85 protein-coding genes and 1 pseudogene (2 of these 86 only partly in view) are annotated in these 115,343 nt (G+C 67.8%); 42 read left to right on the top strand and 44 right to left on the bottom strand.

All coding sequences use genetic code 11. The features are described from left to right. The 3 genes from LQF09_RS18585 to adeC all read left to right on the top strand — a co-directional run. Positions 1 to 602: the 3' portion of an efflux RND transporter periplasmic adaptor subunit gene (locus tag LQF09_RS18585; protein WP_270068670.1), read on the top strand. It extends 586 nt beyond the left edge of the window; the window shows 602 of its 1,188 coding nt (coding positions 587–1,188); the start codon falls outside the window, past its left edge; it ends in the stop codon at positions 600 to 602. A gap of 10 nt (positions 603 to 612) precedes the next feature. Beyond that, entirely contained in the window at positions 613 to 3,771 is a 3,159-nt protein-coding gene (locus tag LQF09_RS18580) for an efflux RND transporter permease subunit (protein WP_002930645.1), read from the top strand. Between the two features lie 91 nt (positions 3,772 to 3,862). Continuing rightward, on the top strand, positions 3,863 to 5,248 hold the full coding sequence (gene adeC, locus LQF09_RS18575; protein ID WP_270069900.1) for an AdeC/AdeK/OprM family multidrug efflux complex outer membrane factor: 1,386 nt from the start codon (positions 3,863 to 3,865) through the stop codon (positions 5,246 to 5,248). 40 nt (positions 5,249 to 5,288) lie between these two features. On the opposite strand, the gene LQF09_RS18570 is transcribed toward adeC, so the two are convergent. Together LQF09_RS18570 and LQF09_RS18565 are read right to left on the bottom strand one after the other, a co-directional pair. Further along, positions 5,289 to 5,774 (bottom strand): hypothetical protein, encoded by a 486-nt coding sequence (locus LQF09_RS18570; RefSeq protein ID WP_002930634.1) that lies wholly within the window; start codon positions 5,772 to 5,774, stop codon positions 5,289 to 5,291. Between the two features lie 56 nt (positions 5,775 to 5,830). Further along, positions 5,831 to 6,307, bottom strand: a complete 477-nt coding sequence (locus LQF09_RS18565; RefSeq protein ID WP_002930632.1) for a bacteriohemerythrin — start codon at positions 6,305 to 6,307, stop codon at positions 5,831 to 5,833. Positions 6,308 to 6,467: 160 nt separating this feature from the next. On the opposite strand from LQF09_RS18565, the gene LQF09_RS18560 reads away from it, so the two are divergent. Continuing rightward, on the top strand, positions 6,468 to 7,898 hold the full coding sequence (locus tag LQF09_RS18560) for a DUF2868 domain-containing protein (RefSeq protein ID WP_270068669.1): 1,431 nt from the start codon (positions 6,468 to 6,470) through the stop codon (positions 7,896 to 7,898). A gap of 4 nt (positions 7,899 to 7,902) precedes the next feature. Beyond that, entirely contained in the window at positions 7,903 to 9,321 is a 1,419-nt protein-coding gene (locus LQF09_RS18555; RefSeq protein WP_270068668.1) for a DUF3482 domain-containing protein, read from the top strand. 11 nt (positions 9,322 to 9,332) lie between these two features. On the opposite strand, the gene LQF09_RS18550 is transcribed toward LQF09_RS18555, so the two are convergent. Next, positions 9,333 to 10,358 carry a dihydroorotate dehydrogenase-like protein gene (locus LQF09_RS18550; protein ID WP_270068667.1) on the bottom strand — a complete coding sequence of 342 codons (1,026 nt, stop codon included), beginning with the start codon at positions 10,356 to 10,358 and terminating at the stop codon, positions 9,333 to 9,335. Further along, positions 10,351 to 13,986: a pyruvate:ferredoxin (flavodoxin) oxidoreductase gene (nifJ, locus tag LQF09_RS18545; protein ID WP_270068666.1), complete on the bottom strand. Its 3,636-nt coding sequence runs from the start codon at positions 13,984 to 13,986 to the stop codon at positions 10,351 to 10,353. The genes LQF09_RS18550 and nifJ overlap by 8 nt, the downstream gene beginning before the upstream one ends. Before the next feature lie 229 nt (positions 13,987 to 14,215). Here nifJ and LQF09_RS18540 point away from each other — a divergent pair, with 229 nt between their 5' ends. Together LQF09_RS18540 and LQF09_RS18535 are read left to right on the top strand one after the other, a co-directional pair. After that, positions 14,216 to 15,259, top strand: a complete 1,044-nt coding sequence (locus tag LQF09_RS18540; protein WP_270068665.1) for a hypothetical protein — start codon at positions 14,216 to 14,218, stop codon at positions 15,257 to 15,259. A 454-nt stretch (positions 15,260 to 15,713) separates the two neighbouring features. Beyond that, on the top strand, positions 15,714 to 16,322 hold the full coding sequence (locus LQF09_RS18535) for a hypothetical protein (protein ID WP_270068664.1): 609 nt from the start codon (positions 15,714 to 15,716) through the stop codon (positions 16,320 to 16,322). Between the two features lie 54 nt (positions 16,323 to 16,376). Here LQF09_RS18535 and LQF09_RS18530 read toward each other — a convergent pair whose 3' ends face one another. The 9 genes from LQF09_RS18530 to LQF09_RS18490 form a co-directional block, all read right to left on the bottom strand. Then, a complete protein-coding gene (locus LQF09_RS18530) occupies positions 16,377 to 18,305 on the bottom strand; it encodes a sigma-54-dependent Fis family transcriptional regulator (RefSeq protein ID WP_002930617.1) in 1,929 nt (642 codons plus the stop codon). Between the two features lie 229 nt (positions 18,306 to 18,534). Beyond that, positions 18,535 to 19,149 (bottom strand): VOC family protein, encoded by a 615-nt coding sequence (locus LQF09_RS18525; protein WP_002930615.1) that lies wholly within the window; start codon positions 19,147 to 19,149, stop codon positions 18,535 to 18,537. Positions 19,150 to 19,216: 67 nt separating this feature from the next. Further along, positions 19,217 to 20,791: a GMC family oxidoreductase gene (locus LQF09_RS18520; RefSeq protein WP_270068663.1), complete on the bottom strand. Its 1,575-nt coding sequence runs from the start codon at positions 20,789 to 20,791 to the stop codon at positions 19,217 to 19,219. 41 nt (positions 20,792 to 20,832) lie between these two features. Next, positions 20,833 to 21,414: a twin-arginine translocation signal domain-containing protein gene (locus tag LQF09_RS18515; protein WP_270068662.1), complete on the bottom strand. Its 582-nt coding sequence runs from the start codon at positions 21,412 to 21,414 to the stop codon at positions 20,833 to 20,835. 67 nt (positions 21,415 to 21,481) lie between these two features. Further along, the gene (locus LQF09_RS18510) at positions 21,482 to 22,252 is read right to left on the bottom strand and encodes a lipoate--protein ligase family protein (protein WP_002930609.1); all 771 of its coding nucleotides are present in this window, start codon (positions 22,250 to 22,252) and stop codon (positions 21,482 to 21,484) included. Beyond that, positions 22,252 to 22,968 carry a dihydrolipoamide acetyltransferase family protein gene (locus LQF09_RS18505; RefSeq protein ID WP_002930607.1) on the bottom strand — a complete coding sequence of 239 codons (717 nt, stop codon included), beginning with the start codon at positions 22,966 to 22,968 and terminating at the stop codon, positions 22,252 to 22,254. The genes LQF09_RS18510 and LQF09_RS18505 overlap by 1 nt, the downstream gene beginning before the upstream one ends. A 3-nt stretch (positions 22,969 to 22,971) precedes the next feature. Beyond that, positions 22,972 to 23,217, bottom strand: coding sequence for a lipoyl domain-containing protein (locus tag LQF09_RS18500; RefSeq protein WP_002930606.1), 246 nt, complete (start codon positions 23,215 to 23,217; stop codon positions 22,972 to 22,974). 18 nt (positions 23,218 to 23,235) lie between these two features. Then, a complete protein-coding gene (locus LQF09_RS18495) occupies positions 23,236 to 24,270 on the bottom strand; it encodes an alpha-ketoacid dehydrogenase subunit beta (protein ID WP_002930605.1) in 1,035 nt (344 codons plus the stop codon). Between the two features lie 16 nt (positions 24,271 to 24,286). Beyond that, entirely contained in the window at positions 24,287 to 25,297 is a 1,011-nt protein-coding gene (locus LQF09_RS18490; protein ID WP_002930603.1) for a thiamine pyrophosphate-dependent dehydrogenase E1 component subunit alpha, read from the bottom strand. Between the two features lie 457 nt (positions 25,298 to 25,754). On the opposite strand from LQF09_RS18490, the gene LQF09_RS18485 reads away from it, so the two are divergent. Further along, positions 25,755 to 26,642, top strand: coding sequence for a transporter (locus LQF09_RS18485; protein ID WP_270068661.1), 888 nt, complete (start codon positions 25,755 to 25,757; stop codon positions 26,640 to 26,642). Positions 26,643 to 26,758: 116 nt separating this feature from the next. On the opposite strand, the gene LQF09_RS18480 is transcribed toward LQF09_RS18485, so the two are convergent. From LQF09_RS18480 to LQF09_RS18470, 3 genes are all read right to left on the bottom strand, one after another. Beyond that, positions 26,759 to 27,136 (bottom strand): c-type cytochrome, encoded by a 378-nt coding sequence (locus tag LQF09_RS18480; RefSeq protein ID WP_270068660.1) that lies wholly within the window; start codon positions 27,134 to 27,136, stop codon positions 26,759 to 26,761. A 98-nt stretch (positions 27,137 to 27,234) separates the two neighbouring features. Further along, positions 27,235 to 29,223 carry a pyrroloquinoline quinone-dependent dehydrogenase gene (locus LQF09_RS18475; RefSeq protein ID WP_270068659.1) on the bottom strand — a complete coding sequence of 663 codons (1,989 nt, stop codon included), beginning with the start codon at positions 29,221 to 29,223 and terminating at the stop codon, positions 27,235 to 27,237. 277 nt (positions 29,224 to 29,500) lie between these two features. Then, positions 29,501 to 31,189, bottom strand: a complete 1,689-nt coding sequence (locus tag LQF09_RS18470) for an ATP-binding domain-containing protein (RefSeq protein WP_270069899.1) — start codon at positions 31,187 to 31,189, stop codon at positions 29,501 to 29,503. Positions 31,190 to 31,412: 223 nt separating this feature from the next. On the opposite strand from LQF09_RS18470, the gene recC reads away from it, so the two are divergent. Beyond that, entirely contained in the window at positions 31,413 to 34,910 is a 3,498-nt protein-coding gene (recC, locus tag LQF09_RS18465; protein ID WP_270068658.1) for an exodeoxyribonuclease V subunit gamma, read from the top strand. Between the two features lie 20 nt (positions 34,911 to 34,930). Continuing rightward, positions 34,931 to 35,527: an IMPACT family protein gene (locus LQF09_RS18460; RefSeq protein ID WP_270068657.1), complete on the top strand. Its 597-nt coding sequence runs from the start codon at positions 34,931 to 34,933 to the stop codon at positions 35,525 to 35,527. Positions 35,528 to 35,952: 425 nt separating this feature from the next. Here LQF09_RS18460 and LQF09_RS18455 read toward each other — a convergent pair whose 3' ends face one another. Then, a complete protein-coding gene (locus LQF09_RS18455) occupies positions 35,953 to 37,488 on the bottom strand; it encodes a cryptochrome/photolyase family protein (protein ID WP_002941453.1) in 1,536 nt (511 codons plus the stop codon). A gap of 218 nt (positions 37,489 to 37,706) precedes the next feature. Here LQF09_RS18455 and ppk2 point away from each other — a divergent pair, with 218 nt between their 5' ends. Continuing rightward, a complete protein-coding gene (ppk2, locus tag LQF09_RS18450; protein ID WP_270068656.1) occupies positions 37,707 to 38,624 on the top strand; it encodes a polyphosphate kinase 2 in 918 nt (305 codons plus the stop codon). 19 nt (positions 38,625 to 38,643) lie between these two features. Further along, the gene (locus LQF09_RS18445) at positions 38,644 to 39,684 is read left to right on the top strand and encodes an IS630 family transposase (RefSeq protein WP_270068655.1); all 1,041 of its coding nucleotides are present in this window, start codon (positions 38,644 to 38,646) and stop codon (positions 39,682 to 39,684) included. Positions 39,685 to 39,739: 55 nt separating this feature from the next. On the opposite strand, the gene LQF09_RS18440 is transcribed toward LQF09_RS18445, so the two are convergent. After that, positions 39,740 to 40,489 carry an HAD family hydrolase gene (locus LQF09_RS18440; RefSeq protein ID WP_270068654.1) on the bottom strand — a complete coding sequence of 250 codons (750 nt, stop codon included), beginning with the start codon at positions 40,487 to 40,489 and terminating at the stop codon, positions 39,740 to 39,742. Between the two features lie 199 nt (positions 40,490 to 40,688). On the opposite strand from LQF09_RS18440, the gene LQF09_RS18435 reads away from it, so the two are divergent. Continuing rightward, positions 40,689 to 41,318, top strand: a complete 630-nt coding sequence (locus tag LQF09_RS18435) for an MCP four helix bundle domain-containing protein (RefSeq protein WP_270068653.1) — start codon at positions 40,689 to 40,691, stop codon at positions 41,316 to 41,318. Between the two features lie 150 nt (positions 41,319 to 41,468). Here LQF09_RS18435 and LQF09_RS18430 read toward each other — a convergent pair whose 3' ends face one another. After that, positions 41,469 to 42,506 carry an IS5 family transposase gene (locus LQF09_RS18430; protein WP_041105710.1) on the bottom strand — a complete coding sequence of 346 codons (1,038 nt, stop codon included), beginning with the start codon at positions 42,504 to 42,506 and terminating at the stop codon, positions 41,469 to 41,471. Between the two features lie 933 nt (positions 42,507 to 43,439). On the opposite strand from LQF09_RS18430, the pseudogene LQF09_RS18425 reads away from it, so the two are divergent. Both LQF09_RS18425 and LQF09_RS18420 read left to right on the top strand, forming a co-directional pair. Next, positions 43,440 to 44,538, top strand: a pseudogene (locus tag LQF09_RS18425) (IS5 family transposase). Positions 44,539 to 44,866: 328 nt separating this feature from the next. After that, a complete protein-coding gene (locus LQF09_RS18420; protein WP_270068652.1) occupies positions 44,867 to 45,718 on the top strand; it encodes a methyl-accepting chemotaxis protein in 852 nt (283 codons plus the stop codon). Positions 45,719 to 45,903: 185 nt separating this feature from the next. On the opposite strand, the gene LQF09_RS18415 is transcribed toward LQF09_RS18420, so the two are convergent. From LQF09_RS18415 to LQF09_RS18405, 3 genes are all read right to left on the bottom strand, one after another. Beyond that, positions 45,904 to 47,700 carry an EAL domain-containing protein gene (locus LQF09_RS18415; RefSeq protein WP_270068651.1) on the bottom strand — a complete coding sequence of 599 codons (1,797 nt, stop codon included), beginning with the start codon at positions 47,698 to 47,700 and terminating at the stop codon, positions 45,904 to 45,906. A 153-nt stretch (positions 47,701 to 47,853) separates the two neighbouring features. After that, entirely contained in the window at positions 47,854 to 48,069 is a 216-nt protein-coding gene (locus LQF09_RS18410; RefSeq protein ID WP_002933396.1) for a hypothetical protein, read from the bottom strand. A gap of 77 nt (positions 48,070 to 48,146) precedes the next feature. Next, positions 48,147 to 49,832 (bottom strand): PHA/PHB synthase family protein, encoded by a 1,686-nt coding sequence (locus tag LQF09_RS18405; protein WP_002933394.1) that lies wholly within the window; start codon positions 49,830 to 49,832, stop codon positions 48,147 to 48,149. A gap of 291 nt (positions 49,833 to 50,123) precedes the next feature. Here LQF09_RS18405 and LQF09_RS18400 point away from each other — a divergent pair, with 291 nt between their 5' ends. Together LQF09_RS18400 and LQF09_RS18395 are read left to right on the top strand one after the other, a co-directional pair. Further along, complete coding sequence (locus LQF09_RS18400) at positions 50,124 to 52,052, top strand: DUF47 family protein (RefSeq protein WP_002933393.1); 1,929 nt, start codon at positions 50,124 to 50,126, stop codon at positions 52,050 to 52,052. Next, positions 52,049 to 53,677, top strand: coding sequence for a PEP/pyruvate-binding domain-containing protein (locus tag LQF09_RS18395; protein WP_270068650.1), 1,629 nt, complete (start codon positions 52,049 to 52,051; stop codon positions 53,675 to 53,677). Before LQF09_RS18400 ends, LQF09_RS18395 begins: the two co-directional genes overlap by 4 nt. Before the next feature lie 37 nt (positions 53,678 to 53,714). On the opposite strand, the gene LQF09_RS18390 is transcribed toward LQF09_RS18395, so the two are convergent. The 5 genes from LQF09_RS18390 to cysT form a co-directional block, all read right to left on the bottom strand. Then, positions 53,715 to 54,215, bottom strand: coding sequence for a protein tyrosine phosphatase (locus tag LQF09_RS18390; protein WP_270068649.1), 501 nt, complete (start codon positions 54,213 to 54,215; stop codon positions 53,715 to 53,717). Positions 54,216 to 54,380: 165 nt separating this feature from the next. Next, complete coding sequence (locus tag LQF09_RS18385) at positions 54,381 to 55,310, bottom strand: CysB family HTH-type transcriptional regulator (protein ID WP_270068648.1); 930 nt, start codon at positions 55,308 to 55,310, stop codon at positions 54,381 to 54,383. Further along, positions 55,307 to 56,401: a sulfate/molybdate ABC transporter ATP-binding protein gene (locus LQF09_RS18380; protein ID WP_270068647.1), complete on the bottom strand. Its 1,095-nt coding sequence runs from the start codon at positions 56,399 to 56,401 to the stop codon at positions 55,307 to 55,309. Before LQF09_RS18380 ends, LQF09_RS18385 begins: the two co-directional genes overlap by 4 nt. Continuing rightward, complete coding sequence (gene cysW, locus LQF09_RS18375) at positions 56,398 to 57,306, bottom strand: sulfate ABC transporter permease subunit CysW (protein ID WP_270068646.1); 909 nt, start codon at positions 57,304 to 57,306, stop codon at positions 56,398 to 56,400. The genes LQF09_RS18380 and cysW overlap by 4 nt, the downstream gene beginning before the upstream one ends. 1 nt (position 57,307) lies before the next feature. Further along, positions 57,308 to 58,183, bottom strand: a complete 876-nt coding sequence (gene cysT, locus LQF09_RS18370; RefSeq protein WP_270068645.1) for a sulfate ABC transporter permease subunit CysT — start codon at positions 58,181 to 58,183, stop codon at positions 57,308 to 57,310. A gap of 137 nt (positions 58,184 to 58,320) precedes the next feature. Between cysT and LQF09_RS18365 the strand changes: the two genes are divergently transcribed. Then, a complete protein-coding gene (locus LQF09_RS18365) occupies positions 58,321 to 58,581 on the top strand; it encodes a hypothetical protein (protein WP_002933380.1) in 261 nt (86 codons plus the stop codon). A 24-nt stretch (positions 58,582 to 58,605) separates the two neighbouring features. Here the strand turns inward: LQF09_RS18365 and LQF09_RS18360 are convergent, their stop codons facing one another. The 3 genes from LQF09_RS18360 to LQF09_RS18350 all read right to left on the bottom strand — a co-directional run bounded on the left by LQF09_RS18360 (position 58,606) and on the right by LQF09_RS18350 (position 61,480). Continuing rightward, positions 58,606 to 59,886, bottom strand: a complete 1,281-nt coding sequence (locus LQF09_RS18360) for an O-acetylhomoserine aminocarboxypropyltransferase/cysteine synthase family protein (protein WP_002933376.1) — start codon at positions 59,884 to 59,886, stop codon at positions 58,606 to 58,608. A gap of 23 nt (positions 59,887 to 59,909) precedes the next feature. After that, the gene (locus LQF09_RS18355) at positions 59,910 to 60,368 is read right to left on the bottom strand and encodes a CoA-binding protein (protein ID WP_002933373.1); all 459 of its coding nucleotides are present in this window, start codon (positions 60,366 to 60,368) and stop codon (positions 59,910 to 59,912) included. 95 nt (positions 60,369 to 60,463) lie between these two features. Then, positions 60,464 to 61,480 carry a sulfate ABC transporter substrate-binding protein gene (locus LQF09_RS18350; RefSeq protein WP_002933369.1) on the bottom strand — a complete coding sequence of 339 codons (1,017 nt, stop codon included), beginning with the start codon at positions 61,478 to 61,480 and terminating at the stop codon, positions 60,464 to 60,466. Between the two features lie 1,038 nt (positions 61,481 to 62,518). On the opposite strand from LQF09_RS18350, the gene LQF09_RS18345 reads away from it, so the two are divergent. After that, positions 62,519 to 66,403: a UvrD-helicase domain-containing protein gene (locus LQF09_RS18345; RefSeq protein WP_270068644.1), complete on the top strand. Its 3,885-nt coding sequence runs from the start codon at positions 62,519 to 62,521 to the stop codon at positions 66,401 to 66,403. Further along, positions 66,400 to 68,262: an exodeoxyribonuclease V subunit alpha gene (gene recD / locus LQF09_RS18340; RefSeq protein WP_270068643.1), complete on the top strand. Its 1,863-nt coding sequence runs from the start codon at positions 66,400 to 66,402 to the stop codon at positions 68,260 to 68,262. The genes LQF09_RS18345 and recD overlap by 4 nt, the downstream gene beginning before the upstream one ends. A gap of 7 nt (positions 68,263 to 68,269) precedes the next feature. On the opposite strand, the gene modC is transcribed toward recD, so the two are convergent. The 4 genes from modC to LQF09_RS18320 all read right to left on the bottom strand — a co-directional run bounded on the left by modC (position 68,270) and on the right by LQF09_RS18320 (position 73,138). Then, on the bottom strand, positions 68,270 to 69,403 hold the full coding sequence (gene modC / locus LQF09_RS18335) for a molybdenum ABC transporter ATP-binding protein (RefSeq protein ID WP_002945325.1): 1,134 nt from the start codon (positions 69,401 to 69,403) through the stop codon (positions 68,270 to 68,272). Between the two features lie 70 nt (positions 69,404 to 69,473). Continuing rightward, complete coding sequence (modB, locus tag LQF09_RS18330; protein ID WP_002945322.1) at positions 69,474 to 70,163, bottom strand: molybdate ABC transporter permease subunit; 690 nt, start codon at positions 70,161 to 70,163, stop codon at positions 69,474 to 69,476. 18 nt (positions 70,164 to 70,181) lie between these two features. Next, positions 70,182 to 70,943: a molybdate ABC transporter substrate-binding protein gene (modA, locus tag LQF09_RS18325; RefSeq protein ID WP_002945319.1), complete on the bottom strand. Its 762-nt coding sequence runs from the start codon at positions 70,941 to 70,943 to the stop codon at positions 70,182 to 70,184. Beyond that, the gene (locus tag LQF09_RS18320) at positions 70,940 to 73,138 is read right to left on the bottom strand and encodes an OsmC domain/YcaO domain-containing protein (protein ID WP_002945317.1); all 2,199 of its coding nucleotides are present in this window, start codon (positions 73,136 to 73,138) and stop codon (positions 70,940 to 70,942) included. Before LQF09_RS18320 ends, modA begins: the two co-directional genes overlap by 4 nt. Before the next feature lie 221 nt (positions 73,139 to 73,359). Here LQF09_RS18320 and LQF09_RS18315 point away from each other — a divergent pair, with 221 nt between their 5' ends. The 5 genes from LQF09_RS18315 (at position 73,360) to LQF09_RS18295 (ending at position 77,848) form a co-directional block, all read left to right on the top strand. Then, positions 73,360 to 74,259, top strand: coding sequence for an LOG family protein (locus LQF09_RS18315; protein ID WP_002931224.1), 900 nt, complete (start codon positions 73,360 to 73,362; stop codon positions 74,257 to 74,259). Between the two features lie 114 nt (positions 74,260 to 74,373). After that, complete coding sequence (locus LQF09_RS18310; RefSeq protein ID WP_002931223.1) at positions 74,374 to 75,387, top strand: TRAP transporter substrate-binding protein; 1,014 nt, start codon at positions 74,374 to 74,376, stop codon at positions 75,385 to 75,387. A gap of 3 nt (positions 75,388 to 75,390) precedes the next feature. Then, entirely contained in the window at positions 75,391 to 75,918 is a 528-nt protein-coding gene (locus tag LQF09_RS18305) for a TRAP transporter small permease (protein WP_002931222.1), read from the top strand. Further along, a complete protein-coding gene (locus LQF09_RS18300; RefSeq protein ID WP_002931221.1) occupies positions 75,915 to 77,180 on the top strand; it encodes a TRAP transporter large permease in 1,266 nt (421 codons plus the stop codon). The genes LQF09_RS18305 and LQF09_RS18300 overlap by 4 nt, the downstream gene beginning before the upstream one ends. A gap of 86 nt (positions 77,181 to 77,266) precedes the next feature. Further along, on the top strand, positions 77,267 to 77,848 hold the full coding sequence (locus tag LQF09_RS18295; protein ID WP_270068642.1) for an esterase/lipase family protein: 582 nt from the start codon (positions 77,267 to 77,269) through the stop codon (positions 77,846 to 77,848). On the opposite strand, the gene LQF09_RS18290 is transcribed toward LQF09_RS18295, so the two are convergent. Next, on the bottom strand, positions 77,841 to 78,635 hold the full coding sequence (locus LQF09_RS18290) for a caspase family protein (protein WP_270068641.1): 795 nt from the start codon (positions 78,633 to 78,635) through the stop codon (positions 77,841 to 77,843). The genes LQF09_RS18295 and LQF09_RS18290 overlap by 8 nt on opposite strands. A 297-nt stretch (positions 78,636 to 78,932) precedes the next feature. Between LQF09_RS18290 and LQF09_RS18285 the strand changes: the two genes are divergently transcribed. The 3 genes from LQF09_RS18285 (at position 78,933) to LQF09_RS18275 (ending at position 85,125) form a co-directional block, all read left to right on the top strand. Next, entirely contained in the window at positions 78,933 to 80,666 is a 1,734-nt protein-coding gene (locus tag LQF09_RS18285; RefSeq protein ID WP_002931218.1) for a diguanylate cyclase, read from the top strand. 57 nt (positions 80,667 to 80,723) lie between these two features. Next, the gene (locus LQF09_RS18280) at positions 80,724 to 82,991 is read left to right on the top strand and encodes an ATP-dependent helicase (RefSeq protein WP_270068640.1); all 2,268 of its coding nucleotides are present in this window, start codon (positions 80,724 to 80,726) and stop codon (positions 82,989 to 82,991) included. Between the two features lie 136 nt (positions 82,992 to 83,127). Then, positions 83,128 to 85,125, top strand: a complete 1,998-nt coding sequence (locus LQF09_RS18275) for an acyl CoA:acetate/3-ketoacid CoA transferase (RefSeq protein ID WP_270068639.1) — start codon at positions 83,128 to 83,130, stop codon at positions 85,123 to 85,125. A 17-nt stretch (positions 85,126 to 85,142) separates the two neighbouring features. Here the strand turns inward: LQF09_RS18275 and LQF09_RS18270 are convergent, their stop codons facing one another. After that, positions 85,143 to 88,025: an AMP-binding protein gene (locus LQF09_RS18270; RefSeq protein ID WP_270068638.1), complete on the bottom strand. Its 2,883-nt coding sequence runs from the start codon at positions 88,023 to 88,025 to the stop codon at positions 85,143 to 85,145. Between the two features lie 292 nt (positions 88,026 to 88,317). On the opposite strand from LQF09_RS18270, the gene LQF09_RS18265 reads away from it, so the two are divergent. The 3 genes from LQF09_RS18265 to LQF09_RS18255 are packed head-to-tail and all read left to right on the top strand — an operon-like array spanning position 88,318 to position 91,302. Further along, the gene (locus LQF09_RS18265) at positions 88,318 to 89,196 is read left to right on the top strand and encodes an alpha/beta fold hydrolase (protein ID WP_002931208.1); all 879 of its coding nucleotides are present in this window, start codon (positions 88,318 to 88,320) and stop codon (positions 89,194 to 89,196) included. Continuing rightward, a complete protein-coding gene (locus LQF09_RS18260) occupies positions 89,193 to 90,065 on the top strand; it encodes a methyltransferase domain-containing protein (RefSeq protein ID WP_270068637.1) in 873 nt (290 codons plus the stop codon). Before LQF09_RS18265 ends, LQF09_RS18260 begins: the two co-directional genes overlap by 4 nt. Next, the gene (locus tag LQF09_RS18255) at positions 90,058 to 91,302 is read left to right on the top strand and encodes a class I SAM-dependent methyltransferase (RefSeq protein WP_270068636.1); all 1,245 of its coding nucleotides are present in this window, start codon (positions 90,058 to 90,060) and stop codon (positions 91,300 to 91,302) included. The genes LQF09_RS18260 and LQF09_RS18255 overlap by 8 nt, the downstream gene beginning before the upstream one ends. Positions 91,303 to 91,314: 12 nt before the next feature. On the opposite strand, the gene LQF09_RS18250 is transcribed toward LQF09_RS18255, so the two are convergent. Further along, positions 91,315 to 92,367: a patatin-like phospholipase family protein gene (locus LQF09_RS18250; RefSeq protein ID WP_270068635.1), complete on the bottom strand. Its 1,053-nt coding sequence runs from the start codon at positions 92,365 to 92,367 to the stop codon at positions 91,315 to 91,317. A 286-nt stretch (positions 92,368 to 92,653) separates the two neighbouring features. Between LQF09_RS18250 and LQF09_RS18245 the strand changes: the two genes are divergently transcribed. From LQF09_RS18245 to LQF09_RS18230, 4 genes are all read left to right on the top strand, one after another. Beyond that, a complete protein-coding gene (locus tag LQF09_RS18245; protein ID WP_270068634.1) occupies positions 92,654 to 94,225 on the top strand; it encodes a PAS domain-containing sensor histidine kinase in 1,572 nt (523 codons plus the stop codon). Further along, positions 94,222 to 94,863, top strand: coding sequence for a response regulator (locus LQF09_RS18240; protein WP_270068633.1), 642 nt, complete (start codon positions 94,222 to 94,224; stop codon positions 94,861 to 94,863). The genes LQF09_RS18245 and LQF09_RS18240 overlap by 4 nt, the downstream gene beginning before the upstream one ends. Before the next feature lie 137 nt (positions 94,864 to 95,000). Beyond that, positions 95,001 to 96,209, top strand: coding sequence for a cache domain-containing protein (locus tag LQF09_RS18235; protein WP_270068632.1), 1,209 nt, complete (start codon positions 95,001 to 95,003; stop codon positions 96,207 to 96,209). Positions 96,210 to 96,219: 10 nt separating this feature from the next. After that, positions 96,220 to 98,874 carry an EAL domain-containing protein gene (locus tag LQF09_RS18230; protein ID WP_270068631.1) on the top strand — a complete coding sequence of 885 codons (2,655 nt, stop codon included), beginning with the start codon at positions 96,220 to 96,222 and terminating at the stop codon, positions 98,872 to 98,874. 31 nt (positions 98,875 to 98,905) lie between these two features. On the opposite strand, the gene LQF09_RS18225 is transcribed toward LQF09_RS18230, so the two are convergent. The 7 genes from LQF09_RS18225 to putA all read right to left on the bottom strand — a co-directional run bounded on the left by LQF09_RS18225 (position 98,906) and on the right by putA (position 108,858). Then, complete coding sequence (locus LQF09_RS18225; RefSeq protein ID WP_002931199.1) at positions 98,906 to 99,808, bottom strand: DMT family transporter; 903 nt, start codon at positions 99,806 to 99,808, stop codon at positions 98,906 to 98,908. Between the two features lie 94 nt (positions 99,809 to 99,902). Then, on the bottom strand, positions 99,903 to 100,616 hold the full coding sequence (locus LQF09_RS18220; protein WP_002931198.1) for an ABC transporter ATP-binding protein: 714 nt from the start codon (positions 100,614 to 100,616) through the stop codon (positions 99,903 to 99,905). After that, on the bottom strand, positions 100,616 to 101,449 hold the full coding sequence (locus tag LQF09_RS18215; RefSeq protein WP_002931197.1) for an ABC transporter ATP-binding protein: 834 nt from the start codon (positions 101,447 to 101,449) through the stop codon (positions 100,616 to 100,618). The genes LQF09_RS18220 and LQF09_RS18215 overlap by 1 nt, the downstream gene beginning before the upstream one ends. Continuing rightward, on the bottom strand, positions 101,446 to 102,786 hold the full coding sequence (gene livM / locus LQF09_RS18210) for a high-affinity branched-chain amino acid ABC transporter permease LivM (RefSeq protein ID WP_002931196.1): 1,341 nt from the start codon (positions 102,784 to 102,786) through the stop codon (positions 101,446 to 101,448). The genes LQF09_RS18215 and livM overlap by 4 nt, the downstream gene beginning before the upstream one ends. Continuing rightward, on the bottom strand, positions 102,786 to 103,700 hold the full coding sequence (locus LQF09_RS18205) for an ABC transporter permease subunit (RefSeq protein ID WP_002938034.1): 915 nt from the start codon (positions 103,698 to 103,700) through the stop codon (positions 102,786 to 102,788). Before LQF09_RS18205 ends, livM begins: the two co-directional genes overlap by 1 nt. Before the next feature lie 132 nt (positions 103,701 to 103,832). After that, a complete protein-coding gene (locus tag LQF09_RS18200) occupies positions 103,833 to 104,927 on the bottom strand; it encodes a branched-chain amino acid ABC transporter substrate-binding protein (protein ID WP_270068630.1) in 1,095 nt (364 codons plus the stop codon). Between the two features lie 205 nt (positions 104,928 to 105,132). After that, positions 105,133 to 108,858: a trifunctional transcriptional regulator/proline dehydrogenase/L-glutamate gamma-semialdehyde dehydrogenase gene (gene putA / locus LQF09_RS18195; protein ID WP_270068629.1), complete on the bottom strand. Its 3,726-nt coding sequence runs from the start codon at positions 108,856 to 108,858 to the stop codon at positions 105,133 to 105,135. Positions 108,859 to 109,034: 176 nt separating this feature from the next. On the opposite strand from putA, the gene LQF09_RS18190 reads away from it, so the two are divergent. From LQF09_RS18190 to LQF09_RS18160, 7 genes are all read left to right on the top strand, one after another. Then, on the top strand, positions 109,035 to 109,499 hold the full coding sequence (locus LQF09_RS18190; protein ID WP_002931188.1) for an Lrp/AsnC ligand binding domain-containing protein: 465 nt from the start codon (positions 109,035 to 109,037) through the stop codon (positions 109,497 to 109,499). 133 nt (positions 109,500 to 109,632) lie between these two features. After that, positions 109,633 to 110,931, top strand: a complete 1,299-nt coding sequence (gene gshA, locus LQF09_RS18185; RefSeq protein ID WP_002931187.1) for a glutamate--cysteine ligase — start codon at positions 109,633 to 109,635, stop codon at positions 110,929 to 110,931. 192 nt (positions 110,932 to 111,123) lie between these two features. Beyond that, on the top strand, positions 111,124 to 112,083 hold the full coding sequence (gshB, locus tag LQF09_RS18180; protein ID WP_270068628.1) for a glutathione synthase: 960 nt from the start codon (positions 111,124 to 111,126) through the stop codon (positions 112,081 to 112,083). A gap of 80 nt (positions 112,084 to 112,163) precedes the next feature. Further along, a complete protein-coding gene (locus tag LQF09_RS18175; RefSeq protein WP_270069898.1) occupies positions 112,164 to 113,162 on the top strand; it encodes an FAD:protein FMN transferase in 999 nt (332 codons plus the stop codon). A gap of 25 nt (positions 113,163 to 113,187) precedes the next feature. Next, the gene (locus tag LQF09_RS18170; RefSeq protein WP_270068627.1) at positions 113,188 to 113,946 is read left to right on the top strand and encodes a YhcB family protein; all 759 of its coding nucleotides are present in this window, start codon (positions 113,188 to 113,190) and stop codon (positions 113,944 to 113,946) included. A gap of 126 nt (positions 113,947 to 114,072) precedes the next feature. Continuing rightward, positions 114,073 to 114,945 (top strand): DUF6279 family lipoprotein, encoded by an 873-nt coding sequence (locus LQF09_RS18165; protein ID WP_270068626.1) that lies wholly within the window; start codon positions 114,073 to 114,075, stop codon positions 114,943 to 114,945. Positions 114,946 to 115,034: 89 nt separating this feature from the next. Beyond that, positions 115,035 to 115,343 carry the 5' portion of a DMT family transporter gene (locus LQF09_RS18160; protein WP_270068625.1) on the top strand. Its footprint extends 576 nt past the window's final position, so only the first 309 of its 885 coding nucleotides appear in the window; it begins with the start codon at positions 115,035 to 115,037; its stop codon lies beyond the right edge, outside the window.

Here is a 115,343-nt window from a genome sequence, read left to right as displayed (position 1 = left end):
CGCCGGGGGCCTTGGTCACCGCCAACCAGGCACAGGCGCTCGCCACCGTGCAGCGCCTCGACCCCATCTATGTCGACCTCACGCAGTCCAGCGCCGACATGCTGCGCCTGCGTCGCGAGGTCGAGTCGGGCCGCGTGCAGCGTGGTGCCGGCGGCGCTGTGGAAGTCCGGCTGCTGCTCGAAGACGGCAGCGAGTACGCAGCGGCGGGCCGCCTGGCCCTGTCCGAGGTGACGGTGGACGAAGGCACGGGCAGCGTGACGCTGCGCGCCGAGTTCCCCAACCCCACGGGTGACCTGCTGCCGGGCATGTACGTCCGTGCGCGCCTGCCGCAAGGCGTGCGCGCCGAGGCGGTGCTGGTGCCGCATGCGGCTGTGGTGCGCGACGCGCGCGGCAGTGCGCTGGTGATGGTGGTCGATGAGCAGAACGTGGTTCAGGCGCGTCCGGTAGAGGTCGTGCAGGCGTTCGGCGACAAGTGGGTGCTGGGCGGTGGCCTGCAGGCGGGCGAGCGCGTCATCACCGAGGGCCTGCAGCGCGTTCGCCCCGGCGTGACCGTGCAGCCCGACCAGGCCGGCGCGGCGCCGGCCGCCGCGGCCCAGCAGTGAGGTAGCCACCATGGCCCGCTTTTTCATCGACCGACCCATCTTCGCGTGGGTCATCGCCATCGTCATCATGCTTGCCGGCGCGCTGTCCATCCAGCAGCTGCCGGTGTCGCAGTATCCCTCCATCGCACCGCCGGCCATCGTCATCAACGCGCGCTATCCCGGCGCTTCGGCCAAGGCGGTCGAGGACTCGGTGACGCAGATCATCGAGCAGAAGATGACCGGGCTCGATGGCCTGCTGTACATGAAGTCGACCAGTGACTCCTACGGCAATGCCGCGGTCACGCTGACCTTCTCGGCCGACACCGACCCCGATATTGCCCAGGTGCAGGTGCAGAACAAGATGCAGACGGCGCTGCCGCTGCTGCCGCAGCCGGTGCAGCAGCAGGGGGTGACCGTCGCCAAGTCGGCGGCCAACTTCCTGATGGTGGTCGGCTTCGTGTCGGAAGATGGCACGCAGTCGGGCACCGATCTGTCGGATTTCCTCGTGTCCTCGGTGCAGGATCCGCTGTCGCGGGTCGAGGGGGTCGGCGAGGTTCAGGTGTTCGGCTCCCAGTACGCGATGCGGGTCTGGCTCGACCCCGCGAAGCTGACCAATTTCCGCCTCACGCCGGGCGACGTGCGCCAGGCCTTGCAGGCGCAGAACGCCGAGGTGTCCGCTGGCCAGCTCGGCGGTACGCCCGCCGTGCCCGGTCAGGGCTTCACCGCCACCATCACGGCGCAGAGCCGGCTGCAGACCGCGGAACAGTTCGAGGACATCCTGCTGCGCAGCAGCGCGCAGGGCGGCGAGGTGCGGCTGCGCGACGTGGCGCGCGTCGAGATCGGTGCCGAGAACTACGGCACCGTCGCCCGCTTCAACGGCCAGCCCGCCGCGGGCGTCGGCATCCGCCTGGCTTCGGGGGCCAACGCGCTCGACACCGCGACCGCGGTGCGCGCCCGACTCGATGACATGCAGCGCTACTTCCCTGCCGGGGTGCAGTACGTCGTGCCCTACGACACGACGCCCTTCGTCAAGATCTCCATCCAGTCGGTGGTGATGACCCTGATCGAGGCGGTGGTGCTGGTCTTCCTGGTCATGTACCTGTTCCTGCAGAACCTGCGCGCGACCCTGATCCCGACCATGGCGATTCCGGTGGTGCTGCTCGGCACCTTCGGCCTGATGGCGGCGTTTGGCTTCTCGATCAATACGCTGACCATGTTCGGCATGGTGCTGGCGATCGGCCTGCTGGTCGATGACGCCATCGTCGTGGTGGAGAACGTCGAGCGCGTCATGACCGAGGAGGGCCTGCCGCCCAAGGAGGCCACCAAGCGCTCGATGGACCAGATCACCAGCGCGCTGATCGGCATCGGCCTGGTGCTGTCGGCCGTGTTCGTGCCGATGGCCTTCTTCGGCGGCTCGACCGGCGTGATCTACCGCCAGTTCTCGATCACCATCGTGTCCGCGATGGCGCTGTCAGTGCTGGTGGCGATCGTGTTCACCCCGGCGTTGTGCGCAACCATGCTCAAACCGGTGCAGCAAGGTCATGGTCATGGCGAAGGTGGCCTGCTGGGCGGCTTCTTCACCTGGTTCAACCGCAGTTTCGACCGCAGCACGCGGCGCTACGAGTCCGCCGTTGGCGGCATCCTCAAGCGCAGCGTGCGCTTCCTGGCGATCTACCTTGCCATCGTTGCGGTGCTCGGCCTGTTGTTCATGCGCATGCCGACCTCCTTTCTGCCGGAGGAAGACCAGGGCGTGATGTTCAATCAGGTCGTGCTCCCCGCCGGGGCGACCCAGGAGCGCACGCTGGAGGTGCTGAAGAAGGTCGAGGACCATTTCCTCGAGAACGAGAAGGACACCGTGCGTGCGATCTTCACCGTCGCCGGCTTCTCCTTCGGTGGCAGCGGCCAGCACATGGGCATCGGCTTCGTCAATCTCAAGCACTGGGACGAACGCAAGGCACCGGGCATGGATGTGAAATCGGTCGCCGGCCGAGCGATGGGCGCTTTCTCGCAGATCCGCGAGGCCATGGTGTTCGCCTTCGTGCCGCCGGCGGTGATCGAGCTCGGCACCTCGGGTGGCTTCACGGTGCAGATGCAGGACCGCTCGGGTCTCGGCCATGACGCCCTGCTCGCCGCGCGCAACCAGTTCCTCGGCATGGCGGCGCAGGATCCGCGTCTGGTGGGCGTGCGCCCGAACGGCCAGGAAGACATGCCCGAGCTCAAGCTCGACGTCGATCATGCCAGGGCGGGTGCACTCGGCCTGTCCATCGCCGACATCAACGACACGCTCGCCACCGCCTGGGGCGGCAGCTACGTGAACGACTTCCTCGATCGCGGCCGCATCAAGAAGGTGTATCTGCAGGGCGATGCCGCCGCGCGCATGACGCCGGAAGACCTCGACCAGTGGTTCGTGCGCAACAAGGCGGGCGACATGGTGCCGTTCTCGGCCTTTGCCAGTTCGCACTGGACCTATGGTTCGCCGCGTCTCGAGCGCTTCAACGGCCAGCCGTCGATGGAGCTCCTCGGCCAGGCTGCCCCCGGGCTTTCGTCCGGCGAGGCGATGCAGGCGGTCGAGGAGATCATGGCCAAGCTGCCGCCGGGCATCGGCTACGACTGGTCGGGCACGTCTTACGAGGAACGTCGCAGCGGGTCGCAGGCACCGGCACTGTATGCCTTGTCGCTGCTGGTGGTGTTCCTGTGCCTGGCGGCGCTGTACGAGAGCTGGTCGGTGCCTTTTGCGGTGATGCTGGTGGTCCCGCTCGGCGTGCTCGGCGCGCTGATGGCGGCGACCGGACGCGGGCTGTCCAACGACGTGTATTTCCAGGTCGGCCTGCTCGCCACCATCGGCCTGTCGTCCAAGAACGCGATCCTGATCGTGGAGTTCGCCAAGGCGCAGATGGAGGAGCAGGGCAAGGACCTGGTGTCGGCCACGCTCGCCGCGGTGCGCATGCGCTTGCGGCCGATCCTGATGACCTCGCTGGCCTTCGGGTTTGGCGTGCTGCCGCTGGCGATCGCCACCGGCGCCGGTGCCGGCAGCCAGAACGCGATCGGCACCGGTGTGCTCGGCGGCACGATCTCCGCGACCCTGCTCGGCATCTTCTTCGTGCCGCTGTTCTATGTCGTGATCAAGCGCATTTTCCCGGACAAGTCCGGCGCTGCGGCGACTGCGCCCGCTGCCCAGGAGGGACGTTGAAATGATTGACCATGTTTCCAACATTGCGGCCGCAGGTGCTGCGTCGCAGCCGGCGCGGGCGAGCCGCCGCCGCCCGCCGCTGCGCGCCTTGATGGTGGCGCTGGCGGCCAGCGCCCTGGGTGCGTGCTCGATGATGCCGGCCTACGAGCGTCCGGTGGCGCCGGTGCCGGCGAGCTTGCCGCAGACCCAGCAGAGCGCCGGGCCGGTCAGCGCGCAGGCGGTCGACAGCGCTGCCTGGGCCGACTACTTTGCCGACGAGCGCCTGCGCGGGGTGATCGCGCTCGCCCTCGACAACAACCGTGACCTGCGCATCGCAGCGCTCAACATCGAGCGTGCGCGGGCGCAATACGGCATCCAGCGTGCAGATCTGTTGCCGTCGATCGCGGTCAGCGGCGGGCAGAGTGCGCAGCGCGTGCCGGGCGACCTCAACATGAGCGGCGAGCCCGCCATCAGCCGCCAGTATTCGGCCAACCTCGGTTTCGCATCCTATGAACTGGACTTTTTCGGCCGCGTGCGCAGTCTCGAGGAGCAGGCCCTGCAGGTCTACCTCGGCACCGAAGAGGCGCGCCGCAGCGCGCAGGTCAGCCTGGTGGCCGAGGTCGCCAACGCCTGGTTGCGCCTGGCTGCCGACCGCGAGCGCCTGGCGCTGGCGCGCAGCACGCTGGAGACGCGCCAACAGTCGGTGACGCTGGTGCGCCGCAGCCTGGAACTGGGCGCGGTGTCGGCGCTCGACCTCAACCAGGCCGAGACCCTGCTGCAGACGGCACGTGCCGACGCCGCACGTTATGCCGCGCTGGTGGCGCAGGATGAGAATGCGCTCGCGCTGCTCGTCGGTGCCGCTGTCCCGGCCGGCTTGCAGCCCCCGGCGCTGGACGACAGCGTGGCCGCCGTGCCGGTGCTGCCGGCAGATCTGTCCTCGGAGGTGCTGGTGCGCCGGCCCGATGTGGCGCAGGCCGAGCGCGCGTTGATGGCGGCCAATGCGAGCATCGGCGCGGCGCGCGCAGCCTTCTTCCCGCGCATCACGCTCACCGCCAGCGCGGGGACCGCGAGCAGCACGCTCGACGGCTTGTTCGACGCGGGTTCGGGGGCGTGGAGCTTCGTGCCGCAGATCCGCATCCCGATCTTCGAGGCCGGCCGTCTGCAGGCGAGCCTGGACGTGGCCGAGATCCAGCGCGACATCAATGTCGCGCAGTACGAGAAGGCGATTCAATCGGCCTTCCGCGAGGTGGCCGACGCGCTCGCCGAGCGTGCCACGCTTGCCGAGCAACTCGCGGCGCGCCAGGCACTGGTGCAGGCGACGCAGCGCAGCTTCGAGCTGTCCGAAGCGCGCTACAAGGGTGGGGTGGACAGCTATCTCAACCTGCTCGATGCGCAACGCAGCCTGTACGGGGCGCAGCTCGAGCTGATCGGCACGCGCCTGAGCGATGCGGTGAACCGCGTCGCCTTGTACAAGGCCTTGGGCGGCGGCTGGCGGTGAGGTGGTGGGGCCCCTTCAGCCGGGGCGCCCACCTGCAGCCTTACTCACATTCGGCAGTGCAGTCGCCGGTGCTGCAATCGGCCACGGCGACCTTGCAGGCCTGCTTGCTGCGATAGACCATGCGGTGGTCGTTCTCGTAGTCGCACACCAGTCGGGTGAGGCCGTTCTTGCTGTCGCTGCTCATGCGCAGCGGCTTTGAGGCGTGGATCTGTTCGGCCGGCACATTGCACGACAGGTAGCCGCTGAACTTGCCGTCGGCAGACTCCCACATGGCGATGTTCTTCGCTTCCTTGTAGTTCTCGAAGGTCGAGCAGGTCAGCACGTCACGGCCGTACAGGCGCGCGTTGTCGCCACAGAAGCCCATGTAGGTGTACTTGAGCTCGGCCTCGGTCGGGCAGGCGGCGACCTGTACGGCGGTCTTGAGGTCGGGGCAGGCGTGGTTGTCGGCCTGTGCCGGGCCGGAGAGCAGGCCGGCGGCCAGGCAGAGTCCAATCAAGGCCTTGAACGGCGGGGTGCGTCTGTGCATCGTGTCCTCGTGGGGTCGAGTTTGCGGTTGATCGATTGGCGATTGTTGGCGGCGGCTTACCAGAACTTCCACCACCATTTGCGCTTCTTCATCGCCTGCTCGACGTGATCGGACCACTTGGTCTCGCCGCCGGATTCGATGAAGTAGGCTCCGAAGCGCTTGTCGGCCTCGTTGATATGGCGAGTCAGCCACACCTTGAGGAAGTGCAGCAGTTCGAAGGTGATGGTGGCCTGCCCGGTATCGAGCTTTTCCTGCAGTGCGCGCACCTGGCCGATCAGATCTTCGTGGTTCTGCTTGTGTGCAGCGAACTCGGGGTAGTTCGACACCCGCATCAGGCTTTCTTCTACGGCGAAGTGCGTGCGTGTGTAGTCGGCGAGCTTGTCCAGTATCTGGCGCGAGGTCGCGGAGCCGTGATGCTCCCGGATTGCCTCATGCAGTTGGTTGAGCAGGTCGACGAGTTCCTTGTGCTGTTCGTCGATCTCCTGCAGCCCGACGCTGAACTCATCGGACCAGTGGAAGAGGTCGGTCGTCATGGTTTTACATGGCTGAGGTCGAAACCCGAAGGCTAACCCTTTTCCTGGCAAGGTGATTGACTGTGGTCAACGATGGGCATCTTCTTTGCAATGCAAGTGCGCTGCTTTGTGGCGGCCGCTATTGCTATCCTTGCAGGCCATGGATCGCGGACAAACACCCTTGAGCGCCTCTGAGGCAAGCAGCCACCGCTTGGGCCGGCTCGAAGTGCACTGGCTGGCCGAGCTGGTGCGCCGCCATGAGACGCGGCACGGGCCTCTCGACGACGACGAAGCCAATGCCCAGGCGCGCAAGGCCGGCCCTGACTTCGGCGCGCGCGTGCTGCAGCGTGCCGCGCTGCTTGGTGTGCGCATGGGCTGGTGCGATGCGGTCGTACGCTGGCATGGGCGTGCGCGCATGCTGCTCGCGCTTGCGCTCCTGCTCGCGCTGCTCGCCGGCTTTGCGGCCGCTGCGGGTGTGCTCGGCGATGGCGGGCGACCGATCAACGTGGTGTGGGCCGTCGGTGGTCTGCTCGGCGTGCATGTGCTGAGTCTGCTGCTGTGGCTGTTCGGCCTTGGGCTGCAGGGGCGCATGGGGGGCGGCCCTGGCCGCGGTGGCCTGCTTGGGCGCGCGTGGCTCAGGCTGGTGGGCGTCCTCGACCGCAGCCAGGCGGCTGCCGATCTGCCCGCCGCGCTCGGCAGTCTGCTGGCGCGCGGACGCCTGGCCGCGTGGGGCATCGGCGCGGTGAGCCACGCGCTGTGGCTGGCGGCACTGCTGGGCGCGGCGCTGGGTGTGCTGGTGCTGCTGGCGACCCGGCGCTACGGCTTCGTGTGGGAGACCACCATTTTGCCCGCGCACACCTTCATCAGTCTCAGCGCGGCGCTTGGCGCGCTGCCGGCGGCAATCGGCTTCCCGGTGCCCGACGCTGCGCTGGTCGCGGCCAGCGGCGACGCGCCGATGCTGGAGGAGGCTGGTCGACGCGCATGGGCGGGCTGGTTGCTCGGTGCGGTCGTGGTCTATGGCGTGCTGCCGCGCCTGGCGCTGGCACTGCTGTGTGCGGGCTTGTGGCAGCGTGGCCTCGGCCGCATCGGCCTGGACGTGTCGCTGCCGGGGTATGCCCGCCTGCGCCCGCTGTTGATGCCCGATAGCCTGCGCATCGGCGTCAGCGATCCCGAGCCCGCCCGCATGCCGCGACCGCAACGCCACGCGGCAGCGGCGTCTGCTGCGGACGACGTGATCGCCGTGGCGCTCGAACTTGGAGAGGACCTCGATTGGCCGCCGCAGCGGTCCGGGATGCCCTGGCAGGACGGCGGACGCATCGACTCGCGTGAGCAGCGCCGTACCCTCCTGGAGCGGCTTGCGGCCCGCCCGCCCGCGCGCCTGCTGGTCGCGGTGGATGCGCGCCAGACACCGGATCGCGGCAGTCTCGGGCTCGTCGCCGACCTGGCTGACCGCAGTGCAGCAATCAAGGTCTGGGCGCGCACTGCCGGCCGGCCTGCCGCGCGCCTGCCGCAGTGGCGCGATGGTCTTGCCCGCCTCGGGCTCGATGGCGCCCTGGTCGAGGATGAGGCCGCAGCGCTCGCCTGGCTGGAACAGGCGGGCGGCGAAGGATGAATGCATGCACGCGATGAATGACACCTTGCGCCTGGCCGTGGTCGGCCACACCAACACCGGCAAGACCTCGCTGCTGCGCACCCTGGCGCGGGACGTGGGTTTTGGCGAGGTATCGGACTGCGCTGGCACCACGCGCCATGTCGAGGGCCTGCGCCTGATGGCCGACGGCTTGCCAGCGGCCGAGCTCTTCGATACGCCCGGCATGGAGGATGCGATCGCGTTGCTGGAGTTCAGCGATGGCCTGGTCGCTGCAGGCGAGCGTGTGGACGGGCCGGAGCGTGTCGCACGCTTTCTCGCCAGCGAGGCGGCGCGTGGCCGCTTCGAGCAGGAGGCCAAGGTGTTGCGGCAGATGCTGGCGAGCGATGCCGCGCTGTACGTGATCGATGCGCGCGACCCGGTACTGCCCAAGCACCGCGACGAACTCGAACTGCTCGCCGCCTGCGCCCGTCCCGTGCTACCGGTGCTCAACTTTGTCGCCGCGCCGAATGCGCGGGTGGCCGACTGGCGCGCCGCGCTCGCGCGCCTCGGCCTGCATGCGGTGGTGAGCTTCGACACCGTGGCGCCACCGCTCGACGGTGAGCGCGAGCTGTTCGACACACTCGCTACCCTCATCCACGCCCATCGCCCCCGGCTGCAGGCGCTCATCGATGCGCGTGCGCGCGAAGCCGATGCTCGCCGCGAGGCCGCGCAACGCCTCGTTGCCGAGCTGCTGGTGGAGCTCGCCGCCCGTCGCGACCGTATCGACGAGCCCGCCGGCGAGGCCAGCGAGGCCGCGCTGAAGGCCGCGGTCGAGCGCCTGCACGCCGTGGTGCGCGCGCGCGAACAGGCCTGTGTCGATGCCGTGCTGCGCCTGTACCGCTTCCGCCCCGATGATGCCCGGCTCGACGAACTGCCGCTCGCCGACGGACGCTGGGAGGATGACCTCTTCAACCCCGAGACCCTGCGCCAGATGGGCGTTCGCCTGGGCACCGGCGCCGCAGCGGGGGCGGCCGCCGGCGTCGGTGTGGACCTGATGGTGGGCGGCATCACGCTGGGTGCCGCGGCGGCGCTCGGTGCCCTCGCCGGTGGCCTGTGGCAGACCTTCGGCCACTATGGCGAGCGCATCGCCGCCAGGTTGCGCGGCCACCGCGAACTGACGGTCGACGATGCCATCCTGCGTATCGTCGCACTGCGCCAGCGCGAACTGCTTGCAGCGCTGGAAGGCCGCGGTCACGCCGCGATGCAGCCGATCGAGCTCGGTCGCGCAGCCGCAACGGTCGCGCCGGCAGTCGAGTCAGCGGTCGACCCGGTCGTCCGCCAGTGGCGCAGCGGGGCGCTGCCAGCGGCGCTCGGCCGTGCCCGTGCCCACCCCGAGTGGGCAGGCGAGGCGGCCGATGCGGACAAGGACGAGGCGATCGCCGAACTGCTGGCTGCCCTCGCCTGAGCCTGCCGTCCTCAGTAACGCACCCCGGGCGGCGGGCTGAACGAGTCGATCGCGTTGAGATAGGCCGCACGCGCGAAGGCACTCGGGTCGGCCAGCCTGCGCTGGCTCATCGAGCCCTTTAGCTGCGCCACCGATTCGTATTCACGCTCGCGCATCCAGCGCGTCATGCCCGCCAGCGTTTCGGTGAGGGCTTGCGGGCCGTTCTTCAGCAATGCGCTCGCCATGTGCACCACGTCGGCACCGGCGAGCAGCATCTTGAGCGCGTCCTCTGCCCCATGCACGCCGCCGGTCGCGGCCAGGCTCAGGCTGGTGTGGCCGTGCAGCAGCGCGATCCAGCGCATCGTGAGCAGGCCGTCGGCCGGCGAGGACAGCTGAACGCGGTCGACCACGGACAAGGTGTCGAGGTCGATGTCGGGCTGGAAGAAGCGGTTGAAGAGGGACACGCCGGCGCCGCCGGCCGCTTCGATGCGGGCAACGAAGTTGGGCAGCGCGGAGAAGAAGGGCGACAGCTTCATCGTCACCGGGATTTTGACCACCGCAGTCAGCTCGCGCAGCAGGGCGAGGTAGCGCTCTTCCAGCGCGGTGCCGGTGAGCGCCGGGTCGCTCGCCATGTACCAGGCGTTGAGTTCGAGCGCGTCGGCGCCGGCTGCTTCCATCTCGCGGCCGAGCTCGACCCAGCCCGACAGCGAACTGCCGTTGAGGCTGGCGATTACCGGGATGGACAAGCGCGCCTTCAGGCACTCGATCTGCTCGAGGTAGGTGTCGAGCTTGCTTTGGTAGCCGGTGTCGGCAGGCAGGTGGCCGGCAGCTTCGCCGAAGGTGTCGGGATGGATCAGGAAGCGATCCATCATGCGCTCGTCGTTGATCACATCCTCCTCGAACAGCGAGTGCATGACGATTGCTGCCGCTCCAGCGTCCTCCAGATGGAGCACCGGGTCGAGGCTGCGGCTGAGCGGCGTGGAGGACGGCACGAGCGGGTTCTTCAGCGCCAGGCCGAGGTAGGTGGTGCGCAGGTCGGGGGTGTCGAGCTCAGCCATTTTGCGTGTCTCCGGTGCGGGCGGCGGCATCCCCGCTGCCAGTTTCATCCATGGCGGGCAGGGCGGCCAGCTCCATGTAGTCGTGGTGGCGGTGGCGGGCGTGGCGTTCGGCCTCATTCAGGAAGCGCTCAGACGCACCGGGGTTCTGGCGCTCGAGCACGGTGAAGCGGGCCTCGTTGCGGGCGAAGTCGCGGTAGGGCACGCTCGGCGCAGCGCTATCCACCGACAGCGGGTTGCGGCCCTGTGCGCGCAGCCGTGGGTCGTAGCGCAGCAGCGGCCAGTGGCCGGACTTCACCGCCAGGTCCTGCTGGTGCAGGTTGAAGGACATGTCCACGCCGTGGGCGATGCAGGGGCTGTAGGCGATGATGATCGACACCCCCGGGTAGCTCTCGGCGTCGAGGAAGGCCTTGAGCGTATGCACGTCCTTGGCGCCGTAGGCCACCTTGGCGACGAACACGTTCTCGTAGTCCATCGCGATCTTGGCCAGGTCCTTCTTGTGCGCGGGCTTGCCGCCGGCGGCGAACTTGGCCACCGCGCCCAGCGGTGTGGCCTTGGAGTTCTGTCCGCCGGTATTGGAGTACACCTCGGTGTCGAGCACGAGGATGTTCACGTCCTCGCCCGAGGCCATCACGTGGTCGAGGCCGCCGAAGCCGATGTCGTAGGCCCAGCCGTCGCCGCCGATGATCCACACGCTGCGCCGGATCAGGTACTCGGCGAGCGCCGCGAGCTGGCGCGCGGCCGGGGTGTCGATGGTCGCGAGACTCTGGTTGAGCAGTGCGACGCGTTCGCGCTGTTCGTGGATGCCGGCCTCGGTGTGCTGGTCGGCATCGAGCAGCGCGGCGACGAGCTCAGTGCCGAGCGCCTCGCCATGGGTCGCCGCCAGCGCTTGCAACTGGGTACGCGCGGCGGCGGCGAGCTGGTCGGTGGCCAGGCGCATGCCGAGGCCGAACTCGGCGTTGTCCTCGAACAGCGAGTTGTTCCAGGCCGGGCCGCGGCCGTCGGCGTCGGTGCAGTAGGGCGTGGTCGGCAGGTTGCCGCCATAGATCGACGAACAGCCGGTGGCGTTGGCCACCAGCATGCGGTCGCCGAAGAGCTGTGTGGCGAGCCGGATGTAGGGCGTCTCGCCGCAGCCCACGCAGGCGCCGGAGAACTCGAACAGCGGCTGCAGCAGCATCGAGCCGGGGATGGTGCTGCGCTTGGCGTCGCGGCGGGCGAGGTCGGGGAGCTTGAGGAAGTAGTCCCAGTTCTCCACCTCCTGCGCGCGCAGCGGCGGCTGCGGCGCCATGTTGAGCGCCTTGTGCGAGACGTTGGACTTGTCGCGGATCGGGCATACGTCCACGCACAGCGTACAGCCGGTGCAGTCCTCGGGCGCCACCTGGTAGCTCATGTGGGTGCCGGGGGCGTAGTCCTTGCTGCGCGCGGGAACGTGCTTGAATGTGGCAGGCGCGTCGCCGACGCGCTCGGCCGGGAAGATCTTGGCGCGGATCGCCGAGTGCGGGCACACGAAGACGCATTTGCCGCACTGGGTGCATAGCTTCTCGTCCCACACCGGGATCTCGAGCGCGAGGTTGCGCTTTTCGTGGCGCGCGGTGCTGGTGGGCCAGGTCCCGTCGACCGGCAGCAGCGACACCGGCAGGGCGTCGCCCTTGCCCTGGATGAGGGGAATGGTGACGCGGCGGGTGAAGGCGTCGAGGCCGGCGGCGATCGCAACCGCGCCGGCCGCGGCGTCTGGCGCAGCCAGCGTCTCGGGCACGTCGACGCGCTGCAGCGCGGCCACGGTGGCGTCGATGGCGCGGTAGTTCTGCTCGGCGATGCGCCGGCCCTTGCGGCCGTAGGTCTTCTCCACCGCGCGCTTGATCGCGGCGATCGCCTGGTCCTGCGGCAGGATGCCGGAGATGGCGAAGAAGCAGGTCTGCATCACGGTGTTGATGCGCCGCCCCATGCCGGCGTCGAGCGCGACCTGGTAGGCGTCGATGACCCAGAAGCTGATCTTCTTCTCCACCATGCGGCGCTGCATCGCCGCCGGCAGCGTCGCCCATACCTTGTCGGCGGGCAGGCTGGCATTGAGCAGGAACACCGCGCCCGGTGCGGCGTGGGCGAGCACGTCGTGCTGCTCGATGAAGAGCGGCTGGTGACAGGCGACAAACTTGGCGTCGCCCTCGCCGGTGAGGTAGGCCGAGCGGATCGGCTGCGGGCCGAAGCGCAGATGCGACACCGTCATCGCACCCGACTTCTTGGAGTCGTAGACGAAATAGCCCTGGGCGAAGAGCGCGGTCTCGTCGCCGATGATCTTGATCGAGTTCTTGTTGGCCGACACCGTGCCGTCCGAGCCCAGGCCGTAGAACACCGCGGCGAAGGCGCTGGCGGCGGCGTCGGTGCGGAAGCCGGCGTCCCAGGGCAGCGACAGGCCGGTGACGTCGTCCTCGATGCCGATGGTGAAGCGGCGGCGCGGCGCGGCCTGCTGCAACTCTGCGAACACGGCGCACACCATGGCGGGGTTGAACTCCTTGGAGCCCAGGCCGTAGCGGCCGCCGATCACCCTCGGCATGGCGGCGAAGTGGGGTGCGGTGCCGGCCTGGTCCTCGGCCAGCGCCACCATCACGTCCTTGAACAGTGGTTCGCCGTCGGCGCCGGGTTCCTTGCAGCGGTCGAGCACCGCCAGGCTGCACACGCTGTGCGGCAACGCCGCGAGCAGGGCGGCGGGGGCAAAGGGGCGGAACAGGCGCACCTTCAGCAGGCCCACCTTGTCGCCGCGGGCGGTGAGGTGGGCCACCGTCTCTTCCACCGTGTCCGCACCCGAACCCATGATCACGATCACGCGCTCGGCATCGGGCGCGCCGACGTAGTCGAACAGCTTGTAGCGGCGGCCGGTGAGCGCGGCGAAGTCGTCCATCGCCTGCTGCACGACGGTGGGGAAGGCGTCGAACCATGGGTTCTGCGCCTCGCGAGCCTGGAAGAACACGTCCGGGTTCTGCGAGGTGCCGCGGATCACCGGGCGCTCGGGCGACAGCGCACGTGCGCGCTGCGCCGCGATGCGTTCGGCCGGCAGTAGCGCGTGTAGCACATCGTCGGTGACGAAATCGATCTTGGCGACCTCGTGCGAGGTGCGAAAGCCGTCGAAGAAATGCAGCACGGGCACCCGCCCGGCCAGTGTTGCCGCGCTGGCGATGGCGGCGAAGTCGTGCGCCTCCTGCACCGAGTTCGAGGCCAGCAGCGCGAAGCCGGTGGCGCGGGTCGACATCACGTCGGAGTGCTCGCCGAAGATCGACAGCGCATGGGTGGCGAGCGCGCGTGCCGCGACATGGAAGACCGTGGGCGTCAGTTCGCCGGCGATCTTGTACATGTTGGGGATCATCAGCAGCAGGCCTTGCGAGGCGGTGAAGGTGGTCGCCAGCGCACCGGCCTGCAGGGCACCGTGGACCGCGCCGGCGGCGCCGCCCTCGGACTGCATCTCGACCACCCGTGGCACGCTGCCCCACAGGTTGGGTTTGCCCGCGGCAGCCCATTCGTCGGCCAGCTCGCCCATGTTGGAGGAGGGCGTGATGGGGTAGATCGCGATCACTTCGGATGCGCGGAAGGCGACGGAGGCGGCGGCCTCGTTGCCGTCGATGGTGATCTTGGTGCTCATGGAACACTCCTCGATGCCGACGATGAACCACGATACGAAGACATTGCGGTGCAACATTTGACATTTGTCATGGAATGATTCCATGAGCGGAATCAATTGCGTCGTGCGTGAAGCGAGGCACGGCGGCGGCGGCCATGCCGAGCGCTGTCGCCAGGGTATCAAGGTGGGCTCAAGTCCTTGATCCGGATGCCGTTAATCATCCATCGCCACGCAAGCCGGGAGTCCGCCCATGAAGATCGCCGCTTTTGACATCGAACTCCAGTCTGCGCACCGCTTCTCCCAGTCGACCGAGGTGCGCGAGCGCCTGGCGGTGTGGCGCGACGCGCCGGAAGCGACGGGTGCTCAGTCCGGGCGTGGCGCGGTGCAGATTTCCGCCGCAGGCCAGGCTGCGCTGACTGCGGACGCTGCAACGGTGGAGCAGGCGATGGAGGACGTGATCGACCGCGACCCCCGTCTGGCCGTGCTCGTGCGCATGATCGAGTTCCTCACCGGCGAGCCGGTGCGCCGCCTCGACCTGCGCGAGCTGGGGGCAGGCGCATCAGGGGGCGCGTCGAGCCCTGACATGGCGACTGGCATCGGCGCGGGGCAGGTCGCTGCGGCCCGCGCCGGCTTCGGCGTGGAGTACGACTTCAGTGCGACCTACGCCGAGTCCGAGCAGCTGGCCTTCAGTGCTGCCGGCGTGGTGCGCACCGCCGATGGCGCCGAAATCCGCTTCGAGCTCGGCTTCGCGATGTCGCGCAGCTACACCGAGTCGGTGTCGTTCAGCCTGCGTGCTGGCGACCAGCGCCTGAAGGACCCCCTGGTGCTCGACTTCGGCGGTCCGGCGGCAGCCCTGTCGGATGTGCGCTTCGACTTCGATCTTGATGGCGACGGCCGCAAGGAGCAGTTGCCGCTGCTCAATGGCAGTGGCTTCCTGGCCTTCGACCGCAATGGAAACGGGCGTATCGATGACGGCCGCGAGCTCTTCGGTCCGGCCAGCGGCGACGGCTTCGCAGAGCTTGCCAGCCTCGACGACGACGGCAACGGCTGGATCGACGAGGCGGATGCGGCATGGTCGCAGCTGAGGCTGTGGTCGCCCGATGCCGAGGGCAAGGGCAGGCTGCAGACCTTGAACGAAGCCGGCGTCGGCGCTTTCTATCTCGGTAGGGTCGATACGCCGTTCAGCCTCAAGGATGCTGCCAACGACACCCAGGGCCTGATGCGTGCGAGCAGCATCTATCTGCGCGAGGACGGCCGTGTCGGCACCGTGAGCCAGGTCGACCTGCGCGTCTGAGCAGGACGAGCAGCGAGTCTTTCGCGCGCCCCCCCATCGTCTTCGCCTTCAACCCCTCGCGACTGGCGTCGCTCCCACGGCGGGTGATGCGCACCGCACTCTCCGGTAGGCGCGGCGCAAGCCGCGAGCTCTTCGGGCGACCCCCCATCGTCTTCGTCTTCAACCCCTCGCGACTGGCGTCGCTCCCACGGCGGGCGATGCGCACCGCGCTCTCAGGTAGGCGCGGCGCAAGCCGCGAGCTCTTCGGGCGACCCCCCATCGTCTTCGCCTTCAACCCCTCGCGACTGGCGTCGCTCCCACGGCGGGCGATGCGCGCCGCGCTTTCCGGGGCCTATGCGGTTGGTGCGATTGCCCTGGGGCCCTGAGGTGGATCAAGGCCCAGCCATGCGGCGCCGAGGACAATCCGCGACTTGCACTGTTGCGTTGCGTCCAGTCCTGACCGCGAGGAGCCCTCTTGAGTCTGCCCGATTTCTACCGCCATGTTCCGCGCCTGCGTGTGCGCGATCCACTTGCCGACTTCCTCGGCGCCGCCGACGCAGGGGTGCTCGAGTATGGCTACGAGGACGCGGTCAGGCTCGCCGGTCACTCGTGTCCGACCGTGGCCTCGGCCTATGTGCTCGGTTGTCAGGCGCTTGCCGCGCTCTACCCCGGCGAGCTGCCGGAACGTGGCGGTGTGCATATTGACTTCGCGGAGCGGCTGGATGCCGGCGTCACCGGCGTCATCGCCAGCGTGCTCACGCTGCTCACGGGCGCGGCCCAGCAGGGCGGCTTCAAGGGCATCGGCGGCGCTTTCGTGCGCCGCGAGCTGCAGCAGTTCGAGGTGGCGCTGCCATTGTCGCTGCGCTTCACACGCATCGACAGCGGTGCGGCGGTGGATGCCGCCGCGGACCTTTCACGCGTGCCGGCCCACCCCGATACATCGGTGCTGCTCGGCGCCTGCCTGCGTGGCGAGGCCGATGCGGATGCGCGCCGGCGCTTCGGCGAGCTCTGGCAGCAACGCGTGGCGCGCATCCTGGTCGAGCACTGGGGCGACCAGGCGGTATTCCGGGTGCAGGCTGCGTGATGTCCTGAGCCCGCGTGGGCACGCCGCATGCGTGTGCCCGTGCCAGGCGCGCGTTCACAGCTGGTTCGGCGGCACGATGCCGAAGCGCTTCATCTGCCGATACACGGTGGCGCGCGCAATGCCGAGCTCTACTGCGGCGGCAGTGACGTTCCAGCGCTGGCGGCGCAGCGCGGCCTCGAGTTCGGCCGCCTCGCCGCGTGTTGCCTCCGGGCCCTCGGTTGCTGCGGGGGCGCGGTGGTCGGCGGACATGAGCTCGGCGGGCAGGTCATCGGTGGTGATCGTTCCGCCATCGCAGACCGCCAGCGCGAAGCGCAGCACGTTGCGCAACTGGCGCACGTTGCCGGGCCAGCTGTAGTCGAGCAAGGCATGGCGAGCGCGTAAGTCGAGGGTGGCGTTGGTGCCGAGTTCGCTGCCCTCGGCCGCCAGCAGGCGCTCGATCAGGTAGTCGAGGTCGCGGCGTTCGCGCAGCGGCGGGAGGTACAGGATGGCCCCGCACAGGCGGTAGTAGAGATCTTCGCGGAAGCTGCCCTCGGCGATCAGTTTGCGCAGGTCGCGGTGCGAGGCGGCGACCACGGTCAGGTTGACGGGTATCGGCTTTTCGGCGCCGAGCGGCAGTATCTCGCGCTCGGCCAGGACCCGCAGCAGCCGGGTCTGCAAGTGCAGCGGCATGTCGCCGATCTCGTCGAGCAGGAGGGTGCCGCCGTCGGCCTGCTGGATGAGGCCGCGCATGCCCTTGCTGCGCCCACCGGTGAAGGTGCCGGCGGTATAGCCGAACAATTCGCTCTCGATCAGCGACTCGGGAATGGCCGCGCAATTGACCGCCACGAAGGGCTTTGCAGCGCGTTCGCTGGACTCGTGCAGCGCCTTGGCGAGGACCTCCTTGCCCGTGCCGGTTTCGCCGTGGACCAGGATGTTGACCGGACGGTTGACCAGCCTGGAGGCTTGCGCGATCAGGCGCTGCATCTGCGGATCGTCGCCCGCCAGGCGTTCGAGCGCCGGCGCGCGCGCAGCCGCTTCGGTTTCGGTCGACCGTGCCGCACGCGGGGCGATGCGGGGCTGTACGACGGTGCCGTAGTAGACCTCGCCGCTGCCCGTCGACAGCGCGGTGCGGTCCGCGGTGAAGCCGGCCCGGGCAATGCGCCAGATCGAGTCCATGCCCTCGCGGAAGATCTCGCCGAGCGTGCGGCCGACCAGCGCGCCGTCATTGCCGCCGCGCAAGGGGCGCAGCGACTTGCGGGCGCCGCTGTTGGTGCCGACGATGACGCCGTCGGCATCGAAGGCGAGCATGATCTCGCCCGATACATCCACCATCGACCATGCCGAGCCCAGGCGCAGCACCCAGCGGTCGCGGAAGTAGCGCAGGAAGTTGGCGTCCTCGACCATCTGCGCGAACATGGTGGTCATCTGCAGCGCCAGGTGCTGGCTGTCGCGGGGCGAAGGCGAGGTCAGTGCGGAGACGTCGAGCACGCCGAGGAAATCCCCGGTGGGGTCGAACAAGGGGGCGGCGTTGCAGGTCAGCGAGATGTGGGTGGCGTCGAAGTGGTCGGCGTGATGGACCGTGATCGGCGTTTTCTCGACGATGCAGGTTCCCACCGCACAGGTGCCGGCGCGCGCCTCGCTCCAGTCGGCGCCAAGGTAGAGGCCGGATTGCTTGAGTTCGCGTGCCCAGGCGTCGTTGCCGATGAAGTCCACCGCGATGCCGTGGGCGTCGGTCAGCAGCAGCACGTAGCCGATGCCGGCCATGCGCTTGTAGAGCTGCTCCATGCCGGTGCGGGCGACACCGAGGAACTCTTCGATATGGTCCTGGTGTTCGCGCAGGCGCGCATGCTCGATGATATGGGCGCGTGTCGGGCGACAGGGGTCGAGCCCGTAGTCGCGGATGCAGCGTACCCACGAACTCCCGATGCGGTCGGACGGGGGCGCTCCGGTCTGTGATACGGCGAGCACGTGATCAATGTGCTCCCGTTGTGATTGGGCCAGCATCTCGTCTCCTCTTCCGGGCAGTGTCATGCGGGTGCCCGGTGCGGACCATGGTTCGGTCTCTGTGTGTGACGGTACAAGTTACTCCTCCCTTCCCTGCGGCTCAACAGAAAAGGGCGGGGCGGCCTTGACGGCACGCCCCGCAAAACGCCTGGAGGAGGGAGTCAGGCATGGGAAACCGCCGAGCCCGTGGCGCATGGGCGCCCCGGGAGCATGCGGGCTGGAGCGGGACTCAGCTGGCGGGGAAGCGCGGGTCCCAGAGCTTGCGCTGCAGTGTCTTCTCGTGGGCCATGCCGTTCGGGGCACTCACGAGTTCGAGCTGCAGCCCCCAGGGCGCGAGGAAATAGACCCAGGTCAGCCCGGCCGCAGGGCCTTCGGTGAAGGTGCTCGGCGAGTCGAGCACGCGCACGCCCTTGGCCTTGAGGTAGCTGACGGCCGCATCCATGTCATCGACGTAGAAGGCGAGGTGGTGGCCGCCGATGTCGCTGTTGCGGGGGCCGCGACGGTTCTGGTCGGGGGCGGTGTACTCGAAGACCTCGAGGTTGGTGCCGTTGCCGCAGCGGACCATCTGGAAGTCGCTGATCGTGGCGCGCGGATGCACGTCGAGATGGCGCGCCATCCAGTCGTCGTCGAACTTGAAGGTGCCGAAGGTGAATGACGGTTCGCAGCCGAGGATGTCGCGGAAGAAGGCGACGGCCTCGTTCATGTTCGGCACCGTGATGCCGATGTGCTGCATGCCGCGCATGCCCGGGATCGGTTCGGCCTGCGCGGGCAGGCTGGCGGCGGCCAGGCCGGCGCTGATCATGGCCGCCGACAGGATGCGGCGGAAGCTGTTTGTCTGGCTCATGGATGTCTCCGTTTCTTGTGGTTGAGGATGTGGCCCCGGCGGTGTGCCCGAGGCTGCACGCTGAGGCTCAGAGTTCGCGGCGCTGCATGGCGTTGGCGATGTGTTCGGCCTGGCGCACCGCCAGCGCGACGATGGTCAGGGTCGGGTTGGCCGCCGAACTGGAGGTGAACTGGCTGCCGTCGGAGATGAACAGGTTCTTGATGTCGTGGGTCTGGCCCCACTTGTTCACCACGCCGTCGCGGGCGTTGGCGCTCATGCGGTTGGTGCCCATGTTGTGGCTTGCCGGGTAGGGCGGCATGTCGATCACCCGCGTCGCACCGACCGCCTCGGATACCTTGCGCCATTGGGCGAGGCCATGGCGGCGCATGGCCGCGTCGTTGGTGTGGTCGGTCTTGGTCACGATCGGGATGGGCAGGCCGTACTGGTCCTTCTCGGTCGGGTGCAGGGTGATGCTGTTCTCTTCCTGCGGCATGTCCTCGCCGCACACCCACACGCAGCTCATGTGGTCGTACTGCTCCAGCGCCGAGGTGACCTCGCGTCCCCAGCCGCCCGGCTTCATGAACGCGGCGGTGAAGGGCAGGTGCAGCGCCAGGCCCTCGAGGTGGTAGCCGCCGAGGAAGCCGCGGTCGGGGTTGAGCTGGGCCTCGTCAGAGATCACCGCGGCGATGTCGAAGCCGCGGTACATGTACACCGGCCCCTTGTGGATCGCGATCGCGGCCGCCGTGGTGTGGTTCATGTAGTTCTTGCCGACCTGGCCCGAGGAGTTCGCCAGCCCGTTCGGGAACAGGCTGGAGGCGGAGTTCAGCAGCAGCCGCGGCGATTCGATCGAGTTGCCGGCCACGCACACCACGCGCGCCTTCTGCAGGTGCTGGCGGCCGTCCTTGTCGGCGTAGAGCACGCCGCTGGCCTTGCCGCTCTTGTCGTGCTCGATCCTGAGCACCATGCTCTGCGGGCGCAGCTCGGCATGGCCGGTTTCGATGGCGCGCGGGATTTCCGAGTACAGCGTCGACCACTTGGCGCCGATCTTGCAGCCCTGCATGCAGAAGCCGATCTGCTGACAGGCCGGGCGGCCGTCGTTGGCTCGGGTGTTGGAGGCGACCGGCCGGCTGATGTCCTTGTAGCCGACCTTCTTCGCGCCAGCCGCGATCACCTTGTAGTGGTTGTTCGGCGGCATCTCGGGCAGACCGCTGGCCTTGGTGCCGGCCACGCCCATCTTGCGTTCGGCGATATCGTAGTAGGGCGCGAGCTCCTCGTAGCTGATCGGCCAGTCGAGCACGTTGGCGCCATCGACCGTGCCATAGGTGCTCTTGATGCGGAAATCGTGCGGCAGGAAGCGCAGCGCCAGCCCCGAGAAGTGCATGGTCGAGCCGCCCACGCCCTTGACGATCCAGGCCGGCAGGTTGGGATAGGTGTCGGTGTGATGCCAGCCGCCGGCCGAAATGCGCTTGTCCAGCCACGAGATCTTGTGGAACATCGCCCACTCGTCGTTCTCGAAGTCGTTCTGGGTGTAGTGCTTGCCCGCTTCGAGGATGACGACATTCACCCCGCGTTTGGTCAGTTCGTCGGCCAGTGTGCCGCCGCCAGCGCCCGAGCCGACGATGACCACCACGCTGTCGTCGTCCAGCGAGAATTTCGCGCTCATGATGTGTCTCCTTGGTGTTGTTGTGTGTCAGGGTCGGCGGGTCAGGCTTCGTCCAGCCAGTCGATGTCGTCGAAGCCACGGTTGATGTAGCCGCCCTTTTCCCAGGACGAGCCTTCGTAGCCGAACAGCTGCCACACCGCCTTGTTGTCGTAGAAGCCGGTGACCAGGTGGCCCTTCACCTTCTGGAAGAAGGCGCCGTGCTCGATGACGTAGAGCAGCGTCAGGCGGTCGCTTTCCTTGGGCAGGTCGGTGTAGGCCTTCTTGAAGCGCAGCTTCGCCAGCCGGTCGAGTGCGGCCACGCCCTCGGTCAGCAGGGTCTTGAGCCTTTCGTCCTGCCCGGCCTGCGCCTCCAGGGGCTCGAGCGCCTGCAGGTAGTAGCGGTCCGAGATGCGGTCGTGGGGGAAGATGTCGCGCGCCAGCTGCAGCAGGGTCTTGCCGGTGCTGGCGCCGAGGACCTTGAAGTTGGCGGCCAGCGCCTCGCTGGCCGGCAGCATCAGCGTGGCGGTGCTCAGCGCCCCGACGCCGAGGGCGGCCATGCCGCCACCCTTGAGGAAGCCGCGACGGGAGAAGGTGATGCGCTTTTCGACGACGCGCATCGGTGGGCGTGATGTTGTGTTGCTCATGGTTGTCTCCTTGCTGTTATCGAGGCCTTGCGGCCGGTTCTCTGCGGAATCGGGGGCTGCGGGTGTGTCAGCTGCCGTTCTCCGGCTCGCAATCGCCGAGCACGTCGGTCAGCATCTGCTGCAGGCTGTCGGCCAGGGTTTCGATGTGGATCGAGGTGCCGAGCTGGTCTGCGCATGAGGTGGTGGCGGCATCGAGGCGGGCGACATCGTCGTCGGGGCGCCCGAGTGCACGACACAGCAGCGACCAGTCCGGACGCTGCAGCAGCGTGCCCGTGGTGAGCAGCACGCCCTGCTGGCGGCGCAGCTGGGCCAGGCCGACAAGCTTGCGGCCGCCGGCGATCACCTCCCAGGGCGACAGCCCGCCGAAGCAGGCCCAGGCCAGGGCGGGGTCGGACGGACGACGGGCGAGCTCGTCCGGCGCCAGCGCATGCGCCGCGATGCCGAAGTCGCGCAGCAGGCCGGCGTGGAGGATGCCGAGCCAGCGATAGCTGGTGACGGTGCCGCCGGCCAGCAGGCGGTGCTGCGGTGGCAGCACGATCGACGATGACAGCATCCACGGACCGGTGAGTACGGCGCCGCCGCCGGCACGGCGCTGCACCAGCTCACACTGGGTACGCGCCGCCCGCAGCGCTTCGCCATGCAGCGCCGCCTGAGCGCAGCCGAACACCACGCCGGGTGCCGGGTAGGCCCACACGCGCACCCGTGGCGCCGTCACCGGCGTGGCGAGCTGGCGGGTGTTCCAGTCCTGCTCGGCCGTGGCGCGTACCAGGGTCAGGGCAGTGCCGGCCGCGCCCGGCCGGCGGCGGGTGCTGGAGGAGGCGAGGGCGGCGACGGGCATCAGTCGAACTCCGCCTGTTCCAGCCGGCGCGCGACCTCGCCGAGGAAGAGCGCGGCCGGGTAGCCATCGACCGCGCGGTGGTCGAACACCAGGGTCAGGTTGGCGACCGCCGCGGCGACCACGCTGCCGTCCTTCACCACCGCTTGCTGGCGCGTGCGGCCGACGCCGAGGATGGCGACCTGGGGCGGATTGATGACCGGGCTGAAGCGGTCGACGCAGGTGCCGCCAAGGTTGGTCACGGTGAAGGTGCCGCGCTGGTAGGCCCCGCCCGTGAGCGCGCCGGTGCGCGCGCCTTCGGCGAGCTGGCGGGCCTCTGCCGCCAGTGCGGCCAGCGGCTTGGTGTCGGCCTGACGCACGACCGGCACCATCAGGCCATCGTCGAGGGCGACGGCGATGCCGATGTTGATGTCGTCGACGAGCTCGATTTCCTTTTCGCGCATGAGCGCGTTCAGCCGCGGATGGCTGCGCAGCGCTCGCGACACCGCGTGGATCACCAGGGTGTTCAGGCTGAGCTTCTCGCCGGCCGCCGCGCGCTCGGCGCGCAGGGTTTCGACGCGGCTCAGGTCGACGTCCACCGAGTGCGCCACCCGTGGTGCCTGCCAGCCCTGCGCCATGTTGCGTGCGATCGCGCCGCGCAGGCCGCTGAGCGCGACCGTACGGCGCTCGGCGACCGCGCTGCTTGAGGGGGCGGCGCTCGCCGCCACGCTCGTGGTCATGGCTCAGGCCTCCAGTTGCGCGAGCACCGTGCCGCGGGCGAAGGTGTCCTGCTCGGCGACGTTGAGCCTGACAATGCGGCCCGCTGACGGTGCGAAGATCTCGTGGCTGGTCTTGACCAGCTCGGCCACGCCAAGCACCTGGCCGGCCTCCACGCTGTCGCCTTCCTTGACCTGCCATTCCTGCAGCAGGGCTTCGGTGCCTTCATCGACGTCGGCCCATACCGCGTCGTCGAGGATGATGTCGGTCATGTCTTGTCTCCTGAATGATCAAGCGAGCGTGAAGCGCATCAGGCCGCGCACGCTGGCGACGATGTTGTCCACTTGCGGAATGGCGAACTGCTCGAGCGGACGGCTGAAGGGGATGGGTACGTCGGGTACGGCCAGGCGGCGTACCGGCGCCTTGAGGCGCAAGGTGTCCAGGTTCTCCGCCACCAGCGCGGCGATTTCGCCCGACAGCCCGTAGCTGAGGTAGTCCTCGTCGGCGACCAGCAGGCGGCCCGTTTTCGCCACCGAGGCGAGTACGGCGGCGCGGTCCAGCGGCACCAGGGTGCGCAGGTCGAGCACTTCGGCGGAGATGCCTTCGGCGGCGAGCTGATCGGCAGCCAGCACCGATTTCTGCACCATCTGCGACAGCGTCACGATGGTGACGTCGCTGCCCTCGCGGACGATGCGTGCCTGGCCGAAGGGGATGGTGTATTGCGCTTCGGGGACTTCGTTGGTGCTGCCCTCGAAATAGGACATCCAGCTCAAGCCCATGATGCCCTTGTGATAGAGGAAGACCACCGGGTTGTCGTCGCGGATCGCGGTCGTCATCAGGCCCTTGGCGTCATAGGCGTTTGACGGCACGACGACCTTCAGGCCGGGTACGTGGGCGAAGATCGAGTACAGGCACTGCGAGTGCTGGGCGGCGTCGTTGTAGCCGCCGCCGATGCCGGTGGTGATCACCAGCGGGTACTTGCAGGCGCCGCCCGACATGTAGTGGTTCTTGGCGATGTGGTTGTAGATCTGGTCGAAGCAGACGCCGAAGAAATCGACGAACATCAGCTCCGAGATCGGGCGCAGGCCTTCGGCCGCGGCACCCAGGGCGGCGCCCATGAAGCCGGTCTCCGAGATCGGCGTGTCCATCACGCGCTCGGGGCCGAACTGGTCGAGCAACCCGGTGGTGGCGCTGAAGATGCCGCCGTACTTGCCGACGTCCTCGCCCATGACGAAGACGCGGTCGTCGCGCGCCATCTCCTGCGCAGTGGCCTCGGCGATCGCCTGCGCCATGGTCAGGCGGCGGGTGGTGGTGGTCGTGCTCATCTTGGTCTCCTCGTTCTCAGTCGGCGAACACGTGCAGCAGCGCGTCTTCGGGCGCGGGGTAGGGGCTGTTGCGGCCGAAGTCGTAGGCCGCCTGGACGCGCGCCGAGATGCGCGTGCGCAGTGCGGCATCGGCCTCGTCGTCGAGCAGGTCGCGCTGGCGCAGCAGGGTGGCGAGCGCGGGGATGGGGTCGTGCTGGCGCAGGGTCTTCGCTTCGTCCTTGGGACGGTAGGTCTCCGGGTCGCCCTGGAAGTGGCCGAAGTAGCGGTCGGTGTTGACCTCGATCAGGGTCGGGCCTTCGCCGCGCCGGGCACGCGCCACCGCTGCGCCGGCGGCTTCGAACACCGCCAGTGCGTCGTTTCTTTCCACCAGCACGCCCGGCATGCCGTAGGCGGCGGCGCGATCGGCATTGGAGGCGATGGCGGTGGAGGCGGACTTCTCCACCGAGATGCCGTACTTGTTGTCCTCGACCACGAACACCACCGGCAGCTTCCACAGTGCGGCCAGGTTCAGCGCCTCGTGGAAGGCGCCCTGGTTGGCTGCGCCCTCGCCGAAGAAGGCGATCGCCACCGCGTCGGTGCCGAGCTTCTTCGCCGCCAGTGCGGCACCGCAGGCCTGCGGGGCGCCGGCACCGACGATGCCGCTGCAGGAGAACTTCACCGCGGGGTCGAACAGGTGCATGTGGCCGCCCTTGCCGCGACCCAGGCCGGTGACCTTGCCGAACATCTCGGCGGTCATCGCGTTCAGATCGACGTCCTTGGCGATCGCAAAGTGGTGCGGGCGGTGTGCCCCGACCACGGTGTCGTCGCGGCGCAGGTGGGCGCACACGCCCACGGCCACGGGTTCCTGGCCGGCGGCAAGGTGCATCTCGCCCGGCACAGGGCCGGCGCCGATGTCGAAGGCCAGGCCCTTCTGGATCTTGGGCGGGAGCTTGCCTTCGAGATAGACCTTGACCATGGTCTCCTCGTACTCCCGGATCTCGATCATTTTTTCGTACATCCACAGCAGTTGTTCGCTTGTCGCATCCATCGCTGCAAAGCCTCCTCGTCGATTGGGTCGTCTGGTCGCGCGCTGGTCGGGAAGCGGTTGCGGTCGTGCTGTCCGTGCTCGCTTCGCATTGCCATCGCGTCTGGGGCTTGCTTTGCAACTTCGGTGCCACCACCGTGCCGAGTTGCATCGAAAGGTATAAAAACGTATTTGAAACAGAGGCTTGGTTGTTTTTCGAAGCGACTTTCAGGGGCGCCAGAGGGGCCGCGACAAGGGGCTGGCTGTCGCAGCGGAGGCGACACATGTCGCACGCCGGATGCAACAGATGCGACTGCGCTGCGACTGCTCGGGATGGCTAAGGTGTTGATTAATATGGGGTGGCTGGCATGGCACCGAACGTGCAATGGCATGGGCTCGGGGCGGGGCGTCCAGGCGGTGTCCTGGGCAGGCCCTGCGACCCCGATTTCATCCATTTGAACGAGAAGAAAAGGAGACACCCATGCTCAGGAACCATCGCTCGCGACAAGGCGCATCCAAGTGCGCGCTACCGCTGCTCACCGTCTGTGCAGCGCTTGCTGCACCCGTGACGGCGCAGGCCCAGGTCACGCTGGACGTGATCGGTCCGCACGAGTACGACCTGCCGGTCGGCTTCGAGCCGTTCAACGTGTTCGTGCAGTACGCCACCTTCCAGAACGGTGCGCGGGTGTGGGATGGCAGCGGCGACGACCGCCGCGCGGCAGCGAAGACGAGGACCATCGTCGGCCTGTCCAAGTACGTGCGCTTCTGGTCGCCCGAGTCGAACCCGAACATCGGCCTGGCCTACGAGGTGATCCTGCCCGAGGTCGGTGTACGCAATGACGCGACCAACAGCTCCGCCAGCGGCATCGGCGATCCGCTGACCGGTCCGGCGATCTGGTACAAGCCGACGCCGAATTCGACGCTCGGGTTCCAGACCTTCTTCCAGGTGCCGGTGGGCAACCAGGATGTTGGCGGCGGTGACGGATGGAAGAACCTGTCGAGCCTGTTCTGGGACGTGCAGTTCGATCGCGTCAGTTACACCGCCGATGCCGGTTTCGTGTTCTTCGGCAAGTCGACGGCTGCAGATGCTCGTCCGGCCACCCTGTTCCATACCAACCACCGGCTGGGATACAAGCTCAGCGACGCGGTCCAGCCTTTCATCGCGCTCGACTATGAGCGCCAGGGGCGCTGGACCAACCGCGCCACCGGGGCGGAGGTGGCCGCCAGCCACGAGACGACCGCCGGTATCGGTGTGATGTTCAGCTACTACGGCAACCAGTCGATCACGGTGCGCTACTCGCGCGGTGTCAGCGGTGAATCGCACGGCCTGACCGACAGCTTCAACCTCAAGTACGCCTACGCCTGGTGAGTCGGGCGGTCACCGCAGCTGCGGTGACCCGCTGCAATGAAGAACGCCGCCGGGCCCTGCGACCGGCGGCGTTCTTCTTGTGCCCTACACGCAGGGCGGGCGGTGTGCGCAAGGGCTCACCACTTGCCGAGCGACTTGAGGTAGGCCACCAGTTCCCAGATTTCCTCGGGCGAGAACACATCGCCCCAGGGCGGCATCGGGGTGGCGCCACGACCGCCGTCCCTGATCGTGTTGTAGACGTACTCGGGGTCCAGGCCCTGGCGGTCGATGAACAGGGCGGGCTCGTGGCCATGACAGAAATCGGCGCAGCCGGACTGGTAGCGGGCCTTGCCGGCGGCGATCCGTGCGCTGTCATCGAGCTTGAAGGGCGGGCCGCCCGCGGCCTCGATGACGACTTCCTCGGCAGCAGGCGCTTCCGGCAATACGGCATTGAAGGCGAGCACCGACGTGGTGATCAGCGCCAGGGCAATGGGGGTCAGGTGGTATGTCTTCATGATCTTGGAGTCTCGTTGCTGTATGCGAACGGCAGCGTCCGCTTGACAGGACCGCCTCCGGGGCGGCGCGGCAATGCCGCGGCCCCAGAGGCGTACGGTCAGTTGACCTGGACTGCGACCAGCTCGGCGGGCAGCCCGGCCCCGCCGATCGGCACGACGACGTACTGCTTGTCGCCGGCGCGATAGGTCATCAGCGCACCGAACGCGGCGCCCGGCAGGCGCAGCTCCGAGATCAGCTCACCCGAGCGCGCGTCGTGTGCATACAGGTAGGGCTCCTTCTCGTCGGCATTGGCTTGGGTGATCAGGGCGTTGCCGCGCGAGGACAGGCCGATCACGCCATGAGTCCCTTCCGGGGCGAGGAACAGCACCTCGTCGGTGAGCGCGATGAAGCTCTCGCGCGGGACGCCGACACGGCCGAGATTGAGGTCCTTGATCGCCGGGTGGTCGACCGGGCCCTTGCCTGCGGGAATGCGCCACAGGTGCTTGCCGGTGTTCATGCCGATCGCGGTCACGGTCGAGAACGGCGGCTTGAACAGCGGCAGGCCCTGCGGGCCGCCGACCCCGGCCCAGGTGCCGGTGTAGTCGTAGACGCTGGCGTTCTCCTTCTTGATCTTGATGCCGAACGGGATCGTGAACGAGGGCACGTACAGCACGTTGGTGTTCGGGTTGTGCGCAGCGCCCGCCCAGCTTGCGCCGCCGAGTACGCCCGGTACCTGCAGGGTGCCGGCCTTGTCGAGCGTGGGCGGGGTGTACAAGGGCCCATAGTTGTAGCGCGCCAGGATCTTCCTGGCCTCTTCCTTGAGCTGGGGCGTGAGGTCGATCAGGTCGTCCTCGGTCACCCCCTGCTGGACGAAGGGCGCCGGCACGGTCGGGTGCGGTTGGGTCGCGGCCGAGCGTTCCCCGGGAACGGTGGACTGCGGTACTGCGCGGTCCTCGATCGGCCATACGGGCTTGCCGGTGGCGCGGTCGAAGGTGAACACGAAGCCCTGCTTGGTGACCTGAGCCACGGCCTTGATCTTCTTGCCGTTGACGGTGAGATCCATCAGGTTGGGGGCGGTCGGCAGGTCGTAGTCCCACAGCCCGTGGCGCACCATCTGGTAGTACCAGGCGAGCTTGCCCGACTTGGCGTCGACCGCCACCAGCGACTCCCCGAACAGGCCGTCGCCCTTGCGGTGGCCGCCGTAGAAGTCGTTGGTCGGGGTCGAGAACGGCAGGTAGACCAGGCCGAGCTCTTCGTCGCAGCCGGGGCGTGCCCACATGTTGCCCGAGCCCGTGGTCTTCCACGACTCGTCTTCCCAGGTCTCGTTGCCTGGCTGCCCCTTCTGCGGCGGCTGCTCGAAGATCCACACGCGCTTTCCGGTGCGTACGTCGAAGGCCTGCACGTCGCCGGGCGGGTGGTACTTCATCGGCTGGCGGCCGATGGCGAAGGAGTCGAGCACCGCGATGCTGGGCACCACGGTGTCGCCGCACACGATGGGGGGCGAGGTGACCGCGATGAGGGAGCGGTCGACCCGACGGCGCATGCCTTTGGTCAGGTCGACACGCCCTTGTTCGCCCCAGGACTCGATCGGCTTGCCGGTCGTGGCGTTGAGGGCGATCAGGTAGCCGTCGCCGGTGCCGACGATGATGCGCTTGTCGTCGCCGTCGGCCCAGTAGGTCAGACCACGGTTGATGAAACCGAGGTTGGGCGGGGTGCCATCCTTGTAGGCCTCGGGGTCGTAGGTCCACAGCGTCTTGCCGGTTTCGCCGTCGATTGCCGACACCGTGCTCATCGGCGAGGTGGAATACAGGATGCCGTCGATCGCCAGCGGCGTGGACTCGTTGACCCAGGTGCGCAGCTCGGCGTTGTCGGCGGCGATCGCGTTGTCGGGCATGGCCCAGCGCCACGCGACCTTCATCGACTTCACGCTCTCGGTGGTGACGCTCTTGCTGGGCAGATAGCGCGAGCCGGCCTTGTCGCCGGTGTACTCGGTCCAGTTGCCATCGTCGGCGGCAAACGCCGTGCTCATCGCCGCGAGCAGTGCGGTGACGCACAGTGCGCTGCGGGTGGCCTGCGGCCTGCCGCGCTTGGTTGTCGACGGTTTCATGTCCTTGTCTCCTTTCTGGTTCGTATGGCGCGCATGGACTGAGCGCGCGTTGCGTAGTGGACGTGCAGCAGCCGGAGGCCGGCCTGCCGCAGAATGGACAGCAAGGACGGTGCCACTAATTGAAGTGATTGTTTTGTATGGAAAAATTGGCCGTGCGCAGCCCGAGTGGGGGTGGCGGCCGAGACAGCTGTCGCGTGGCGCCTGCGACAGCTGCGACAGGCGTCTCAGCGCCCGGGTCTTGGCGGGCCCTGCGTGAAGGCGGCGCGTGTGCGCCTTGTCAGTGCTTGTGCTCGGGGTCCGCCAGCAGCCCAGCGGCGCGCTCCGATGCCACCAGGATCAGCTTCATCGTCGCTCGCGTCGCACCCACGAAGAGCTTGCGCATGGTGAGCTCGTCCATCCCGTCCGCGCGCGGCTCGAAGTCGATCTCGGTGAAGATGATGCAGGGCGCGGACTGGCCCTTGAAGCGGTACACGGAGTCGATCAGCAGCTCGCCCTGCGAGTGCTCCGGCTCGCCGAGCAGGTCGTAGCGGCCGGTGAAGGCGCGCAGGCGGTGGGGGCCGAGGTGCTCCAGCGGCGTGAAGCGCGAATGTTCGCGGCCGCGGAAGGTGAGCAGCACGATCATGTCGCGTCGGAAGCCGAGTCCGAGCGCGCGCGTGATTGCGCGCTTGGTGGCCTCCAGCATGCCGGCCTCGTCGTGCCAGGCGAGCAGTTCGGGCTCGCTGTCGGCCACCGGGCTGCCGGCGCGGATGGGGGCGGGCAGGGGCAGGCGGGCGTTGAGCAAGGCGAGCACGTCGGCCGGGGTGCGGTAGTTGGTGTCGGCGCTCAGCCCGACCCAGCCCGGCAGGGTCACGGCCGGGCGGTCGTAGAGGTTCTGCAGCGGGTCTTCCAGCCACCACGCCCGCCCGCCCGGCTTGAGCAGCGCGAGCAGGGTGTCGCGCCAGGCCTCCATGAAGTCCTGGCCCTCGTCGATGATGAGCTCGTCGAACTGCCACCGGGGGTCGGGCTGTCCGCTGGTCGGGGCGGCCACCAGGGCGGCGAAGTCCGCCTCCATGCGGCGGAAGGCGCCGGGAGCGCCGAAGCGCGGCGGGCGGCCGGCGTCGCGCAGGCGGCGGTCGCAGAGCTGGTGGTAGGTGGCAATCTCGCCGCCGGCGGGGGCGATGCGGGCGAAGTGGTCGGCCAGCGGGCGGTTGTAGCAGACGTAGAGCGGGCGCCGGCCGGCGGCGAGCGCATCGGTGTAGGCGGCGAGCGCAAGCTGGGTCTTGCCGCTACCGGCGGTGGCGGTCACGCGCAGGCGGTGCGGGCTCATGTCGATGCGGCGCGCCCATTCGGTGAGCCCGCCCGACAGCCGCGTGCTCAGGTCGTCCACCTGGCCGATGTGGGATTGCACGTCGGGTACCAGCTCAAGCAGGTCGGCGAAGAAGCGGTGCAGGGCCTGCTGGCGGGCAGGGTCGGCGGGCGCCGCGCCGTCGTTGTCGCGGGTGAGGGCGCGGACGGTGGCGACCAGCTGCTCGCGCCGCGGCGCATCGACGATGCGCGCCGGGTCGAGGCCGGCGGTGCCGGGCTGGCGCACGGTGTAGTCGGGGCAGTAGAGCAGCACGTCGAGCATTGGCTCGGCGCCGCCCAGCGCCGGGCGCAGGCGCGCGCGCAGGGCATCGGCCTGGCGTGCGAGATCCACGCTGATGTTGCGTTCGCGTCGCCGCCCCGGGCGCAGCAGGCCGTGCTCGGCCTCGTCGAGGAAGCCGGCCTGCTGTTCGATGAGCAGGATGCGCCCGCCCGGGCCGAGGACGACGAAGCCGATGTCGCCGAACACCGCCGCGCTGCCCTCGGCCCGCGTCCAGTGCAGGCCGTGGTAGATCGTAGTGTCGGCTGGCAGCGCGCCCGCCAGCAGCGCGAGCGTCTGCAGCTCGCGGGCGCGGGCGCCGCTGGCGGGCAGCAGGCGCCAGCCTTCGGGGTGGGTCTTGGCCATGGCGGTGGGCAGGTGGACGATGAACAGCGGCCAGTTTACACATTCGCAGGCGAGTGCCTGTGCGCGAGCTTTTTGGGTCCAGCCCGGGGGCATGTCACCTTCGACCCCTCGCGGCTGGCGCCGCGCCTACGGCAGTCCCATGCGCCGCCGCGGGCTGTGACGTGATGCGTTATCCTGCTGTGCTTGTCGTGTCGCCCTGCCGGCGCCCCTGCGGAACTCCTGCATGCTGTCCCTGAGCTTTTCCAACCGCTTCGAGATCCTCCTCGACGATCTCCTCGAACGTCTCGCCGACGAGCAGCCCGGCCCCTTCGGCGAGCGCGAGGTGGTCGTGCCGAGCGCCGCGCTGCGCCGTCGGCTCGAGCTGGCGGTGGCCGATCGCGAGGGCGTGTGCGCCAACCTGCGCTGCGACTTTCTTGCCCAGTGGCTGTGGCAGCAGATCGGCCGCGTCGTGCCCGAAGTGCCGGCGCGCTCGCCCTTCTCGCCGGCGCTACTGGCCTGGCGCATCCACGGCCTGCTCGATGCAGGCGCGGCCGAAGGCGCCTGGCTGGGCGAGCATCCGCGCCTGGCGCACTACCTCGCCGGGGCTGACGCGCGCATGCGCTTCGAGCTCGCCGAGCGCATCGCGCGCGTGTTCGACCACTACCTTACCTATCGGCCGCAGTGGCTGGCGCGCTGGAGCGAGGGCCGGGGCAGCGTGCTGGAGGCGGACGCGAGCGCTGCCGCGCGTGCCGACGAAGCCTGGCAGGCCGCGCTGTGGCGCCGCATTCGCGAGGCCATGGGCCTGCGCAGCGAGCACCCGGCGACCGCCTTCCTGCGCGCGGTGACGGCGATGGATCACGATGCGCTCACCGCCACCGGCCTGCCGCGCAGCGTGCATGTGTTCGGCCTGCCGGCGCTGCCACCGCTCTACCTCGACATGCTGCGCGAGCTGGCGCGGGTGGTCGATGTGCGTCTGTACGTGCTCAACCCCTGCCGCGAGTTCTGGTTCGACATCGTCGATGCACGCCGCCTGTCCTGGCTCGCCACCCGCCAGCAGGACCTGTTCTTCGAGACCGGCAACCGCCTGCTCGCCGCCTGGGGCAAGCAGACCCGCGCCCACATCGGCCTGCTGTTCGAGGGCGAGCATGTGCTCGAGGAGGAAGCCTTGTTCGCGCCGCACCCCGGCCGCCACCTGCTCGCCCGCGTGCATAACGCCATCCTCGACCTGCAGGAGCTGCCGCCCGCCGGGGTCAGGCTGGCCGCCGCCGACCGCAGCATCGAGGTGCATGTCTGCCACTCGCGCACGCGCGAGCTCGAGGTGCTTCACGACCGCCTGCTCGGCCTGTTCAAGGCGCACGAGGGCACGCCGGACGCGCTCACCCCGGCCGATGTGGTGGTGCTCACCCCTGATCTGGAGGCGAGCGCGCCGCTGATCGAGGCGGTGTTCGGCACCGCCCCGCCAGCGCGTCGCATCCCCTGGCGCATCACCGGCCTGGGCGGCACCCGCGACAACCCGGTGGCCCAGGTGCTCGACCGCATGCTTGGCCTGGCCGCCAGCCGTTTTCCCGCCACCCAGGTGTTCGATCTGCTGCAGCAGGCCCCGGTCGCCGCCCTCCATGGCCTGGACGACACGGCGCTCGAGACCCTTCACGACTGGCTGCGTGCCGCCGGCGTGCGCTGGGGCCTGGATGCGGGCGCGGTGCACGCGGCGCTGGGGCAGGCGGAGGGCGAGCCGGCCGGCCTGCCACATACGCTGGAGGAGGGCCTGCACCGCCTGTTCCTCGCCTGGGCTGCGGGCGAGGCCGCGCAGCACGCGTCCTTTGCCGGGCGCATCGGCGCCGCCGCGCCCGAGGGCCAGGCGGCGCTCGCGCTTGGACGCTTCTGGCGTTACGCCGAGAGCCTGCGCAGCCTGCGCGCGCGCCTGCTGCAGGCGCATGACGCCGAGGGCTGGCGCGCGCTGCTCAACGAGGTGCTCGACCGCCTGGTCGGCGACGCCGCCGCGTGGGCGGACGAACTGCGCGAGTTACGCGCCGCCATCGCCCAGCTCGCCGACAACATGGCGGCAGGCGGTTGCACGGACGCGCAGGGGCTGGCGGTGATCCGCCCCGCGCTCGCGGCCCTGCTCGACGACCCGGCGCGCGGTGGCGTGCCCGGCGGCACGCTCACCTTCTCCGCGCTGTCCTCGCTGCGCGGGCTGCCCTACCGCGTGGTGTGCGTGATCGGGCTCGATCACGGTCTCTTCCCCGGCAGCGATCGTGCCGCCGAGTTCGATCTCATGGCGGCCCGCCCCCAGGCCGGCGACCGCCAGCGCAGGCTGGACGAGCGCAACCTCTTCCTCGATGTGCTGCTGTCCGCGCGCGAGGCGCTGCACCTGTCCTACGTCGGGCGCAGCGTACGCGACGGCAGCGAATTGCGGCCCTCGGTGCTGGTCGATGAATTGCTCGACGTGCTCGCCGAGGCCACCGCGAGCAGCGCCACCGACCCCGACGCGCTCGCCGCGGCACGTCAGCGCTTGTGCGTGGCGCATCCGTTGCAGGCTTTCGCCCCCGAGTACTTTCTGGCCGCCGAGCGCGGCGATGCGCGCCTGACGAGCTTCAACGAAGACTACGCCGAGGCCCTCGCCGCCCGCCTCGGGGCTGCTGCCGATGAGCGAACCGGGTACGTGGGCGCAAGCGGAGCGGCCGTCGAGGCGGCGGAAGATGCGATGGAGGCGGCGGTGGAGGGTGCGGATGACGGTCCGCTTGCCGTAGACGCCGCGCCCTTCTTCGATCACGCGCTGCCACCGCCCGGGCCGGAGTGGCGCACGCCCACGCTCGAGCGCCTCGTGCGCTTCTTCCGCAACCCCTGCCGCGCCCTGCTGCGAGAGCGCCTCGGACTCGACCTGCCCGAAGCCGATGCCGAGCTGGAGGACACCGAGCGCTTCGTGCCCGACCTGCCTGCGCGCTGGGCGTTGGCCGAGCGTCTGATGCCGGTGCTGCTTGACGCTCAGGCTGATGAGTGCGACTCGGCACTGAGGGGCGCCGGCGAGGGCGCTGGGCGCGATGACGCGGTGCTTGCGCAGCTGGCGCGCGCCGGTGGCGAGTTCCCGCGCGGTGCCATGGGCGAGGCGGCACTGGCCGCCGAGCTGGCCGCGATGCGCGAATTTGCAGCCCGCCTGGCCGCGGCCCGGCACGTCCCGGCGCTTGAGGCCGCAAGCTGCCAGATCGCGTTCGAGCTCGACGGCGAGGCGTGGACGCTGGGTGCCGTGCTCGGCGAACTGCGTCCCGAGGGCATGCTGCGCTGGCGCTATGCCAACGCCGGCGCCAGCCACTACCTCGAGGCCTGGATCGCCCACCTGATGCTGTGCGCCGCCAGCCCGGCCGGCGTCGAGCGCCGTACCCGGGTGATGCTGCGCGACGCCGACTTCACTTTCGCAGCGCTGTCGCGCGCCCAGGCGCATGACCTGCTTGCCGAACTGCTGGCGCTCTACCGCGAGGGCCTCACGCAGCCGCTCCACTTCTTCCCCAAGTCGGCCTGGGCCTGTGTTTCCAACGACGGTAATCCGCGCAAAGCGCACGACAAATGGACGGGCGGCCAGCGCCCGCAGTTCGGCGAAGGCCGCGACCCAGCCTACCGCCTGGCGCTGCGCGGCGTCGAGCAGCCGCTGGACGCGCGCTTCTTCACGCTCGCGCAACGGGTCTTCGGCCCTGTGCTTGAGCACCTGCAGGAGGCCGGCACCGAGGGCGCGGCGCCGCCCGCCTGAACGACCAGGATCGCTGCCCGATGCCGCTCACCCTCGCCGCCCCCGTCCATAGCGAGCTGATCATCAAGAAGAGTCGCTTCATCGGCTGCGTGCAGCCGATGGACGACCGTGCCGGCGCGCAGAGGGTGGTGGCCGAGCTGTGGGCCCGGCATCCGGGCGCGCGCCACGTGTGCTGGGCCTTGCTCGCCGGCGGCCAGTCGGCGGCGGTCGATGACGGCGAGCCCAGCGGCACCGCCGGCCGTCCGATGCTCGACGTGTTGCGCCACCAGGACCTGGAAGGTGTGCTCGCTACCGTGGTGCGCTACTTCGGTGGCGTCAAGCTCGGCGCCGGCGGCCTGGTGCGCGCCTACACCGACGCCGTGGCCCAGGCTCTGCTGCAGGCCGAGAAGGTGCCGATCGTGCGCTTGCAGACCCTGGCCTGCGTCGTGCCCTATGCGCTCGAAGGCCTGCTGCGGCGCGAACTCGATGCCGCTGGCGCGAACCTGATGAGGGTGGCGCACGGGCAGGCCGTGGAGCTGCACTTCAACCTGCCCGAAGAGGCCGCCGCCGCGCTGCAGGCGCGCCTGGCCGAGGCGGGTCAGGGGCGTCTGGCCTGGCTGGATGAGGCCGGTGGATGAGACTCCACGACGGGGCGCCGCGGTGTCTGTTCCCGCAGTAGGAGCGGCGCCAGCCGCGAGGGGTTGAAGGCGACCGGCGTCGGGTGGGTGCGATGAAAAGCGCGCGGCTCGCGCCGCTCCTACCGGGGGGCGCCGCGGCGTCCGTTCCCGCCGTAGGAGCGGCGCCAGCCGCGAGGGGTTGAAGGCGACGGGCGTCGGGTGGGTGCGATGAAAAGCTCGCGGCTTGCGCCGCGCCTACCGGGGGGGCGCCGCGGTGTCTGTTCCCGCCGTAGGAGCGGCGTCAGCCGCGAGGGGTTGAAGGCGACGGGCGTCGGGTGGGTGCGATGAAAAGCGCGCGGCTTGCGCCGCTCCTACCGGGGGGCGCCGCGGTGTCCGTTCCCGCAGTAGGAGCGGCGCCAGCCGCGAGGGGTTGAAGGCGACCGGCGTCAGAGCGCATCCAGTTTGCCCAGATAGTCCATCGCCTGCGCCAGCGTTGCGGCGCGCTCGCCTTCGTCCATCTTCGCCCACGCCTTGTAAGGCATCGCCATGCGCGGGTTGCGTGCGAAGCGGGCCTCGTGGCGCAGCAGGAAATCCCAGTACAGGCTGTTGAAGGGGCAGGCGGGTCTGCCGCTGGCGCCGTGGCGGCGCTTGGGGTCGTAGGTGCAGGTCTTGCAGTAGTCGGACTGCTTGCCGATATAGCTCGCCGCGCCAGCGTAGGGCTTGCTGGCGATCACGCCGCCGTCGGCGAACTGGCTCATGCCGCGGGTGTTGGGCATCTCCACCCATTCGAAGGCGTCGGTGTAGATGCCGAGGTACCAGGCGTCGACCTCGTCCGGATCGCAGCCGGCGAGCAGGGCGAAGTTGCCGGTGATCATCAGGCGCTGGATGTGGTGGGCGTAGGCGCTATCGAGTGATTGCGAAACCGCGTGGTGCAGGCAGTTCATCTTCGTCTCGCCGGTCCAGTACCAGGCTGGCAGCGGCCGATGCGCGTCGAGCGCGTTGCCCTGCGCGTAGCTCGGCATGCGCGCCCAATACACCCCACGGACGAATTCGCGCCAGCCCAGGATCTGGCGCACGAAGCCTTCGCAACTCGCGAGTTCGACCTTGCCAAGCTGCCAGGCAGCGACCGCCGCATCGATGACTTCGCGCGGGTGCAGCAGTTTCACGTTGAGTGCGAACGACAGGCCGGAGTGGAACAGCGTGGTCGAGCGCGTGCTCATCGCGTCCTGATAAGGCCCGAACCAGGGCAGGGCGTGTTCGATGAAACGCGCCAGGCCGGCGCGCGCCTCGCGCCGGGTCAGCGGCCAGCGTACCCGCCCGGCGTGCGGCGCACCGATGGTCTCCACGCCGGCGGCGGTGATCTCGCCCCAAAGCGCCGTCAGGTCATGACCGGCCCAGGGCCATTCGGGCGCGGGCGGATCGCCGGGCCATTTCTCGCGGTTCTGCGCGTCGAAGTTCCATACTCCGCCCACAGGGCTGTCCTCGGCGTCGAGCAGGATGCGGTGGCGGCGACGCATGTCGCGGTAGAAGAACTCCATGCGCGGCACCTTGGCGGTGAAGCGCCGGGCGAGTTCGGCGCGCTCGGCGAGGAAGTGCTCGCTGCTGAACACCTCATGCGGCAGGGCAAGCGCCTGTGCGGACTCGTCCAGCAGCCCTTCCACTCGCCATTCGTCGGCCTCCATGCGCTCGAAGCGGGTTGCTCCGCATTCGCCTGCTACCAAGGCGAGGTTGGCAGCGAAGGACTGGCGGTTGTCGGTGTCGCCGATCTTCAGGTAGCGCACGCGGTGCCCGGCGGCCTGCAGTGCGGCCGCGAAGGCACGCATCGCGGCGAAGATCGCCAGCACCTTCTGCGCGTGGTGGCGCACGTAGTCGGTCTCGCTGCGCACCTCCATCATCACGTACAGCACGTCTGGACGCGGGCTGCGGAACCAGGAGTGGGCGGCGTTGAGCTGGTCGCCGAGGATGAGGCGGAGGGTGGTCATGAATGCTCTCGGTTGGTGTTGTCGGGTTGTAGCGGGTTGCGCGGAATAGGCGCTCCCTTGGTCCGGTCGGCTGGCGCTCCAGCATACCTTTGGCTATCGCGCTGTTTGGCGGGAGTATCTCGCTTGCGCGGGCTATCCAACGGCGCCTGTAAAGGCGACGTCATGATTCTGTAAGAGAATTCGTGCCGCCCCTATGCCGCGTCGTCGTCGAGGACCTCATGGACAAACAGGATATTGGCGACCTTCATCGCCGGATCGAGCGTGAGTTGCTGGACAGCTACGACGAGGAACTCGAACTCGAGCTCGATGACCGGCGTTTCGACGAGATCGCTTCGCGAAGCGCAGGGACGCAGTCGGAGACGCCCGATGAGCGCCTCAGGCGCCGTCGCTACTTCACAGAATTGCTCCGTTTGCAGGGCGAATTGGTCAAGTTGCAGGACTGGGTCTCAACCACCAAGCATCGGGTGGTGATTCTCTTCGAGGGGCGCGACGCTGCGGGCAAGGGCGGGGTCATCAAACGCATCACCCAGCGGCTCAATCCACGGATCTGCCGCGTGGTGGCACTGCCCGCGCCAAATGACCGTGAACGCACCCAGTGGTATTTCCAGCGTTACGTGCCGCACCTGCCCGCAGCGGGCGAGATGGTGCTGTTCGATCGCAGCTGGTACAACCGTGCCGGCGTCGAGCGGGTGATGGGGTTCTGCACGGACGACGAGTACGAGGAGTTCTTTCGCTCGGTGCCGGAGTTCGAGCGCATGCTGGTTCGCTCGGGCATCCAGCTGATCAAATACTGGTTCTCGATCACCGACGAGGAGCAGCATTTTCGCTTTCTGTCACGGATCCATGATCCGCTCAAGCAGTGGAAGCTGAGCCCGATGGATCTCGAGTCGCGGGCACGTTGGGAGCGCTACACGGTTGCGAAGGAAACCATGCTTGAACGTACGCACATCCCCGAGGCGCCATGGTGGATTGTCGAGGCCAATGACAAGAAGGCAGCACGGCTGAACTGCATCCATCATCTGCTTGGGCAGATGCCTTATCGTGAGGTCATGCGACCAACGGTAACCCTACCTGAGCGAGTTCGTCATCCCGAGTACAGTCGTCATCCGGTCCCTATTAACCCGGCAATCAAATAGGTTTTGATATAATTCGGGCATGGAAAAGATCGATGCCCGCAAGCTTCCGCCCGAAGCCCTGGAACACATTCGTCGCCAAGCATTTGTACTGCGCAAGCAAGGCTACACATGGACGCACATCGCTGAGGTGTGTGGGGTTCATGTCGGTACCGTTTTGAAATGGGCACGCCGCGCCCAGGCCGACGACCTCGACGCCGTCATCAAGGGCGGGCAACGTGGTCGGCGCCATGGCTCGGGACGAACTTTGACGCTGGTTCAAGAGGAGCAACTGCGTTTGAAGATCATTGGCTCGAACCCCGCCCAACTGCAGCTCGAGTTTGCGCTGTGGAATCGTCGCGCGGTCATGCTCGCGATCAAGCAGCTCTTTGGCATCGACATGCCCATTCGCACCGTCGGTGAGTACCTTCGGCGGTGGGGTTTCACGCCGCAGCGGCCGGTCAAGCGTGCGCTTGAGCAGGATCCGGCCCGGCTCAAGGCGTGGCTTGAGGACGAGTATCCGAAGATCGTTGCGCGCGCCAAGACTGAGGATGCCGAGATCTACTGGGGTGACGAGACCGCCATTCGCCAGGACTCGCACTGGGTGCGCGGCTACTCGATGGCGGGGCTGACGCCTGAGCTTCGACTGCCGGCCGGTCGCCACGGATCGACATCGATGATCTCGGCGATCACCAACCAGGGCTTGGTGCGCTTCTCGTTCTTCGAGGGCGCCATTGATGCGGACCGCTTCATCGTGTTCTTGAAGGACCTGATTCAGGATGCGCAGCGTAAGGTGTTCCTGATCGTCGACAATTTGCGCGTGCACCGCGCCAACCGTGTCCGCGAGTGGGCTGTCGAAAACACCGAGAAGATCGAGCTGTTTTACCTGCCGCCGTATGCGCCGGAACTCAACCCCGACGAGTATCTGAACCGGGATCTGAAAACGACGATACGCTCCGGGCCGATTGCCAAGACCGCCGCCGCACTTCTCGAGAAGGCGCGTACGTGCATGGAACGCATCGCTGCGATGCCGGATCGTGTGCGGTCGTATTTCAGCCATGAGTACGTTCGGTACGCTCAGTAATTTAGCTATTTGATTGCCGGGTTAATAATGAGATGATCGTTCCATCTTGGTTCCGTTAGTTGGGAGCGGTTCGGTGAGCCGCAGGGGCAGTGATAGAAGCGTTCTCACTCGCTCCCTTTTCGAGTCCCAGCGCATGCAGCAGGTTATCTATGAACTCAGCCGGAGAGGCATGGATGAAGCCCTCTGGTACGCCGAGTGACCGCCTCAAGCGAAGTCGATCTTCCGCGCCATAGGCCACGATGAATGGGTACATTGCAGCGCTGATGGCCGCAAGATAGTCACCATATTCATCTCCGCATGCGTAACAGCAGGCTGGATTCACACCAAGGCGCTTGCGGGCCATGCTGAACTGGTCCGCCTTGTTCTCCCGCAGCGGCAAGCAGGCGATATGGTCGAATGCGCCAATGTCGATGTCGTGCCGCCTGAAGAGGCTTCGCAGCGACTGTTCGGGTTCGATCGTGACGTTGCGTGTGACCAGGCCGATTCGGACATGAGGTGCAGCAATCAATGTCTGAAGCAGGTCGACCATTCCCGGGTACAGGCGTGCCTCTTCGCGGTAGAACTCCGTGAGGGTTGTGAGCAGGCGCTTGCGGCTCTGCCTGCCGAATTGACGGCGAAGGTTATTCGGGAACTCTCGTAGTCCACCAAGATATTTGAAGAGCTTTCTACGCTTCTGGAAACGCTCCAGGTCGCCGATTGCCATCCCATGGCGCAGGAAGCTTTGTTCGACGGCATGGAAGGCGTCGATCAGCGTGCCATCCGCGTCGAATATGACCAGTTGCTGTCTGTTGGCTGGCTTTGTCATCTGGCTGATGTTCTGCGTCCCGGGCTCGGATGTGATTGTCTCTGCTAATGGAATAATCCATTACGGTTAATATGTTAAAGCACTGTTAAAGCCTGATGAAGATTTTCTGGCTTGTCACCAATATTTAACTTTCCCTGTCCAGAATGGGACGTTGTAGTGCTTCAGCCGTGAACGTCGGTGCCTGTCAGGATAATAGTGAATGAACTCGCTGAAAGTGGGCACTCGCGTGCTCTTGTTGAGCGCTGTGCTCATCATCTTCATGGTCTTGCTTGCAGGGCTCGGATTGAAGAGCATGCGCGATTCGGTAGCAAGTCTTGAGTCGCTGTATGCCAATCGGGTTGTTGCCGTCAGGGATCTCAAGGTCGTCGCGGACATGTTCGCGGTGAATATCGTAAACGCCTCTTACAAGGCAAACAGCAGCTTGCTTACCACTGCTGTTGCGGTGACGCGTATCGAGGAGGCCGAGAGGCTTATCGACCAGCGCATGCGCGCTTATCTTTCCATCAGCAAGGGCGCGCGTGAGACCCTGCTCGCCGAAGAGATCCGGACTTTGGTGGACGATGCCACGCAACCGATTGCTGAGCTGAAGGCTCTTCTCGGAAAGAACGATTACTTCGGGCTGAATCAGTACATGGTGAAGACGCTGCCTGCGGTAATTGACCCGATCTCACTGAAGATCTCCGATCTGATCGAGTTGCAACTCGATATTGCGCGAGAGGAGTTCGAGCTTGCTCAGGCGCGATACGTTTCCGATCTCCGGCTCATGGTTGGACTGGGCGGGTTGGCGATCGTTGCAGGGGTTGGATTCTCATTGGGGCACCTCGAATAACCCGAGGGTTTCAGTGAATCCCACGACGCAATGATGACGGCGACCAATTTCGGCCCAATTCCTCTGGCAAACCACCGCGTTTCTCGGCGGAGTTGCCCCGTTTTTGCATCGAATCGCCCCAGGCATCGGCGATTCGGCCCATTTCGGGCGTCAGAAGGCCTCGATTCCGGCCTTCCGGAAGTAGACCAGCCGCTTCAAGTTGTAGCAGGCAGCCATCATCGTCATCGCAAAGTTCGCCCGCGCCCGACCGATGGTACGCAGCAACTTGCCGCCCATCTGTTCGATGGCGGCAAAGACATGCTCGACCCGGGCGCGCGTTTTGGCGATGCGCTGGTTACGCCGCTGCTGGCACTCGGTCAGCGGCTTGTTGCGTTTGCCCTTCCTCTGGATCTGGTTACGAAAGCCGTTCTCCTTCAGCCAGGCTTCACGCGCCTCGGACGGGTAGCCCCGGTCGGCATAGACGTCCCGACTCGTGTTGCCCGCATCGAAGACGTTGTCGAAGTGCTGGCTATCGTGCGTACTCGCGGTGTCGGTCTCGATTCGGCGAATGATCTTGTATTTCTTGTCGACGTTGATCGAGAGCTTGTAGCCGAAGTGGTTCTTGCCGTGCTTCTTCGTCCAGGTCGCATCGATGTCCTTCTGGCGGCGCTTGGCCGGCTTCCAGTCGGCGGGCATCGCACCGTGCTCGATCAGCGCCTTCTCGCCCCGGCTGTTGTGCTGCTTGGGGGCGGGGACCAAAGTGGCGTCGATGATCTGACCGCCGCGCGCGATGAAACCCTTCTTCAGCAACTGCGCCGAGACACCGTCAAAGAGCGCCTTGGCGCCCGCTTCACCAATCCGGTTCTCGAAGGTCCACACCGTGGTGCGGTCCGGGACGTGGGTCGCGTTCGCCAGTCCGCAGAAGCGCTTGTAGCTCATGCGGTCGAGCAACTGGTACTCCATCTGCTCGTCGGACAGGTTGTACAGGCGCTTGAGCACCAGGATCCGTACCATCGTCTCGGTCGGGTACGGCGGACGCCCGCCCTGCGCGCTCACCGGGCGCGGCGCAACCTCATCCACCTCGGCCGCCAACGACGCAAAGTCGATGTGCGACTCGATGTCGGTCAGCGGGTCGCCCAGCGCGTCGATCTTCTTGCGGTGATGCTCGTCAGCGAACAGGTCAGTCTTGATAGCGCTACGCGGTTTCATCGGTGCAGGCTGCAGGGTTCAGGACGTCGTGATTTTACCAAAGGCGGGCGGAGCAGAGGTTTTTCGAGGCACCCATATGATGACAGCAGTGGTTTTCCCCTCATCCTCCGGAATGGGGGTTTGCGGGGCTTCGCCCCGCCTGCGCGGCGCTTCGCGCCTTGCTGCGGCCTTCGGCCGCAATTTTTACTAGCCGGAGTCTTTTTAAAAACCAAGACATCCAGTCCGGCTAGGGTTTTCAGCGATCACCGGAACAGTAGCCTGCGCCTCGCGCTTCGCGCTCGCTCCGGAACGAGAGCCGTGCCGCTCGACCAGACGAGGAGGGTATGCCGCAACACATCAGGGGTTACCGGCTGCCCTGCGTTCCGCGTTCCGCAGTCCGTTTCCGCTGCTTCTCGTTACGCTCCGGATAGCTCTTGGGCTTCACCAGAAGCTCTACAAGCGCCCCAAATGCTCTCGGACATATCCACACATCACCCGAGCGATTTAAACCGCTCTGAGAGCGTTTAAACGCGTCTGTCGATCAGGTGAGCGAAAGCCCCGAGACACCCGGCCCGCAGAAATCGATCCTGACGCGCCAGCGTGGCCCATACGAGCACCTACTGGGGCGAACGCATCGCGGCAAGGGGTAGGGTAGTGCGCGAGTGCCTTCACCCACAAACGATGCGATTTTTGAGGGTATTGACTTTTTCGTAAGTCCGGCACGGCACTGTCCCTTGTCCTGGGACCGGGGACAGTCACGAGCGTCACGAGCGTCACGAGCGTCACGAGCATCACGAGTGTCACTGCAATGTCCCTTGTCCTGGGACCGGGGACAGTCACGAGCGTCACGAGCGTCACGAGCATCACGAGTGTCACTGCAGGGTGCCTCGAAAAACCTCTGCTCCGCCCGCCTTTGGTAAAATCACGACGTCCTGAACCCTGCAGCCTGCACCGATGAAACCGCGTAGCGCTATCAAGACTGACCTGTTCGCTGACGAGCATCACCGCAAGAAGATCGACGCGCTGGGCGACCCGCTGACCGACATCGAGTCGCACATCGACTTTGCGTCGTTGGCGGCCGAGGTGGATGAGGTTGCGCCGCGCCCGGTGAGCGCGCAGGGTACTGCGCCCGATCGTGCAAGCCATCGTCGCGGTTGCGCCGCGCCCGGTGAGCGCGCAGGGCGGGCGTCCGCCGTACCCGACCGAGACGATGGTACGGATCCTGGTGCTCAAGCGCCTGTACAACCTGTCCGACGAGCAGATGGAGTACCAGTTGCTCGACCGCATGAGCTACAAGCGCTTCTGCGGACTGGCGAACGCGACCCACGTCCCGGACCGCACCACGGTGTGGACCTTCGAGAACCGGATTGGTGAAGCGGGCGCCAAGGCGCTCTTTGACGGTGTCTCGGCGCAGTTGCTGAAGAAGGGTTTCATCGCGCGCGGCGGTCAGATCATCGACGCCACTTTGGTCCCCGCCCCCAAGCAGCACAACAGCCGGGGCGAGAAGGCGCTGATCGAGCACGGTGCGATGCCCGCCGACTGGAAGCCGGCCAAGCGCCGCCAGAAGGACATCGATGCGACCTGGACGAAGAAGCACGGCAAGAACCACTTCGGCTACAAGCTCTCGATCAACGTCGACAAGAAATACAAGATCATTCGCCGAATCGAGACCGACACCGCGAGTACGCACGATAGCCAGCACTTCGACAACGTCTTCGATGCGGGCAACACGAGTCGGGACGTCTATGCCGACCGGGGCTACCCGTCCGAGGCGCGTGAAGCCTGGCTGAAGGAGAACGGCTTTCGTAACCAGATCCAGAGGAAGGGCAAACGCAACAAGCCGCTGACCGAGTGCCAGCAGCGGCGTAACCAGCGCATCGCCAAAACGCGCGCCCGGGTCGAGCATGTCTTTGCCGCCATCGAACAGATGGGCGGCAAGTTGCTGCGTACCATCGGTCGGGCGCGGGCGAACTTTGCGATGACGATGATGGCTGCCTGCTACAACTTGAAGCGGCTGGTCTACTTCCGGAAGGCCGGAATCGAGGCCTTCTGACGCCCGAAATGGGCCGAATCGCCGATGCCTGGGGCGATTCGATGCAAAAACGGGGCAACTCCGCCGAGAAACGCGGTGGTTTGCCAGAGGAATTGGGCCGAAATTGGTCGCCGTCATCATTGCGTCGTGGGATTCACTGAAACCCTCGGGTTATTCGAGGTGCCCATTGGTAATTCGCCGCAGTATCCTCGCACAGTTGGGAGCTGAGCCAGACGAGCTGGCATCCTCAGCTGCTGCTGTTTCAGAGGGGCGTCTGGCCGACACCGTCGGGGGGGAGTTGAAAGCGGTTGGGGTAATGGGCTCTATACAGATAATGAGGAACTACCTCGTGGACATCATCCGTGGAATATCGGCTGGCTCTTCGGAGCTTGAACGGAATGCAGTGCATTTGGCTGAAACATCCGAACGCGCTTTGTCCACGACGCTACAACAGCGAGATTCTGCAAGTCAGATGGCGGCCGCGATTGAGGGGCTGGCGGCGTCGATAGGCCAGATCTCGGATAGTTCGGCTGTAGTTAACCGTGCCGCGGATGAGGCTCGTGAGGCGGGTCAGGCTGGGTTGGATGTGATCAAGTCGACGATCGTTGGAATGGACGAAATTGAACGTGTCATTGAGTCCAGTGCCAGCAGTATCACTCGTCTGAGTGAGAAGTCGAAACGGATAGGAACCATCGTTCACGTTATTCGTGAAATTGCCGATCAAACCAATTTACTTGCGCTGAATGCAGCCATCGAAGCAGCTCGCGCTGGCGAGCAGGGACGCGGCTTTGCAGTTGTAGCTGACGAGGTGAGAAAACTTGCGGAGCGTACAGCCTCTTCCGCTGCCGAGATTGTTGGTGTGGTTGACGATATCGGTGACGGTATGGACGAAACCAACCGACAGATATCCGACGCGTGTGCGCAGGTAGTGGAGGGAAAGCTGCGAGCGGCAAGCGCTGGTGATGCGATGCTGCATATACGTACCGTGATCGATGCCACCCAGAACGGAGTGAGCAGTATCACTGAGGCGCTGCATGAACAGCGTCAGACCAGTCTTGAGGTGACTCGGCGAGTTGAGCAAGTCAGTGCTGCAATAGAGTTGATTGCTGGTACTCAGCGCGAGGTTGGAGCGTCGGCCGCGTCCTTGAAGCAACTCACGCACGACCTGAATCAGATGACCTTGCGCTTCCAACTCGCCTAGTCACGGGCCCCTTGCAGTCGCTCCTGCGATGTCGGGTGCCCAGCGCCCAGGGGGCAAGGCAAGCGGGAGGCAGAGTCCATTCCGGCTCGACGCCAGACTTGTGGGTCTGCTGATCACGATCACAAGGTGATGGGCTCGGTCTTGCGCGTGGCGTTCGATGGCATTTACCGACGCCCTGGACCGCTCTAGCTTGCTGCTGAAGTCACGACCCTGAGTCGTGGTTGGATGCCCACGTAGAGACCGTTGCCCGACTCCTTGGCGGCCTTCTTGGCAACGGCCGCGGCCGACGCAACCTCTTCCGGGCTGATGAACTGCCCGTCGGTGATATGAACAACGCCAGCGGCGATTGTCGTGAGAGGGAAGAAGGTCTTGAAGCCGCGCCGATCCTCGCTTTCGAAGCCGTTCTTTGCCAACTCGGTAGCGTCGAAGAGTGCCCTCGCTCGCACGTTGAAGTTCTCAACGGCCGATTCGCAGCGCCTGCGCCAGTCTTCGCTCTGGAACAACACGACAAAATCGTCCCCGCCGACGTGGCCGACGAAATCCTGGGATGGATCGATGCTGTTTGCGATAGTTTGGGCGGCGAGCTTGATCATTTCATCCCCGCGCCAGTACCCGTAGAGATCGTTGTAGGGCTTGAAGTTGTTCAGGTCGAAATACGCAGCAGCAAAGGGAACCTGCGAGTCGAGCAGGCGGCGAATGTGCTCCGTGATCGGGATGTTTCCGGGCAGAAATGTGAGTGGGTTGGCGTGGCGTGCTGCTTCGATCCGACGTTCCGTTACTGCGCGCACCAGGCTCTCGCCCGTTGCAAGCCCGGCGTAGCGCCCATCTTCTGTGATGATGAAACCCTCGTACAGATAGCGCTGGTCGTCACCTGACAGGACGGGGATCAGGGAATCGATCGTTGCAGATGCCTCGACGCGCAAGGGGGTGGCGTTCATGAACAAGGTGCATGGGCGACGGCCGTAGAGATCGTGCGAGTACGGCTGGGCGAACTTGTCGACGAAGGCGCGGCGATTCACCAAGCCGACCGGGTAGTGTTTCTCGACGACCGCGACCGCATGCAGTTCGGGGTGGTTTTTGAAGAGCTGCATCAGGCCCGCGTTGGATAGGGTCGCGCATACCGTTGGTACCGGTACTTTCAGGCGCCCGACGGTGTCGGCGATGTCCGGGCGCGGTGAAGAGTTTGGCATTACCGATATCTTGGACGACTGCAGGACGGCACTTGCTCTCTCGCCAATGTTCGCGGTAGGTCGTTCCAACGGCCGGGCTATGAAATAGCCCTGCCCGTAGTGGCAACCCAGATCGCGCAGGACGGCAAGTTCCTCCGCGACTTCCACGCCTTCGGCCACCAAGGGTGTGCCAAAGGCGGCACATAGATCGAGAATGGCACGGACGACCTGGACCTTCCGGCTGTCCAGGTGAATCCCCCTCACGAAGAACTTATCGAGCTTAACGATCTGGGGCTTGAGCTCGGCCCACAACCGCAGGCTTGAGCGCCCGTCGCCAAAATCATCCAGCGCGAGGCCCACTCCCTGAGCGGCAAGTGCGGCGAATGCAACGCGCAAGGCGTCTGCATCTTCGACGCGTTCGTGCTCGGTCAGCTCGAGAATGAGCCGAGAGGGCGGTAAGCCGACGTCAACGGCGCAATGCAGCAGTGCGCCGCCGCCGAAGAAGCTGAAAGCGACGATCGATGATGCGCTTAGATTCAGGAAGAGCTTGCCTGGCAGATGAAGGTCTGCGAAGGCCCGGATTGCACCCTTGCAGGCCGCGATCTCGAGTTCGAGTCCAAGGTTGCACGATTTGGCCAAGCGCAACAGTTCCTCGGGGCGCTCGAGTGGCGTTCCCTCGGGGCCACGCATCAACGCCTCAAAACCAAGCACAGTCGATTGGTTGATGTCGATGACTGGCTGAAAGACAAACCGAAGCTTGCCCTCGTCGAGAAGCTGTCGCAGTTTCAGGGTGAGTCCGGCGTTGTACAGCACGCTTATTCCGAGGCAAAGGCAATGAAGCAGTATCGGACAGGAGCGTTAAGCTGGGATTAAGTAGCGCGCTTTCTCCAAGGTAAGCGAGTACAGCGTTGTCGACCGCTCACAGCTCAGGTGCGGCCCTTCCTTGCGTCAGGGCCGGGTTTCAGATCAGTTGCCGGCCTTCGAACGCAGCACGGCGAGGTTTCTTTGCCAGGCGGCCAGCGCATCCTGGTCGTCAACCAGGGCGGCAACGCCGTTCCTGTGCTGTGCCGATGCGCCAGCGCGGGATTCGGAGAAGTTGGCAGGGGCGCTCCCGGCGGGGCTGCGAGCGGCAAGCAGCGCGTTGCCGGTGTCTTGCGGGCGAGGCATGGTAGGGACGTTCATGATGGTTTCTCCTGGTGACATCAAAAAATAGTGCGGTGGCGGGACGCATGCCCTGCATGCGCTGAGACGATGCGTCCTCATGCCTCCAATACGTAGGAACCTGGGGCGTCGCCAAGGCTGGGGTAGCGCTCGTTGCTGGCGGGCCGTGCGTCTACGAGCTCGCCGGCGCGCGGCTTGAGCCACTGCATCCAGTCCTCCCACCAACTTCCGGCCTGCGCCTCGGTGCGGTCGCGCCACTGCAGCGGCTTGTCGGCGCGGTGCGCCGTGTCGGCCCAGTAGCGGCGCTTGGGAGGGCGTGCGGGAGGGTTGACGATTCCCAGGATGTGGCCCGAGCTCGACAGTACGAAGCGCTTCTCCGCCGCAATGTGGTGGACGGTGCGGAAGGTCTGCTGCCAGGGCGCGATGTGGTCGTCCTCGGCGGCGACTGCGTAGAGTGGCTGGCGGATCGCGTGCAGGTCGATCGTTTCGCCGGCCACGTTGAGGGCGCCGGGCTCGATCAGGCGGTTGTGCAGGTAGAGCTCGCGCAGATACCAGCTGTGCATGGCCTGAGGCATGCGCGTGGTGTCCATGTTCCAGAACAGGACGTCGAAGGGGGCGGGCGATTCGCCGTAGAGCCAGCCATGCACCACGTAGTGCCACACGAGGCTGTTCGAACGCAGCAGGCGGAATGAGGCGGCCATGTCGCGGCCGTCGAGGTAGCCCTTGCGCGCCATCTGCGCCGACAGGTGGGCGATGCTGCCTTCATCGATGAAGACCTCGATGTCGCCCGGCTTGTGGAAGTCGACCAGGGTGGTGAACAGCGTCCAGTCGCGCACCGGTATGGCGTCCTCGGCGTAGTGCCTCGCCGCCCACGCCATGTAGATCGCCAGCGCGGTGCCGCCGATGCAGTAGCCTGCGGCATGCACCCGCTCGGCGGCGGTGAAGTCGCGTGCAACGCGCACGATCGCGTCCACGCCGTCGCAGATGTAGTCGTCGAAGCGGGTGCCGCGCATCGACTCGTCGGGGTTCTTCCAGCTCGTGATGAAGACGTCCAGGCCTTGGTCCAGCAGGAAGCGCACCATGCTCTTCTTCGGAGTGAGGTCGAGCACGTAGAACTTGTTGATCCAGGGGGTGACGATCACTACCGGCTCGGCATGGACCTGGGGCCGGGTGGGCGCGTAGTGGATGACCTCGAGCAGGTGGTTGCGGAAAACCACTGCGCCGGGCGTGGTTGCAAGGTTTCCGCCGACCTTGAAGTGGTCGGGGTCGGTCATGCGCACATTGCCGGCGCCGAGGTCCTCCAGCATGTTCTGGAGGCCTTGCCACAGGCTTTCGCCGCGCGTCTCGGCCAAGCGGCGCAGGGCGATCGGGTTGGTCAACAGGTAGTTCGTGGGCGCGACGGCGTTGAGCCACTTGCGCCACCAGAACGCTGCGCGTCGCCGCTCCTTGCCCGACAGGCCCGGCGTTACGTACAGCATGTCCTGCATGTGGTGGGTGAGGGCGAGGTACCACTCCTTGACCAGGTCCCAGGTCGGCGCTTCGGTCCACACCGGATCGGTAAAGCGGGGGTCGTCGGCATGCGGCCTGATGGGGTCCGGGCTCGGCAGCCCGCAGGCGCGCCGGAAGCTGTGCAGTTGCAGGTGCCAGAGGTCGGTCGTGAGTGCGCTCAGGTGTTCTGCCAGTTCCTGCGGGTGCATCAGCCAAGCGAGCTGAGCGTGCAGGATGGGTGCGCTGAGGCCAAAGGGGTCGGCCTGGGCGACGATGCCGTCGTTGAACACAAGCAAGCGGCGGTACAGGGCCTTGCCGTCCGGGACGGTCCTGTGCGCTGCCGGTGGACGATCGCTGCGACGCCTCCCGGGGGGAGTCGCGCGGGTAACGGGCCTCGGCGTCGCCATGTCAATCGCTTCCTGCGAAGTTTGGCTGCAAGTGTGCGCCACGACCTTGACATGGTTATTTCAGTTTCGTGAATTTTCGTTGGCCGGCGCGATCGCGTACGTCACTGCGCGCAGTCGGTTGCCTGTTACCTGCCTGTCACATTCACCGCCGAGAATCCCGGTAGATATCGGGGGTGTGCCATGGAGAAACTCGAAGCAGTCGCCAGTCTTGGGCAGACGGAGCTGCTCAGGCCGGCTCGGGTGCGGGCTGCGCTGGCGGCGAACGACCGGCTCAAGCTCTACCTGAGCCTGCTGCAGGCGGCCCAGCAGCGCGCGTCCGGCGAGGGTGTCCCGGCGCTCGATCTGTCGCGGGAGTTCGCCGCTGCCGGGCTCAAGGCGGGCTGGCTTGCCGAGTTGCCCGCGAACGCGTTTCGCGAAGGCAAGCTGCTGCATCTGCCCGAACTGTCCAGGCTGCGCGATTGCCTCGTCGAGGATCTGCAAGTCATGGTGCGCCCGGTCGATGCGGACGAGGCGCTCGTGCAGCGGGTCGAGCACTGGTGCGGATGGCTGGCGCAGCTTGCGCCCGACACCTTGTCGGCGGCGGACCTGCAGGCGCTGACCAGCGGCAAGCGTGGCAAGGACGACAGCCTGCACCTTCTGGTGATGGATCTGCACAAGGCGATCAACCGCCTGGCGGCCGAACTGTCGAGCGAGAACATCGATGGCGCCCACGTATGGCAGATCGAGGCCGAAGATCGGCCGCGGATCGCCGCGTTCATGCGCGGTCTCAACCAGACGCGCGCGCTCAAGCTGCAGCATCCCGGTCTCGACACCGCCGCCACGCGCGATGGCGACCGCCTGCTGCTGCAGAACGACATCGGTACCAACGATGCACATGTGCTGGTGATACAGGTCGAGGGGCTGGAGGTCAGCCTGACCTACTCCGACCTCCATAGCCGCCGTTTCGCGTTCTTCCAGTCGCTGCTGTGCGAGGTGGGCGCGAGCTGGGGCGAGGCCCAGGCGCGCACTCGCGCAGGGCTGAACGCCGGCGCTGCCTACTATGTCGGCACCGCACGCTTCAGCTGCAGCGACGAGATGAGCCTGTGGAAGACGCTGGAAGGCATCGGCGCACGCATCGTCTTCCTGATCGACTGGAACCGTGCGCGCAAGCGCCTCGAGCAGTTCGTTGGCAAGGGCGATGCGGTAGCCATCCTGGCCGAGTCGGCGCGCCGCCGGGTCGGCCACATGGCCTGGCTCGAGGCCGGCGGCGAGCGGCTCATCTTCGGGGCGATGCAGGCCCTCGGTCCCGACTACTTCCGCATCGGCGACCGTCTCGATGTGGTCATGGGCACCGAGCGTGCGCGCGGCTTCGTGCTCGACGTGATGGCGCTGGCGTCGGCGGCCGCGCAGCAGCACCAGCCGCTCGCCCTCGTGGCCGACGATGCCCGCTTGCTGCTCGCACGCTACCTGCACCGCCATGACGAATTCGACCTGCTCGCCGAGCATGCGGCCTACTGCCATGCGATGGCCGAAGGCCTGCGCGACGGCCTCGCCCACGGCTACGAGCGCGACCGCAAGGCTGCACGCGTGTTTGCCGAACGCGCCAAGGACTGGGAGCGCGCTGCGGACCAGCTCGTCATGGATGCACGTGCGCGTGCCGAGGCGCGGCCGCGCTGGCAGGCCTTCGCCGAGGTGGTGGAGACGGCTGACGACGTCGCCGATGCCCTTGAGGAGGCCGCCTTCCTGCTGTCCCTGATCGCCTCCGATCACCACCGCGGCTGGCGTGGCGAAGTGCACCAGTCCATGCAACTGCTTGCCGATGCGGTACTCACCGCTGCACAGGACCATGTGCGGGCGCTCGAGATTGCCCGCACCCTGGGCGAGCGCAGCAGCGCCGAGGACCATGAAGAGTTCGTCGCCGCGCTCTGGCGCGTGCTCAATGCCGAGCGTCAGTGCGACGTGCTGCTCAGGGACGTGCGCCGTGCCCTCGCCGAGCACGTGAGCGATGCCGCCACCCTCAACCTGAGTACCGATTTTGCGCAGGCGCTCGAGGCTGCGACCGACTGGCTGCTCGCCACCGGCTACGGCGTGCGCCGGCTTGCCTTCAGCCGCGTGCGGGTGGGCGAATGAGCGCCGGGACCGACCACCTGCACGCCCGTGTCGTGCTGCTCATCCAGGGCGATGAGCCCCTTCCGAAGCACAGCGGGCCCGAGGTCCTCGGTGCCAAGGCCTGGAACCTGGCGCGCATGGCGGCGCTCGGCATGCCGGTGCCGCCGGCTTTCGTGATCGGCACCGGCTGGTGCGCCGACCCGGCTGCGCTCGGTGAATGGCATTGGCGCCCGGCCCTGGAGACGCTGGAAAAGCACTGTGGGCTACGCCTAGGCGATGCTCGCCATCCGTTGCTGTTGTCGGTGCGCTCGGGGGCGCCGGCATCGATGCCCGGCATGATGGAAACCCTGCTCAACATCGGTCTGACCGAGTCGACCCTGTCCGGCTTCGTGCGTGTGACGGGTCATCCGCGCCTGGCCTGGGATGCCTACCGGCGCCTTATCGCAGGCTATGGCGAGGTCGTTGCCGGCATCGATTCCGCGCACTTCGAGGCCGATCTTGACGCTGTGCGCGGCGACCTTGACGAGCGCCTGCTCGATTTCGCCGCGCTGCGCGCGCTTGCCGGCCGCCATCTCGAAACCTATCGCAGAGAGGCGGGCGAGGCCTTTCCGCAGGATGCGCACGCACAGCTCAGGCAGGCGATTGCAGCCGTGTTCGCCTCCTGGCGCAGCGACAAGGCGCGCACCTACCGTGACCTGCACGGTCTGGACCATGGCATGGGCACCGCAGTGACGGTGCAGCGCATGGTGTTCGGCAATGCCGGCGGCCTGTCCGGGGCAGGCGTCGGCTTCACGCGCGACCCGAGCAGCGGTGAGCCGCAGCCCTGGGTCGACTTCCTCTTCAACGCGCAGGGTGAGGACGTGGTCAGCGGCCGCCGCAGTGCGCTCGGTCACGGCGAGCTTGCGAGCGTCGCGCCCTCGATCTGGGAGGATCTGGTGGGCATCTGCGGTCGGCTCGAGCAGGCCTTCGGCGACATGCAGGACTTCGAATTCACGGTGCAGGACGGGCGACTCTTCCTGCTCCAGGCGCGTGCCGGCAAGCGCACTGCGCTGGCTGCCGCGCGCATCGCGCTCGACCTCCTCGACGAGGGGGTGATCGACGCCGCAACCGCGCGCGAGCGCACCTATGGGCTGGATGCCCGGGCGCTCGTGCAGCGGCGGCTGGCAGCGATCGATGGCGGCGGGCCCGAGCCGCTCGCACAAGCCTCAAGCGCGTCGAGCGGGATCGCCAGCGGCGAGATCGTCCTCGACGAAACGCGTGCCCGCGCCCGCCGTGCCGCAGGTGCGCGCGTGATCCTGGTACGGCAAGATGCCGAGACGCGCGACATCGCGGCGCTGGACCTCGCCGAGGGGCTGCTGACCCACCGTGGTGCGCGCACTTCGCACGCTGCGGTGGTCGCGCGCCAGCTCGGCAAGGTTTGCCTGGTCGGCTGCGAGGCGCTGCAGATCGACGCAGCGGAGCGGGTCGTGCGCATCGGTGGGCGGGCTCTTGCGGAAGGCGAACTGCTCACCCTCGATGGCAATCAGGGTGTCGTCCATGCCGGGGAGGTGGCGGTCGTCGAGAGCGTGCCGGGGGCGCTGATTGCGCGCCTGGAAGTGCTCCACCGCAGTGCTCAAGAGCAGCCGGATGCCAGCCTCGCGCGCTGAGTGGCCGCGGCATCGGCCCGTCAGTGGGCGGCGGGCTTCAGGGCAGGAAGTGCCCGATGCGGTCGAGTTCGCGCTGAAGCCGTTCGGGGTCGCCGGCGCGGCTGCCTTCGAGCAGCGGCATGGAGCGTTCGATGCGGGCACGCAGGATGTGATAGACGTCGAGCAGTTCCGACGTCGGATCATGCGGCAGCAAATGACGCTGCAGCGGGTCGTGCACCGGCCAGTGGGCGCGCAGCGCGCTCGAGTCGCAGTAGGGGCATGGCCCCTCGCAGCGCGACTCGCAGACGCTGACCACCAGCATCGGGGCGTCACCGGTCGCGGCGTGCGGGAGGGACGACAGCGGAAGAGCGTCGGGAGGCGAGTCGCCGGCAGCGATGCCCTGGCCGCGCAGGAGTTCGAGCGCCTCGCGTGCCGGCGGCCCGGGGGTGTCGCAGCTTGCGCGGCCTGCCTTGCAGCCGGCGCGGGACACGTGGTTGAAGATGGCTTCGGCGAGCAAGGCGCGACAGTCCTTGCCCTTGCCCACAAAGAGTACCTGCATGGCGCTTCCTCGCGGCTTGGCTATGGGCGCAGGAGGCCGGGCAGGGAGGCGGGTACGGCGGTTGCCGGCCACCCGGACGCCTGATGCCGTCGAGGTCGGTCCTCGACCCGTGGAGTGTGCGCCGGTCGTGTTACCGCTTGATGACGGCCGGGATGGACGCCAGTGCTACTTGCTCACCGCCCCGACCGCATGCGACACCACCGCCTCGCTCAGTTCCGGCGCACACAGCTCGATGAAGCGGTAGGCGAAACCGCGCAGGTAGTGACCGCGCCGTACCGCAATGCGGGTGACGTTGCCGGCGAACAGGGCGTCGCTGTCGAGCATGCGCAGCCCCGGGTCGCGCTCCGGGCTGAAGGCCATCGAGGCCAGGATGCCGACGCCAAGGCCGAGCTCGACGTAGGTCTTGATGACGTCGGCGTCGAGCGCGGACATCACCACCGCCGGCTTCAGGCCCGCGGCAGCGAAGGTCTTGTCGATGCGGGTGCGCCCGGTGAAGCCTTCGTGGTAGGTGATGACCGGATGCTCGGCGATGGCTTCGAGCGTCAGCGGCTGGACCGCCTCGAGTGGGTGGCCGGCGGGCACCACCACGGCGTGCTGCCAGCTGTAATAGGGGAATGAGGCCAGTTCGGGCACGTCGGCCAGCGCCTCGGTGGCGACACCGATGTCGGCCTCGCCGTCGAGCAGCATCTGCACGATCTCGCCCGGGCTGCCCTGGTGCAGCTTCAGGTGCACCTTGGGGAAGGCTCGCGTGAAGGCCGCCACGACCGTGGGCAGCGCGTAGCGCGCCTGGGTGTGGGTGGTGGCGACGGTGAGCTGGCCCTGGTCGGCGTTGCTGTACTGCTCGGCCAGGCGCTTGATGTTGGCGGCATCGAGCAGCATGCGCTCGACCATCACCACCAGCTCCTTGCCCGGCGCAGTGAGGCCGAGCAGGCGCTTGCCCTTGCGCGTGAACAGCTCGACGCCGAGCTCGTCCTCGAGGTCCTTGATGTGCTTGGAGACGCCCGACTGCGAGGTGAACAGGGCGTTTGCCACCTCGGTCAGGTTGAACCCGCGCCTCACCGTCTCGCGGATGATGCGCAACTGCTGGAAGTTCATCGTGCGGCTCCCGCGGCGGCGGTGTGCTGTTGTTCGAAGACGCTGAGGCGCGATGGTAGCAGGCGCACGTGCTGGCCTTCCTGCAGGCCGAGCGCGGCAACCCGCTCGCGCGTGAGCTCGACCTCGAAGTGCTGCCCGGTGGCGCCGTTGATGCCGTCGAGCTCGATGCGGGCGGTCACGCCGAAGGCGAGCACGCGGCTGATGCGGGCGGCGATACCCTGGCCTGCGCCGCCGTCAACGATGATCTCGAGTTCGTGCGGGCGGGCAAAGGCCACCACCTCGGCGCCCTGGTCGAGCGTGCCGACGCCGTGCTGCAGATGCTCGTCGCCCACGCGCAGGCCCTCGCCTTCGACCCGGCCGTGGAAGAAGTTCACCGACCCGAGGAAGCCATACACGAAGGGCGTCGCCGGGTGGCGGTAAACCTCCTCCGGTGTGCCGACCTGCTCGACGCGGCCCTGGTTCATCAGCACCACGCGGTCGGCCACCTCCAGCGCTTCTTCCTGGTCGTGGGTGACGAAGACCGAGGTGATGTGCAGCTCGTCGTGCAGCTTGCGCAGCCAGCGCCGCAGCTCCTTGCGCACCTTGGCATCGAGCGCGCCGAAGGGCTCGTCGAGCAGCAGCACGCGCGGCTCCACCGCCAGCGCACGGGCGAGTGCGATGCGCTGGCGCTGGCCACCGGAGAGCTGCGACGGGAAGCGGTCGGCCAGCCAGTCGAGCTGCACCAGGTTGAGCAGATCGTGCACCTTGGCCCGGATCTGCTTCTCGGACGGGCGCTGGCCGCGCGGCTTCATGCGCATGCCGAAGGCAACGTTGTCGAACACCGTCATGTGACGGAACAGCGCGTAATGCTGGAACACGAAGCCGACCTGGCGGTCACGCACATGGGTGCCGGAGGCGTCGTCGCCGTCGAGCAGCACCTGGCCGGCGTCGGCCGATTCGAGTCCGGCGATGATGCGCAGCAGCGTGGTCTTGCCGCAGCCCGAGGGACCGAGCAGGGCGACGAGCTGGCCGGTGGGGAAGTCGAGCGAGATGTCGTCGAGGGCGATGAAGCTGCCGAAGCGCTTGTCGATGTTGCGTACCTGGATGCTCATGATGCGTCGTCCTGTGAAAGGCGGTGGGCTGCGGCGGCGCGGTGCTCGACCCAGGTCTTGAGGGCGAGGGTCACCAGGGCCAGCAGGGCCAGCAGCGAGGCCACCGCGAAGGCGGCCGCGAACTGGTATTCGTTGTAGAGGATCTCGACATGCAGCGGCAGCGTGTTGGTGAGGCCGCGGATGTGGCCGGAGACCACCGACACCGCGCCGAACTCGCCCATCGCGCGGGCGTTGGTCAGGATCACGCCGTACAGCAGGCCCCACTTGATGTTGGGCAGGGTCACATGCCAGAAGGCTTGCAGGCCGCTTGCGCCGAGCACGATCGCCGCCTCCTCTTCCTCCTTGCCCTGCGCCTGCATCAGCGGGATGAGCTCGCGGGCGATGAAGGGGAAGGTCACGAACACGGTGGCGAGCACGATCCCCGGCACGGCGAAGATGATCTTGATGTCATGCTCGGACAGCCATGGGCCGAACCAGCCCTGAGCGCCGAACACCAGCACGTAGATCAGGCCGGCGATCACCGGCGACACCGAGAACGGCAGGTCGATCAGGGTGATCAGGAAGTGCTTGCCGCGGAACTCGAACTTGGCGATCGCCCACGCCGCGCACACGCCGAACACCAGGTTGAGCGGCACGGCGATCGCGGCGGCCAGCAGCGTCAGGCGCAGGGCCGACAGCGCGTCGGGGTCGACCAGCGCGCTGACATAGGTCTCCCAGCCCTTGCGCAAGGCCTCGACGAAGACCGCGATCAGCGGCATGAGCAGGAAGATCGCGAAGAAGCTCAGCGCGGTGCCGAGGATGAGCCATTTCACCAGCGGGGTTTCGCGCGTCGCCGCGCGCGCCTCGAAGCGGGTCTGGCCGGCGTGGGCCCCTGCGCCGATGCGAAGTGTGCTTGCGCCAGCCATGTCAGCGGTCCCTCCCGGTGCGTTTGGCGGTCCATGCCTGCAGGCCGTTGATGGCGAGCAACAGGATGAAGGACAGGATCAGCATCACGGTGGCGATCGCCGTGGCGCCGGTGTAGTCGTACTGCTCGAGCTTGGTGATGATCATCAGTGGCGTGATCTCGGACACCATCGGGATATTGCCGGCGATGAAGATCACCGAGCCGTACTCGCCGACGGCACGCGCGAAGGCGAGCGCGAAGCCGGTCAGCAGCGCCGGGAACAGGATCGGCATGATCACGTGGCGGAAAGTCTGCCAGCGTTGCGCGCCCAGGCTGGCCGCGGCCTCCTCCAGTTCGGTGTCCAGGTCTTCGAGGATCGGCTGCACCGTGCGCACCACGAAGGGCAGGCCGATGAACACCAGCGCCACCAGCACGCCCAGCGGCTTGAACGCGACCTGGATGCCGAGCGGCTCGAGGAACTGGCCGAACCAGCCGTTCTTGGCGTACAGCGCGGTCAGCGAGATGCCGGCCACCGCGGTGGGCAGTGCGAAGGGCAGGTCAACCAGGGCGTCGATCAGCTTCTTGCCGGGGAAGGAGTAGCGCACCAGCGCCCATGCCAGCAACAGGCCGAACACCGCGTTGATCGCCGCTGCCGCGAGCGACATGCCGAAGGACAGCTTGTAGGACGCCACCACCCGCGGCGAGGTGACGACCTCCCAGAATTCGGCGAACGTCAGCTCGGCTGTCTTCAGGAACACCGCGGCGAGCGGGATCAATACGAGCAGCGACAGGTAGCCGAGCGTGTAGCCCAGCGTCAGCTTGAAGCCCGGCAGCACGCGGAAGGGCGGGGCCGCAGATCTTGCGGGCTGGAAAGGCAGGGAGGGGGCAGCGGTGCTCATGATGGAAGCCTGTACTCGGGGATGCGATCGAGTTTAGGCGTCCGGGGTATTGCCGAAAAACAATAAAAACAGCGTTGCTTATGCGATTTCCTGCTAACGGATCCCTACAATGGCGGCGCAATCAAGACGAGGATCGCATGTCGGACTTCACCGGAAATTTCCTGCTGGCGCTGCTGCTGGTCGTGCTGGTGCGCTTTCTCTATGCCGTGTGCGCGATGCTGGTGCGCACCCGCGACGGCGGCAACATCGCCTTCGCCATCGCCCTGCCCGCGGCGCTGCTCTACATCGTGGTGCGCAATCCGGTACCGGTGAGCAGTTGGGCGGGGCTGGCGGCGGGCGTGATCCTGGGCGTGGGCTTGCTGCTGGCCGATGCGTTCCGGAGGCGGCGTCGGAGCTGAAGAGGCCCGGGGGCGCAGGCTTCCTCAGGTCTTCGATAGTGCCTGGTCGATGTCCCACAGGATGTCGTCCAGCGTCTCCAGGCCAACGGACAGGCGGATCAGGTCGGGTGGCACGCCGGCGGCCACCTGCTGCTCTTCGGAGAGCTGGCGGTGCGTGGTGGAGGCGGGGTGGATGACCAGGGTCTTGGCGTCGCCGATGTTGGCCAGATGGGACAGGAACTCCACCGAGTCGATGAACTTCTGCCCGGCGGCCGCACCCCCCTTGATGCCGAAGCTGAGTACCGCACCGGCACCGCGGGGCAGGTACTTCTGTGCCAGGGCGTGGTAGCGGCTGCTCTCCAGCCCGGGGTAGTTGACCCAGGCCACCTTGGGGTGCGACTCGAGGTGGCGGGCCACGGCGAGAGCGCTGCTGCAGTGGCGGTCCATGCGTAGCGGCAGGGTTTCCAGGCCTTGCAGGAGCTGGAAGGCGTTGAACGGCGACAGCACCGGGCCGAAGGTGCGCATGCCCTCCATGCGGCATTTCATGGTGAAGCCGAAATCGCCGAAGGTCTCGAAGAAGCGCACGCCGTGGTAGCCCGGCGAGGGCTCGGTCATGGTCGGGAAGCGGCCGTTGTCCCAGGGGAACTTGCCCGACTCGACGATCACCCCGCCCATCGTCGTGCCGTGGCCACCGATGAACTTGGTCGCCGAATGCACGCTGATGGCCGCACCCCACTCGAAGGGGCGGCACAGGTAGGGGCTGGCGAAGGTGTTGTCGATGAACAGCGGCAGGCCGGCGGCGTTGGCGATCTGCGCCACGGCCTCCAGGTCGAGCACGTTGAGCGAGGGGTTGCCCAGCGTCTCGGCGTAGATCGCCTTGGTCTTCGGCGTGATGGCGCGGGCGAAGTTCTCCGGCGTGTCGGGGTCGACGAACACCGTGTCGATGCCCAGCTTGCGGAAATTGACGTCGAGCTGGGTGTGTGTGCCGCCGTACAGCGTGCGCGCAGCGACGATCTCGTCGCCGGCCTCGCAGATGTTGAGCAGCGCGATCATCTGCGCCGCCATGCCGCTGCCGGTGGCTACCGCAGCGCGGCCGCCTTCGAGCGCGGCCATGCGCTCTTCGAACACCGCCACAGTGGGGTTGGAGATGCGCGAGTAGACATTGCCGAAGGTCTGCAGGTTGAACAGGCTGGCCGCCTCCTCGGGGCTGTCGAAGACGTAGGAGGTGGTCTGGTAGATGGGCACGGCGCGGCTGCCCGTGGCCGCGTCGGGGATCTGGCCGGCGTGCAGGCACAGGGTATCGAAGCCGAAGTTGCGGTCTGCCATGGTCGGGGTCCTGGAGGGTGAATTCAGTGCGGGCGGCGCGAGGAGATGACCTTGGTGTTGACGCCGAACCAGCCCAGGCCGCCGAACAGGCGGGCGTATTCGATCTTCACGCAGCGGTCCATCACCACGGTGAGGCCTGCGGCCTCGGCCTTCTGCTTCGCTTCCTCGTTGATGACGCCGATCTGCAGCCACAGCGACTTCGCGCCGATGGCGATCGCCTGCTCGGCAATCGGCAGCGCGTCGGCGGACTTGCGGAACACATCCACCATGTCCACCGGCTCGGGGATCGAGGCCAGGTCGGGATAGCACTTTTCGCCGAGGATCTCGGCGTACTTCGGGTTGACCGGGATGATCCGGTAGCCGTGTTCCTGCATGTACTTGGCGGCGAAGTAGGACGGCCGGAACCAGTCGGCCGACAGTCCCACCACGGCGATGGTCCTGGATTCCCGGAGTACCCGGCGCAGGGTCTGGATGTCACTCATGTTCGTACCATTGTGATCGAAGCCGAACGCATGATACCCAGTGTGGCGACGATTGCCGATGTTGCGCGCCGGGCGCTTGTCCGGGCCGTCCTGCCTTACCTGGCGTAGATCTGGTCGAAGGTGCCGCCGTCCGAGAAGTGTTTCTTCTGCGCCGCCTGCCAGCCGCCCAGGTCCTCGATGGTGATGAAGTTCACCTTGGGGAAGCGGGCGACGTGCTCGGGGTCGGCGAGCTCGGGCTTGACCGGACGGTAGTAGTGCTTGGCGGCGAGCTTCTGGCCCACCGGCGAGTACAGGTATTCGAGGTAGGCCTCGGCGACCTTGCGCGTGCCGCGTTTGTCGACGATGGCGTCGACCACGGCGACCGGCGGCTCGGCCAGGATCGACACCGAGGGCACGACGATCTCGAACTTGTCCGGCCCCAGCTCGTTGATCGACAGGAAGGCCTCGTTCTCCCAGGCCAGCAGCACATCGCCCAGGCCGCGCTGGACGAAGCTGTTGGTGGCGCCGCGCGCCGCGGGGTCGAGCACCGGCACGTGCTTGAGCAGCTCGGTCACGTACTCGCGCGCCTTGTCCTCGCTGCCGTACTTCTGCAGCGCGTAGCCCCAGGCCGCCAGATAGTTCCAGCGCGCGCCGCCCGAGGTCTTCGGGTTCGGGGTGATGACCTCGACGCCCGGCTTGATCAGGTCGTCCCAGTCCTGGATGCCTTTGGGGTTGCCCTTGCGCACCAGGAAGACGATGGTCGAGGTGTAGGGCGAGGCATTGTGCGGCAGGCGCTTCTGCCAGTCGGGCGCGAGCTTGCCCGCATGTTCGACGATGGCGTCGATGTCGTAGGCCAGCGCCAGCGTGACCACGTCGGCGTCGAGGCCGTCGATCACCGAGCGCGCCTGCTTGCCCGAGCCGCCGTGCGACTGGCGCACCGTCACCGTCTCGCCGGTCTGGGCCTGCCAGTGCTTGGCAAACTCGGGGTTGAATTCCTGGTAGAGCTCGCGTGTCGGGTCGTAGGACACGTTGAGCAAGGTGGTCTGCGCCTGGGCGCCGCCAACGAGGCCACTGGAAAGGCCGGTGGCAAGTGCGAGGGCGAGCAGGCTGCGTCGGATCGGGCTGAACTTCATGGTCGGGCTCCTTGTTTGGGTGTCGGTGATGGACGAAATCTATCTGTCCGCCCTGGCGACCTGAACCAAGAAAAAACGCATTGCTTATTCAAGTCCGAGCACGCTTGCCTACAGCCCCCCGCCGTGGTTGATCACCCGCGTGGGAGCGGCGCGAGCCGCGAGGGGTTGAAGGCGACGGCGATGGGGTATTGCCCGAGAAGCTCGCGACTTGCGTCGCTCCTACGGTGCGCCGCCGCGGTTGATCACCCGCGTGGGAGCGGCGCGAGCCGCGAGGGGTTGAAGGCGACGGCGATGGGGTATTGCCCGAGAAGCTCGCGACTTGCGTCGCTCCTACGGTGCGCCGCCGTGGTTGATCACCCGCGTGGGAGCGGCGCGAGCCGCGAGGGGTTGAAGGCGATGACGATGGGGTACTGCCCGAAAAGCTCGCGACTTGCGTCGCTCCTACAGTGCGCCGCCGTGGTTGATCACCCGCGTGGGAGCGGCGCGAGCCGCGAGGGGTTGAAGGCGATGGCGATGGGGTATTGCCCGAGAGGCTCGCGACTTGCGTCGCTCCTACAGTGCGCCGCCGCGGTTGATCACCCGCGTGGGAGCGGCGCGAGCCGCGAGGGGTTGAAGGCGATGACGATGGGGTGCTGCCCGAAAAGCTCGCGACTTGCGTCGCTCCTACAGTGCGCCGCCGCGGTTGATCACCCGCGTGGGAGCGGCGCGAGCCGCGAGGGGTTGAAGGCGATGGCGATGGGGTACTGCCCGAAAAGCTCGCGACTTGCGTCGCTCCTACGGTGCGCCGCCGTGGTTGATCACCCGCGTGGGAGCGGCGCGAGCCGCGAGGGGTTGAAGGCGACGGCGATGGGGTATTGCCCGAGAAACTCGCGACTTGCGTCGCTCCTACAGTGCGCCGCCGCGGTTGATCACCCGCGTGGGAGCGGCGCGAGCCGCGAGGGGTTGAAGGCGATGGCGATGGGGTACTGCCCGAGAAACTCGCGACTTGCGTCGCTCCTACGGTACCCCGCCGTGCCGCCCTCCGTTACCATCGCCGCCATGTCCGCCGCTCCCGAACTCGACGTCTTCCATTGCCCGCTCGACGGCGTCCGCCTGGTCGAGGCCTCGGCCGGTACAGGCAAGACCTGGAACATCTGCGGTCTCTACCTGCGCCTGCTGCTCGAACGCGGGCTGGGGGTGGAGTCGCTGCTGGTGGTCACCTTCACCAAGGCCGCCACTGCCGAGCTGTCGGGGCGCATCCGCGACCGCCTCGCCGAGACCCTGCGCGTGCTCGACAGCGCTGCCCCAGGCGGCGACCCCTTCGTGCCGCGCCTGATCGAGACGGTGCAGGCGCGCGGCGTCGACACCGCACTGATGCGCCTGCGCCTGCGCCATGCGCTGCAGGTCTTCGACGAGGCGTCGATCTTCACTATCCACGGCTTCTGCCAGCGTGCGCTCGCCGATACGCCCTTCGCTGCCGGCCTGCCCTATGCGCTCGAGCTGGTCGAGGACGACGACGCGCTGCGCCTGGAGGTGGTGCGCGACTTCTGGCGGCGCGAGTTCGCCGGCGGTGCGCTGCCCGCGGCGCTCGCCGCCCACCTGCTGGCACGCCGGGACAGCCCCGAGGCGTGGGCGGACGTCCTCGGTCGCCACATGGCGCGCCCGCTCGCGCGCGTGCTGTGGGACGAGGCGGCGCACGCGGCTGAGGATGCCCGTTGTGCCGCTGCCGTTGATGCCGCGCAGGTGCGCCTGGATGCGGCCTGGGCCGCGGCGCGCGCGCTGGCCGGCGAGCGCGAGTCCGCGGTCGAGCACGTGCTGGCCAGCCTCGAGCACCTCAACGCCACCAGCTACAAGGCCGATGCGGTGGCGCGCGCGGGCGCCGAGTGGGCGCACTGGCTGGGCGCGCACGACGTCTCCGCGCCGCTGCCAAAGGACCACAAGCTCGCCCTGCTTGCCGCCGACACCTTGCTCGCGCGCAGCAAGAAGGATGCCCTCAAGCGTGGCCTGGCGCCGCCTGCCCACCCCTTCTTCGATGCCGCCGCCGAGCTGCTCGCCGCCCGTGCAGAGGCCGAAGCCCTGCTCGACGGCTTGCGCGCGGGCCTGCTGCGGCGCTGCATCGAGTCGGGGGCGGAAGCACTGCGCCGGCGCAAGCGCGACGAGCGCCAGATTGCCTTCGACGACATCCTGTGGAATGCCCACCAGGCCTTGCACGGTGGTGCCCAGCCCTGGCTTGCGGCGGCGCTGCATGCGCGTTATCCGGTGGCGCTGATCGACGAATTCCAGGACACCGACCCGCTGCAGTTCGGCATCTTCGACCGCATCTACCGCGCCGAGGGTCGTCACGGCACGCTGTTCCTGGTCGGCGACCCCAAGCAGGCGATCTACAGCTTCCGCAGCGCCGACCTGTTTACCTACCTGATGGCGCGCGAGCGTGCCGATGCGCGCTACACCCTGGCCCACAACCAGCGCTCGGCGCCCGCACTGATCGAGGCCTGCAACCACCTGTTCGGCGCCAACCCGGCAGTGTTCATGATGACCGGGCTGGATTACGTGCAGGTCGGCGCCGGCAGCCGGCCGCGCACGCCGCTGGTCGACGATACCGAGGCCGGGGAGGGCGGCGCAGCACCGGGCGACCCCGGACCACCGCTGCGGCTGTGGCGGATCCCGCGCGACGAGACGCTGGCGACGGCCGGGGGTAAAGAGGGCGAACAGAGCGACGGCGGTGATGGGCAGGCCGGCGGTGACGGCGCTCTGGATGCGAGCGGCGGCGTGCGCCTGGCGCGTGCCGAGGCCTTGCGCCGTGCTGCACGTGCGAGTGCGGCCGAGATCGCCCGCCTGATCGCAGCTGGCGCGGCCGGGCGCATCCGCATCGGCGAGCGCCCGCTCGCGCCAGCCGACATCGCCGTGCTGGTGCGCAGCCACAGCCAGGGCGCGCGCATGCGCCAGGCGCTGGCGGCGGCGGGCGTGGGCAGCGTCGAGCTGTCGCAGGCCAGCGTGTTCCACACCGAGGACGCGGAGGAACTCGAGCGCGTGCTGCTGGCGATCGCCGAGCCCGGGCGTGAACGCCGCGTGCTCGCCGCGCTCGCCACCTCGGCGATGGGGCATGACGCGGCCGCGCTCGCCCGCCTGGCGGCCGACGAGGCGGCGCTGCTCGCTCGCCTGGAGGCGTTTGCGCGCTGGCGCGAGCTGTGGCTGGCGCGTGGCTTCGGCGTCATGCTGCGGCAGTGGATGAGCGATGCCGGTGTCGCCGCCCGCCTGCTCGCGCGCGCCGACGGCGAGCGCCGCCTCACCAACCTGATGCACCTGGCCGAGCTGCTGCAGCAATCCGCCGGCCAGGCCTCGCCGGAGGTGCTGTTGCGCAGTCTCGCCAGCCGCCGTGCCGATGCGCGCGGCGGCGAGGCCGCCCAGCTGCGCCTGGAGTCGGACCGCAACCTGGTACAGATCGTCACCGTGCATCGCGCCAAGGGCCTGGAGTACGGCATCGTGTTCTGTCCCTTCCTGTTCGACGGCTACAGCCGCAACGGCAGCGAAGGGCCGATGCGCACCTGGCATGACGACGACGGCGAACTGGTGCTCGACTACCGCGCCGACCCCGCCGATGCCAAGGAGATCGCCACCCGCCTGCGCCGCGAGCGCCAGGCCGAGGACCTGCGCCTGATCTACGTCGCGCTCACCCGTGCCGTGCAGCGCTGCTACCTGGTGGTGGGCAGCTATGCGACCTCGAGTTTTGGCCGCATCAGTCACGGCGAGGGCGGGCGCAGTCTGCTCAACTGGATGGTGGCCGGCGTCGGCATGAGCCCGGCGCAGTGGGACGCCCACAAGCGGAGCCCGGCCGACATCGACGCGCAGTGGCGCGCGCTGGTGGCCGCGGCGAAACACGAAGGCAGGCCGGTGATGCGCCTGGACGACCTGCCCAGCGGCGAGGCCGGGGCGCTCGCCATGCCGTCCGGCGCCACCCAGCGTCCGCGCGCCCAGCGTCCGCCGCAGGTGGGCGCGGGCTGGCGCATCGGCAGCTTCAGCGCGCTGATCTCGGGTGCGGTACATGAGCAGGCAGCGCGCGACCACGATGCCCGCGCGCTGCCTGCGTCCGCACCGGAGGCGGCAGCGGGGAGCGAGGTGGCGCCCGGCCAGCCCATCCCCGCCGACGACATCCTGCGCTTCCCGCGTGGCCCGGTGGCAGGCGACTGCCTGCACGCGGTGTTCGAGGCCATCGATTTCTGCGACCCGAGCGGCTGGGAGGCGGCCATCGCCGCCGCGCTGCAGGCGCACCCGCAGCGCCCGCCCGCCACCTTGGGCGAGCGCGAGCGTGCGCTCGAGACCGTGCGCCAGCCGCAGCGCCTGCGGCGCATGCTCGACGACGTGCTTGCCACGCCGCTGCTGGGGGCGACGGCGGGCGCAGGCGCTGCGCTGCGCCTGGATGGGGTCACTGCCGCCCGCCGCCGCGTCGAGCTCGGCTTCCACCTGCCTGCGCCTGTGCTCGGCGCGGCGCAGCTCAACGCCTGGCTGGCCGCGCGCGGCTACCGTGTGCCACGGCTGGACTTCAAGGACCTCGCCGGCTACCTCAAGGGCTACATTGACCTCGTGTTCGAACACGACGGCCGCTACTGGGTGCTCGACTGGAAGTCCAACCATCTCGGCGACACGCCGCAGGACTACGCGCCCGCACGCCTGGAGGCCGCGATGCAGGCCCATGGCTACCACCTGCAGCACCTGCTCTACACCCTGGCGTTGCACCGCCACCTGCAGCGCAGCCTGCCTGGCTACGACTATGCGCACCATTTCGGCGGCGTGCTCTATCTGTTCGTACGCGGCGTGCGTCCGCACTGGCAGCTCGACGGCCAGCCCTGCGGCGTATTCCACCACCGTGCGGCAGAGGCCGACATCCTCGCCCTCGACCGCCTCGTCGCCGCGGCGCCCACCCCATCCGAGGTGATCGAGGCATGACAACGACGGCATCCACTGCGCTCCGCTTCGACAGCCTGCCGCCGGCCGAGCTCGACCTCGCCGACGGCTTCGCCCGCCACCTGCTCGACTGGGCCGCCAGCCTCGGCGCGCCGGCGGCGAGCCGGGCGCCGCTGCAGCGCGCCGCGCTGGCGTTGGCGCGCGCCACGGCCGCCGGCCACGTCTGCGTGCCGCTGGCGGCGCTTGGCGCCTCACCGGCCCCGCCGGCCGCGGCGGACGACCTGCCCAGCCTGCGTGCGGCATTGCTCGACAGCGGCGTGGTGGCAGAGGCGCAGGTAGCGCGCACGGGGGCGTCGGCGCACCCGCTGGTGCTCGACGCCGACGGCCGCCTCTACCTGCGCCGCCACTTCGACCAGGAGCGCGCGCTCGCTGCCGCACTGCGCGCCCGTGCCGCTGCGCCATCGGCGGCGGTGGTGGACCGTACGCTGCTCGACAGCCTCTTCCCGCCGCGCGCCGACGGCCGCCCCGACCAGCAGAAGCTGGCCGTGGCGCTTGCCCTTGGCAGCCGGCTCACCGTCGTGAGCGGCGGCCCCGGCACCGGCAAGACCACCACCGTCGCCGCCCTGCTGGCCTGCCTGCTCGACACCGACCCGGCGCTGCGCATCGCGCTCGCTGCGCCCACCGGCAAGGCCGCGGCGCGCATGCTCGAGGCCTTGCGCCGGCGCGCGGATGCGCTGCCGCCCCACCTGCGCGCCTTGCTGCCGGGCGAGGCCTACACGGTTCACCGCCTGCTCGGTGTCACCCCCGAGCCTGGCCGCTTCCGCCACCACGCTGGCAACCCGCTCGCACTCGACGTGCTGGTGGTGGACGAGGCCTCGATGCTCGACCTCGCCCTTGCCGCCCGCCTGGTAGACGCCCTGCCCGCGGGGGCGCGCCTGGTGCTGCTCGGCGACAAGGACCAGCTCGCCGCGGTGGAGGCGGGCGCGGTGTTTGCCGACCTGTCGGCACAGCAGGTGTTCGGGGCCGGCCTGCGCGCGCGTTGCGCAGCGCTTGGTTTGGCGCTGGCCGAAGAGGCTCCGGCGCCGGCTGCCCCGCTGCAGGATTGTGTGGTGTGGCTCACCGAGAGCCATCGCTTTCGCGCCGACTCGGGCATCGGCCGCCTCGCTGCCGACATTCGTGCCGGCCGCGGCGAGGGGGCGCTCGAATGGCTGCGTGCCGCCGCCGACGCCGATGCGCGCTGGATCGAGGATGAAGATGAGCGCCCGGCCGCGCAGACCGTGGCCGCGATCGAGGCCGGCTATGCCGCCTTTTTTGCCGCTGTCGGGGCGTTGGGCGTGAAGGGCGGCGCACCCGAAGCCGTGTTTGCCGCCTTCGACCGCTTCCGCGTGCTGGTCGCCGTGCATGCGGGCGGGCGCGGCCTGGCAGCGCTCAATGCGCACCTCGAACGCCGCCTGCGCGCAGCGCTCGGCCTGCCGCCCGAGGCCGGTGCCGCCTCGCCCTGGTATGCCGGCCGCCCGGTGATCGTGCTGCGCAACGACTACCTGCTCGGGCTCTACAACGGCGATGTCGGCCTGTGTCTGGCGGACGACAGCGGCGAGCTCGCAGTGCATTTCCCCCAGGCCGATGGCAGCTACCGCCGCGTCGCGCCCTTGCGCCTGCCCGAGCACGCGCTCGCCTTCGCGCTTACGGTGCACAAGAGCCAGGGCTCGGAGTTCGACGAGGTGCTGATGGTGCTGCCCGCGCAGTCGGTCCGCGTGCTCAGTCGCGAGCTGCTGTACACCGGCGTCACCCGCGCCGCGCGCCGGGTCACGCTGGCCGGGCCGGGCGCGGTGTTCATCGACGCCTGTGCGCGGCCGACGCAGCGCAGCTCGGGACTGCGCGCGCGGCTGGAGGGGCGCTGAAGGCGATTCAGCCCAGCAGCGCCACCGACTTGATCAGCGCATAGACCTGCTGCCCCGGCGCGAGGCCGAGCTGCGCGACCGACCACGGTGTGACTTCGGCAAGCAGCAGCTGGCCATCGGCCATGCGGCAGGAGACCAGTGCCCGACCCGGTGCATGGGTGTCGATGCGCTCGATGGTGACGCGCAGGTGGTTCTGGATGCTGATGCGGGTGGGGTCGTCGAGGGCCAGGCTGACGTCGCGTGCCAGGATGCGCAGGCGCTGCAATCTGCGTGGCGACGGCGCGGCCGTACTGGCCGCCGGCGGCTCGGCCGAGAAGGCTTCGTCCGCCTGTCCCTCGCCGGCTACCGCAGCGCTCGCCGACAACCACAGGCGCGCGCCCTCGGGGCCGAAGGCGCGCAGGCCGTGGGCGCCGGCTGCGCCGGGCAGACCTTCGAGCACCGATACCGCGCCCGCGTCGGCGAACAGCGGCGAGTCGGCGCGTGCGAGGGCCTGGCGCAGGGTCTCGATGCGCTCGATGCGGCCGGCGTGCATGAACACTACGCGGTCGGCGAGGCGCTCGACCTCGTCGGGGGCATGGCTGACCATCACGATCGGCATGCCGGCCTCGGCCGCCAGCCGCGACAGGAAGGGCATGATTTCGCGCTTGGTCGCCGTATCCAGGGCTGACAGCGGTTCGTCGAGCAGCATCAGGCGCGGGCTGGTGAGCAGCGCGCGTCCCAGCGACACGCGCTGGCGCTGGCCGCCCGAGAGCCTGTCGATGCTGCGATCGAGCAGCTCGCCGATGTCCAGCATGTCCACCACCTCCTGCAGGTGCAGGCGGCGTTCGGCGGGCGGGGTGCGCCGATAGCCGTAGAGCAGGTTGTCGCGCACGCCCAGGTGGGGGAGCAGGCTGTGCTCCTGGAACACCAGCCCGATGCGGCGGCGGTGCAGCGGCACGAAGTGGCGCCCGTACTGCCAGAGCGCGTCGCCAAAGCGCACTTCGGCGCCTGCGGCGCGGTCGAGTCCGGCGATCACGCGCAGCAAGCTGGTCTTGCCACAGCCGGAGCGCCCGAACAGTGCGGTGACGCCGGCAAGCGGCAGTGCGGCGTCGATATCGAGGGTGAATCCGGTGCGCTGCAGGAGGGCGCGCACGGACAGCATGGCCGACGCCGGCTGCGTGCAGGGGGTTTCTGCAGGGGCAGCGGCGGGAGCAGGTGAGGTGGTGCTCATCTCAGCCCACCCTGGCGACGCGGAACCTGCGGTTGATGGCGTACACCACGAACAGGGTCAGGAAGGAGAACACCAGCAAGCCGAGCGACAGGCGGTGCGCGGCGTCGTAGTTGAGCGCTTCGGCGTGGTCGTAGATCAGCACCGACAGTACCTTGGTCTCGCCCGGGATGCTGCCGCCCAGCATCAGGATCACGCCGAATTCGCCCAGCGTGTGGGCGAAGGTGAGGGTGAAGGCGACCACGAAGCCGCCGCGGGTGAGCGGCAACACCACGGTGAGGAAGCGGTCCACCGCGTTCGCGCCCAGCGCGCTGGCCACCTCCACGGGGCGACGGCCCAGCTGGCTGAAGGCCTCGTGCAGGGGTTGCACGGCGAAGGGCATGGAATACAGCACCGAAGCCAGCAGGATGCCCTCGAAGGAGAAAGCCAGGTGGCTCAGGCCGAGGCCCTCCAGCGTGCTGCCCACGAAACCGCGCGGACCGAGCGCGACCAGCAGGTAGAAGCCGAGCACGGTGGGCGGCAGCACCAGCGGCAGCGCAACCACCGCCTGTACCGCGGTGCGCAGGTTGGAGCGCCCGGCCGCCAGCCACCAGGCGAGCGGCGTGGCGATGACGAGCAGGATGAGGGTGGTGTACAGGCAGAGCTTGAAGGTGACTTCGATTGCCTGCCAGTCCTGGGGGCCGAGTCCGAGCATGAGGCGGGAGGGAAAGGTTCAGCGTCCGGGCATCACGAAGCCGTAGCGTTCCATGATGGCGTGTGCAGCGTCGGTCTCCATGAAGGCGGCGAAGTCCATCACCGCCGCCTTGCGCGCGCCGCGGGTGGTGACCACATAGCCCTGGGTGAGCGGTGCATGCAGGGCATCGTCGATCAGGTGGTGGCGGTGCTCGGCCAACGCGGGAAATCTTGCCAAAGATAAGGCGATGATGCCCACCTCGGCGGCGCCCGACTCCACCATCTGCGCGGTGTGCGCGATGTTCTCGCCGAACACCAGCTTGGTCTGCACCGCCTCCCACACGCCGGCTGCCTGCAGCGCTTCCTGGGCACGCTGCCCGTAGGGTGCATGGGCGGGCTGGGCGATGGCGATGCGGCGGATGCGGGGGTGGGTGGGCAGGTCGGCCAGGGTCAGCACCGAGGCGTCCACGGTGTTGCTCCACAGCACGATGCGACCGAGCGCATAGACCGCTGGTTCGGTCGCGGTGAAACCCTGCGCGTGCAGGCGCTGGGGGAAGGCGATGTCGGCGGAGAAGAAGATGTCGAAGGGCGCGCCGTTGATGATCTGCGTGCTCATCTTGCCCGACGAGCCGTAGATCACTTCGACCTGATGCGCAGGATGGGCCTGGCGATAGAGTGCGATGATGTCGTCGAGCGCAAAGCGCAGGTCGGATGCCGCGGCAATGGTGAACTTTTCCGCCTGTGCCACGCCCGCGCTCGCCAGCATGACGAGCACGACCAACAGGCTTCGGAGCCACTTCATGCTGCCGCCACCGCGGCGCGCGCCGCGTGCAGCTTGCGGTAGCTGTCGATCAGGCGCTGGTGGCGGTCGAGCCCTTCGAGCTTCATGCTCGTCGGCGTCAGGCCGTGGAAGCGCACGCTACCATCCACCGAGCCCAGCACCGCATCCATGCGTGCGTCGCCGAACATGCGGCGGAAATTGGCCACGTAGTCGTCCAGTTCCAGTTCGTCGTCCAGCACCACCTCCAGCACCACGTCGAGGGCGCGGTAGAACAGCACGCGATCGACCGTGTTCTCGTTGTACTGCAGCAAGGCCTCGACGCACTCCTTCGCCTCGTCGAACTGCTGCAGGGCGAGGTGGATCAGCAGTTTCAGCTCCACAATCGTCAGCTGCCCCCACACCGTGTTCTCGTCGAACTCGATACCGATCAGCGTGATGATGTCGGTGTAGTCGTCGAGTTCGCTCTCTTCCAGGCTTTCGAGCAAGGCTTCGAGTGCGTCGTCGTCGAGGCGGTGCAGGTTCAGGATGTCGGCGCGGAAGCGCAGCGCCTTGTTGGTGTTGTCCCAGATCAGGTCTTCCACCGGATAGACCTCGGAATAGCCCGGCACGAGGATGCGGCAGGCGATGGCGCCGAGCTGGTCGTGCACCGCCATGTACGCCTCCTTGCCCAGGTCGGCGAGGATACCGAACAGGGTCGCGGCCTCGTCGGCGTTGGAATTCTCCCCATGGCCCGAGAAGTCCCACTCGACGAAGTCGTGCTCGGCCCTGGCGCTGAAGAAGCGCCACGACACCACGCCACTGGAGTCGATGAAGTGCTCGACGAAGTTGTGCGGCTCGGTGACTGCAGCGGTTTCGAAGGTGGGCGGGGGCAGGTCGTTGAGGCCTTCGAAGCTGCGCCCCTGCAGCAGTTCGGTCAGACAGCGCTCGAGCGCCACCTCCAGGCTCGGGTGGGCGCCGAACGAGGCGAACACGCCACTCGTGCGCGGGTTCATCAGGGTCACGCACATCACCGGATAGACCCCGCCCAGCGATGCATCCTTCACCAGCACGGGAAAGCCCTGCCGCTCCAGCTCCTCGATGCCGGCCATGATCCCAGGGTACTTGGCCAATACTTCCGCCGGCACGTCGGGCAGCGCGATCTCGCGCTCGATGATCTCGCGCTTCACTGCGCGCTCGAAGATCTCCGACAGGCACTGCACCTGCGCCTCGGCAAGCGTGTTGCCGGCGCTCATGCCATTGCTGAGGAAAAGGTTGTCGGTGAGATTGGTGGGGAAATACACCACTTCGCCGTCGGACTGGCGGACATAGGGCAGGGCGCAGATGCCGCGCTCGATGTTGCCCGAGTTGGTGTCGTAAAGGTGCGAGGCGCGCAGTTCGCCTTCGGGGTCGTAGATCGCCCGGCAATAGTCGTCGAGCAGGCCGGCCGGCAGCGCGTCCCTGCGGCCGGGCTTGAACCAGCGCTCGTTCGGGTAATGCACGAAGGCCGCATTGGCGATGTCTTCGCCCCAGAACTGATCGTTGTAGAAGTGGTTGAAGTTGAGCCGCTCGATGTATTCGCCCAGCGCCGAGGCGAGCGCGCTTTCCTTGGTCGCGCCCTTGCCATTGGTGAAGCACATTGGCGAGTGCGCGTCGCGGATGTGCAGCGACCACACGTTGGGCACCAGATTGCGCCACGACGCGATCTCGATCCTGATGCCCAGGTCCGCCAGCACCTTCGACATGTTGGCGATGGTCTGCTCGAGCGGCAGGTCCTTGCCGAGGATGTAGGTGTGGGCGTCCGCATCCGGCTTCAGCGTCAGCAGGGCCTGGGCATCGGCGTCCAGGTTCGCCACCTCCTCGATCACGAACTCCGGCCCGGTCTGCACCACCCGCTTGACGGTGCAGCGCTCGATCGAGCGCAGGATGCCCTGGCGGTCGGCGGCGGAGATGTCCTCGGGCAGTTCGACGAGGATCTTGAAGATCTGCTTGTAGCGGTTTTCCGGATCGACGATGTTGTTCTGCGACAGGCGGATGTTGTCGGTGGGGATGTTGCGCGTCTCGCAGTACAGCTTCACGAAGTAGGCCGCACACAAGGCTGACGACGCCAGGAAGTAGTCGAAGGGGCCGGGCGCCGAGCCGTCGCCCTTGTAGCGGATCGGCTGGTCGGCGATGACCGTGAAGTCGTCGAACCTGGCCTCCAGGCGGAGCTTGTCGAGAAAGTTGACCTTGATTTCCATGGGGGAGCCCTGCAGCGGCGCGCAAAAACGAAATGGCCGTCATTATCGCGGGTTTCCCCAGGATAGGGACTGCGGGAGCGCGTCGGGACCGAGGTGGCCTGCTCGATGGGCTCTGCCGCCGCCCGGGTTGCGGCGCTGCGCTCGGGTGAATTGCCCAGCTCGATGGCGCGCGCCCCTTGCCCGGTGCGAAGATGGCGGTCCCTCCACACCAGGATCGCCACATGACCGACAAGTCGCCCATCCGTGCCCGCAACTTTCCGTCCGCAGAGGACGAGGCGCGTGCCGTCCAGCCGCATGGCCGCTACGACGGCCCCGGCAGCGCCTTCCGCATGGCCTTCACCGACACCGAGTTCCTGCTGCGCGACGAGCTGCGCCCGGTGCGCCTTCAGCTCGAACTGCTCAAGGCCGAGCTGATCCAGCAGGAGCAGGGCGTGGAGTCGAGCGTCGTGGTGTTCGGCAGCGCGCGCTTCAAGGCGCCGGACGTGGCGGCGAAGCTGCTGGAGGAAGCCCTGGCGGGCGGCGACGAGGCTGCGATCGGGCGCGCTCGGCAGATGGTGAAGAATGCGCGCTGGTACGAGGAGGCGCGCCGTTTCGGGGAGCTGGTCACGCGTGAGCCTGACGCGCTCGGCGAGCCGGTGATCGTCGCTACCGGCGGCGGGCCGGGGATCATGGAGGCGGGCAATCGCGGCGCCTTCGAGGCCGGTGGGCGCAGCATGGGGATGAGCATCTTCCTGCCCTTCGAGGAGGCGCCCAACCCCTACATCTCGCCCGAGCTGTGCTTCCAGTTCCACTACTTCGCCATCCGCAAGATGCACTTCCTGATGCGCGCTGTGGCGCTGGTGAGCTTTCCCGGCGGTTTCGGCACGCTGGACGAGCTCTTCGAGGTGCTGACGCTGACGCAGACGCGCAAGATCCGCCGCCGCCCGATCATCCTCATCGGCCGCGACTTCTGGCAGCGCCTGCTCGATTTCGACGTCCTGATCGAGCACGGTGTGATCAGCCCCGAGGACGTCGGCCTGTTCCACTACGCCGAGACCGCAGAGGAGGCCTGGGATGCGATCAAGGCGGCCTACAGCGGCGATAATCCCGGGCTGACGGCGCGCCAGGTGAAGGGCGGCTGATGCGCGTCTGGCGCGGCGCACGGCTGCTGCGCTCCGGAGGCTTCGTGGTATTTTGGTCGGCCGCCACGCGCTGAGCGGGAAGCAACCCCGAAACACTAGAAGGAGAACAATTGCATGAAGAACAAGATTTTCGGAAGCCTTGCGGCATTCGGGTTGTCGGCTGGCGTCCTGTTCGGCGCCCCCCAGGCCGCGGCATCGCCCGAGGCCTTTGCCGGCATGAAGCCGGCCACCATCAAGCTCGCGCACGTGGTGAACGAGCGTGACAGCTTCCATCTGTCGGCCGTGCGCTTCAAGGAGATCGTCGAGGAGCGCAGCGGCGGCAAGCTCAGCGTCGAGCTGTTCCCGAATGCCGTGCTGGGCGATGAGCGCACCCTGCTCGAAGGCATGCAGATGGGCACGGTCGACATGGGCGTGATCACCAACGGGCCGGTCGCCAACTTCGTCGAACAGATGGCGGTGTTCGAACTGCCCTTCCTGTTCCCGACGCCCGAGGCCGCCTACAAGGTGCTCGATGGCGAGATCGGCCAGGAGCTGCTTGGCCGGCTCGAGCGCGTCAACCTCAAGGGCCTGGCATATGCCGAGCGTGGCTTCCGCAACCTCACCAACAGCCGCCGTGCGGTGCATGGCCCGGCCGACGTGCAGGGCATGAAGATCCGCGTGATGGAGAACCCGGTGTACATCGACACCTTCCGTGCGCTGGGTGCCAACGCCGTGCCGATGGCTTGGACCGAGGCGCTGACGGCGATGCAGCAGGGCACGATCGACGGCCAGGAGAACCCGGTCAATGTCATCCACTCGTTCAAGCTCTCCGAGACGCAGAAGCACATGTCGCTGACGCGCCATACCTACGCGCCGGCCATCTTCGTGATGGGCCTCGACCGCTTCAAGCGCCTGCCCGAGCCGGCCCAGGCGCTGGTCAAGAGTGCCGCCCAGGAAGCGGCCGAGCATGGCCGCCGCATGAACGCCGAGATGCAGGCTGCGCAACTGGCCGAGCTGCGCGCCGCGGGCATGCAGATCGATGAGTCGCCCGACGTCGCTGCCTTCCAGAAGGCGATCGAGTCGGTGTACGCGAAGTACGAGTCACGCTTCGGCGACTACCTGCCGCGTATCCGGGCTGCCCTGCAGTAAGCCGTGTTCGGCCATCTCAAACGCACCGAAAAGCTGATCGACGCGATCGTCCAGCGAGCCGCCTTCGTGGCGCTCGCCGGGATGATCGCGGTGATCACGCTGCAGATCGTCTCGCGCGTGTTCTTCAATGCGGTGAGCTGGTCCGAGGAGTTGGCGCGCTACCTGCTCGTGTGGACCAGTTTTCTCGGCGCGGCGATGGCCTGGCAGCGCGGGCGCCACATCGCCGTCGACTTCGTGGTCAATGCCCTACCGGGGCCGCTGCGCCTGGCAGTGAAGGCGCTGGCCATCGTGGTGGCGATCGGCTTCTTCGCGCTGATCATCTTCTACGGGCTGCGCTTCATGCAGATGCAGAGCTTCCAGGTGTCGGCCTCGCTGCGCATCCCGATCCGCTATGTGTTCTCGATCATCCCAGTGTGTGCGCTGCTGATGCTGTACTACTCGCTGCTCGACCTGGCCGAGCTCTTTTCCGCGTCGGCCCGTCGCGAGGCCGAGGCCATCGAGGCGGGCACGCGCGCAGGTGAGGCGCCATGACGCTGGTGCTGTTCGGCCTGTTCTTCCTGTTTCTGCTCGCCGGTGTCCCGGTGGCGGTGACGATCGGCGCCAGTACGGCCGTGGCGCTGTTCGTCGACGATGTTCCCCTGATGCTGGCGGCGCAGCGCATGTTCGCCGGCATCGATTCCTTCGCGCTGATCGCCGTTCCCTTCTTCATCCTGGCCGGTGACCTGATGGCGCAGGGCAAGGTGAGCGAGAAGCTGGTGGCGCTCGCCGACGCCGTGCTCGGCTTCCTCAAGGGCGGGCTGTCGGTGGTGTCGGTGCTCGCGGGCATGTTCTTCGCCGCCATTTCCGGCTCGGGTGCGGCGACCACGGCGGCGGTGGCCTCGAGCATGGTGCCGGAGCTCAGGCGCAAGGGCTACGACGCCTCGTCCGCGGCAGCCCTGATCGCCGCCAGCGGCACCATCGGCGTGGTCATCCCGCCTTCGGTGCCGATGATCATCTACGCGGTCATCGCCGCGCAGTCGGTATCGGCGCTGTTCATCAGCGGCTTCCTGCCCGGCGTGGCGATGGGCGTGGGCCTGATGGCAATTGCGGTTCACCAGGCTTACCGGCGCAACTACCCCAAGGGTGCGCCGTTCTCGGCGGCGACCATCTGGCGCACCTTCAAGGGGGCGATCTGGGGCCTGCTGACGCCGGTGATCATCCTCGGCGGGATCTTCTCGGGGGCATTCACGCCGAGCGAGGCTGCGGTGGTGGCGGTCAACTACGCGCTGCTGGTGTCACTGTTCGTGTATCGAGACCTCGGTTTTCGCGACGTCTATCGCATCATGCTGCGCTCGGTGATCACGACCGGGGTCATCATGTTCGTGATCTCCACCTCCGCCATCCTGAGCTGGGCGATGGCCAACTGGCAGATCCCGGGGACGATCGCGCAGTGGGTGCTGTCGATCTCCGACAACGTTTATGTCGTGCTGCTGTTGATCATGCTGCTCATCCTGCTCACCGGGGTGTTCATCGAGACCGCCGCGGCGCTGATCATCCTCACTCCGGTGTTCCTGCCGCTGGTGACCCTGCTGGGCATCGATCTGGTGCATTTCGGCCTGATCATCGTCGTCGGCCTGGCGATCGGCATGGTGACCCCGCCGGTAGCGATCAACCTGTACGTGGCCTCGTCGGTGACCGAGCAGCCGCTCGAGCGTATCAGCCGCGCGGTGCTGCCCTACCTGGGCGCGCTGCTGGTGGTGTTTGCGCTGGTCGTCTACCTGCCGGTATTGCTCGGCTACTCTGGCGCGCGGTGAGCCTCGCGCGGCCCGGCCTTCCCGGAATCCTCTTCGTCCATGGCTTGTGGATGCATGGCTGGGTGTTCGGGTTGCAGCGGCGGCGAGTGGCATCCCTGGGGTGGTCGAGTCGCAGCTACTCCTACCCCTCTGTGCGCGCCGCGCTGGATGAGGTCGCCGACGGCCTCGCGGCTGCGATCGCGAGCGCGGGCGAGCGCCCGCTGCATGTGGTGGGGCATAGCCTGGGCGGCTGCGTCGTGCTGCACATGCTCGCCCGCCACCGTCCTGCTGCACTTGGGAGGGTGGTGGTGCTGGGCTCGCCGCTCTGCGGTTCCGCGTCGGCGCGGGTGATCCTCCGGGTACCGCTGCTTCGTCACGCGCTCGGGCGAGCACTGCCTGCCTGGCTGGAGCAGCCGTTGCCTTGCATCGAGCCTCATCGCGAGGTCGGCGTCATCGCCGGCGACCGCCCGATCGGGCTTGGTCGCCTGGTGCCGGGCATGGCGCAGCCCAACGACGGCATGGTGACAGTGGCCGAGACGCGCTGGCCGGGGGCGCGCGATCACATCGTTCTGCCCGTCACCCACATGCAGATGCTGTGGTCGTCCGCATGCCTGCGCCAGACGCTCCACTTTCTCGATCACGGGTTCTTCGAGCGCCCCGCCGCGGCATCCGGCGCGTCGTTCAGGTGAAGATCGGCATCTTCCGAACCGTGCGCGTGCCCGCGATCTGAGGTTCCTGCGGCTGTCGCGTCGACGGCAGGTACTTGCGGATGGCGGCATGCCACTGCTCATAGTTGCCCGGTTTCTGTTCGCGCAGGGTCTTGAGTGCGTAGAAGGTGAAGGCGCCGTTGGGGCGGCCGCCGAAGCTGGTGTCCCAACTGAACTCCTCGTCGCGGCAACCGGCCAGCAGCAGGTCGCCGCCGGCGCGGCGCATGCCGCCGATGAGGGTGAGCGCTGAAGCGCGTGGTGCTTGCGGCAGGTCGGCAGCCTTCATCCATACTTCGGGAGGCATGAAGCGCGGGCGCGGACCGCCGGCGTCGAGCGCGCTGTCGTCGCCACGATGCACCGAGCCAGAATGGCAGCTGTCGGCGATCAGGACGAGGCGTACGCCGGCAGCGCGGCGGTCGAAGAGCGCGCGCAGGTCGTCGTCGAGCAGCGGGCCGGCGGTGCCGATGTCGTAGGGGCAGAGGCCTTCGTCGCGGCCATCGGGTTCGTCGCCGTCTTCGTCCTCCACCCAGGTGCCGTGGCCGGAATAGGTCAGGACCACGGTGTCTCCACTGCGGGCAGCGGCGACGAGGGTCTCGATGGCACCGTGCATCGCAGCGCGTGTGGCCTGAGCGTCGAGCAGGGTGCTCACGGTGAAGCCGCGCGCCTGCAGCATGGCACCCCAGTCATGGGCGTCGTTGACGCAGCCGGAGAGGTCGCTGTCGGTGCCGGGATAGTCGTTGATGCCGATGCAGAGTGCGCGCCGTGCCATGAGCCTATCCTCCGGAAAGGCGGGGCGCGCTGCCGCAGGAGCGCGGTCAGGCCGCTTTGTTCCCCGGTTCCAGCATAGAGTGCGGGTGCCGCTTGTGCCAGTTGCTTTGGGTACAGGCGTGATGCGCTGCGACAGAGGTGCGGATTCGTGTGCGCCCGTCCTAGAATGAGCTTATCGGCGCCCCCATACGCCATGCGAGCCCACACTCATGCCTTGCCGACGTCCGTCGATCTTGTTGCAGTGCAGCGCCCATGCGCCGGCTGCGTTCGCACACGGCCTGCGGTCGGAGCATGGCGCATGATGGCGCTCCGTGTCCGCGAGCTGGCGCTGATCGTGCTGGCGGCGCTGTTGTTGCTGTGCGGTGCCGCGCCGGTACGCGCGGAGGTGGAGGCTACGGCGGCTGGCATCGTCCTTGACGAGCCAGGCTCGGCTTACCTCGGGCGCGCCAGCTCAATGATGATCGAGATCGGTGGCGCGCTGGAAGCCGAGCGTGCGCTCGCCCTCCAGCGCGCCGGGCGTTTCAGCCCGGTGGGCGCGGACGTGCCCAAGTTCGGCATCGGCTCGCCCGCGGTCTGGCTGCACCTGCGGGTGGATAGCCGTTATAGCGAGGCGCAAGCGCGCCGCGTGCTTGTAGGTACTTCGTGGATCGACCGCATCGACTTGTTCGTGGTCCGCGACGGCCAGGTGGTCGGCCGCATGCAGGCCGGTGACGGTGGGCCGGGATTGCGCGCGGCCAAAGGCAACCTGGGTTTTGTCTTCGAGCACGTCTTCGAACCGGGCGTCACCGAATTGCTGGTCCGTGCCGAGACGCCCGACCCGCTCGTGTTGCCGCTGCGGGTGTTCGACGACGAGTGCTACCAGTTTGCGATGCGGGTGCACGACTTCACCTATGGGCTGCTGTACGGCTTCCTGCTCGCCCTGATCGCCTACAACGCCATGCTGTACGCCGGCCTGCGCGACCGCGCGCATCGTGACTACGTGCTCTACCTCGGCTGTTTCGTGCTACTGAGCATGGGCTACGCAGGGCACGGCTACAACTGGCTGTGGCCGGGGATGTACGGCGTGCAGCGCTACATCATCCTGGTGCTGATGGTGGTGCTGGGCTATCTCGGCCTGCGTTTCGCGTCCAGCTCCCTGGGCCTGGCCGTGGCCGCGCCCCGTGCGCATCGGCTGGCCCATGGCTTCGGCGTGGCGGGCATGGTGGCGATCGGCGCCTGTGTGGTGCTCGACCAGCAGGCGGCAGCGGCCGTCGTTGCCTTCGTCTTCGTGCTGCTGTTCTCGGTGGCCATGGTGTGGCTGGGTTTCTCGCGCCTCGATGGCGATCGCATTGCCGCAGGCTACTTCCTGGCGGGCTCGCTGGCGGCGATGGCAGGGGCGGCGACCACCTCGCTTGCGGTGTGGAACGGGCTGCCGTACTCGAACTGGACCTTTCATGCCGCGGAGGTGGGCATCGCCATCGATGGTGCGATCCTGTCGCTTGCACTCGCCTACCGGGTGCGTCGCATCCGCCGCGAGCGCCTGCAGGCAGAGCAGCTTTCGAGCCTCGATCCGCTCACCGGACTGCGCAACCGCCGCGCCTTCGCAGTGCTGGGCGAGAGCGCATGGAGTACGGCAGTCCGCCGCCAACGACCACTGTCGGCGGTGGTGCTCGACCTCGATCACTTCAAGTTGATCAATGACGTGCGCGGTCATGCGGCGGGTGATGCTGCGCTCAAGGCCGTGGCCGGCGTGATCGAACGCAACTGCCGGGCGGCCGACGTCGCCGCGCGTTGGGGCGGGGAGGAGTTCGTGGTGCTTCTGCCCGAGACCACGGCGGCCCAGGCCGGGGTGCTGGCCGAGCGCCTGCTGCACGACATCCGCGGCCTGGATCTGACGCTCGATGGCGGCGCGCTGAGCTTGAGCGCGAGCATCGGCGTGGCCGAGCGCACGACTCAGCCCGATCTCGAAGCCCTTGTCCGCGAAGCGGATCAGGCCATGTACGCCGCCAAGCAGGGGGGGCGGGACAGGGTGGTGCTGGCGCTACCGGCCTGAAGCGGGAGGCTGCACAGCGGCTATCGCATGCGGGATGGACTGAATACAATTACAGCCATGTACGCCCCCCCGTCTCCCGAATCACCCGTTTCCGCCACGTCTTCGCCGCTGGACGCGCTCAACCCGGCGCAGCGCGAGGCGGTCTGCCATGCCGGTGCCAGCGGGCCGGCCGCTCCGCTGCTGGTGATTGCTGGCGCCGGTTCGGGCAAGACCAATACCCTGGCCCACCGTGTGGCGCACCTGATCGAGAACGGTGCCGATCCCGCACGCATCCTGTTGCTCACCTTTTCGCGCCGCGCCGCGGACGAGATGGGGCGGCGGGTGCGGCGCATCCTGGCCCAGGCCTCTGCCGGCCGGCCCGGCCTGGCGCAGGCCGAGCTGCGCTGGTCCGGTACCTTCCACGCCATTGGCGCACGCCTGCTGCGCGACTACGCCGGCCGCATCGGGCTCGACCCAGGCTTCACCATCCACGACCGCGAGGACTCGGCGGACCTGATGAACCTGGTGCGCCACGAGGCGGGGCTGTCGACCACCCGGCAGCGCTTTCCGCAGAAGGGCACCTGCCTGGCGATCTATTCGGCGGTGGTCAATACCCGCGCGCCGCTGGCCGAGGTGCTGCAGGCGAGCTTCCCATGGTGTGCGGAGTGGGAGGACGAGCTCAAACGCCTGTTCCGGGCCTACGTCGAGGCCAAGCAGGCGCAACAGGTGCTCGATTACGACGATCTGCTGCTGTACTGGGCGCAGATGGTGGCCGAGCCGGCGCTCGGGGCCGAGATCGGCGGCCTGTTCGACCATGTGCTGGTCGACGAGTATCAGGACACCAACCACCTGCAGGCGGCGATTCTGATGGCGATGAAGCCCGATGGGCGTGGCCTGACCGTGGTCGGCGACGACGCGCAGTCCATCTACGCCTTCCGTGGCGCGACGGTGCGCAACATCCTCGACTTTCCGGCCGCCTTCGATCCGCCGGCGCACGTGGTGACGCTGGAGCAGAACTACCGTTCCACCAGGCCAATCCTGGAGGCGGCCAACGCGGTGATCGCGCTCGCCGCCGAGCGCTTCACCAAGAACCTGTGGTCGGAGCGCGAGTCCGCCCAGCGCCCACGCATCGTGGCAGTCAAGGACGACGCCGACCAGGCGACCTTCGTCGTCGATGGCGTGCTGGCGCGGCGCGAGGAGGGGCTCAAGCTCAAGCAGCAGGCGGTGCTGTTCCGTGCTTCGGCGCACAGCGCGCGGCTGGAGATGGAGCTCACCCGGCGCAACGTGCCCTTCGTGAAGTTCGGTGGGCTCAAGTTCCTCGAGGCCGCCCACATCAAGGACGTGCTTGCCGTGCTGCGCTGGGCCGAGAATCCGCGCGACCGCGTTTCGGGTTTTCGCGCCATCCAGCTGCTTGCCGGCGTCGGGCCCAAGACCGCCGGCCGCGTGCTCGACAATGTGTGTGCCGCTCCCGAGGGCTGCGCGCTGCTTGCCGAGCAGCCCGTGCCGGAGGCCGCGCGCGCCGGCTGGCTGGAATTTGCCGCGCTGATCGATTGCCTCGCAGGCAGAATGCCGCCCTCCGAATCTGCCGCCGCCGCTGTGGGAGCGGCGCGAGCCGCGAGCCTTTCGGCAACGCCGCCAGACCACACCGCCTTCAACCCCTCGCGGCTGGCGCCGCTCCCACGGGGGCTACACGCGGAGGGTGCTGCAGGCGCGGCGCAAGCCGTGAGCCTTGCCGCCGGTCCGCAGTGGCCGGCGGATTTCGAGCTCGCCTGCCGCTGGTACGAGGCGCAGATGCCACGCCTGTACGACGACTTCGCGGTGCGCGTGCTCGACATCCAGCAGCTCGCCCGCATCGCCGCCACCAGCCCGAGCCGACAGCGTTTCCTCACCGAGCTCACGCTCGACCCGCCCAGCGCCACCAGCGGCGAAGCCGGCATGCCGCTGCTCGACGAGGACTACCTGATCCTGTCGACCATGCATTCGGCCAAGGGCCAGGAGTGGAACGCGGTGAGCGTGCTCAACGTGGTCGACGGCTGTATCCCGTCCGATGTTGCCACCCGCAACAGCGCCGAGATCGAGGAGGAGCGCCGCCTGCTCTACGTGGCGATGACGCGTGCCCGGGACAGCCTGGACCTGATCGTGCCGCAGCGTTTCTACGTCACCCAGCAGGCCGGCATGGGCGATCGCCATGTGTATGCCGGGCGCAGCCGTTTCATTCCCAACCGCCTGCTCGGGCACTTCGAGCAGCTGAGCTGGCCGCCCCCTCCGCCGCAGTTGCAGGGCTCGCCCGCCTCGCGCCAGGCGGCGGTCGACCTCGCGGCGAAGATGCGCGACATGTGGCGCTGAGCTGCGCGCAGAGGCTGGTCCCGGCCTGGCCTGGGGCGACGATGCTGCGCCGCCGCGTTGCGGTTGCGGCCGCGACACGGCATGCTCGATGTCCGTTTCATGCCCACGCCATCGTGCTTGCCGAGGAGAAGGAAAGATGACCAGCGCCCGCCACCCCATGGCCGCCTCTTTGCGTGCGTCCGATACCGGCAAGGTGGTGTCGGCGCGCGATGCGGTACGCCTGATCCGCAGCGGCGACACCGTGGCCACCGGGGGCTTCGTCGGCATTGGCTTCCCTGAGAGCATCGCGGTTGCGCTCGAGCGCCGCTTCCTCGACAGCGCTGCGGGGGACGCTGTCGCGCCGCGTGACCTGACCCTGGTCTACGCTGCCGGCCAGGGTGATGGCAAGGAGCGCGGACTCAACCACTTCGGTCATGACGGCCTGGTGGCGCGCGTGATCGGCGGCCATTGGGGGCTGGTGCCCAAGCTGCAGGCGCTTGCAGTGGGCAACCGCATCGAGGCCTGGAACCTGCCGCAGGGGGTGATCTCGCATCTGTTCCGGGACATCGCTGCGGGCAAGCCGGGCACGCTCACCCGTGTCGGCCTGGGGACCTTCGTCGATCCGCGCTTCGGTGGCGGCAGGCTCAATGCGCGCACCACGGCTGAGCTCGTGCGGCTGATGGAGATCGACGGCGAGGAATACCTGTTCTACAAGGCCTTCCCGATCCACGTCGGCATCATCCGCGGCACCACTGCCGACCCCGACGGCAACCTGACGATGGAGAAGGAGGCGCTGACCCTGGAAGCGCGCGCCATCGCGATGGCGGCGCGCAATTCGGGCGGCATCGTCATCGCCCAGGTCGAGCGCATCGCCGAGCGCGGGTCGCTCAACCCGCGCCATGTGCAGGTGCCTGGGGTGCTGGTGGACTGCGTGGTGCTCGCCGAGCGGCCCGAGCACCACATGCAGACCTACAGCGAGCAGTACAACCCCGCCTTCTCCGGCGAGATCCGTGTGCCGATGTCGGCGATTGCGGCGATGGGCATGAGCGAGCGCAAGGTCATTGCTCGCCGCGCGGCGATGGAGATGCGGCCTGACGCGGTGGTGAACCTGGGCATCGGCATGCCCGAGGGGGTGGCCAACGTGGCCGCAGAGGAGAAGATCATCGACCTCCTCACCCTCACTGCAGAGCCCGGTGTGATCGGCGGCATTCCGGCCGGCGGGCTGTCCTTCGGCGCTGCCGTGAACACCCAGGCCATCATCGACCAGCCCAGCCAGTTCGATTTCTACGACGGTGGCGGCCTGGACATCGCCTTTCTCGGCCTGGCCCAGGCCGATCGCGAGGGCAACCTCAACGTTTCGCGCTTCGGGCCGCGCCTGGCTGGGGCGGGCGGCTTCATCAACATCTCGCAGAACGCCAAGAAGGTGGTCTTCGTCGGTACCTTCACCGCCGGCGAGCTGAAGGCGGTGGTCGACAAGGGGCGCTTGCGCATCCAGCAGGAGGGCGCCGCGCGCAAGTTCGTCGATGCGGTCGAGCATCGCACCTTCAGTGGGGTGCAGGCGGTGCGTTGGCAGCAGGAGGTGCTCTACGTCACCGAGCGCTGTGTGTTCCGCCTGTGCGCGGAGGGGCTTGAGTTGATCGAGATCGCACCCGGTGTCGATCTCGAGACCGACATCCTCGCCCAGATGGACTTCGTTCCGGTGATGCATCAGGCGCCGCGGCTGATGGATGCGCGCATCTTCCGTGACGAGCCGATGGGGCTGCGCCGCGACCTGCTCGAGCTCCCGCTCGAGCAGCGCCTGTCCTACGATGCCCAGGAGGGGCTGTTCTTCGTCAACTTCGAGGGCCTCGCGGTGCGCACGGAGGCCGATATCGCACGCATCGAGCAGGCGGTCGATGCTGCGCTCGCCAGCGTGGGCCATCGCGTCGATGCGATCGTCAACTACGACCGCTTTTCGATCGTGCCCGAGCTGGTCGACGACTACATCGAGATGGTCAAGCGCCTGGTCAAGCGCCACTACCGCGCGGTGACGCGCTACACGGCGAACAGCTTCATGCGCATGAAGCTTGGTCAGGCACTGGAGAAGCACGAGGTCGTACCGCACATATACGGCAGCGCCGAGGAGGCCCAGGGGCGCGTGCGCCCGCTGGCCTGACGGTCGGGTGTAGCGGTTCAGTCCTGCAGTGCGTCGTGCTCGCCGCAGTGCGCAAGAATGCGCGCGCGTACCGCATCGCGCAGCGCGAGCAGGTCGTGCCAGTCCTCGCCTGCCGGTTGCAGTGGCGCGCAGATGCGCACGCCCAGCCGCCCGCGCTGCGGCTGCCAACCGCCGCTGCGCAGCACGGCGCGCGTGCCCGCGAGTGCGACCGGCACCACTGGCAGGCCCTGGCGTGCAGCGACCTGGAAGGCGCCGAGGCGGAAGGCGCGCAACCCCTCCTCGGGCCCGAAGGTGCCTTCGGCAAAGAACAGCAGCGGCACGCCGGCTTCGGCATGTGTGGCGAGCGTGCGTGCATCTTCCAGGCTCTGCCGGGTGTCGAAGCGGTCGACGAATACGGTGCCCATGCGCTCGAGCAGGGTGCGCAGCAGCGGCTGGGCGCGCAACTCGGTCTTGGCGATGAAGCGCACCGGATGTGGCAGCGTGGCGGCGAGTACGAAGCCGTCGATGTAGCTGGCGTGGTTGGCGACCAGGATGCAGTTGCCCGCGGGCAGCTTGTCCAGGCCTTCGATCCGCAGCGGGCAGGCGCATAGCCAGCGGTAGAGGCGGGCGAGGCGGTGGGCGAGCGCCCAGCGCTGACCGAGCCCGGGCAGGCCGATGATGCCGATGGCGGCGAGGGTGGCCAGCGGCGCGAACCAGGCCCAGGCCCAGATGGCGTAGAGAACGCCCGGCAGCGCGCGTGCCCGCTTGCCGATGCGGCCGGCCAGGCTGGCGGTGTGCAGGCGTAGCACCTGCAGCCACGCCGCACGCACCGGCTCACCCAGGCGCCCGGCCAGCCAGGCCTCGCGCACCGCGGCGCGGCGGATCTTGCCACTGGAGGTCTTGAGGACCGCATGCGGGGGGGCGAGCACGATGGTGTCGGGGGCGAGGTCGAGTTGGGTCGTCGCCGCGGCGACGATGCCAGCCTCGAGCGCCTGGCGTTCGGCTTGGTCCTCGAGCCGGGTTTCGGCGACCACCACCAGGCGCTCCTCGCCGCTGGTCGGGTCCGATACGCCGAACACGGCCACGCAGCCCTTGCGTACGCCCGGCAGGTCGCCGATTGCCTGCTCGAGGTCGTAGGGGTAGAGGTTGCGGCCGGCGCGGATGATGAGCTCCTTCGCCCGGCCAGTGATGTAGAGCTCGCCGTCGGCGAGGTAGGCATGATCGCCAGTCACCAGCCAGCCGTCGTGGAACAGGGCGGCGCTCGCCGCCGCGTTGCGGTAATAGCCGGCGGTGGCTGAGGGGCCGCGGAACTCCAGTTCGCCGACATGGCGTTCGGGCAGCGGGCGGCCCTCTGCGTCCACGATGCGCAGTTCGTGACCGGGCAGCGGAGGGCCGCAGGACACCAGGCGCAGTACCTCGCCACCGTCATCGTGTGCGCCCGTTCCTGCCGCGCCGTCAGCTGCAAGTGCATGCCCCTCGCGGGTCAGCGGCGTGCGCTCGACGCGGTCGATACGTACGCCGCGGCCGGGGGGCGGTACGCACAGGCCGACCGAGCACTCGGCCAGGCCATACACCGGTGTCAGGCTGCCGGCGTTCAGACCATAGGGGGCAAAGGCGTGGGCGAAGCGTTCGAGCGTGTCGGGGTTGACCGGCTCGGCGCCGTTGGCCGCCAGCCGCCAGCTCGACAGGTCGAGGCCCGCCAGGTCGGTACCGGCGAGGCGCTTGACGCACAGTTCATAGGCGAAGTTGGGTGCGGCGGTGACCGTCCCGCGGTAGTGGTGGATCGCCCACAGCCAGCGCTCGGGGCGGGCGAGGAAGTCGAGTGGCGACATCAGCACCAGCGTGCAGCCATGGTAGAGACTGCCGAGCCACGTGCCGATCAGGCCCATGTCGTGGTACAGCGGCAGCCAGCTCACGCACACGTCGCGCGCCTCGACCTTGGCGGCCAGCCCCCAGGCGCGGATGTTGGCGAGCAGGTTGGCGTGGCTGAGCGCCACGCCCTTGGGGTCGCCGGTGGAACCCGAGGTGTACTGGATGAGCGCGAGTTCGCGTGCGCGCGCCGGATGGCGCGGCGCCGAGGCCACGGCGGGCGCGCTGGCGGCAGGGGACGCCGCCAGCGCTGCGGGCGTGGTGACATGCACAAGCTCGGGCGCCAGCCCGGCGAGGGCGCTGGCCAGGGGGCGCACACGGTCGAAGGTGATCAGCACAGGGGCCGCGCAGTTGCGCAGGATGCCGGCCTGGCGGCGCAGGTGCTCTTCGATCTGCGCCGGTCGTGCGGGCGGGTACATCGGCACCGGCACCGCGCCGGCGAACAGGATGCCGAAGAAGCTGCGGAAGAAGTCCAGCCCCGTTGGCAGCATCAGCGCGACACAGTCGCCCGGTTGCACGCCCAGGCCGCGCAGCGCGGCGGCGACCTTGCGCGCGCCGTTGGCGAGTTCGGCATGGCTCAGGGTCTCGACCTCGTCGTCGCCGGCCAGGAAGCGTACGTGGCAGCGCTCCGGGTGGCGGGCGAGATGCCAGTCGAGCACCTCGAGCAAGGTGGCCGCGCCTGAGGGCATGCCGGCCGAAGGTTCGCTGACTGGATCCGTGACGGTTGAGGTGGAGGCTGGCGCGTCACCGGTTGCGCGCCGTGTGGCCTGGGACAGCGGCGAGCCTGCGGGCGCATCGGCGAGGGCGGCAAGCAGGTCGCGCGGCGTTTCGGCGCTGTCGAGCACCGTGGTTGGCAGGCGTACGCCGTAGTGGCGCTCGATGCGGGCCAGCAGTTCGACCCGGCTGAGACTGTCGAGCCCGAGGTCGCGGTCGAGCGCGCAGTCGAGCGTCGCCCTGCGCATTGCGCCGGGATGCAGCTCGCGGACCAGTGCGTCGACCAAGGCCAGCAGCTGCGCGGCATCGTGCGGGTCGGCCAGGTGAGGCGTGGGCATCGCGGGACTCCTCGTGCTTGCCAGGCAGACGGCCAAGGTAACGCCGGGACACCGACACGGCAAGCCATGAAGCTCCAACGGGAGGGCGGGCCGCGTTTGTTCCCGCCGTGGGAGCGGCGCGAGCCGCGAGGGGTTGAAGGCGATGTGGTGCGGGGGGGCGACAAAAGGCTCGCGGCTGGCGCCGCTCCTACAGGGGAGCGCGCCGCGTTTGTTCCCGCCGTGGTAGCGGCGCGAGCCTTTACAATGCACGCCCGTTCGTTTGTCGTCCGTGCGCAGCGTTTGCGCCCAAACCATGACTGCAGCCCCCATCGAGACCCCTGTCGTGTCCGCGCCGGCCCGCGCCGCTGCGTCCGCATGCGCGGGTGTTGCTGCGGAAATCGCCCTGGTGCATGGCTGGGCGATGTCGCCACGGGTGTACGCTGCGCTCGAAGCCAGTCTGCATGGGCAGGTGGTGCGCACCCTGGCACTGCCGGGACATGAAGGGGCGCCTCCGATCCGAGCCGCCAGGCTGGAGGATTGGGCGGATGCCCTCGCCGCAGGCCTTGCCGACGCTTCGGTGCTGGTGGGCTGGTCGCTCGGGGCGATGCTCGCGCTCGACATCGCCTGCCGCCATCCGCACAAGGTGTCGCGCCTCGTCCTGCTTGCCGGCACGGCGCGCTTCGTGGCAGACGACACGGGTTGGCCCGGGCTGCAGGCCGAAGTGGTAGACGCCTTTCAGCGCGACTACGCCTCGGCCCCTGCGGCAACACTGGCGCGCTTCCTGGCCTTGCAATGCATCGGCGAGCCACGACGCCGGGTGGTACAGCAGGCGCTGGCGCAGTGCCTCAGTCCGGGCGCGCAGGAGGGCCTCTGCGCTGGCCAGGCGGCCGACGACGGGCTACGCCCTGGCGTCGGCAGGTCCGCCGCGCCGAACCCATTCGAAGACGGCCTGGCGATCCTAGCCGCGGCCGACCTGCGTCCGCTGCTGGGCGGGATCCGTCAGCCGGTGCTGCTGCTGCACGGCGACCAGGACGCGCTGATGCCCGTGGCTGCGGCCTACAGGTTGGCACAAGCCCTGCCGCAGGCGCGCCTGCAGGTGCTGGAGGGCAGCGGCCATGCGCTGCCGGTGTCGCGTGCGGCGGACTGCGCAGGCCACATCCTGGCCTTCGTCGGCGCAAGGGGGGACGCATGACGGCGACGACGAAGGGCGTCGATCACGCCCATGCGCATCGGCGGCGCGACATCCGCGCAGCCTTCGAGCGCGCCGCGCACAGCTATGACCAGGCCGCGATGATCCAGCGCGAGATCTGCGCCCGGCTTGCCGCCTTTGGCGAGGGGCTCGTGCCGGGCGGGGGCGACGCGGACGGCTGGGTGCTCGATGCCGGCTGCGGTACCGGCTTCGGCGTGGAGAGCCTGCGGCGGCTGCGCCCGGGCGGGCGCATCGTCGGGCTCGACCTGGCCCCGGCCATGCTGGGGCGGGCGCGCATGCGCGCAGGACGCGACGGCGGCTTCGAGCCGGTGTGCGCGGACCTCGAGCACCTGCCGCTTGCCGCCGCCAGCATCGACCTCCTTTGGTCCAGCCTGGCGGTGCAATGGTGCCGCCCAGGGCGCGTGTTCGAGGAACTGGGCCGGGTGCTGGCACCCGGTGGTATCGGCCTGGTTGCAACCCTGGGCCCCGACACGCTGTGGGAGTTGCGCGACGCCTTCGCCAGCGTCGACGATGCGCGCCATACCATCGATTTCCATACCGATGCGCAATGGGTGGAGGCGGCCCGCGCGGCGGGGCTCGAGGTCGAACGGCGCGAGCGTTGCGCCCTGCATGCGCGTGCCGCCGACCTGCGCGGCCTGCTGCGCGACATCAAGGCCATCGGTGCGGCGACCATCGACGGCGGCCGCCGCCGCACGCCGCTGGGGCGCCAGGCCTGGTTGGCGGTGAGCGCACGCTACGAGCGTCATCGACTCGCCGACGGCCTGCTGCCGGCCACCTACGACACCATACTGCTTGTCGTACGCAAGCCGGGCCTTGTGTCCGCCGAGCCTGGAGCGCCCCGAGATGAATGACCAGCTTGTGCTCGGCCTGCGCGACGTGGCTGCGCTTGGCCAGGTGTTCACCCCCGACGCCGTGGTGCGCGCCATGCTGGCGTTGCGCCGTCGGCGCGGCCGGGTGCTGGAGCCCTCCTGCGGCGATGGCGCCTTCCTGCGTCATCTGCCGGATGCAGTCGGCCTGGAGATCGACCCCGACCACTGTCCGCCGGGCGCTCAGGCGATCGACTTCTTCGCCTATCCCGAGCGCGAGCGCTTCGATACCATCATCGGCAACCCGCCTTACGTGCGTTGCCAGGACATTCCGGCCTCCACCCAGGCGCTGATCGCACGCGGCCGCCATGGCCAGTGCCTGGATCGGCGCGCCAACCTCTATCTGTTCTTCATCGACAAGTGTCTGCGCCACCTCGAGCCGGGCGGCGAGCTGATCTTCATCACGCCGCGGGACTTCCTCAAGGCGACTTCGGCGGTCAAGCTCAACCGCCTGCTGTTCGAGGCCGGCAGCATCACCGACGCGATCGAGCTGGGTGATGCGCGCGTGTTCGCCGACGCGGTGCCGAACTGCCTGATCTGGCGTTTCGAGAAGGGCTGCACCAACCGGCAAACGCGTTATTGCGAGATCGGCGTCGGCGACGACGTCGACGCGGCGCTTGCCGCACCGGCCTGGGAAACGCGCCACTTCATCGAATGCGCCGGCCACCTGATGTTCGCGCGTGGCGACTACCCGCTGCGCCTGGCTGACATCGCCTTCGTCAAGGTCGGTGCGGTATCGGGCGCGGACGAGCTGTATGCCGACCCGGCGCATGGCAACCGCGATTTCGTGTGCTCATCCACGGTGAGCACGGGCCTCACCCGGCGCATGATCTGGAGTGAGCCGGGCGAAGCGCCGCCGACCGTGCTCCTGCCGCACAAGGCACGCCTGCTGCAGCGCAAGGTCACCCGCTTCGACGAGTCGAACTGGTGGATGTGGGGACGCATGCACCACCGCAGCGCGCAGCCGCGCGTGTATGTGAATGGCAAGACGCGGGTGGCGAAACCCTTCTTCACACACCCCTGCACCGACTACGACGGCGCGGTGATGGCGATCTTCCCGCGCCGGCCGGATGTGGACATCGAGGCCTTCCGCGACACGCTCAATGCGGTCGACTGGGCCGATCTCGGCTTCGTCTGCGATGGCCGCTTCCTGTTCACCCAGCGCAGCCTGGAGAACGCGCCGCTGCCGGCCAGCTTTGCGGCCTTTCTGCCAGTGGGCTGAGTGCGCGCGGCATCACAGGAACAGCGCGTCGACCGCAGCGGTTTCGCGCCGGCCGATGTCTGCGCCGTGTGCCTGCAGCCAGGCCTCGGCGCGGGCGCGGCCAAGGTCGCGCAGTTGCATGAGGAAGCCACTGGCCGCGTTGAGCTTGCTGGCCGTGCCGGCGTCACCCAGCTCGACCGCATCGATGAGGTGGAAGCGCTCGTCCATGAGCTTGCGCTCGAAGCGGCCACGCAGCCACGCGGGTCCGCTGTCGGCGATGAAGCGGCGGGCATGGGCGACCATGCGCATCTCGCGCAGGAAGGTGGTGGAGAAGCCCAGCTCCATGCTGCGCGCGGCGATGTCGTCGGCGCTGCGCGGCGCGGCTTCGCGACGCAGCGGGTTGAGCAGCACGAGCAGGATGTCGGACGAGTGGCATTCATAGAGCAGCGGATAGATCGCAGGGTTGGCGGTGAAGCCACCGTCCCAGTAATGCTCGCCGTCGATTTCCACCGCGTGGTGCAGGGTCGGCAGGCAGGCGGAGGCAAGCAGCGCGGCCTCGCTGAGCTCGCCGGTGTGGAACAGCCTGACCTTGCCGGTGCGCACTGCGGTGGCGGCGATGAACAGCTTGAGCGGGCAGTCGCGGCGCAGGCGTTCGAAGTCGAACTGGGCGCGCACCACGTCGCGCAGGGGATTGAGCTCGAAGGGGTTGAGCTGGTAGGGCGAGAACATGCGCGTGAAGCCGAGCATCAGGCTCATCGGCGCGGGCAGGCTGCCGTCGCTCGCCGGATTGAGGCTGTGCAGAAGTTCGAGGTGGAAGGGCACGCTGTCGCCGACCGCTGACCAGAAAGCCGCCAGGCTGGCGCGCGCGCCTTGTGCACCGCCTTCGGTCCAGCCCTGGGCGAGGGCGACCGCGTTCATCGCGCCCGCGCTGGTACCACTCACGCCCTCGATGCCGATGCCGTGCTCGAGCAGGCGGTCGAGCACGCCCCAGGTGTAGGCGCCATGGGCGCCACCGCCCTGCAGCGCGAGGTTGAGCGTTGGGGTACGTGCGTCGTGGCGCTTTCCCGACCACGGCAGCTGGAACATGGCTTGGTCCTCCTCGTCCGGCGGGATGGGTGCAGTCCGCCAAGGTGCGCCATCCGGAAGGGATGTTGCAATGCACAAAAGAGATTAACACGCAGCCATGAGCGCAAGTGTGTCGACGCCCAAGGGGAGCCAGGTCATCTCGTCTTCCGCCGGCGTTCGGGTGCGCCGCGCCCGGAAACCCTGGTGCTGACATGGAAATGGGTATACTTCCGGGGTTGTCGTCTGCCCTTGTAGCCTAAGCAGCGGTGGGCAGGCGGCTTGCCCGACATCCGAGAATGAAAGATACATGATGATGCTGGCTGTCGATGCGGATGAAGGCCGCAAGCCTGCGCTCCGGGAGGGGCGTGAAGGTGGGGGCGGCGACCCGAGCCTCGATGTGAGCCTGGCGACGCTCTTCGAGTGCCTGCCGGCCATGATCAGCTATTGGGATGCGGAGCAGCGCAATGTGTATGCGAACCGCGCCTACCTGGCTTGGCTTGGGCTCGGAGCGGCCGACCTGCGCGGCCGTCGGATCGTGGATCTCGCCCCCGCGGCGCTGTACGCGAGGATCCTGCCCTTGGTCGAACGCGCCTATCGGGGTGAGGCGCAGTCCGACGAGCAGGTCATCGAGTCGCCCGGCGGCGGTCGGCGCTACTGGGTGGTCAACTATGTTCCGGACCTGCGCAAGGGTGTCGTCGCGGGCATCGTCGTGATCCTGTGCGAAGTCTCGGCCCTCAAGGAGACCGAGCAGGCGCTGCGCGAGAGCGAGCGGCGCCTGAGGAGCATCCTGGGTGGGCAGACCGAGGCGATCTCGCGCCTGGGGGCAGACGGCCGCTTCCTGTTCGTCAACGATGCGTACTGCGCGCTGTCGGGGCGTGCGCGCGAGGAACTGCTCGGCCAGCGCTGGCAGCCGGTGGCACATCCCGACGACGTTGCGCGGGTCGAAGCCTCCTTGCGCACCTTGTCGCCGAGCAATGATGTGGTGATCGAGGAGAACCGCGTCGTCTGCGGCAACGGCGAGTTGCGCTGGGTGCAGTTCATAAACCGCGGTTTCTTCGACGAACTGGGGGTCTTGCGCGAGATCCAGTGCGTCGGCCGTGACATCACGGCGCAGAAAGTGGCCGAGCTGGCGCTGCAGGAGGCCAATGCCAATCTCGAACGCAGGGTGGTCGAGCGTACCCGGCAGTTGCAGGAGCTTGCGGTGCAGATCACCCTGGCCGAGGAGAGCGAGCGCAAGGCGATCGCGCGCGACCTGCACGATGATCTCGGCCAGTTGCTGCATATCGCCCAGATGCGGCTGGACCAGGTGCAGCGCTCGGTCGGCGATGACGAGCTCGTTGCTGCCCTGGTGCAGGTAGGAGGGCTGATCCGTGACGCGAGCCGGCGGGTGCGCTCGATGACGGCACAGCTCAGTCCGCCGGTGCTGCGGACGCTGGGCCTGGTGTCGGCGCTGCACTGGCTGGCCGACGAGATGGGGCGCGAGTTCGGGCTCGATGTCGAAGTGGACGTCGAGCCTGTGGGCACGGATACGGATGGGGGCAAGGCGATCGCCCTGGGCGAGGCGCAGAGCCTGATCCTGTTCCGCGCGGTGCGCGAGCTGCTGCTCAACGTGCTCAAGCATGCGGGTACTTTCTGGGCGCAGGTCAGGGTCGAGCATGCGGCGCATTTCTTGCGCATCACGGTGCGTGACGAAGGGCGGGGGATCGAGGACCTTGCCGCCGCGCTCGACCAGCGCGAGCGCTTCGGGCTGGCCAGCCTGCAGGAGCGCATCGGTTATCTCCATGGGACGGTCGTCATCGACTCGGCACCCGGGCGAGGGACCTCAGTGCGGCTGCAGGTGCCGCTCGGCAGCAGTCGTGGCTCGGGGAGGCGACGATGAGCATCAGGGTCATGCTCGGCGACGACCATCGGATCTTCATCGAGGCCCTCGCCGGCATCCTGTCGGACGAGCCCGACATCGTGGTGGTGTCCTGCGTCGGCAGTGCGGCCGAGATCTTCGCCGAGATCGGGCGCGTGCGTCCGGATGTACTCATCCTCGATGTCGGCCTGCCCGATGAGAATGGCATCGAGGTCATGCAGCGCTTGCGACGCGAGCATGCAGGCGTGCGCGTGCTCGCACTCTCGGGCTATGCCGATCGAACCTTCGTCGAGGAGATGCTCAAGGCCGGCGCCTCTGGCTATGTGGTCAAGACGGCCAGCACCCAGGAGCTCATCAACGGCGTGCGCGCGGTCGCCGAAGGCAAGCACTTCCTGTGCGCGGAGGCAACCGCGCGCATGCTGAACCGCTTTCTGCCGCGTGCGGACAGCTGCCCGCCGGTCAGCCTGTTGAGCCAGCGCGAGCGCGAGGTGCTGGTGCTGCTGGCCAATGGCAAGCGTGCGGCGGAGATGGCAGCCGAGATGGGGATCACCGTGTCGACGGTGGAGGTCCATCGGCGCCACCTGAAGGACAAGCTCGGCCTGCGCACGTCGGCCGACCTCACGCGCTATGCGATCCGTGAGGGCCTGGTTGCGCCCTGAGGGCGATGTACGCATTTCTTGGTAGCGGGGTCATCGTTGCTGTGAATGGAACGGAATGCGCAATTCCGTAACATCGGTTGCTACGCGCGTCGCGCCATTTCGAATGCACGCTGCAGCCGCCGCAAGGGACCCAGCCCATGAGCTTTGCCACGATGACCCTGAGAACACGCCTCGTCCTGGCCTTGCTGGCCGTGATGGCGGGTTTTGTTTCCATCGGCCTGGTCGCCCTCTTCGACCTCCGCGCCAGCATGGAAGAGGACCGCCGCGAACGCGTACGTGCGGTGACTGACAGTGCGATGGCAACCCTGAGCTATTTCCACTCGCTCCAGGCGGCAGGCGCCCTCGGCGAGGATGATGCCAAGCGCCAGGCGCTGGCCTCGCTGCGTGCCTTGCGTTTCGACGGCGACAACTACGTTTTCGTGGTCGATACCCGGTACGAGTTCAAGCTCAACCCGGCCAGGCCCGACATCGAGGGGACATCAGGGCGCGAACTGCGCGACCCGGGAGGCCGCGCCTTCGTGGTGGAGATGGTGGATGTGGCCTCGGGCAGTGCGCAAGGCGGCTTCGTCGACTACGTGTGGAACAAGCCGGGCGCTACCGCCCCGGTTGGCAAGGTGTCCTATGCGCGTCTGTTTGCGCCGTGGCAATGGGTCATCGGCGCAGGTGTGTACCAGGACGACGTCGCACAGGCGTTCCAGGACCAGGCGGTGAAGATCGGGCTGATTGGATTGCCCATCGTGCTTGCCATCGTTGCCATTTTTGGCCTCATCAGCCGCAGCATCTTTGGCCAGCTGGGCGGTGAGCCCGCGGCGGCGGTGTCCGTCGTGCAGCAGATCGCGCGTGGCGACCTGAGCGCGGCGGTTGCTCGGCCCGGCATGCGGGCCGGCAGCATGCTGCATGCCGTCGATGAGATGCGCGACAAGCTCGTGGGCATGCTCAGGGACATGACGCGCATGGCCCATGCGCTCGATGGCCGTGCACAACAGATTGCCAGCGCGGCTGGCCAGGTCGCAGCGGCGAGCGGGGATCAGGCGCAGGCCACGAGCACGACTGCGGCCGCACTGCAGCAGGTGCAGGCGAGCCTCGTCAAGGTACGGGAAGTTGCCGGCATCCTGCAGACCATCCGCGGGCAGGCCGAGGACTCCCTCGCCAAGGCGCGCGACGTGGCGCTTGCGACGCGGGAGCAGGGGACGGCCGCCAACGAGATCGCGGCCAATGTCGAGCGTATCGCGGGCATGGCCGAGGAGGTGAGCGTCACCATGAGTGGCAATGCCGACGCGGCCCGAGAGATGCAGGACATGGCCGTTGAGCTGATGCGGTCGGTGCGCCGTTTCAGCCTGCCCTGAGTACGAGCGCATGCAGACGGGGCTCGGTGGGTCGGTGATGAAGCTGCTGCTGGTGGCGCCGCAGGGGGGCGTGCGGGCGCAGCTCGTGGATATGCTGGATGAGTTCTGTGGTGAGCTGTACGTCGTTGATCATGACGATGAAGCCTTGGCTGGCCTGCTGCCGGCGACGGCGGTGGGGCGGGCCAGACAGGGTGCTGTGTCCGCGCGCCACGGCGCATTCAGCCTCGAGCGCTGCGATCTGGTGCTGCTGTGCCTGGATGGATCAGGACTCGAGGGCGGACGCGCGCTGATCGAAGGTTTCCACGCGGCTGGCGGCGGCAATGCACCAGCCATCCTTGCCGTCGTCGGCGGGGATGATCTGGCCGATCGCGCTGCCTTGTTCCGCTGCGGGGTGGATGACTACGTCGCCGCGCCGCTGGTCCGGGAAGAGCTTCTCGCGCGCATCTTCAACCTGGTCGGCAGGCATCGTTCGTTGGACGATGCGCGGCGTGCCAGGCGCCAGGATTTCGATCGCGTCCTGCTGCAACTGGCACGCAGCGTCCTCCCGGGCAGTGGCCGCCTGCAGCAGGCGCTGGAAGAGATTGCCGGCCAGTCGGCGCGGGTGCTCGACGCGAAGGCTTCGATCTGGCTGCTGGATGCGGCGGGCCAGCTGCGTTGCGTAGCGCACGGCGGCACGGACGGCGAGAAAGCTTGCGAGTGTGCTTGCCCTGTGCTCGCCGACGTCGATTTCCCGGCTTACTTCGCGGCCTTGAGAGGCAGTCGCGTGTTGAGCGTGAACGATGCTGCCGTGCACCCGGCGACGCGGGAGCTGTCGCGGGCGCATCTTGCCGCTCGCGACATCGTATCCCTGCTCGATACGCCGATCCGCCAGGGTGACCGCCTGCTGGGCGTGGTATGCCATGAGCAACTTCACTTGCCGCGGGTGTGGACGGTTGATGAGGAGGCGTTTGCGGCGGGTGTGGGTGAGCAGGTGGCGCGTGTGCTTGCGGCGCATGAGCACTGGTGCGCGAACCAGGAGTTGCATCTTGCCAAGCGCGTGATGCAGCTCGCCCCGGTGTCGATCATGATCACCGACGCACAGCGAGCGATCGTGTTCGTGAACGAAGCATTCGAGCAGATGAGCGGCTATCTTGCCCACGAGGTGATGGGGCAGTCGCCGCGGATCCTGTCTTCGGGGATGCATGGTCCCGACTTCTACGAGGCGATGTGGCAGAGCATCGACCGCACCGGCTTCTGGCAGGGCGAGATCTGGGACCGGCGCAAGAGCGGGGAGCGCTACCCGAAGAGCCTGATGATCAAGCGGCTCGCGAATGGTCATGGCGAGACCTCCCATTACGTAGGCCTGGCCTTGGACGTTTCGGTGGAGCGTGCCCAGCAGAGCCAGATCGAGTTCCTCGCCTACCACGACAGCCTCACCGGCCTCGCCAACCGCAGCTTGTTTGCCGACCGCCTGCGCCAGGCGGTGGCACGCGCTGAGCGCAACGGATCGCGGGTAGCAGTGCTCTACCTGGACGTCGATCGCTTCAAGGTCATCAACGACTCCTTCGGCCATGAAGCGGGCGACCGCATGCTCAAGGAGGTCGCGCAACGCATCCACGCGTCGATCAGGGATGGCGACACGCTGTGCCGGCAGGGTGGCGATGAGTTTCTCGTCATCGTCGATGACGTGGTCGATGTCGACAGCCTGTCGTGCGTTGCACGCCGCATCCTGGATACGGTGAGCCTGAGCTTCGAGCACGAGGGGCGGGACTTTTCACCGACGCTGTCGATGGGGATCTCGATCTTTCCGGACGATGCCCGTGACGAGTCCGAACTGGTCAAGAATGCCGACATGGCCATGTACCAGGCCAAGGACAGCGGACGCAACCGTTACCAGTTCTTCACCGCCGAACTCAATCGCATCACGCGCCGCAAGGCCGAGATCGAGAGCAGCCTGCGCAGCGCGCTGGCAGTGAAGCAGGGCCTGTTCATGGTCTACCAGCCCAAGATCGCACTGGAGTCGGGCGCCTTGATCGGCTTCGAGGCGCTGGTGCGCTGGTCGCCCTCGGCGGGGACGTTGGTGCCACCAGCGCTGTTCATCGAGATCGCCGAAGAGTCGCACCAGATCGTGGCGCTGGGCGATTGGATCATCGACATGGTGCTCGACCAGGTTGCGCACTGGCAGCGTGGGGGCTGCACGGTGCCGCCGGTCGCCATCAACGTGTCGCCCGTTCAGCTCAGGTATCCGGGCCTGGTGGAGCGCCTTGCCCATGCGTGTGATCGGGCCGGCGTCGACAGGCGGCTGATCGAGATCGAGATCACCGAGAGCGTTTTCGTCGGCGACATCGACGCCGCGCGCGGGCTGCTGCAGCAGGTCAAGGCTGCAGGGTTCAAGCTGACGCTGGACGATTTCGGCACCGGCTATTCCAGCTTCAGCTATATCGCGATGCTGCCCTTCGATGCGATCAAGGTCGATCGCTCCTTCGTCTCCAGGTTGGGCGAGAACCTCAAGGCCGCGTCGGTTCTCAAGGCGGTGATTGCACTTGCCAAGGAGCTTGGCCTCGAGCTGGTTGCCGAGGGCGTCGAGACCGAGGCTCAGGCAGCGTGGTTGCGCACTGCCGGGGCGGAGGTCGCGCAGGGGTACCACTTCGGCATCCCGGCCAAGGCAGCGGACCTGATCCTCTAGCCCTGCTGCCTGCGCCCGTGCGGCGCGAGACTCAGCCCTTTTCGCCCTTGGCCGCCAGATAGATCCCCACCAGCAGCAGGCTGAAGCCGACGAATTGCAGTGGCGCGAAGCCCTCGCCGAAGATGATGAAGGCCATCAGCGCGCTGCCGACCGGTTCGCCGAGCGTGACCACGGCAACGAAAGTGGCGGACACGTAGCGCAGCGACCAGTTGTAGGCGGTGTGGCCGAGCAGTTGCGGGCCGAGCGCCATCGCCAGCAGCACCAGCCAGGCGGTACCCGAGAGCGCGAACAGCTCGACCCCGCCTGCGCCGCTGGCCGCGAACAGGAACAGCGCTGCGGCGCCGTAGGCGAGCCAGATGTAGGCCGGCAGCCCGAGCCCGGCGCGCAGCCGGCGGCCGATCAGCAGGTAGGCGGAGAAGCACCAGCTGCCGACCAGCGCCAGCAGGTTGCCGAACATGGGGTCGCTGCCGGCGCCCGCGTTCTGGCTGTCGCTCCAGAAGATGAACAGGCTGCCGGCAAAGGACAGCGCGATGCCGCCGATCATCATGCGCGTGGGCGTCTCGCGGAAGATCAGGAAGGAGGCCAGGCCGATCCACAGCGGGTTGGTGGTGACGAGGGCGGTGCTGGATGCGACCGAGGTGTATTCCAGCGAGCTGATCCAGGTGGCGAAATGCAGGGCGAGGAAAAAGCCCGCCGCCAGCGCCATGCCGATCTGCCGGCGGGTGAGCCGCGCCAGTTCGCGGCGCGACTGCATCAGCGCGACCGGCGTGATGATCAATGCGGCGAGCCCGAGCCGCCAGGTCGCCACGGTGAGCGAGCTCACCCCTTCGGCCTGCGCCAGGCGGGCGAAGATGGCGCCGAAGGAGATCGCGGTGAGGCCAATGCCGAGGACGACGAAGGGGAGCCAGCGGGCGGGTTGGGTGGTTTGGGACATCGAGCTTGGGGCGTCGTTGGGGGTGTTGCGCTTGAGGGACAGAGTGCCCGGCCTTGTGCTGGTCGAGCTTTGGGCCGGTGTCGATGATCGCCGATCAGGCGTGCCCGCCCTCCAGATACGCCGCGCGCACCTCCGGACTCGCCAGCAGTTCCGCCCCCGTACCGGCGAGCGTGATCTCGCCGTGCTGCAGCACGTAGCCACGATCGGCTACACGCAGGGCCTGGTTGGCATTCTGTTCGACGAGCAGGATGGTCATGCCGTGGTCGCGGTTGAGCTCGCGGATGATCTGGAACACCTTGCGGATGTAGATCGGCGCCAGCCCGAGCGAGGGCTCGTCGAGCAGCAGCAGCTTGGGCCGGCTCATCAGTGCGCGGCCGATGGCGAGCATCTGCTGCTCGCCGCCCGACAGCGTGCCGGCGCGCTGCGACTTGCGCTCGTCGAGGATGGGGAACATTGCGAACACGCGCGCGATGTCGGCGTCGTAGTTGGCGGGGTCGGCGTGGGCCGTGCCCATCTGCAGGTTCTCGATCACCGTCATGCGCGGGAAGATGCGCCGGCCCTCGGGGACGAGGGCGATGCCGCGGCGGGCGATCTCGTGGGTATGGACGCGGGTGATGTCCTCGCCGTCGAACACGATGCGCCCGGCGCTGGCCTTGGGGTTGCCGAACAGGCTCATCATCAGCGTCGATTTGCCGGCGCCGTTGGCGCCGATCAGGGTGACGATCTCGCCGACCTGCACCTCGACGTCGATGCCGCGCAGTGCGTGGATGTGGCCGTAATGGGCGTGTACACCCTCCATCGTTAGCATCATGCTGCGGCCCCTCCCATCGCTTCTTCTTCCTCGTCTTCGCCCAGGTAGGCCTTGATCACCTCCGGGTTGTTGCGCACCGATTCGGGCGTGCCTTCGGCGATCTTGCGCCCGTAGCTGATCACGCCGATATGGTCGGACACGTTCATCACCACGCTCATGTCGTGCTCGATGAGCAGGATGGCGATACCCAGCTCGCCGCACAGGTAGAGCAGCAGCTCGTTCAGTTCCGCCGACTCGCGCGGGTTGAGGCCGGCCGCGGGCTCGTCCAGGCACAGCAGCACCGGGTCGACGCACAGCGCGCGCGCAATCTCGATGCGGCGCTGAATGCCGTAGGGCAGGTCGCCCGCGGCGTCGTCGGCGAGGTGGGTGAGCTTGAGGCGCTCGAGCCACATCGCTGCGCGCTCCACCGCCTTGCGCTCGGCCGCACGGTAGCCCGGCAGCTTGAACAGGCCGGCGATCGAGAACATCGAGGCGCGTTGCAGCACGTTGTGCTGGGCGACGATGAGGTTCTCCAGCACCGTCATCTTCGGGAACAGGCGGATGTTCTGGAAGGTTCGCACCACCTGGGCGTCGCGCGCGACGCGGTGGCTGGGCAGCTTCTCCAGCAGCATTTCGCCGCGCGTTGGATGTGCCAGGCGCAGGGTGCCGGTCGTGGGCTTGTAGAAACCGGTGAGGCAGTTGAACAGCGTGGTCTTGCCGGCGCCGTTGGGGCCGATGATGCCGGTGATCTTGCCGGCCGGCACCTCCAGCGAAAGGTCGTCGATCGCGGTCAGGCCGCCGAAGCGCATGGTCAGGTTGCGCACCGAGAGCAGGGTGGCGGGCGTGTTCATTGCGCCACCTCCGTGCCGGCGGCGGCCGGCTTCGAACGCTGCAGGGGCTTCAGGCGTACCGTCGGTTCGCGGTGCGAGAGCAGGCCGCCCGGCTTCCAGACCATGATCAATACCATTGCGGCGCCGAACAGCAGCATGCGGTACTCGGCAAAATTGCGCCCGAACTCGGGGATCAGCACCAGCAGCGTGGCGGCCAGCACCACGCCCATCTGCGAGCCCATGCCGCCGAGCACGACGATGGCGAGGATGATCGCCGATTCGGTGAAGGTGAAGCTCTCGGGCGAGATGAAGCCCTGGCGCGCGGCAAAGAACACCCCGGCGAAGCCGCCCAGCATGGCGCCGATGGCGAAGGCCGAGAGCTTGATGTTGGTGGTGTTCATGCCCATCGCCTTGCACGCGATCTCGTCTTCGCGCAGGGCCTCCCAGGCCCGCCCCACGGGCAGCTTGCGCAGCCGCGACACGAAGGCGTGGGTGAGCAGGGCGAGCACCAGGATCAGGTAGTAGAGGAAGATCAGCCGGTGCATGGCCGAGAACTCCAGCCCGAAGAAGCTGGCGAAGCTGTGCCCGCCCTCGGGTGCGCTGCGGGTGAACTCGAGGCCGAAGAAGCTCGGCCGCGGGATCGAGCTGATGCCGTTGGGGCCGCCGGAGAACTCGGTCCAGTTCACCAGGATGACGCGGATGATCTCGCCGAAGCCGAGGGTGACGATGGCAAGGTAGTCGCCGCGCAGGCGCAGGATGGGGTAGCCGAGCAGGATGCCGAAGCTCGCTGCCAGCGCACCCGACACCGGCAGTGCCTCCCAGAAACCCCAGCCATACTGGGTGGACAGCAGCGCGTAGGAGTAGGCGCCGACCGCGTAGAAGGCGACATAGCCGAGGTCGAGCAGTCCGGCCAGGCCCACCACGACGTTCAGCCCCCAGCCCAGCATCACGTAGATCAGCACCGTGGTGGCGATGTCGACCACGTAGCGGTTGTCGGAATACACGATCGGCAGTGCGATCGAGGCGCCGAGCGCGATCCAGCCCAGCACGTTGACCACGCGCTGTGCGCCGTGGGCGCGGTCGGCGGCGGTGGCGGTGCTGACCCGGTCGCGGGCGAGCTTGCGGTTGCGCATGTTGTCGATCGACCAGCGCAGCAGCAGGCGGCCGGCGAACACGGCGGCGACGGCGGCGAGGAGCAGGCCGAAGCGGGTCTCGACCCCCAGCCGGCCGCCCACGTCGACGGTGGTGAGGCCGATCAGCGGCACGCCGAGGATGAGGCCGACGAAGGCCACCCAGCCGGCGTCGCGCAGACGCTCGGTGGGGGTCATCGCGTGACGGGCGAAGACGATGGCGCTCATCACACTTTCTCCACTTCAGGCCGGCCGAGCAGGCCGGAGGGGCGCAGCATCAGCACCAGGCACAGGATGCTGAAGGTGGCGACGTCCTTGTATTCCGCCCACAGGTAGGCCGCCCAGAAGGACTCGATGAGACCGATCAGCAAGCCGCCCAGCATGGCGCCCGGCAGCGAGCCGATGCCGCCCAGCACCGCAGCGGTAAAGGCCTTGATGCCGGCAAGGAAGCCGATGAAGAAATCCACCACGCCGTAATACACCGTGACCATTACCCCGGCGACCGCAGCCAGCGCCGCGCCGAGCATGAAGGTGAGCGAGATGGTGCGGTCCACATTGACGCCGAGCAGCGAGGCCATGGTGCGGTCTTGCTCGCAGGCGCGTTGCTGGCGGCCGAAGGGGGTCTGCGTGATCATCCAGGTGAAGGCGATCATCAGCACCACGGTGGTGACGATGATCAGCATCTGGCTCCAGCCGATCTGTACGGTGAAGCCAGGGGCGTCCCACAGCACCACGCCGCCCTCGAGCACCGGCGGGATGGGTTTGACGCGTGCGCCCTGGGTGAGCTGCACGCTGTTCTGCAGGAAGATCGACATACCGATCGCCGAGATCAGCGGCGCCAGCCGGGTCGAGCCGCGCAGCGGGCGGTAGGCGGTGCGTTCCACCGCCCAGCCGTAGGCCGAGGTGAAGAAGATCGACACGATCAGCACGAAGGTCAGTGCGAGCGGGATCGAGGTCACGTCGGCGGCGGCAAGGATGGTGAAGGCGGTGACCGCGATGAACGCGCTCACCATGAAGATGTCGCCATGGGCGAAGTTGATCATGCCGATGATGCCGTACACCATCGTGTAGCCGATGGCGATCAGGCCGTACATGGCGCCGAGCGTGAGCCCGTTGATCAGTTGCTGGAGTGCGTAGGCCACGATGTCTCCTGCGGTGGCGGCGCACGACGGCCGACGGAGGTGGACCGTCGCCGTGCGCGGGGGATTCTTGTTTGCGCGGCCGGCGCGCAGTGTCAGGCGCGCGCCGGCCGGGTGTTGCGCTGCAGGGCGCGATTACTGCGCGTAGTCGTACTGGCCGCCCTGCCAGCGATAGACCACGAAGCCCGGCGCCTTCTGGTCGCCCTTGGCGTCGAAGGACAGCTCGCCGATCACGGTGTTGAAGCTGCCGCCACGCATCGCCTTCTCGAGGTCGGCGTACTTGGTGCTCTTGGCTGCCGTTGCGGCCTGCTCGAAGAGCTGGAAGGCAGCGTAGGCGTAGAGCACATAGCCTTCGGGCTCGACCTTGGCGGCGCGGAACTTCTCCACCACCGGGGCAGCGTCGGCGTTCTTGCGCGGGTCGGGCGAGAAGGTGAACAGCACCTTGTCCGCAGCCGGGCCGGCAGCGGTGACGAGCTCGGAGTTGGTCATGGTGTCGCCACCCATCACGGTCAGGTCGAGGCCGGCGGCCTGGGCCTGGCGCAGGATGAGCGCAACCTCGGTGTGGTAGCCGCCGTAGGCCATCACCTCGACGCCGGCCTGCTTGAGCTTGGTGACCAGGCCCGAGTAGTCCTTCTCGCCGGCAGTGATCGCCTCGCGCAGCGTGGGCTTGAGGCCCTTGCCTTCCATCGCCTTGGCCATCTCGTCGGCCAGGCCCTTGCCGTAGGCGCTCTTGTCGTCGACCACGGCGACCTTCTTGCCGGCGAACTTGTCGGCGATGTAGCTGCCCGCCACCATGCCCTGCTGGTCGTCACGGCCCATGATGCGGAAGATGTTGTCCAGGCCGCGCTCGGTCACTTGCGGGTTGGTCGACACCGTGGCCATCGGGATGTCGGCCTCGTTGTAGACCTCGGAGGCCGGGATGGTCGAGCTCGAGCACCAGTGGCCGTGCATGAAGACGATCTTGCGGTTGACCATGGTGTTGGCCACCGACACCGCTTGCTTGGGATCGCAGGCGTCGTCGCCGACTTCCAGCTTCAGCTTCTCGCCGAGCACGCCGCCGCGGGCGTTGATGTCGGCGATGGCCATCTCCGCGCCCTTGCGGATCTGGTCGCCGGCCGAGGCGTACTGGCCGGTCATCGGGCCGGCGATGGCGACCGACAGGTCGGCCAGGGCCGCGTTGGAGAAGCCGCCGAGGGCGAGGACGGCGGTGGCGAGCAGGTTTTTTTTCATGAAACGTCTCCTTCGTGGCTGTGTGTCGTTTGCGATTGCTGCTTGGCCCAGCGTTGCAGGCCGTTGATGCGGGCTGCCACCGTACGGTGGCGTGTGCGCCCGGCAAAGGTAAGCGAATTTTTCAGTCTTGCCATCCGTGATGCCCCTAGCTGCGTGATGCCGGTCTGGATCGGGGCTCATCCGTACCGTGTTCTGGAGCCTGGTGCTAGGCACCCATGGCCATCAGGCTGGCGTTGCCGCCAGCCGCGGCGGTATTGATCGACAGTGTGCGCTCATGCACCAGGCGGCCGAGGTCATAATCGGGCGTGGGGCGCAGCAGTTGCAGGATCGGGCCCTCAAGTGCCGCCAGGCGCTGCTGCAGCTCATTGGCGCCGCGGTCGTCGCCATCGAACAGCAGGGCGCCGATCGGTTGTTCGATCCAGTTGGCGTTCACCGCCACGGCGGGGCCAAGGTCCGACGGCAGCGCAGCCACGGTGCTGCGGGCGGCCGGGGTGTCAGCGAGCAGCAGCCGGTTGCCGCTGGCGAGTGCGGCCATGACCTGGTGCAGTACGGCCGCAGCGGTGTGCGCGACGCCGGCGATCAGGCCGCGCGCGGTAAAGCGCAGGCTGTCGTCCTCGCCGGTGGGGCCGGGCAGCGCCAGACGCAGGCCGCTGATGCGGCGGGCGCGGCAGGCGTCTGCGCGGTCGCGCAGTACGGTGAATTCGTCACCCTCCACGAGGCCACGACCAGCGCCGTCCAGCCAGGCGAGGAAGCCGTCGAGCGCGGTGTCGGCAGCGCGCGTCTCCTTGCCTTCGCTGACCGCGAGTGCGCCGTCGAGCAGCGCCGGACCCGGCGTGCGCGCCAGCAGGCGGTGCAGGTAGAGCGGCCCGCCCGCCTTCGGTCCGGTGCCCGACAGGCCTTCGCCACCAAAGGGTTGTACGCCCACGACGGCGCCGATGATGTTGCGGTTCACATAGAGGTTGCCGACGTGGGCGCTTGAGGCGATGCGCTCGACGGTCTCGTCGATGCGGGTGTGCACGCCCATGGTCAGGCCGTAGCCGCTGGCGTTGATGGCGTCGATCAGCCCATCCAGCGCGGCTGCACGGTAACGCAGTACGTGCAGGATGGGGCCGAACTGCTCACGGCCGAGTTCGGACAGTGCGCCGATCTCGATGATCGTCGGCGCGACGAAGTTGCCGCGTGCGCAGTCCGCGGGCAGCGGCAGGCGGGTGACGCGTGCGCCGCGGCCCTGCATCGTCGCGACATGGGCTTCCAACCCTGTGCGCGCCTCGGCATCGATCACCGGACCGATGTCGACCCGGACGTCGGCCGGGTCGCCCAGGCGCAGTTCGTCGAGTGCCCCGCGCAGCATGTGCAGTACGCCGTCGGCGATGTCGTCCTGCAGGCACAGCACGCGCAGTGCCGAGCAGCGCTGGCCGGCGGAGTCGAAGGCGGAGGCGAGCACGTCGGCGACCACCTGCTCGGGCAGGGCGGTGGAGTCCACGATCAGGGCGTTCTGGCCGCCGGTCTCGGCGATCAGCGGCACGTTGCCGCCGCGTTCGGCGAGCTTGCGGTTGATGAGCGCTGCCACCTCGGTGGAGCCGGTGAACATTACGCCGCACACGCGTGCGTCCGCCACCAGCGCGGCGCCGACGGTCTCGCCGCGCCCGGGCAGCAGCTGCAGCGCCGCGGCCGGTACGCCGGCCTCGTGCAGCAGGCGCACCGCGTAGGCGGCGATCAGCGGTGTCTGTTCGGCGGGCTTGGCGAGCACCGGGTTGCCGGCGGCGAGCGCGGCCGACACCTGGCCGGTGAAGATGGCAAGCGGGAAATTCCACGGGCTGATGCACAGCACCGGCCCGAGCGGGACGTGGCTGGCAGCGTCGAAGCCGCGCGCCTGCTGGGCGTAGTAGCGCAGGAAATCGACCGCCTCGCGCAGTTCGGCCACGGCGTTGGCCCAGGACTTGCCAGCCTCGCGCACTGCCAGTGCGATCAGGGTGTCGGCATCGCGCTCGAACAGTTCAGCGGCAGTCTGAAGTCGTGTGCAGCGCATGGCCGCCGGTTGGGCCGCCCAGTCGGGTGCGGCGGCACTGGCGGCGGCCAGGGCGCGCTCGATGTCCGCGGTGGTGGCCTCGGCGACACCGCCGACTGTTTCGCTGTGATTGGCCGGGTTGGTGACCGGCTGCACCTCGGCGGGCACGGCAACGCTGCCGGCAACGATCGGGCCGGCTGCGAAGGGCATGCTGCGCGAGGCCTCGATTGCAGCGGCGATGCGCGCGCGCACCGGCTCGCTGGCGAGGTCGATGCCCGCGGAGTTGGTGCGCAGCGCACCGAACAGATCACAAGGCAGCGGGATGCGCGGGTGCGGCGCACCGGCGAGCGCTGCGGCCTGCTCGACCGGGTCGGCGATCAGCTCCTCGACTGCCACGCGCTCATCGACGATGCGATTGACGAAGCTGGTGTTGGCACCGTTCTCGAGCAGGCGACGCACGAGGTAGGCGAGCAGGGTCTCGTGGCTGCCCACCGGGGCGTAGATGCGCACCATGCGGTGACGGCCGGGCTGGCCGACGAGCTGGTCGTAGAGCGGTTCGCCCATGCCGTGCAGGCACTGGAACTCGTAGTCGCCAGGTTGCCAGGCACGGCCGTCGGCGGCGGCGAGGTGGAAGATGGCCGCCAGCGAGTGGGCATTGTGGGTGGCGAACTGAGGGTAGATCGCGTCGCGTGCGGCGAGCAGCTTCTGCGCGCAGGCGAGGTAGGCGACGTCGGTGTAGACCTTGCGCGTATAGACCGGGTACCCGGCCAGGCCGTCGATCTGCGCGCGCTTGATCTCGGCGTCCCAGTAAGCGCCCTTGACCAGGCGCACCATCATGCGCTGGCCGCTGCGCCGTGCGAGGTCGATCACGAAGTCGAGCACGAAGGGCGCGCGCTTCTGGTAGGCCTGCACGACGAAGCCCAGCCCGCTCCAGCCGGCGAGTGCGTCGTCGGTAGCAAGCGCTTCGAGCAGGTCGAGCGAGATGTCCAGGCGGTCGGCCTCCTCGGCGTCGATGTTGAGGCCGATGTCGTAGCCTTTGGCGAGCAGGCACAGCGCCTTCAGCCGGGGCAGCAGTTCGCCCAGCACGCGTTCGCGTTGCGACCAGGTGTAGCGCGGATGCAGGGCGGAGAGCTTGACCGAGATGCCGTTGCCGTCGACCACGCCACGGCCCTTGGAGGCCTGGCCGATGGCATGGATGGCGCGCTCGTAGTCCTTGAAGTAGCGCTCGGCGTCGGCGGCCGTCATGGCGGCCTCGCCCAGCATGTCGAAGGAGTAGCGGTAGCCCTGTTTCTCGTGTTCGCGGCCGCGCTTCAAGGCCTCGTCGATGTCGCGGCCGGTGACGAACTGTTCGCCCAGCATGCGCATCGCCAGGTCCATGCCCTTGCGGATCAGTGGCTCACCGCCGCGCGCCACCAGGCGGGTGAGCGCTGCGGACAGACCTTGCTCGCAGCTGGTCGATACCAGCCGGCCTGTGATCAGCAGGCCCCAGGTCGCGGCATTGACGAACAGCGAGGGGCTGTTGCCAATGTGCGCGCGCCAGTCGCCGTCGGCGAGCTTGTCGCGGATCAGGCGGTCGGCGGTGGCCTTGTCGGGCACGCGCAGCAGGGCTTCGGCCAGGCACATCAGTGCCACGCCTTCCTGGCTGGAGAGCGAGAACTCCTTCATCAGGGCGTCGACGCCGGACGAGCGCGTACGCGTGGCGCGCAGGCCGGTGACGAGGTCGTGGGCGAGCGTATGCACCGGCTCGCGCAGCGCGTCGGGGAGACGTGCGGCGGCGATCAGGGCAGGCACGCAGATCGGTTCCGGCTGGCGCCAGGCGGCATCGATCCGTTCGCGCAGCGCACTGCGCCGGGTCGCGGGCAGGGCCGCGGCAGCGCACGATTCGGGAGCTAGCTGGGGGGGCGACGAGGGCAGCGAGGTCACGGCCGGATACTCCTGGGAAGGCGTCCGTATGGGGTGGGGAGGGGCGTTCGGGAGCCCGTTGAGCTGGAGCGAATTTTTTGCCAAAAATAAAAGTTAATGGCTCCAAAATTTGCATTTATAAAGTCATAATTCCCGTTTCAACCAGCCGATGCAGGCGAATAGTCTGCTGCACTGCAATGGATCGTATCGATCAGAAGATCCTCGTCGAACTGCAGGCCGATGCGCGCCTGTCGATCGTCGAGCTGTCACGTCGCGTGGGGCTGACGAAGACGCCTTGTGCCGAGCGCGTGCGCAGGCTGGAGAAGGCGGGGGTGATCCGCGGCTACCACGCCGACCTCGACCCCGATGCGGTGGGTGCTGGCCATATAGTCGTTGTCCAGGTCCTGTTGACCAGCACCGCCGAGCTGGATCTGCGCCGCTTCAACGACGCGGTCCGGCGCATTCCGGAGATCGAGTCCTGCCACATGATCGCGGGCGATTTCGACTACCTGCTCAAGGTGCGCACCCGCGACATCAACGAATACCGCCGGGTGATGGGCGACCAGATCTCGGGGCTGCCGTGCGTCAAGCAGACGCATACCTACGTGGTGATGGAGGTGGTGAAGGACGAGCGCAACCTGCCGGTACGCCCTTCGTCCTGAGCGAGGCCGATGCGGCGGGATTTTCGCGCGCCGGGCTGGGCTGCGCGCAGGCGGTGTGCGGGGGGCTTGGTGTAACATTCCGGCCAAAGCTTTCGCCCCTGCCACCCGGCAGCCGGCCCTCCCGAGAGACACCATGGTCCCGCACCTCACCACCGCACTCACCGGCCCTCTGCTCGAGCTCGAGCGCCAGTTCCTCGACAATGCCTGCGACATCGAGAAGTGGTTCCGTACCCAGTGGCAGGATCACATGCCCCCCTTCTACGGCTCCACCGATCTGCGCAACTCCGGCTTCAAGCTCGCGCCGGTCGACCTCAACCTGTTTCCGGGTGGCTTCAACAACCTCAACGATGCCTTCATGCCCTTGTGCGTGCAGGCGGCGCAGGCCGCGATCGAGCGTATCTGCCCGGATGCAGGCAAGCTGCTGCTGATCCCCGAGAACCACACCCGCAACCAGTTCTACCTGCAGAACGTCGCCAAGCTGGTGTCCATCCTGCGCCTGACCGGGCTCGATGTGCGCATCGGCAGTCTGCTGCCCGAGATCGCAGAGCCGACCGTGCTCGAGCTGACCAATGGCGCCACCCTGACGCTGGAGCCGCTGCGTCGCCGTGGCGGCCGCGTTGGCCTGGACAACTTCGAACCGTGCGCGGTGCTGCTCAACAATGACCTGTCGGCCGGTGTCCCCGACGTGCTCAAGGGGCTCGACGAGCAGTGGCTGATCCCGCCGCTGCACGCAGGCTGGCACTCGCGCCGCAAGTCCAGGCATGCAGCCGCCTATGACCGTGTGGCGCGCGCCTTCGCGGAAGAGATCGGCATCGACCCCTGGCGCATCAACCCCGAGTTCGGCGTGTGCGGGCAGATCAACTTCCAGGAGCGTACCGGCGAGGAGTGCCTGGCGGCCCAGGTCGATTCGCTGCTCACCCGCATCCGCGCCAAGTACAAGGAATATGGCGTGACCGACCAGCCCTTCGTGGTCGTCAAGGCCGATGCCGGCACCTACGGCATGGGCGTGATGACGGTGAAGGATGCGTCCGAAGTCGTTGGCCTCAACCGCCGCCAGCGCAACAAGATGGCGGTGGTCAAGGAGGGGCTGCAGGTGCACGAGGTGATCATCCAGGAGGGCGTGCACACCTTCGAGACGGTGGAGGACGGGGTCGCCGAACCGGTGGTCTACATGATGGACCACTACGTGGTGGGCGGCTTCTACAGGGTGCATACGGAGCGCGGCCGCGACGAGAACCTCAACGCCCCTGGGATGCACTTCAAGCCGTTGGCGTTCGAGACCTGCTGCACCCTGCCCGACGCTGCCCAGGGGCCTGACGCTCCGCCGAATCGTTTTTATGCCTACGGCGTGGTCGCCCGCCTGGCGCTGCTGGCTGCCTCGGTGGAGATCGAGGAGACCGCGCCGGTGGAGGAGGAAGTGCTGGCCGTGTGATGCTCCCCGGCCCTGTAGGAGCGGCGCCAGCCGTGAGCCTTTTGGCCTGGCTCCGGCTGGCCGCGTCGCCTTCAGAACCTCGCGGCTTGTGCCGCTCCTACAGGGGGCGAGCGGCGCGTCGCGCAATCGATCGCGGCGCTTGCCGCATCTGCAGCCCGTCGACGGGCAGTGAATGGAACCTGTGATCAAGTCATGACCCGCAAGCTCAAGCTCCTCTTCATCCTCGACCCGCTCGAGGGTCTCAAGGCCTACAAGGATTCCAGCGTTGCGATGATGCGCGCAGCGGTCAGCCGTGGGCACGAGGTGTGGTCCGTGCAGCGCGCCGGACTGGCCTGGCGCGACGGCGTGGTGCTCGGCACCGGCTGCGTGCCGCTCGAAGTCTTCGAGGACGATGCCGCCTGGTACCGCGCCGGGCCGGCCAGGGCACTGCCGCTGGCCGCCTTCGATGCGGTGATGATGCGCCAGGACCCGCCCTTCGACTTCGAGTACGTCACCGCCACCTGGTTGCTGGAGGATGCGATGCAGGCTGGTGTGCGCGTCTTCAACAACCCGCGCGCGATCCGTGACCATTCCGAGAAGCTGGCGATCACCGAGTTCACCCAGTTCATGGCGACTTCGCTGGTCGCGCGCGACGCAGCGGACATCAACGCCTTCATCGACGAGCTCGGCGATGTCATCCTGAAACCGCTCGATGGCATGGGGGGAAGCCAGATCTTCCGTGTGCGCAAGGACGACCCCAACCGCAACGTCATCATTGAGACGCTGACCGGGAACGGTGCGCGCACCATCATGGCGCAGCGCTACCTGGCGCAGATCGCCGATGGTGACAAGCGCGTGCTGATCATCGGCGGCGAGGTCGTGCCCTTCGCACTGGCGCGCATCCCGCAGGCAGGGGAGACGCGCGGCAATCTTGCCGCGGGCGGGCGCGGAGTGGCGATGGCGCTCACCGCGCGCGAGCGTGAGATCGCCGAGTACCTGGCACCGATCCTGTGGCAGCGCGGCCTGCTCATCGTCGGCCTGGATGTCATCGGCGGCCACCTCACCGAGATCAACGTCACCAGCCCGACCTGCATGGTCGAGATTGCCGCCCAGCAGGGCTTCGACGTTGCCGGACTGGTCATCGACAAGCTGGAGCAGGCGTGCGCTTCCTGAGCTCGGGAAATAGGGGACAGACCCCAATTTTGAGGAGATTGGGGGCTGTTCCCTATTTCCCTCTTGCATGCGCGCTGCTGGTGCTGCTGTCGCTGGCCGCTTGTTCGCGGTCGGAGGTGTTCCGCCACGAGGCTTTCGTGTTCGGCACGCGGGTCGATGTCGCGGTGTATGGCAAGGACCAGGCCGAGGCCGACGCGGCGGCGGCGGCGGTGCTGCGCGAGTTCGACCGCCTGCATCGTGCCTACCACGCCTGGGAGCCGTCGGAGCTCACGGCGCTCAACGCAGCCATTGCGCGCGGCGAGGCGGCGGAGGTGTCGGACGAACTGGCCGCGCTGCTCAAGGACGCGCAGCACATCGCTGCCGTGGGTGACGAGTTGTTCGATCCCGCGCTTGGCGCGCTGGTCGCGCTGTGGGGCTTCCATACCGACACCTTCGTGCCTACGCGTCCCGATCCGGACAAGCTGCAAGCCCTGCTTGCGGCGCGGCCGCGCATGGCCGACCTGGTGATCGAAGGCAATCGCGTCGAGAGCCGCAATCCGGCGGTGCAGATCGACCTCGGCGGCTATGCCAAGGGCTATGCGCTCGACCGCGCGGCGGCCATCCTGCGCGAAAAGGGCGTGGCCAACGCGCTCATCAACATCGGCGGCAACGTGATGGCACTCGGGCGCAAGGGTGACCAGCCGTGGCGCGTCGGCATCCAGCATCCGCGCGAACCGGCGCCGATCGCGACCTTGCCGCTCTACGACGGCGAGGCGGTGGGCACCTCGGGCGACTACCAGCGCTTCTTCGAACTCGACGGCGAGCGTTATGCTCATCTGCTCGACCCGCGCACTGGCCAGCCTGCGCGTGGCACGCAGTCGCTCACCATCCTGATCACGGCGCAGCCCAATGCCGGCACGCTCTCCGACGGGCCGAGCAAGCCTGCCTATCTCGCTGGCGACCAATGGCGAGAACATACGCGCCGTTTTGGTATCGAACACGTGCTGCGCATCGCCGAGGACGGCAGCGTCGAGGTAACGCGGGCATTGCGCGCCCGCTTGCAGTTCGTCGGTTCGGTGGCGCCAAAGCTCATCGATTGAACCAAGAAGAGGGGAGGGAAGAAAAATGACTGCACAAACCGCATGGCTGGTCGCCATCTTTGCCGTGGTGATCACGGGCGTCGTCGGCTTCTTCGTCGGCCGCCAGTTCGGCGCCGGCAAGGCGCGTATAGAGGAGCTCGAGTCCGAGGTCGCGCGTCAGAAGGGCGAGATCGAGGCCTACCGCCAGGAGGTCGCCACCCATTTCGACAAGACGGCGACCCTGTTCGTGTCGATGGCGGGCTCTTACAAGGAATTGTTCGAGCACCTGTCCTCGGGCTACGAGAAGCTGTCCTCGGGTTCGGCGCGCGAGCTGTTCCAGCAGCGCGTGGACGCATTGCTGGTGGGCAATGACCGTGACGGTGGCAGCGAAAAGCTGCTGGCTGCTACCGGCCTGGCCGCGGCGGCCGGTGCTGCAGGTGTGGCAGCGGCCAGTGTGCAGACAGGCGAGGCGGCATCGGCCGCGCCTGACGAGGGCTCCGCCCCGGCTACAGCCGTTGCCGAAGATGCCGCTGCCGAGCCGGTGCCGGTCACCGACGGTGCTGACGAGCTTGCAACTCCGGACCCGAGCGTGCAGCCCGCTGCGGCGGCGTCGCCCGCGGGCGAGCGCGCTGACGACGGCGTGCCGATGGTGGCGGCCGATGTGCCTGCCGAGTCGGCGGAGACGGACACGACGGCAGAAGCAAAGCCGGACGCGCAGGCCGAAGCGCCTGCACTCGTCGACGATCCGCTCGCCGAGGAGGTCGTCGGTCATCATGCCGAGCTGCGGCGCGAGGACGTGAAGTAGCCGAGGATCGAGGACGCCCACTCAGGGGGCAAGGGCGCGGGCTGGCCTTGCCCCTGAGTGGGCGCGTGGCATCCAGCGCGGGTTGCCGGCCGTGAACTTTGGCGGCGCCCTTGCGTCTGAGCGCACATGCTGTCTCTTGCGCGCATCCTGCTTGCCGGACTGTTCGCCGCCTTCGTGCTGGGCGGCTGCAGCGTTCGCATGGCGTATTCCCAGCTCGACTGGCTGGTGCCCTGGTACCTGCGCGACTATGTGATGCTTGATGCCGGCCAGCGCAACCTGCTCGACCGCCAACTGTCGGCGCGTCTCGACTGGCATTGCCGCACCCATCTCGCTGAGTACGCCGCCACGCTGCGCGAGGCGCAAACCACGCTGGCTGCAGACCGTATTGGCAGCAGCGACCTGTTGCCCTATCTCGCGCGTGGCGAGGGGTGGTGGCGGGAGATCCTTGCCGCGCTCGAGGACGATGCCCGTGTGCTGCTGCCAGCGCTGTCCGACGAACAGGTCGATGAGTTGCAGCAGGCCTTCGAGCGTCGTCAGCGCGAGGCGCGCAAGGAATTCCTCGGCGGTGACGACTCCGCCCAGCGCGAGGCTCGCATCGCACGCATGGAGAAGCGCTTGCAGCGCTGGTTCGGGCGCCTGACCACCGAGCAGCGCGTGCTGATCGGCGTCTGGAGCGATGCCCTCGAGCCGACGACCGAGGCCTGGCTGGACGAGCGTGCGCGCTGGCAGGCGGACGTGCTCGACGCGCTCCGCGTACGGGCAGATGGGGCAGCGTTCGCACCACGGGTCGCCGCCTTCATGGCGCCCGTGCAGGACGAGCCCACGCCAGGTTATCGCGCGCGACAGGCGCACAACCGGGATCGCAGCCTCGTCTTGCTTGCCGAGGTGTTCAATACGGCCACGCCGGCTCAGCGCCAGCGGCTGCAGCGTGAGCTCGAAGGGCTTGCGGCGCAGTTCGAGCGCCTGGCATGCGCAGCGCCGCCGGCCGCCGCGGGTTGAGCCGAGCGCGGCGATGCAGCTTCGGTGCCGCGCTCGCCTTTAGGGATCGCCCGGTCGATAATCGCGGGTTCTGATTCTGGCGACTACGCATGCAAAAGACCGAACTCGACCGTCTCGCCATTGGCATGATGGTGCTGTTCTGCACGATCTGGGGTATGCAGCAGGTGGCGATCAAGCTCGCCAGCACGGGCATCTCACCGGTATGGCAGGCCGGACTGCGCTCGATCGGGGCGACGGTGATCGTGCTGTTGTGGGCCCGCATGCGCGGGGTGCGACTGGGGGAGCGGGACGGCACGCTGGTGCCGGGTGTGCTCGCCGGACTGCTGTTCGCCGCCGAGTTTGCGTTGATTTTCCTCGGGCTGGAGTACACAACGGCCTCGCGCGGGGTCATCTTCCTC

It is taken from the genome of Thauera sp. WB-2 (assembly GCF_027594845.1).
GTDB lineage: Bacteria > Pseudomonadota > Gammaproteobacteria > Burkholderiales > Rhodocyclaceae > Thauera > Thauera mechernichensis.
Note: the sequence above shows the minus strand (reverse complement) of the source record. Positions and strands in the feature narration are given on the sequence as shown.

Coding starts and splice junctions, on each gene's coding strand:
- ppk2 (WP_270068656.1), top strand. CDS start 37,707: ATGGACAAACAGGATATTGGCGACCTTCATCGCCGGATCGAGCGTGAG.
- recC (WP_270068658.1), top strand. CDS start 31,413: ATGCTGTCCCTGAGCTTTTCCAACCGCTTCGAGATCCTCCTCGACGAT.
- LQF09_RS18555 (WP_270068668.1), top strand. CDS start 7,903: ATGCACGCGATGAATGACACCTTGCGCCTGGCCGTGGTCGGCCACACC.
- LQF09_RS18230 (WP_270068631.1), top strand. CDS start 96,220: ATGCAGACGGGGCTCGGTGGGTCGGTGATGAAGCTGCTGCTGGTGGCG.
- LQF09_RS18580 (WP_002930645.1), top strand. CDS start 613: ATGGCCCGCTTTTTCATCGACCGACCCATCTTCGCGTGGGTCATCGCC.
- cysW (WP_270068646.1), bottom strand. CDS start 57,306: ATGGCTGGCGCAAGCACACTTCGCATCGGCGCAGGGGCCCACGCCGGC.
- LQF09_RS18285 (WP_002931218.1), top strand. CDS start 78,933: ATGATGGCGCTCCGTGTCCGCGAGCTGGCGCTGATCGTGCTGGCGGCG.
- LQF09_RS18455 (WP_002941453.1), bottom strand. CDS start 37,488: ATGACCACCCTCCGCCTCATCCTCGGCGACCAGCTCAACGCCGCCCAC.
- adeC (WP_270069900.1), top strand. CDS start 3,863: ATGGTGGCGCTGGCGGCCAGCGCCCTGGGTGCGTGCTCGATGATGCCG.
- LQF09_RS18495 (WP_002930605.1), bottom strand. CDS start 24,270: ATGAGCACGACCACCACCACCCGCCGCCTGACCATGGCGCAGGCGATC.
- LQF09_RS18165 (WP_270068626.1), top strand. CDS start 114,073: ATGCTGTCTCTTGCGCGCATCCTGCTTGCCGGACTGTTCGCCGCCTTC.
- LQF09_RS18300 (WP_002931221.1), top strand. CDS start 75,915: ATGACGCTGGTGCTGTTCGGCCTGTTCTTCCTGTTTCTGCTCGCCGGT.
- modB (WP_002945322.1), bottom strand. CDS start 70,163: ATGCTCGGACTCGGCCCCCAGGACTGGCAGGCAATCGAAGTCACCTTC.
- modA (WP_002945319.1), bottom strand. CDS start 70,943: ATGAAGTGGCTCCGAAGCCTGTTGGTCGTGCTCGTCATGCTGGCGAGC.
- LQF09_RS18365 (WP_002933380.1), top strand. CDS start 58,321: ATGTCGGACTTCACCGGAAATTTCCTGCTGGCGCTGCTGCTGGTCGTG.
- LQF09_RS18170 (WP_270068627.1), top strand. CDS start 113,188: ATGACTGCACAAACCGCATGGCTGGTCGCCATCTTTGCCGTGGTGATC.
- LQF09_RS18350 (WP_002933369.1), bottom strand. CDS start 61,480: ATGAAGTTCAGCCCGATCCGACGCAGCCTGCTCGCCCTCGCACTTGCC.
- LQF09_RS18525 (WP_002930615.1), bottom strand. CDS start 19,149: ATGAGCCAGACAAACAGCTTCCGCCGCATCCTGTCGGCGGCCATGATC.
- LQF09_RS18395 (WP_270068650.1), top strand. CDS start 52,049: ATGAGCGCCGGGACCGACCACCTGCACGCCCGTGTCGTGCTGCTCATC.
- LQF09_RS18550 (WP_270068667.1), bottom strand. CDS start 10,358: ATGGCTGAGCTCGACACCCCCGACCTGCGCACCACCTACCTCGGCCTG.
- LQF09_RS18280 (WP_270068640.1), top strand. CDS start 80,724: ATGTACGCCCCCCCGTCTCCCGAATCACCCGTTTCCGCCACGTCTTCG.
- gshA (WP_002931187.1), top strand. CDS start 109,633: ATGGTCCCGCACCTCACCACCGCACTCACCGGCCCTCTGCTCGAGCTC.
- LQF09_RS18390 (WP_270068649.1), bottom strand. CDS start 54,215: ATGCAGGTACTCTTTGTGGGCAAGGGCAAGGACTGTCGCGCCTTGCTC.
- LQF09_RS18540 (WP_270068665.1), top strand. CDS start 14,216: ATGAAGATCGCCGCTTTTGACATCGAACTCCAGTCTGCGCACCGCTTC.
- LQF09_RS18530 (WP_002930617.1), bottom strand. CDS start 18,305: ATGCTGGCCCAATCACAACGGGAGCACATTGATCACGTGCTCGCCGTA.
- LQF09_RS18505 (WP_002930607.1), bottom strand. CDS start 22,968: ATGACCACGAGCGTGGCGGCGAGCGCCGCCCCCTCAAGCAGCGCGGTC.
- LQF09_RS18270 (WP_270068638.1), bottom strand. CDS start 88,025: ATGCCCACGCCTCACCTGGCCGACCCGCACGATGCCGCGCAGCTGCTG.
- LQF09_RS18345 (WP_270068644.1), top strand. CDS start 62,519: ATGTCCGCCGCTCCCGAACTCGACGTCTTCCATTGCCCGCTCGACGGC.
- LQF09_RS18385 (WP_270068648.1), bottom strand. CDS start 55,310: ATGAACTTCCAGCAGTTGCGCATCATCCGCGAGACGGTGAGGCGCGGG.
- LQF09_RS18245 (WP_270068634.1), top strand. CDS start 92,654: ATGATGATGCTGGCTGTCGATGCGGATGAAGGCCGCAAGCCTGCGCTC.
- LQF09_RS18460 (WP_270068657.1), top strand. CDS start 34,931: ATGCCGCTCACCCTCGCCGCCCCCGTCCATAGCGAGCTGATCATCAAG.
- LQF09_RS18225 (WP_002931199.1), bottom strand. CDS start 99,808: ATGTCCCAAACCACCCAACCCGCCCGCTGGCTCCCCTTCGTCGTCCTC.
- LQF09_RS18200 (WP_270068630.1), bottom strand. CDS start 104,927: ATGAAAAAAAACCTGCTCGCCACCGCCGTCCTCGCCCTCGGCGGCTTC.
- LQF09_RS18355 (WP_002933373.1), bottom strand. CDS start 60,368: ATGAGTGACATCCAGACCCTGCGCCGGGTACTCCGGGAATCCAGGACC.
- LQF09_RS18235 (WP_270068632.1), top strand. CDS start 95,001: ATGAGCTTTGCCACGATGACCCTGAGAACACGCCTCGTCCTGGCCTTG.
- LQF09_RS18445 (WP_270068655.1), top strand. CDS start 38,644: ATGGAAAAGATCGATGCCCGCAAGCTTCCGCCCGAAGCCCTGGAACAC.
- LQF09_RS18320 (WP_002945317.1), bottom strand. CDS start 73,138: ATGGAAATCAAGGTCAACTTTCTCGACAAGCTCCGCCTGGAGGCCAGG.
- LQF09_RS18440 (WP_270068654.1), bottom strand. CDS start 40,489: ATGACAAAGCCAGCCAACAGACAGCAACTGGTCATATTCGACGCGGAT.
- LQF09_RS18255 (WP_270068636.1), top strand. CDS start 90,058: ATGAATGACCAGCTTGTGCTCGGCCTGCGCGACGTGGCTGCGCTTGGC.
- LQF09_RS18410 (WP_002933396.1), bottom strand. CDS start 48,069: ATGAACGTCCCTACCATGCCTCGCCCGCAAGACACCGGCAACGCGCTG.
- LQF09_RS18260 (WP_270068637.1), top strand. CDS start 89,193: ATGACGGCGACGACGAAGGGCGTCGATCACGCCCATGCGCATCGGCGG.
- LQF09_RS18265 (WP_002931208.1), top strand. CDS start 88,318: ATGACTGCAGCCCCCATCGAGACCCCTGTCGTGTCCGCGCCGGCCCGC.
- LQF09_RS18490 (WP_002930603.1), bottom strand. CDS start 25,297: ATGGATGCGACAAGCGAACAACTGCTGTGGATGTACGAAAAAATGATC.
- LQF09_RS18310 (WP_002931223.1), top strand. CDS start 74,374: ATGAAGAACAAGATTTTCGGAAGCCTTGCGGCATTCGGGTTGTCGGCT.
- recD (WP_270068643.1), top strand. CDS start 66,400: ATGACAACGACGGCATCCACTGCGCTCCGCTTCGACAGCCTGCCGCCG.
- LQF09_RS18290 (WP_270068641.1), bottom strand. CDS start 78,635: ATGGCACGGCGCGCACTCTGCATCGGCATCAACGACTATCCCGGCACC.
- LQF09_RS18430 (WP_041105710.1), bottom strand. CDS start 42,506: ATGAAACCGCGTAGCGCTATCAAGACTGACCTGTTCGCTGACGAGCAT.
- LQF09_RS18380 (WP_270068647.1), bottom strand. CDS start 56,401: ATGAGCATCCAGGTACGCAACATCGACAAGCGCTTCGGCAGCTTCATC.
- LQF09_RS18475 (WP_270068659.1), bottom strand. CDS start 29,223: ATGAAACCGTCGACAACCAAGCGCGGCAGGCCGCAGGCCACCCGCAGC.
- LQF09_RS18470 (WP_270069899.1), bottom strand. CDS start 31,189: ATGGCCAAGACCCACCCCGAAGGCTGGCGCCTGCTGCCCGCCAGCGGC.
- LQF09_RS18480 (WP_270068660.1), bottom strand. CDS start 27,136: ATGAAGACATACCACCTGACCCCCATTGCCCTGGCGCTGATCACCACG.
- LQF09_RS18565 (WP_002930632.1), bottom strand. CDS start 6,307: ATGACGACCGACCTCTTCCACTGGTCCGATGAGTTCAGCGTCGGGCTG.
- LQF09_RS18510 (WP_002930609.1), bottom strand. CDS start 22,252: ATGCCCGTCGCCGCCCTCGCCTCCTCCAGCACCCGCCGCCGGCCGGGC.
- LQF09_RS18215 (WP_002931197.1), bottom strand. CDS start 101,449: ATGAACACGCCCGCCACCCTGCTCTCGGTGCGCAACCTGACCATGCGC.
- LQF09_RS18250 (WP_270068635.1), bottom strand. CDS start 92,367: ATGTTCCAGCTGCCGTGGTCGGGAAAGCGCCACGACGCACGTACCCCA.
- gshB (WP_270068628.1), top strand. CDS start 111,124: ATGACCCGCAAGCTCAAGCTCCTCTTCATCCTCGACCCGCTCGAGGGT.
- livM (WP_002931196.1), bottom strand. CDS start 102,786: ATGAGCGCCATCGTCTTCGCCCGTCACGCGATGACCCCCACCGAGCGT.
- LQF09_RS18520 (WP_270068663.1), bottom strand. CDS start 20,791: ATGAGCGCGAAATTCTCGCTGGACGACGACAGCGTGGTGGTCATCGTC.
- nifJ (WP_270068666.1), bottom strand. CDS start 13,986: ATGAGCACCAAGATCACCATCGACGGCAACGAGGCCGCCGCCTCCGTC.
- LQF09_RS18435 (WP_270068653.1), top strand. CDS start 40,689: ATGAACTCGCTGAAAGTGGGCACTCGCGTGCTCTTGTTGAGCGCTGTG.
- LQF09_RS18190 (WP_002931188.1), top strand. CDS start 109,035: ATGGATCGTATCGATCAGAAGATCCTCGTCGAACTGCAGGCCGATGCG.
- LQF09_RS18275 (WP_270068639.1), top strand. CDS start 83,128: ATGACCAGCGCCCGCCACCCCATGGCCGCCTCTTTGCGTGCGTCCGAT.
- LQF09_RS18360 (WP_002933376.1), bottom strand. CDS start 59,886: ATGGCAGACCGCAACTTCGGCTTCGATACCCTGTGCCTGCACGCCGGC.
- LQF09_RS18570 (WP_002930634.1), bottom strand. CDS start 5,774: ATGCACAGACGCACCCCGCCGTTCAAGGCCTTGATTGGACTCTGCCTG.
- LQF09_RS18515 (WP_270068662.1), bottom strand. CDS start 21,414: ATGAGCAACACAACATCACGCCCACCGATGCGCGTCGTCGAAAAGCGC.
- LQF09_RS18315 (WP_002931224.1), top strand. CDS start 73,360: ATGACCGACAAGTCGCCCATCCGTGCCCGCAACTTTCCGTCCGCAGAG.
- LQF09_RS18400 (WP_002933393.1), top strand. CDS start 50,124: ATGGAGAAACTCGAAGCAGTCGCCAGTCTTGGGCAGACGGAGCTGCTC.
- LQF09_RS18485 (WP_270068661.1), top strand. CDS start 25,755: ATGCTCAGGAACCATCGCTCGCGACAAGGCGCATCCAAGTGCGCGCTA.
- cysT (WP_270068645.1), bottom strand. CDS start 58,183: ATGAGCACCGCTGCCCCCTCCCTGCCTTTCCAGCCCGCAAGATCTGCG.
- modC (WP_002945325.1), bottom strand. CDS start 69,403: ATGCTGTCCGTGCGCGCCCTCCTGCAGCGCACCGGATTCACCCTCGAT.
- LQF09_RS18240 (WP_270068633.1), top strand. CDS start 94,222: ATGAGCATCAGGGTCATGCTCGGCGACGACCATCGGATCTTCATCGAG.
- LQF09_RS18220 (WP_002931198.1), bottom strand. CDS start 100,616: ATGCTAACGATGGAGGGTGTACACGCCCATTACGGCCACATCCACGCA.
- LQF09_RS18500 (WP_002930606.1), bottom strand. CDS start 23,217: ATGACCGACATCATCCTCGACGACGCGGTATGGGCCGACGTCGATGAA.